Annotated in this window: 118 protein-coding genes and 1 tRNA gene (2 of these 119 only partly in view); 55 read left to right on the top strand and 64 right to left on the bottom strand. The window is 75.2% G+C overall.

Going from position 1 to position 112787, the window contains the following annotated elements; all coding sequences use genetic code 11:
• Positions 1-373 carry the 3' portion of a hypothetical protein gene (locus tag FBY24_RS04100; protein WP_142158300.1) on the top strand. It extends 587 nt beyond the left edge of the window, so only the last 373 of its 960 coding nucleotides appear in the window; its start codon lies beyond the left edge, outside the window; it ends in the stop codon at positions 371-373.
• A 266-nt stretch (positions 374-639) separates the two neighbouring features.
• Here the strand turns inward: FBY24_RS04100 and topA are convergent, their stop codons facing one another.
• The 3 genes from topA to FBY24_RS04115 all read right to left on the bottom strand — a co-directional run bounded on the left by topA (position 640) and on the right by FBY24_RS04115 (position 4946).
• On the bottom strand, positions 640-3369 hold the full coding sequence (gene topA / locus FBY24_RS04105; protein WP_142158303.1) for a type I DNA topoisomerase: 2730 nt from the start codon (positions 3367-3369) through the stop codon (positions 640-642).
• Positions 3370-3471: 102 nt separating this feature from the next.
• Positions 3472-4416: a phosphatase PAP2 family protein gene (locus tag FBY24_RS04110; RefSeq protein WP_255432210.1), complete on the bottom strand. Its 945-nt coding sequence runs from the start codon at positions 4414-4416 to the stop codon at positions 3472-3474.
• Positions 4417-4526: 110 nt separating this feature from the next.
• Positions 4527-4946, bottom strand: coding sequence for a hypothetical protein (locus FBY24_RS04115; RefSeq protein ID WP_142158305.1), 420 nt, complete (start codon positions 4944-4946; stop codon positions 4527-4529).
• 187 nt (positions 4947-5133) lie between these two features.
• On the opposite strand from FBY24_RS04115, the gene FBY24_RS04120 reads away from it, so the two are divergent.
• From FBY24_RS04120 to FBY24_RS04135, 4 genes are all read left to right on the top strand, one after another.
• A complete protein-coding gene (locus FBY24_RS04120; protein ID WP_142158307.1) occupies positions 5134-5778 on the top strand; it encodes a TetR/AcrR family transcriptional regulator in 645 nt (214 codons plus the stop codon).
• Positions 5779-5849: 71 nt separating this feature from the next.
• Entirely contained in the window at positions 5850-6602 is a 753-nt protein-coding gene (locus FBY24_RS04125) for a response regulator transcription factor (protein ID WP_142158309.1), read from the top strand.
• Positions 6603-6612: 10 nt separating this feature from the next.
• Complete coding sequence (locus FBY24_RS04130) at positions 6613-8154, top strand: cell wall metabolism sensor histidine kinase WalK (RefSeq protein ID WP_255432211.1); 1542 nt, start codon at positions 6613-6615, stop codon at positions 8152-8154.
• Positions 8155-8273: 119 nt separating this feature from the next.
• Positions 8274-8663 carry a VOC family protein gene (locus tag FBY24_RS04135; RefSeq protein WP_142158312.1) on the top strand — a complete coding sequence of 130 codons (390 nt, stop codon included), beginning with the start codon at positions 8274-8276 and terminating at the stop codon, positions 8661-8663.
• Positions 8664-8672: 9 nt separating this feature from the next.
• Here FBY24_RS04135 and FBY24_RS04140 read toward each other — a convergent pair whose 3' ends face one another.
• Complete coding sequence (locus tag FBY24_RS04140) at positions 8673-9584, bottom strand: hypothetical protein (protein WP_142158314.1); 912 nt, start codon at positions 9582-9584, stop codon at positions 8673-8675.
• A gap of 119 nt (positions 9585-9703) precedes the next feature.
• Here FBY24_RS04140 and radA point away from each other — a divergent pair, with 119 nt between their 5' ends.
• Together radA and disA are read left to right on the top strand one after the other, a co-directional pair.
• Positions 9704-11116 carry a DNA repair protein RadA gene (radA, locus tag FBY24_RS04145; RefSeq protein ID WP_142158316.1) on the top strand — a complete coding sequence of 471 codons (1413 nt, stop codon included), beginning with the start codon at positions 9704-9706 and terminating at the stop codon, positions 11114-11116.
• Between the two features lie 56 nt (positions 11117-11172).
• Entirely contained in the window at positions 11173-12246 is a 1074-nt protein-coding gene (disA, locus tag FBY24_RS04150) for a DNA integrity scanning diadenylate cyclase DisA (RefSeq protein WP_142158319.1), read from the top strand.
• Between the two features lie 42 nt (positions 12247-12288).
• On the opposite strand, the gene FBY24_RS04155 is transcribed toward disA, so the two are convergent.
• Positions 12289-12915 carry a hypothetical protein gene (locus FBY24_RS04155; protein ID WP_142158321.1) on the bottom strand — a complete coding sequence of 209 codons (627 nt, stop codon included), beginning with the start codon at positions 12913-12915 and terminating at the stop codon, positions 12289-12291.
• A 120-nt stretch (positions 12916-13035) separates the two neighbouring features.
• Between FBY24_RS04155 and FBY24_RS04160 the strand changes: the two genes are divergently transcribed.
• Both FBY24_RS04160 and FBY24_RS04165 read left to right on the top strand, forming a co-directional pair.
• The gene (locus FBY24_RS04160) at positions 13036-13953 is read left to right on the top strand and encodes an A/G-specific adenine glycosylase (protein WP_304515635.1); all 918 of its coding nucleotides are present in this window, start codon (positions 13036-13038) and stop codon (positions 13951-13953) included.
• A gap of 92 nt (positions 13954-14045) precedes the next feature.
• Positions 14046-14831, top strand: coding sequence for an alpha/beta fold hydrolase (locus FBY24_RS04165; RefSeq protein ID WP_160158419.1), 786 nt, complete (start codon positions 14046-14048; stop codon positions 14829-14831).
• Between the two features lie 63 nt (positions 14832-14894).
• Here FBY24_RS04165 and FBY24_RS04170 read toward each other — a convergent pair whose 3' ends face one another.
• Positions 14895-15416, bottom strand: a complete 522-nt coding sequence (locus FBY24_RS04170) for an amino-acid N-acetyltransferase (protein WP_142158323.1) — start codon at positions 15414-15416, stop codon at positions 14895-14897.
• Between the two features lie 25 nt (positions 15417-15441).
• On the bottom strand, positions 15442-16437 hold the full coding sequence (locus FBY24_RS04175) for a sugar-binding transcriptional regulator (protein WP_142158325.1): 996 nt from the start codon (positions 16435-16437) through the stop codon (positions 15442-15444).
• A gap of 228 nt (positions 16438-16665) precedes the next feature.
• Between FBY24_RS04175 and FBY24_RS04180 the strand changes: the two genes are divergently transcribed.
• From FBY24_RS04180 to glpK, 3 genes are all read left to right on the top strand, one after another.
• Positions 16666-18477, top strand: a complete 1812-nt coding sequence (locus FBY24_RS04180) for a glycerol-3-phosphate dehydrogenase/oxidase (RefSeq protein WP_142158327.1) — start codon at positions 16666-16668, stop codon at positions 18475-18477.
• A 174-nt stretch (positions 18478-18651) separates the two neighbouring features.
• Positions 18652-19338 (top strand): MIP/aquaporin family protein, encoded by a 687-nt coding sequence (locus tag FBY24_RS04185; RefSeq protein ID WP_370511021.1) that lies wholly within the window; start codon positions 18652-18654, stop codon positions 19336-19338.
• A 71-nt stretch (positions 19339-19409) separates the two neighbouring features.
• Positions 19410-20930: a glycerol kinase GlpK gene (gene glpK, locus FBY24_RS04190; RefSeq protein ID WP_142158331.1), complete on the top strand. Its 1521-nt coding sequence runs from the start codon at positions 19410-19412 to the stop codon at positions 20928-20930.
• A 75-nt stretch (positions 20931-21005) separates the two neighbouring features.
• Here glpK and FBY24_RS04195 read toward each other — a convergent pair whose 3' ends face one another.
• Positions 21006-21761 (bottom strand): SDR family NAD(P)-dependent oxidoreductase, encoded by a 756-nt coding sequence (locus tag FBY24_RS04195; protein WP_142158333.1) that lies wholly within the window; start codon positions 21759-21761, stop codon positions 21006-21008.
• Between the two features lie 225 nt (positions 21762-21986).
• On the opposite strand from FBY24_RS04195, the gene FBY24_RS04200 reads away from it, so the two are divergent.
• Together FBY24_RS04200 and FBY24_RS04205 are read left to right on the top strand one after the other, a co-directional pair.
• The gene (locus FBY24_RS04200; RefSeq protein ID WP_142158335.1) at positions 21987-22778 is read left to right on the top strand and encodes an exodeoxyribonuclease III; all 792 of its coding nucleotides are present in this window, start codon (positions 21987-21989) and stop codon (positions 22776-22778) included.
• An 85-nt stretch (positions 22779-22863) separates the two neighbouring features.
• Positions 22864-23625 (top strand): DUF4190 domain-containing protein, encoded by a 762-nt coding sequence (locus tag FBY24_RS04205; RefSeq protein WP_142158337.1) that lies wholly within the window; start codon positions 22864-22866, stop codon positions 23623-23625.
• Positions 23626-23654: 29 nt separating this feature from the next.
• On the opposite strand, the gene FBY24_RS04210 is transcribed toward FBY24_RS04205, so the two are convergent.
• Both FBY24_RS04210 and clpB read right to left on the bottom strand, forming a co-directional pair.
• The gene (locus FBY24_RS04210; protein WP_255432214.1) at positions 23655-24389 is read right to left on the bottom strand and encodes a DedA family protein; all 735 of its coding nucleotides are present in this window, start codon (positions 24387-24389) and stop codon (positions 23655-23657) included.
• Positions 24390-24427: 38 nt separating this feature from the next.
• On the bottom strand, positions 24428-27028 hold the full coding sequence (gene clpB, locus FBY24_RS04215) for an ATP-dependent chaperone ClpB (protein ID WP_142158339.1): 2601 nt from the start codon (positions 27026-27028) through the stop codon (positions 24428-24430).
• 247 nt (positions 27029-27275) lie between these two features.
• Between clpB and FBY24_RS04220 the strand changes: the two genes are divergently transcribed.
• A complete protein-coding gene (locus FBY24_RS04220; protein ID WP_142158341.1) occupies positions 27276-27932 on the top strand; it encodes a histidine phosphatase family protein in 657 nt (218 codons plus the stop codon).
• A 244-nt stretch (positions 27933-28176) separates the two neighbouring features.
• The gene (locus FBY24_RS04225) at positions 28177-28758 is read left to right on the top strand and encodes a recombinase family protein (RefSeq protein ID WP_142158343.1); all 582 of its coding nucleotides are present in this window, start codon (positions 28177-28179) and stop codon (positions 28756-28758) included.
• Positions 28759-29231: 473 nt separating this feature from the next.
• On the opposite strand, the gene FBY24_RS04230 is transcribed toward FBY24_RS04225, so the two are convergent.
• Positions 29232-29699, bottom strand: coding sequence for a hypothetical protein (locus tag FBY24_RS04230; RefSeq protein WP_142158345.1), 468 nt, complete (start codon positions 29697-29699; stop codon positions 29232-29234).
• A 33-nt stretch (positions 29700-29732) separates the two neighbouring features.
• Positions 29733-29948 (bottom strand): hypothetical protein, encoded by a 216-nt coding sequence (locus tag FBY24_RS04235; protein WP_142158347.1) that lies wholly within the window; start codon positions 29946-29948, stop codon positions 29733-29735.
• 389 nt (positions 29949-30337) lie between these two features.
• Here FBY24_RS04235 and FBY24_RS04240 point away from each other — a divergent pair, with 389 nt between their 5' ends.
• Together FBY24_RS04240 and FBY24_RS04245 are read left to right on the top strand one after the other, a co-directional pair.
• Entirely contained in the window at positions 30338-31534 is a 1197-nt protein-coding gene (locus FBY24_RS04240; RefSeq protein WP_255432215.1) for an IS30 family transposase, read from the top strand.
• A 196-nt stretch (positions 31535-31730) separates the two neighbouring features.
• The gene (locus tag FBY24_RS04245) at positions 31731-32267 is read left to right on the top strand and encodes a hypothetical protein (protein ID WP_142158349.1); all 537 of its coding nucleotides are present in this window, start codon (positions 31731-31733) and stop codon (positions 32265-32267) included.
• A gap of 36 nt (positions 32268-32303) precedes the next feature.
• On the opposite strand, the gene FBY24_RS04250 is transcribed toward FBY24_RS04245, so the two are convergent.
• Together FBY24_RS04250 and FBY24_RS04255 are read right to left on the bottom strand one after the other, a co-directional pair.
• Positions 32304-33404 carry an FG-GAP repeat protein gene (locus FBY24_RS04250; RefSeq protein WP_142158351.1) on the bottom strand — a complete coding sequence of 367 codons (1101 nt, stop codon included), beginning with the start codon at positions 33402-33404 and terminating at the stop codon, positions 32304-32306.
• A 540-nt stretch (positions 33405-33944) separates the two neighbouring features.
• A complete protein-coding gene (locus FBY24_RS04255) occupies positions 33945-34208 on the bottom strand; it encodes a hypothetical protein (RefSeq protein ID WP_142158353.1) in 264 nt (87 codons plus the stop codon).
• An 80-nt stretch (positions 34209-34288) separates the two neighbouring features.
• Here FBY24_RS04255 and FBY24_RS04260 point away from each other — a divergent pair, with 80 nt between their 5' ends.
• Both FBY24_RS04260 and FBY24_RS04265 read left to right on the top strand, forming a co-directional pair.
• A complete protein-coding gene (locus FBY24_RS04260; protein ID WP_255432216.1) occupies positions 34289-35524 on the top strand; it encodes an MFS transporter in 1236 nt (411 codons plus the stop codon).
• Between the two features lie 137 nt (positions 35525-35661).
• Positions 35662-35841, top strand: coding sequence for a hypothetical protein (locus FBY24_RS04265; RefSeq protein ID WP_142158355.1), 180 nt, complete (start codon positions 35662-35664; stop codon positions 35839-35841).
• An 82-nt stretch (positions 35842-35923) separates the two neighbouring features.
• On the opposite strand, the gene FBY24_RS04270 is transcribed toward FBY24_RS04265, so the two are convergent.
• Positions 35924-36805, bottom strand: a complete 882-nt coding sequence (locus FBY24_RS04270) for a manganese catalase family protein (RefSeq protein WP_142158357.1) — start codon at positions 36803-36805, stop codon at positions 35924-35926.
• A gap of 201 nt (positions 36806-37006) precedes the next feature.
• Between FBY24_RS04270 and FBY24_RS04275 the strand changes: the two genes are divergently transcribed.
• Positions 37007-37411, top strand: coding sequence for a DUF6766 family protein (locus FBY24_RS04275; protein WP_142158359.1), 405 nt, complete (start codon positions 37007-37009; stop codon positions 37409-37411).
• A gap of 34 nt (positions 37412-37445) precedes the next feature.
• On the opposite strand, the gene FBY24_RS04280 is transcribed toward FBY24_RS04275, so the two are convergent.
• The 5 genes from FBY24_RS04280 to FBY24_RS04295 form a co-directional block, all read right to left on the bottom strand.
• Positions 37446-37787 (bottom strand): hypothetical protein, encoded by a 342-nt coding sequence (locus tag FBY24_RS04280; protein ID WP_142158362.1) that lies wholly within the window; start codon positions 37785-37787, stop codon positions 37446-37448.
• Between the two features lie 257 nt (positions 37788-38044).
• The gene (locus FBY24_RS19200) at positions 38045-38680 is read right to left on the bottom strand and encodes a DUF2188 domain-containing protein (protein ID WP_222117202.1); all 636 of its coding nucleotides are present in this window, start codon (positions 38678-38680) and stop codon (positions 38045-38047) included.
• 291 nt (positions 38681-38971) lie between these two features.
• Complete coding sequence (locus FBY24_RS19745) at positions 38972-39229, bottom strand: helix-turn-helix domain-containing protein (RefSeq protein WP_160158420.1); 258 nt, start codon at positions 39227-39229, stop codon at positions 38972-38974.
• Complete coding sequence (locus FBY24_RS18895) at positions 39226-39426, bottom strand: hypothetical protein (protein WP_160158421.1); 201 nt, start codon at positions 39424-39426, stop codon at positions 39226-39228. The genes FBY24_RS19745 and FBY24_RS18895 overlap by 4 nt, the downstream gene beginning before the upstream one ends.
• Before the next feature lie 245 nt (positions 39427-39671).
• On the bottom strand, positions 39672-40220 hold the full coding sequence (locus FBY24_RS04295; RefSeq protein ID WP_255432217.1) for a PAS domain-containing protein: 549 nt from the start codon (positions 40218-40220) through the stop codon (positions 39672-39674).
• 76 nt (positions 40221-40296) lie between these two features.
• Between FBY24_RS04295 and FBY24_RS04300 the strand changes: the two genes are divergently transcribed.
• The 3 genes from FBY24_RS04300 to FBY24_RS04310 are packed head-to-tail and all read left to right on the top strand — an operon-like array spanning position 40297 to position 42839.
• A complete protein-coding gene (locus FBY24_RS04300; RefSeq protein WP_255432218.1) occupies positions 40297-41325 on the top strand; it encodes an alpha/beta hydrolase in 1029 nt (342 codons plus the stop codon).
• A 9-nt stretch (positions 41326-41334) separates the two neighbouring features.
• Complete coding sequence (gene trmB / locus FBY24_RS04305; RefSeq protein ID WP_142158369.1) at positions 41335-42063, top strand: tRNA (guanosine(46)-N7)-methyltransferase TrmB; 729 nt, start codon at positions 41335-41337, stop codon at positions 42061-42063.
• The gene (locus FBY24_RS04310) at positions 42060-42839 is read left to right on the top strand and encodes a LysR substrate-binding domain-containing protein (protein ID WP_142158371.1); all 780 of its coding nucleotides are present in this window, start codon (positions 42060-42062) and stop codon (positions 42837-42839) included. The genes trmB and FBY24_RS04310 overlap by 4 nt, the downstream gene beginning before the upstream one ends.
• Positions 42840-42885: 46 nt before the next feature.
• Here FBY24_RS04310 and FBY24_RS04315 read toward each other — a convergent pair whose 3' ends face one another.
• Together FBY24_RS04315 and FBY24_RS04320 are read right to left on the bottom strand one after the other, a co-directional pair.
• Positions 42886-43530, bottom strand: coding sequence for a dihydrofolate reductase family protein (locus FBY24_RS04315; RefSeq protein WP_142158373.1), 645 nt, complete (start codon positions 43528-43530; stop codon positions 42886-42888).
• Positions 43531-43654: 124 nt separating this feature from the next.
• Positions 43655-43930: a ribbon-helix-helix protein, CopG family gene (locus FBY24_RS04320; RefSeq protein WP_140459502.1), complete on the bottom strand. Its 276-nt coding sequence runs from the start codon at positions 43928-43930 to the stop codon at positions 43655-43657.
• A 189-nt stretch (positions 43931-44119) separates the two neighbouring features.
• Here FBY24_RS04320 and FBY24_RS04325 point away from each other — a divergent pair, with 189 nt between their 5' ends.
• On the top strand, positions 44120-45703 hold the full coding sequence (locus tag FBY24_RS04325; RefSeq protein ID WP_255432219.1) for a methyl-accepting chemotaxis protein: 1584 nt from the start codon (positions 44120-44122) through the stop codon (positions 45701-45703).
• 71 nt (positions 45704-45774) lie between these two features.
• Here the strand turns inward: FBY24_RS04325 and FBY24_RS04330 are convergent, their stop codons facing one another.
• Positions 45775-48255, bottom strand: coding sequence for a glycogen/starch/alpha-glucan phosphorylase (locus FBY24_RS04330; protein ID WP_142158377.1), 2481 nt, complete (start codon positions 48253-48255; stop codon positions 45775-45777).
• A gap of 176 nt (positions 48256-48431) precedes the next feature.
• Between FBY24_RS04330 and FBY24_RS04335 the strand changes: the two genes are divergently transcribed.
• From FBY24_RS04335 to FBY24_RS04350, 4 genes are all read left to right on the top strand, one after another.
• Positions 48432-48809 carry a hypothetical protein gene (locus FBY24_RS04335; protein WP_142158379.1) on the top strand — a complete coding sequence of 126 codons (378 nt, stop codon included), beginning with the start codon at positions 48432-48434 and terminating at the stop codon, positions 48807-48809.
• Positions 48796-50310, top strand: a complete 1515-nt coding sequence (locus FBY24_RS04340) for a cell wall metabolism sensor histidine kinase WalK (protein WP_255432220.1) — start codon at positions 48796-48798, stop codon at positions 50308-50310. Before FBY24_RS04335 ends, FBY24_RS04340 begins: the two co-directional genes overlap by 14 nt.
• Positions 50307-50972 carry a response regulator transcription factor gene (locus FBY24_RS04345; protein ID WP_142158381.1) on the top strand — a complete coding sequence of 222 codons (666 nt, stop codon included), beginning with the start codon at positions 50307-50309 and terminating at the stop codon, positions 50970-50972. Before FBY24_RS04340 ends, FBY24_RS04345 begins: the two co-directional genes overlap by 4 nt.
• A 147-nt stretch (positions 50973-51119) precedes the next feature.
• Positions 51120-52505, top strand: a complete 1386-nt coding sequence (locus tag FBY24_RS04350; protein ID WP_142158383.1) for an MFS transporter — start codon at positions 51120-51122, stop codon at positions 52503-52505.
• Positions 52506-52619: 114 nt separating this feature from the next.
• Here FBY24_RS04350 and FBY24_RS18900 read toward each other — a convergent pair whose 3' ends face one another.
• The 10 genes from FBY24_RS18900 to FBY24_RS04395 all read right to left on the bottom strand — a co-directional run bounded on the left by FBY24_RS18900 (position 52620) and on the right by FBY24_RS04395 (position 59827).
• Entirely contained in the window at positions 52620-53084 is a 465-nt protein-coding gene (locus tag FBY24_RS18900) for a hypothetical protein (protein WP_160158422.1), read from the bottom strand.
• On the bottom strand, positions 53081-54310 hold the full coding sequence (locus FBY24_RS04365; RefSeq protein WP_142158387.1) for a phosphotransferase: 1230 nt from the start codon (positions 54308-54310) through the stop codon (positions 53081-53083). The genes FBY24_RS18900 and FBY24_RS04365 overlap by 4 nt, the downstream gene beginning before the upstream one ends.
• A gap of 107 nt (positions 54311-54417) precedes the next feature.
• Complete coding sequence (locus FBY24_RS04370; RefSeq protein ID WP_142158389.1) at positions 54418-54903, bottom strand: hypothetical protein; 486 nt, start codon at positions 54901-54903, stop codon at positions 54418-54420.
• Positions 54904-55244: 341 nt separating this feature from the next.
• The gene (locus FBY24_RS19370) at positions 55245-55367 is read right to left on the bottom strand and encodes a hypothetical protein (RefSeq protein WP_255432221.1); all 123 of its coding nucleotides are present in this window, start codon (positions 55365-55367) and stop codon (positions 55245-55247) included.
• A gap of 130 nt (positions 55368-55497) precedes the next feature.
• The gene (locus tag FBY24_RS18905; protein ID WP_160158423.1) at positions 55498-55674 is read right to left on the bottom strand and encodes a hypothetical protein; all 177 of its coding nucleotides are present in this window, start codon (positions 55672-55674) and stop codon (positions 55498-55500) included.
• A gap of 68 nt (positions 55675-55742) precedes the next feature.
• Positions 55743-55982, bottom strand: a complete 240-nt coding sequence (locus FBY24_RS04375) for a hypothetical protein (RefSeq protein WP_142158392.1) — start codon at positions 55980-55982, stop codon at positions 55743-55745.
• A gap of 71 nt (positions 55983-56053) precedes the next feature.
• Entirely contained in the window at positions 56054-56857 is an 804-nt protein-coding gene (locus FBY24_RS04380) for an ABC transporter permease (protein WP_142163172.1), read from the bottom strand.
• Positions 56858-56934: 77 nt separating this feature from the next.
• Positions 56935-57927 carry an ATP-binding cassette domain-containing protein gene (locus FBY24_RS04385; protein WP_142158394.1) on the bottom strand — a complete coding sequence of 331 codons (993 nt, stop codon included), beginning with the start codon at positions 57925-57927 and terminating at the stop codon, positions 56935-56937.
• Between the two features lie 129 nt (positions 57928-58056).
• Complete coding sequence (locus FBY24_RS04390; protein WP_142158396.1) at positions 58057-58587, bottom strand: potassium channel family protein; 531 nt, start codon at positions 58585-58587, stop codon at positions 58057-58059.
• 91 nt (positions 58588-58678) lie between these two features.
• Positions 58679-59827, bottom strand: coding sequence for an iron-containing alcohol dehydrogenase (locus FBY24_RS04395; protein WP_142158398.1), 1149 nt, complete (start codon positions 59825-59827; stop codon positions 58679-58681).
• A 173-nt stretch (positions 59828-60000) separates the two neighbouring features.
• Here FBY24_RS04395 and FBY24_RS04400 point away from each other — a divergent pair, with 173 nt between their 5' ends.
• Positions 60001-61083, top strand: coding sequence for an ATP-binding protein (locus FBY24_RS04400; protein ID WP_142158400.1), 1083 nt, complete (start codon positions 60001-60003; stop codon positions 61081-61083).
• Between the two features lie 9 nt (positions 61084-61092).
• On the opposite strand, the gene FBY24_RS04405 is transcribed toward FBY24_RS04400, so the two are convergent.
• Positions 61093-61437 carry an SHOCT domain-containing protein gene (locus FBY24_RS04405; RefSeq protein ID WP_142158402.1) on the bottom strand — a complete coding sequence of 115 codons (345 nt, stop codon included), beginning with the start codon at positions 61435-61437 and terminating at the stop codon, positions 61093-61095.
• A gap of 48 nt (positions 61438-61485) precedes the next feature.
• Entirely contained in the window at positions 61486-61944 is a 459-nt protein-coding gene (locus FBY24_RS04410) for a DUF6325 family protein (RefSeq protein WP_142158404.1), read from the bottom strand.
• A gap of 182 nt (positions 61945-62126) precedes the next feature.
• Here FBY24_RS04410 and FBY24_RS04415 point away from each other — a divergent pair, with 182 nt between their 5' ends.
• Complete coding sequence (locus FBY24_RS04415) at positions 62127-64004, top strand: alkyl/aryl-sulfatase (protein ID WP_255432222.1); 1878 nt, start codon at positions 62127-62129, stop codon at positions 64002-64004.
• 2 nt (positions 64005-64006) lie between these two features.
• Positions 64007-64219 carry a hypothetical protein gene (locus tag FBY24_RS04420; RefSeq protein WP_142158409.1) on the top strand — a complete coding sequence of 71 codons (213 nt, stop codon included), beginning with the start codon at positions 64007-64009 and terminating at the stop codon, positions 64217-64219.
• 19 nt (positions 64220-64238) lie between these two features.
• Here the strand turns inward: FBY24_RS04420 and FBY24_RS04425 are convergent, their stop codons facing one another.
• The 5 genes from FBY24_RS04425 to FBY24_RS04445 all read right to left on the bottom strand — a co-directional run bounded on the left by FBY24_RS04425 (position 64239) and on the right by FBY24_RS04445 (position 70428).
• Positions 64239-66461, bottom strand: coding sequence for a LuxR family transcriptional regulator (locus tag FBY24_RS04425; protein ID WP_142158411.1), 2223 nt, complete (start codon positions 66459-66461; stop codon positions 64239-64241).
• Between the two features lie 77 nt (positions 66462-66538).
• On the bottom strand, positions 66539-67921 hold the full coding sequence (locus FBY24_RS04430) for a DUF2252 domain-containing protein (RefSeq protein ID WP_174243464.1): 1383 nt from the start codon (positions 67919-67921) through the stop codon (positions 66539-66541).
• Positions 67922-68048: 127 nt separating this feature from the next.
• Positions 68049-68558 (bottom strand): hypothetical protein, encoded by a 510-nt coding sequence (locus tag FBY24_RS04435; RefSeq protein ID WP_142158415.1) that lies wholly within the window; start codon positions 68556-68558, stop codon positions 68049-68051.
• Between the two features lie 47 nt (positions 68559-68605).
• Positions 68606-69259: a response regulator transcription factor gene (locus tag FBY24_RS04440; RefSeq protein WP_142158417.1), complete on the bottom strand. Its 654-nt coding sequence runs from the start codon at positions 69257-69259 to the stop codon at positions 68606-68608.
• A complete protein-coding gene (locus tag FBY24_RS04445) occupies positions 69256-70428 on the bottom strand; it encodes a sensor histidine kinase (RefSeq protein WP_142158419.1) in 1173 nt (390 codons plus the stop codon). The genes FBY24_RS04440 and FBY24_RS04445 overlap by 4 nt, the downstream gene beginning before the upstream one ends.
• 125 nt (positions 70429-70553) lie before the next feature.
• Between FBY24_RS04445 and FBY24_RS04450 the strand changes: the two genes are divergently transcribed.
• On the top strand, positions 70554-71450 hold the full coding sequence (locus FBY24_RS04450) for a hypothetical protein (protein WP_255432223.1): 897 nt from the start codon (positions 70554-70556) through the stop codon (positions 71448-71450).
• A gap of 16 nt (positions 71451-71466) precedes the next feature.
• Here the strand turns inward: FBY24_RS04450 and FBY24_RS04455 are convergent, their stop codons facing one another.
• The gene (locus tag FBY24_RS04455) at positions 71467-72396 is read right to left on the bottom strand and encodes a nucleoside hydrolase (RefSeq protein ID WP_142158421.1); all 930 of its coding nucleotides are present in this window, start codon (positions 72394-72396) and stop codon (positions 71467-71469) included.
• A gap of 181 nt (positions 72397-72577) precedes the next feature.
• On the opposite strand from FBY24_RS04455, the gene FBY24_RS04460 reads away from it, so the two are divergent.
• From FBY24_RS04460 to FBY24_RS04475, 5 genes are all read left to right on the top strand, one after another.
• On the top strand, positions 72578-74251 hold the full coding sequence (locus FBY24_RS04460; protein WP_142158423.1) for a GAF domain-containing sensor histidine kinase: 1674 nt from the start codon (positions 72578-72580) through the stop codon (positions 74249-74251).
• A 49-nt stretch (positions 74252-74300) separates the two neighbouring features.
• The gene (locus tag FBY24_RS18910; protein WP_160158424.1) at positions 74301-74450 is read left to right on the top strand and encodes a hypothetical protein; all 150 of its coding nucleotides are present in this window, start codon (positions 74301-74303) and stop codon (positions 74448-74450) included.
• Positions 74405-74848 carry a hypothetical protein gene (locus FBY24_RS04465; protein WP_142158424.1) on the top strand — a complete coding sequence of 148 codons (444 nt, stop codon included), beginning with the start codon at positions 74405-74407 and terminating at the stop codon, positions 74846-74848. The genes FBY24_RS18910 and FBY24_RS04465 overlap by 46 nt, the downstream gene beginning before the upstream one ends.
• Before the next feature lie 10 nt (positions 74849-74858).
• On the top strand, positions 74859-75344 hold the full coding sequence (locus tag FBY24_RS04470) for a hypothetical protein (RefSeq protein ID WP_142158426.1): 486 nt from the start codon (positions 74859-74861) through the stop codon (positions 75342-75344).
• Positions 75345-75439: 95 nt separating this feature from the next.
• On the top strand, positions 75440-75925 hold the full coding sequence (locus FBY24_RS04475) for a hypothetical protein (RefSeq protein WP_142158428.1): 486 nt from the start codon (positions 75440-75442) through the stop codon (positions 75923-75925).
• Between the two features lie 17 nt (positions 75926-75942).
• Here FBY24_RS04475 and FBY24_RS04480 read toward each other — a convergent pair whose 3' ends face one another.
• Entirely contained in the window at positions 75943-77352 is a 1410-nt protein-coding gene (locus FBY24_RS04480; protein ID WP_142158430.1) for a DUF4232 domain-containing protein, read from the bottom strand.
• A gap of 248 nt (positions 77353-77600) precedes the next feature.
• Here FBY24_RS04480 and FBY24_RS04485 point away from each other — a divergent pair, with 248 nt between their 5' ends.
• The 8 genes from FBY24_RS04485 to FBY24_RS04520 are packed head-to-tail and all read left to right on the top strand — an operon-like array spanning position 77601 to position 83171.
• Positions 77601-78431: a hypothetical protein gene (locus FBY24_RS04485; RefSeq protein WP_142158432.1), complete on the top strand. Its 831-nt coding sequence runs from the start codon at positions 77601-77603 to the stop codon at positions 78429-78431.
• Positions 78431-79870, top strand: a complete 1440-nt coding sequence (locus FBY24_RS04490; RefSeq protein ID WP_142158434.1) for a hypothetical protein — start codon at positions 78431-78433, stop codon at positions 79868-79870. The genes FBY24_RS04485 and FBY24_RS04490 overlap by 1 nt, the downstream gene beginning before the upstream one ends.
• 10 nt (positions 79871-79880) lie before the next feature.
• Positions 79881-80162 carry a hypothetical protein gene (locus FBY24_RS04495; protein ID WP_142158436.1) on the top strand — a complete coding sequence of 94 codons (282 nt, stop codon included), beginning with the start codon at positions 79881-79883 and terminating at the stop codon, positions 80160-80162.
• Positions 80163-80164: 2 nt separating this feature from the next.
• Positions 80165-80797, top strand: coding sequence for a hypothetical protein (locus tag FBY24_RS04500; RefSeq protein WP_142158438.1), 633 nt, complete (start codon positions 80165-80167; stop codon positions 80795-80797).
• A 43-nt stretch (positions 80798-80840) separates the two neighbouring features.
• Entirely contained in the window at positions 80841-81296 is a 456-nt protein-coding gene (locus FBY24_RS04505; protein ID WP_142158440.1) for a DUF3093 family protein, read from the top strand.
• A gap of 51 nt (positions 81297-81347) precedes the next feature.
• On the top strand, positions 81348-81989 hold the full coding sequence (locus tag FBY24_RS04510) for a hypothetical protein (RefSeq protein ID WP_142158442.1): 642 nt from the start codon (positions 81348-81350) through the stop codon (positions 81987-81989).
• Between the two features lie 42 nt (positions 81990-82031).
• Positions 82032-82487 (top strand): DUF3093 family protein, encoded by a 456-nt coding sequence (locus FBY24_RS04515; RefSeq protein WP_142158444.1) that lies wholly within the window; start codon positions 82032-82034, stop codon positions 82485-82487.
• Positions 82488-82538: 51 nt separating this feature from the next.
• Entirely contained in the window at positions 82539-83171 is a 633-nt protein-coding gene (locus FBY24_RS04520; RefSeq protein WP_142158446.1) for a hypothetical protein, read from the top strand.
• A gap of 48 nt (positions 83172-83219) precedes the next feature.
• On the opposite strand, the gene FBY24_RS04525 is transcribed toward FBY24_RS04520, so the two are convergent.
• The 16 genes from FBY24_RS04525 to FBY24_RS04600 form a co-directional block, all read right to left on the bottom strand.
• Positions 83220-84206 carry a hypothetical protein gene (locus tag FBY24_RS04525; RefSeq protein WP_142158448.1) on the bottom strand — a complete coding sequence of 329 codons (987 nt, stop codon included), beginning with the start codon at positions 84204-84206 and terminating at the stop codon, positions 83220-83222.
• Positions 84207-84229: 23 nt separating this feature from the next.
• Positions 84230-84817, bottom strand: coding sequence for a hypothetical protein (locus tag FBY24_RS04530; RefSeq protein WP_160158425.1), 588 nt, complete (start codon positions 84815-84817; stop codon positions 84230-84232).
• A 216-nt stretch (positions 84818-85033) separates the two neighbouring features.
• Positions 85034-85639: a hypothetical protein gene (locus FBY24_RS04535; protein ID WP_142158452.1), complete on the bottom strand. Its 606-nt coding sequence runs from the start codon at positions 85637-85639 to the stop codon at positions 85034-85036.
• A gap of 98 nt (positions 85640-85737) precedes the next feature.
• A complete protein-coding gene (locus tag FBY24_RS04540; protein WP_142158454.1) occupies positions 85738-86352 on the bottom strand; it encodes a hypothetical protein in 615 nt (204 codons plus the stop codon).
• A gap of 73 nt (positions 86353-86425) precedes the next feature.
• A complete protein-coding gene (locus FBY24_RS04545; RefSeq protein ID WP_142158456.1) occupies positions 86426-91054 on the bottom strand; it encodes an FtsK/SpoIIIE domain-containing protein in 4629 nt (1542 codons plus the stop codon).
• A gap of 73 nt (positions 91055-91127) precedes the next feature.
• Entirely contained in the window at positions 91128-91400 is a 273-nt protein-coding gene (locus tag FBY24_RS04550; protein ID WP_142158458.1) for a WXG100 family type VII secretion target, read from the bottom strand.
• Positions 91401-91537: 137 nt separating this feature from the next.
• Positions 91538-94372, bottom strand: coding sequence for a hypothetical protein (locus FBY24_RS04555; RefSeq protein ID WP_142158460.1), 2835 nt, complete (start codon positions 94370-94372; stop codon positions 91538-91540).
• Positions 94369-94872 (bottom strand): pilus assembly protein TadG-related protein, encoded by a 504-nt coding sequence (locus FBY24_RS04560; protein ID WP_160158426.1) that lies wholly within the window; start codon positions 94870-94872, stop codon positions 94369-94371. Before FBY24_RS04560 ends, FBY24_RS04555 begins: the two co-directional genes overlap by 4 nt.
• Positions 94869-95303: a TadE/TadG family type IV pilus assembly protein gene (locus tag FBY24_RS04565; protein ID WP_142158464.1), complete on the bottom strand. Its 435-nt coding sequence runs from the start codon at positions 95301-95303 to the stop codon at positions 94869-94871. The genes FBY24_RS04560 and FBY24_RS04565 overlap by 4 nt, the downstream gene beginning before the upstream one ends.
• Before the next feature lie 62 nt (positions 95304-95365).
• Positions 95366-95773, bottom strand: coding sequence for a TadE/TadG family type IV pilus assembly protein (locus FBY24_RS04570; RefSeq protein ID WP_255432224.1), 408 nt, complete (start codon positions 95771-95773; stop codon positions 95366-95368).
• Positions 95770-96009, bottom strand: coding sequence for a hypothetical protein (locus tag FBY24_RS04575; protein ID WP_142158466.1), 240 nt, complete (start codon positions 96007-96009; stop codon positions 95770-95772). Before FBY24_RS04575 ends, FBY24_RS04570 begins: the two co-directional genes overlap by 4 nt.
• 80 nt (positions 96010-96089) lie before the next feature.
• Complete coding sequence (locus tag FBY24_RS04580) at positions 96090-97010, bottom strand: type II secretion system F family protein (protein WP_142158468.1); 921 nt, start codon at positions 97008-97010, stop codon at positions 96090-96092.
• Positions 97007-97891, bottom strand: a complete 885-nt coding sequence (locus tag FBY24_RS04585; RefSeq protein WP_142158470.1) for a type II secretion system F family protein — start codon at positions 97889-97891, stop codon at positions 97007-97009. Before FBY24_RS04585 ends, FBY24_RS04580 begins: the two co-directional genes overlap by 4 nt.
• Positions 97891-99204, bottom strand: coding sequence for a CpaF family protein (locus tag FBY24_RS04590; protein WP_142158472.1), 1314 nt, complete (start codon positions 99202-99204; stop codon positions 97891-97893). The genes FBY24_RS04585 and FBY24_RS04590 overlap by 1 nt, the downstream gene beginning before the upstream one ends.
• Positions 99205-99219: 15 nt before the next feature.
• Entirely contained in the window at positions 99220-100005 is a 786-nt protein-coding gene (locus FBY24_RS04595; RefSeq protein WP_142158474.1) for a hypothetical protein, read from the bottom strand.
• Entirely contained in the window at positions 100006-100701 is a 696-nt protein-coding gene (locus tag FBY24_RS04600) for an SAF domain-containing protein (RefSeq protein ID WP_160158427.1), read from the bottom strand.
• A 130-nt stretch (positions 100702-100831) separates the two neighbouring features.
• Here FBY24_RS04600 and FBY24_RS04605 point away from each other — a divergent pair, with 130 nt between their 5' ends.
• Positions 100832-101653, top strand: a complete 822-nt coding sequence (locus FBY24_RS04605; protein WP_142158477.1) for an FHA domain-containing protein — start codon at positions 100832-100834, stop codon at positions 101651-101653.
• A 6-nt stretch (positions 101654-101659) separates the two neighbouring features.
• Here FBY24_RS04605 and FBY24_RS04610 read toward each other — a convergent pair whose 3' ends face one another.
• Together FBY24_RS04610 and FBY24_RS04615 are read right to left on the bottom strand one after the other, a co-directional pair.
• Positions 101660-101953 carry a hypothetical protein gene (locus tag FBY24_RS04610; RefSeq protein ID WP_142158479.1) on the bottom strand — a complete coding sequence of 98 codons (294 nt, stop codon included), beginning with the start codon at positions 101951-101953 and terminating at the stop codon, positions 101660-101662.
• A 256-nt stretch (positions 101954-102209) separates the two neighbouring features.
• Positions 102210-102282, bottom strand: a tRNA-Arg gene (locus FBY24_RS04615).
• Between the two features lie 150 nt (positions 102283-102432).
• On the opposite strand from FBY24_RS04615, the gene FBY24_RS04620 reads away from it, so the two are divergent.
• Entirely contained in the window at positions 102433-104418 is a 1986-nt protein-coding gene (locus FBY24_RS04620; RefSeq protein ID WP_160158428.1) for a patatin-like phospholipase family protein, read from the top strand.
• A 20-nt stretch (positions 104419-104438) separates the two neighbouring features.
• On the opposite strand, the gene FBY24_RS04625 is transcribed toward FBY24_RS04620, so the two are convergent.
• Positions 104439-105182 (bottom strand): SDR family oxidoreductase, encoded by a 744-nt coding sequence (locus tag FBY24_RS04625; RefSeq protein ID WP_142158483.1) that lies wholly within the window; start codon positions 105180-105182, stop codon positions 104439-104441.
• 102 nt (positions 105183-105284) lie between these two features.
• On the opposite strand from FBY24_RS04625, the gene FBY24_RS04630 reads away from it, so the two are divergent.
• Together FBY24_RS04630 and FBY24_RS04635 are read left to right on the top strand one after the other, a co-directional pair.
• Positions 105285-106121 (top strand): helix-turn-helix transcriptional regulator, encoded by an 837-nt coding sequence (locus FBY24_RS04630; protein WP_142158485.1) that lies wholly within the window; start codon positions 105285-105287, stop codon positions 106119-106121.
• A gap of 148 nt (positions 106122-106269) precedes the next feature.
• A complete protein-coding gene (locus FBY24_RS04635) occupies positions 106270-106947 on the top strand; it encodes a DUF6803 family protein (protein ID WP_142158487.1) in 678 nt (225 codons plus the stop codon).
• Between the two features lie 15 nt (positions 106948-106962).
• Here FBY24_RS04635 and FBY24_RS04640 read toward each other — a convergent pair whose 3' ends face one another.
• Positions 106963-108066 (bottom strand): cell wall metabolism sensor histidine kinase WalK, encoded by a 1104-nt coding sequence (locus FBY24_RS04640; RefSeq protein WP_142158489.1) that lies wholly within the window; start codon positions 108064-108066, stop codon positions 106963-106965.
• Positions 108063-108794 carry a response regulator transcription factor gene (locus tag FBY24_RS04645; RefSeq protein ID WP_140459470.1) on the bottom strand — a complete coding sequence of 244 codons (732 nt, stop codon included), beginning with the start codon at positions 108792-108794 and terminating at the stop codon, positions 108063-108065. The genes FBY24_RS04640 and FBY24_RS04645 overlap by 4 nt, the downstream gene beginning before the upstream one ends.
• A gap of 138 nt (positions 108795-108932) precedes the next feature.
• Between FBY24_RS04645 and FBY24_RS04650 the strand changes: the two genes are divergently transcribed.
• From FBY24_RS04650 to FBY24_RS04670, 5 genes are all read left to right on the top strand, one after another.
• On the top strand, positions 108933-109535 hold the full coding sequence (locus FBY24_RS04650; RefSeq protein ID WP_142158491.1) for a DUF305 domain-containing protein: 603 nt from the start codon (positions 108933-108935) through the stop codon (positions 109533-109535).
• Positions 109536-109583: 48 nt separating this feature from the next.
• Complete coding sequence (locus FBY24_RS04655) at positions 109584-109985, top strand: hypothetical protein (protein WP_142158493.1); 402 nt, start codon at positions 109584-109586, stop codon at positions 109983-109985.
• A gap of 57 nt (positions 109986-110042) precedes the next feature.
• Positions 110043-110768, top strand: coding sequence for a hypothetical protein (locus tag FBY24_RS04660; protein ID WP_142158495.1), 726 nt, complete (start codon positions 110043-110045; stop codon positions 110766-110768).
• A 117-nt stretch (positions 110769-110885) separates the two neighbouring features.
• Complete coding sequence (locus FBY24_RS04665) at positions 110886-111194, top strand: helix-turn-helix domain-containing protein (protein WP_140459466.1); 309 nt, start codon at positions 110886-110888, stop codon at positions 111192-111194.
• Between the two features lie 44 nt (positions 111195-111238).
• Positions 111239-112444: a type II toxin-antitoxin system HipA family toxin gene (locus tag FBY24_RS04670; RefSeq protein WP_255432225.1), complete on the top strand. Its 1206-nt coding sequence runs from the start codon at positions 111239-111241 to the stop codon at positions 112442-112444.
• Positions 112445-112627: 183 nt separating this feature from the next.
• Here the strand turns inward: FBY24_RS04670 and FBY24_RS04675 are convergent, their stop codons facing one another.
• On the bottom strand, positions 112628-112787 hold the 3' portion of the coding sequence (locus FBY24_RS04675) for a DUF2188 domain-containing protein (RefSeq protein ID WP_142158499.1). It continues 62 nt past the right edge of the window; the window shows 160 of its 222 coding nt (coding positions 63-222); its start codon lies off the right edge, out of view; the stop codon is at positions 112628-112630.

Genomic DNA, 112787 nt, shown 5'->3' on the forward strand with positions numbered 1-112787 from the left:
GCACGACTGGTGGGACCTGGTCGACGGGCGGTCGCAGTCACCGCCCGAGACGTGGGCACGGCTCGAGTGCGTCGACGCGGGGGTGCCGCCGGACGCGCTGCAGGTCCCTGTGATCGGGGCCGACGGCCGCGTGGTCGCCCGCGGGGACCTGGGGTGGCGGCGCGCTGACGGACGTCTGCTCGTCCTGGAGATGGACGGGACCGGGCCGCACGCGACGCCCACGGCCCTCTACCGGGACCGCGAGCGGCAGAACGCGATCCTCGCCGGCGGCACGACCGACCTCCTCCGCTTCACGCCCGCCGACCTCGGCACGACGAAGATCCCGACCGCCGTCACCCGCTGGCTCTCACGCTCCGGCCCCGCGACCCCGTGATCCATCGCCCCGACACCCGCCCACCCGCCACGGATGACGGCCTCGGCGCAGACGGTGCAGATGGCACGACCCCGACTCGTGCTGCCGACCCCGTCATCGGTGGGCTCGAGGTGCCCGCCGGCGTCAGGGATGACGGGCTCGGCACGCCCACGGGGCGTCCGAGCCCGGGACGTCGGGGCAGCTCGATCCCGCGAGCCCGTCATCCGTGGTGGTGGCGCCGGGTCCGGCGGCACGGATGACGGGGTCGCGGGTGTGGAGGACGGGGGTCAGGAGCGGGTGGTGGCCTTCTTGCGGGGGGCGGCCGGCTTGCGGGCCGTCGTGCGCTTCTTGGCCGGGCCGGCCGCACGCTTCTCGGCGAGCAGCTCGACGGCCTGCTCCGGCGTGATCGACTCCGGCGTCACGTCGCGGGGCAGCGTCCGGTTGGTCTCGCCGTCCGTGACGTACGCGCCGAAGCGGCCGTCCTTGACCACGATCGGCTTGCCGCTGGTCGGGTCGGTGCCGAGCTCGCGCAGCGGGGGCGTCGCGGTCTGCCCGCGGCCGCGCTTGGGCTGGGCGTAGATCGCCAGCGCCTCCTCGAGCGTGATGTCGAACAGCTGCTCCTCCGACGCGAGCGTCCGCGAGTCCGTGCCCTTCTTCAGGTACGGGCCGTAGCGGCCGTTCTGGGCGGTGATCTCGGCGCCCGACTCGGGGTCGACGCCCACGACGCGCGGCAGCGAGAGCAGGCGCAGCGCGTCGTCGAGGGTGACGGTCGCGAGCGACATCGACTTGAACAGCGAGCCCGTGCGCGGCTTCGGCAGCGCCGCGAGCGCCCTCTTGCGGGCCGCGGCCGACAGGTCCGGGTCCAGCTCGGGCTCGGGCAGCACCTCGGTGACGTACGGCCCGTAGCGGCCCGAGCGGGCGACGATCGGCGTGCCGGTCGTCGGGTCGGTGCCGAGCACCTTGTCGCCCTCGGGCTGGGTCTCGAACAGCTCGTGCGCCTTGGCGACGGTGAGCTCGTCGGGCGCGAGGTCGTCCGGGACGGACGCGCGCCGCGGGTCGTCGTCGGGGCCCTCGCCGGGCGCCTCGATGTACGGGCCGTAGCGGCCGACGCGCAGGGTGATGCCGTCGCCGATGTCGATGGAGTTGACCTCGCGCGCGTCGATCTCGCCGAGGTTCTCCACGATCCCGCGCAGGCCGCCGGTCGCGGACGCCGCCCGGTCGCCGAAGTAGAACTCCGTCAGCCACGCGACGCGGTCCTTCTGGCCGGCGGCGATGGCGTCGAGGTCCTCCTCCATCTCCGCGGTGAAGGAGTAGTCGACGAGCCGGTCGAAGTTCTCCTCGAGCAGGCGCGTGACGGCGAACGCGAGCCATGTCGGCACGAGCGCCTGCCCGCGGCCGGTCACGTAGCCGCGGTCCTGGATGACGCCGATCGTGGCCGCGTATGTCGAGGGGCGGCCGATGCCGCGCTCCTCGAGTGCCTTGACCAGGGACGCCTCCGTGTAGCGCGGCGGCGGGGACGTGCGGTGCCCGTCGGCCGACAGGTCGGTGCCGGTGAGGGGGTCGCCCTGGGCCATCTGCGGCAGACGGGCGTCCTTCTCGGCCGTCTTCTCCTGGCCCGACGCCTCGTCGTACCGGTCGACGTCACGCCCCTCCTCGTACGCGGCGAGGAAGCCGCGGAAGGTGATGACGGTGCCCGAGGCGGAGAACACGGTCTCGACCGGCTCGGCGCCGGCCGGCCGGGCCGTGGCGGCCAGACGCACCGACGCGGTCTGCCCGCGCGCGTCGGCCATCTGCGACGCGACGGTCCGCTTCCAGATCAGCTCGTACAGCTTGAACTGGTCGCCGGACAGCTCGCGCGCCACCTGGGCGGGGGTGCGGAAGTGGTCGCCGGCGGGACGGATCGCCTCGTGCGCCTCCTGGGCGCCCTTCGCCTTGGACGTGTAGACGCGCGGGGCGTCGGGCACGTACTCGGCGCCGTAGAGCTCGGCGGCCTGGCGGCGGGCGGCGTCGACGGCCTGCGTGCTCAGCACGGGCGAGTCGGTCCGCATGTAGGTGATGTAGCCGTTCTCGTACAGGCCCTGCGCGGTGCGCATGGCCTGCCGCGAGCTCATCCGGAGCTTGCGGGACGCCTCCTGCTGGAGCGTCGAGGTGGTGAACGGCGCCGCGGGACGGCGCGTGTACGGCTTGGTCTCGAGGGACTGCACCGCGAACGCGGCACCGTCGAGGCCTGCGACGAGCGCCTGCGCACGCGCCTCGTCGAGCGCCACGACGCCGCGCCCCTTGATCTGCCCGCGGTCGTCGAAGTCGCGGCCCGAGGCCACGCGCTCCCCGCCCACGCCCGTGAGGCGGGCGGTGAACTGCGGCTCGTCGGCGTCGGCGACCGCGAAGGTCCCGGTGACGTCCCAGTAGTCGGCGGCGACGAACGCCATGCGCTCGCGCTCGCGCTCGACGACCAGCCGGGTCGCCACGGACTGCACGCGCCCGGCGGACAGGCCCTGGCGGACCTTGCGCCACAGCACGGGGCTGACCTCGTACCCGTACAGACGGTCGAGGATGCGGCGGGTCTCCTGCGCGTCGACGAGGCTCTGGTCGAGCTCGCGGGTGTTCTCGAGCGCCCGCGTGATGGCCTCGCGGGTGATCTCGTGGAACACCATGCGCTTGACCGGCACCTTGGGCTTGAGCTCGGCCAGCAGGTGCCAGGCGATGGCCTCGCCCTCGCGGTCCTCGTCGGTCGCGAGGAAGAGCTCGTCGGACTCCTTGAGGAGCTTCTTGAGCTCCGCGACCTTCTTCTTCTTGTCCGCGTCGACCACGTAGTACGGGGCGAAGCCGTTCTCGACGTCGACGGCGAACTTGCCGAAGGGCCCCTTCTTCATGTCCGCGGGCAGCTCGGACGGCTGCGGGAGGTCGCGGATGTGCCCGACGGACGCCTCCACGTCGTACCCGTCGCCGAGGTAGCCGGCGATGGTGCGCGCCTTCGCGGGGGACTCCACGATGACGAGCTTGCGACCTGCGGACATCTGACCGGCCTTCCGTGCCGTGCGCGTACGGGCGTGACGAGGGTGGGGGCGACGCACCCGGCGCCGGGGCGCGTCCGTACCGTGGGACTCTACGTGCTCCCGTCAAGCCGGACGGGCGGGCGTCTCGCGCCTCGAACCCGCGGCGTGCCGCAGCGCGAGCATGGCGGCGAAGGTCAGGCACGCGGCCGCGACGACGGCAGCCGCGCCGCCGGCGTACGCGGCGAGCTCGTCGGCGCGCGACGCCTCCTGGGCGCGGTCGGCCCAGGCCTGCAGCAGCAGCAGGGTGGCCACGACGCCGGCGCCGGCACCGAGGGCGGCGAGGAGCGCGGTGGTGCCGCGCGTGCGGCGGCGCCACGGGTCGATGCCCGGGACCGCGCGCAGCGCGGCGGTGGCGGTGGTCGCGGCGGGTGCGGGCTGCAGGGCCATGACGGCGCAGACGATCGCGGTCCAGCCGAGCACGACGAGGGCTGCGGCCACCACGTCCGACGGCCGGTGCCACTGCCCGACGAGCGTGGAGACGCCGGTGGCGGTGGTGTAGGTCGCACCGACGACGGCGACCGCCGGCCGGGCCTGCGGCGGCACGACGAGCAGCAGGGCGGCGGACACCGACGCCGCGGCGGTCGTGTGGCCGCTGGGCAGCGTGTTGCCGTAGTCGGCACCGACGCCGAGGTCGGGCCGGTCGAGGGCGGCCTTGACGAGCTGCGTGGTGAGGTTCGCGCCGCCCACGAGCAGGGCGACGTGCATGGCCAGGGACCAGCGCCGACGGACCACGGCGATGAGCACGGCGCTGACGAGGACGGCGGCGATGAAGCCGACCGACACGACGTCGAGGACACGCTCGGCCACGACCCAGAGCTGGGTCTGCCCGTACGCGGCGCCGTCGAGGGCGCGGTCCTCGACGCGCTGCCCGGCCCACGTGACGACGAACGTGCGCCACAGCAGCGCGACGCCTGCGGCGCTGGCGACCGCGACGGCGAGGGAGGCGAGCACCACGGCGACACGGGCGGCCGGGCGCACGGGTGGCGGGGTGGTCGGGGCCTCGGGCACCCGCACACGGTAGGGCACCTGACGGGGCGCGCGGGTCGGGGTGCGCGCGGCGGCGGCCGGCGCGCGCGGTGCGTGGTCCCCACCGGGCACCGGTACGGCGTCCGTGCTGGTCACGCAGGCTCCGAGGGCGAGGCCTCCGGTGCCGCGACGACGGCGTGCCGGCACCCGGCGAGCCGGGCGCGGGCGTCCGCGTCGGCCCCGACGCACAGCAGGCAGCCGCCGCGCGCCTCGAGGGCCGCCCCGGCCTCGTCGATGACCTCGGCGGCGTGCGGGGACCGCAGCCGGGCGGAGCGCAGGTCGAGGACGACGATCGACGCGCAGGCGGCGACGGCGTCGAGGAGCGTGCGCAGCCGTCCGACGTCGTCGCGGCCGAACGACCCGGTGGGCCGCACGTTGACGGTGATCCACGGCTCGGGACCGGTGCCGGCGCGCGCCGGCGCCGGGGTGCCCACGCCGCCGGGGAGGAGGACGAGCTCGGCGTTGCCGGTGCCGGTGCGGCGCGTGCGGGTCGCGGTCGTGGTGGTCGTCATGACGTCTCCTCGGTGCTGCGTCGGTCCGCCCCTGCGCCCCGCATCCCACCTGCGCCACCTGTGACCCCGCTGGACGCCCGCCCCGGGGTTGCTGGGTCGGTGCCCGCCGCGCCCCTCCCGAGCAGGGTGGCGACGCGCCGCGCCTGCGCCCTCCTGACGTGTCAGTCAGCGGGCTAGGGTGCCGGGCATGGACGAGCGGGGGCGCGCGCGCCGGGGGTCGGGCGCGGAGCGGCACGAGGAGGTGGTGCGCGCCGCCGCGGCGGTGTTCGCCGAGCGGGGCTACACCAACGGGTCCCTCGCGGAGGTCGCCGAGCGCGTGGGCATCACGCGCGCCGGCGTGCTGCACCACGTGGGCTCGAAGGAGCAGCTGCTGGTCGAGGTCCTGGAGCACCGGGACCGCGAGGCCGTGCGCGACCTCGAGGGCGGGCGCCTGCCCAGCGGGGTCGCGCTGTTCCGGTACCTGATGGGCACCGCCGAGACGACCGCGGCCGACCCCGGGCTCGCGCAGGGGTACACGGTCGTCATGGGCGAGGCCGTCACCGCCGGGCACCCCGCGCACGCGTGGGCCGTGGAGCGTCAGCGGTTCTGGCGCGCGCACGTCGCGGACGCGGTGCAGCGCCTCGGCGAGGGCGTCCCGCGCGCGACGGCCGAGCGGGCCGCGAGCGCGATCCTCGGCGTCATGGACGGCCTGCAGGCGCAGTGGCTGCTGGACCCGGGCGCCGTGGACCTGCCCGAGGCCACGCGGTTCGGCATCGAGGTGATCCTCGCGGGCGTCGTGTTCGAGTCGCGGCGCGAGCAGGTCGACGCCGGGGACGACGCGCCGCCCGGGTGAACCCGGACGTCCTCAGGCAGCTCACAGGAACGCTCCAGGGGCGGCACAGGGCCGACGCACAGGGTGGGCACATGACGACGACCGCACCCGCCCCCCGCACCGCGTCCCGCCCCGACGTGCTCTCGCGCGCCGACGGCTCGCCCGTCCGCGCCCTCGTGGTCGACGACGAGGCGACGCTGGCCGAGCTGCTGTCGACCGCGCTGCGGTACGAGGGGTGGAACGTGGAGCACGCGCTCACCGGCCACGCGGCCGTCAAGCGGGCCAAGAGCCTCGACCCGGACGTGATCCTGCTCGACGTCATGCTCCCCGACATGTCGGGCCTGGACGTGCTGCGGCGCATCCGCGCGACGCACCCGCACGTGCCCGTGCTGTTCCTCACGGCGCGCGACGCCGTCGAGGACCGGGTCGCGGGCCTGACGGCGGGCGGCGACGACTACGTGACCAAGCCGTTCAGCCTCGAGGAGGTCGTGGCGCGCCTGCGGGCGCTGCTGCGCCGGGCCGGTGCCGTGTCCGCCCGCGAGGACTCCGTGCTCGTGGTGGGCGACCTGCGGATGGACGAGGACTCGCACGAGGTGTGGCGCGGCGACGACGAGGTCCGGCTGACCGCGACGGAGTTCGAGCTGCTCCGGTACTTCATGCGCAACCCGCGCCGGGTGCTGAGCAAGGCCCAGATCCTCGACCGCGTGTGGCAGTACGACTTCGGCGGGCAGGCGAACATCGTCGAGCTGTACGTGTCGTACCTGCGCCGCAAGATCGACAAGGGGCGCGAGCCGATGCTGCACACGCTGCGCGGCGTCGGGTACGTCCTGCGTCCCGCGTCCTGAGAGGGTGAGCGTGCCTCGACGCCGTGCGCGCTGGACGCTGCGCCGCCGGCTGGTCGTCGTCGTCCTCGGGCTGGTGCTGGTCGTCGGCACCGCGATGGGCGCCGTCTCGACGCTCGCGCTGCGCGACTCGCTGGTCCAGCAGGTCGACGAGCGGGCGCTGGAGGCCGCGCAGCGCGCGGTCCGCGTGACGGAGGGGATCCCGCGCGACGAGGACGGCACGATCCCCGACCCGGGCGTGGTGCCGGGCGGCCGGCCCGAGCCGCTGGGCGTGCCGGGGCAGGACGTCGGCACGATCAGCGTCGTCGTGTCCGACGACGGCGTGCGCGCGGGCTTCTACGAGTTCGTGGACGGCGACCCCGTCTTCACCGCGCTGACCGACGCCCAGCTCGCGGCGCTGGCCGCCGTGCCCGCCGACGGCACGGCGCACTCCGTGAGCCTGGACGGCCTCGGCACGTACCGCGCGGTCGCGATGACCTCGTCGACGGGCGACGTCGTCGTCAACGCCCTGCCGACGGCCGACGCCACCGCGACCGTCGAGCGCTACGTCGTCGTCGAGGTGCTGGTCGCGGCGGGGGCCCTGCTCCTCGCGGGCGTGGGCGGGTCGCTGCTGCTGCGCCGCGAGCTGGAGCCGCTGACCCGGGTGGCGGCCACCGCGACGCGGGTCGCCGAGCAGCCGCTCTCGCGCGGGGAGGTCGAGATCGTCGCCCGCGTCGACCCGCGCGACACCGACCCGTCGACCGAGGTCGGGCAGGTGGGTGCCGCGCTGGACCGGATGCTGGGGCACATCGAGTCGTCGTTCGCGGCCCGGCACGCGTCGGAGCAGCAGGTGCGCCAGTTCGTGGCGGACGCGAGCCACGAGCTGCGCACGCCCCTGGCGTCGATCCGCGGCTACACCGAGCTGGTGCGCCGCTCCCCCGACGAGCTGCCGCCTGCGACGCTGGCGGCGCTGGCGCGGGTCGAGGCGGAGTCGGTGCGCATGACGGCGCTCGTCGACGACCTGCTGCTGCTGGCCCGTCTCGACGCGGGCCGCCCGCTGGACCGGGAGCCGGTCGACCTCACGGCGCTGGCGGTCGACGCCGTGACCGACGCGCACGCGGCCGGCCCGGACCACGTGTGGCGCCTCGACCTGCCCGGCGGGACGGGCGGCGACGACGCGACGGACGAGGGTGACGGGCCGGACGACGAGGACCTCCAGGTCGTCGGCGACGACCACCGCCTGCGCCAGGTGCTGGCGAACCTCACGTCGAACGCGCGGCGGCACACGCCGCCGGGCACGCAGGTCACCGTGGGCCTGCGGCGCGACGGGGACGCCGTGCTGCTGACGGTCGCCGACGACGGCCCGGGGGTGCCGCCCGAGCTGCGGGACCGGCTGTTCCAGCGGTTCACGCGCGGCGACGCGTCGCGCAACCGGGCGGCGGGCTCGACGGGCCTGGGCCTGGCGATCGCGCACGCCGTGGTCGCGGCCCACGGCGGCACCCTGACCTGCACCAGCGCGCCGGGTCGCACGACGTTCGCGGTGCGCCTCCCGGCGGCGGGCGCGCCCGACGTCTGAGACTCACCCGTACAGGTGAACCGATCCGTCGGCCGGACGGGGTCGGCCCCGGGAGCGGCACCGACCGGTGCCGCGACGACCCGGCCGCCGACGACGGCCCGGCCCCGGAGGGCAGACCCGTGCTCGGCAGCACCCCCGCGTTCAGCAGCTTCTCCGTCGACGACCTCGACGCCGCGCAGACCTTCTACACCGACGTCCTCGGGATCGTCGCCGACCGCACCCCGATGGGCCTGTGGCTGCGCCCCGCGGGCGGTGCCGCGGTGTTCGTGTACCCCAAGGGCCCGGAGCACGCGCCCGCGAGCTTCACCGTGCTCAGCTTCAGCGTCCCGGACGTCACGCGGGCCGCCGCGGCGCTCGTGGAGCGCGGTGTCGAGCTCGCCCGCTACCCCGGCGCGGCGCACGACGAGGACGGCGTGGTGCGCGACCCCCGCGGCCCGCACATCGCCTGGTTCACGGACCCCGCCGGCAACGTCCTGGCGGTCCTCGAGGAGCGCACCGCGCCGGCCTGAGGCCGACCGTCAGAGCGGGAAGGCGGCGTACAGGTCGAGGATCTGGCCGACCGGGCCGGTGATCTCCAGCACGGCGGTGCCGTTGCTCCACACCGCCACGCCCGTGCCGTCGCCGGCGTCGACCACCGTGTAGGTGCCGACCGTCTCGCCGTCGACGACCACGTCGCCCGTGGCCGGGAGCGCGGGGGCCGCGGTGGACCCGGCCGTCGGCGTGCCGTCCGCCTCCTGCGCCTCGGGCAGCCCCTGCGCGACCGCGTCCGCGACGGCGGCGGCCTCCTCGGCCGTCTCCCACTGGCCCGCGCGCACGGTCAGGGTGGCGTCGCCGCCGTCCGTCCACGTCTCGAGCCAGGCCTCCAGGGCGCCGTCGGCCACCCGCTCGGCGTCCTCCTCCGACGACGCGACGGCGTACTGCAGCACCGTGCCCGGCAGCGCGGACGCGAAGGCGGTCGTGGCGTCCCGGCCGACGGGGTCGATCGTGCTCGTCGGGGAGGCGAGCACGACCGTCGACGTCGACGGGCTGGGTGCCGCGGGCGTGAACGCGCCCTGCCCGGCGAGCACGCCGGCGACCACGCCACCCACGACGACGACCGCCCCGGCCACCACGACGGGGACGAGCCACCGGGGGCGACGCGACGGCTCGTCGCTGCCGGCGGGCCCGGTGGGCGGCACCGGCGCGGGCGGGGCGGACGCGCGGGCGGCCGACGCGGGCAGCCCGTGCCCGGGCGTGGCGTGACCACCCGCCGACGCGTGCCGGGGCGGGCCCGCAGGCGCGCCACCGGCACCGGACGTGCCGCCCGCGCCGGGTGCGGCGGGCGCCCACGACGGCTGCGCCGGCCGCGCGTCGGGCCGGCCTCCCGGTCCGCGGGGCGGTCCGGGGTCGGGTCGTGGTCCCGGCTGCGGCGGCTGCCCGGTGTCGCTCATCGCGAGGTCCCCCCTCGTGTCGTCCGCCGGCACGGGCCGGCACCTCGGCAGCCTAGCGACGCGCCCGGCCGGCGGGCGGCGCGGCGCGCGTGTGGGCGCGGGCACGTACGGTCCGGCACGTGAGCCAGACGACCGCACGCCGCGCCGACGCACGCCGCACGCCCGAGGCGCGCACCACGTTCCGGTGCGCGGAGTGCGGCTGGTCCGCACCCAAGTGGGTGGGCCGCTGCGGCGAGTGCCAGGCGTGGGGCACGGTCGCCGAGGACGCCGGGCCCGGCGCCGGCGGGCCCCGCACGGCGGCCGTCGCGCCGACGCGCGCACCGGCCCGGCCGATCCACGAGATCGACGTCGAGGCCGCCGCGGCGCGCCCGACCGGCGTCGACGAGCTCGACCGGGTGCTGGGCGGCGGGCTCGTGCCGGGTGCGGTGGTGCTGATGGCCGGCGAGCCGGGCGTCGGCAAGTCGACGCTGCTGCTGGACGTCGCGGCGCGCGCGGCCCGGGGCGGGCGGCGGGTGCTCTACGTGACGGGCGAGGAGTCGGCCGCCCAGGTGCGCCTGCGGGCGGGGCGGATCCACGCGCTGGACCCGCAGCTGCTGCTGGCGGACGAGAACGACCTGGGCACGGTGCTGGGGCACGTCGAGGCCGTCGACCCGCAGCTGCTGGTGCTCGACTCGGTGCAGACGGTGTCGTCCGCGCAGGTCGACGGCGCGGCCGGCGGGGTCGCGCAGGTGCGCGAGGTCGCGGCGTCGCTCATCGCCGTGGCCAAGTCCCGGGGCATGCCGGTGGTGCTGGTCGGCCACGTGACGAAGGACGGCTCGGTCGCGGGACCGCGCACGCTGGAGCACCTCGTGGACGTGGTGTGCCAGTTCGAGGGCGAGCGGCACTCGCGGCTGCGGCTGCTGCGGGCGACGAAGAACCGGTACGGGCCCACCGACGAGGTCGGCTGCTTCGACCTGTCCGAGCGCGGGATCGTGGGGCTGGCGGACCCGTCGGGCCTGTTCACGTCGCGCCTCACCGCGGACGTGCCGGGCACGTGCCTGACCGTCACGCTCGAGGGGCGCCGCCCGCTGGCGGCCGAGGTGCAGGCGCTCGTCGCGCCGAGCGTCGTCCCGAACCCGCGCCGCACGACCAGCGGCGTGGACTCCAGCCGCCTGGCGATGGTGCTGGCGGTGCTCCAGCGCCGGCTCGGCGCGCGCCTGGCCGACCAGGACGTGTACGTCTCGACGGTCGGCGGCGCGCGGGTCGTGGAGCCGGCCGCGGACCTGGCACTCGCGCTCGCCGCGGTCGGCGGCCGGGAGAACCAGCCCGTGCACACCGGCCTCGTCGCGGTCGGCGAGGTGGGGCTCGCGGGCGAGATCCGCCCGGTGCCGGGCGTCGGCCGCCGCCTCGCCGAGGCGGCCCGGCTGGGCTGCACGCGCGCGGTGGTGCCGGCGGGTGCGCTCGACGACGTGAGCGTGCCCGACGGCCTGCACGCCATCGAGGTCGGCGACCTCGCGGCGGCGGTGCGCGCCGGGCTCGCGGACCCCGTGTGAACGTCTCACCCGGGAGCGGCGCTGGTCTTCTGTCACGCCCCCGATACGATTCCCGCGTGCCCCACCCCGCTCAGGAGGACCTGCTGAGGTCCACGCTCGCCGCCGTCGCTCCCGGGAGCGAGCTCCGCGACGGCCTCGAGCGCATCCTGCGCGGCCGCACGGGCGCCCTGATCGTGCTGGGGATGGACCCGACCGTCGAGCAGCTCTGCTCCGGCGGGTTCGTGCTCGACGTGGAGTTCTCCGCGACCCGGCTGCGCGAGCTGGCCAAGATGGACGGCGCGGTCGTCCTCGACCCCGTGCGCGGCCGGATCGTGCGCGCCGCGGTGCAGCTGCTGCCCGACCCGTCGATCGAGACCAGCGAGTCCGGCACCCGGCACCGCACCGCCGAGCGGGTCGCCAAGCAGACCGGGCTGCCGGTGATCTCGGTGTCCGCGTCGATGCGGATCATCGCGATCTGGGTGGGCCATCTGCGCCACCAGCTCGAGGACTCCACGACGATCCTGTCGCGCGCGAACCAGGCCCTCGCCACCCTCGAGCGCTACAAGGCGCGCCTCGACGAGGTCAGCGGCACGCTGTCCGCGCTGGAGATCGAGGACCTTGTCACGGTCCGCGACGTGTCCGCGGTGGTCCAGCGCCTGGAGATGGTGCGCCGCATCTCCGACGAGATCGCGGGCTACGTGGTCGAGCTCGGCACGGACGGTCGCCTGCTGACCCTGCAGCTCGACGAGCTCGTGGGCGGTGTCGGGATCGAGCGCGAGCTGGTCATCCGCGACTACGTCGACACGGGCCGCCGCCCCGTCGAGACCGTGCTGGACGCGCTCGCCGAGCTCGACTCCACGCAGCTGCTCGACATCGCGCACATCGGCCGGGTGCTCGGGCTGCCGGGCGCCGGCGAGGCCCTCGACGCGGCGGTCGGCCCGCGCGGCTACCGCCTGCTGTCGAAGGTCCCGCGGCTGCCCGTCGGTGTGGTCGACCGCCTCGTCGGGCACTTCGGCGGTCTGCAGAAGCTGCTCGCCGCGACCACCGACGACCTCATGGCCGTCGACGGCGTGGGCGAGCAGCGCGCGCGGTCGATCCGCGAGGGTCTGTCCCGGCTCGCCGAGTCGAGCATCCTCGAGCGGTACGTCTGACCCGAGCGGGACGCCTGACCTGACCGGGACGTCCGGGGCGGGTCAGCCCAGGCCGAAGGTCGCGCCCGGGGCCTCGACGCCCTGCACCTCCAGGCCGATCGCGTAGGAGCCCGCACCGGGCTCCGGCAGGCCGTCCGGGCAGCCCTCCGCCGAGCGGACCCGCGTCCACGTGAACGTGGTGACGTCGGACTGGTCCCCGGCCAGCAGGAGCGTGCGCTCGGGCACGTCCTCGCCGAGGCAGTCGCGGTTGGACCACACGCGGTCGTCGCCGGACGTCACGACGATCGTGCGGGCCGCCTCGCCGGCGTCGACGAGGCACGGGTCGGCACCGGTGTTGGTCAGGGTCACCTCGAAGGTCGGCTCCTCGCCCGCGCCGAAGGCCCCCGCCGTCGGCTCGATGGCGACGATCAGCGCCGGGTCCGCGCAGTCCTCGACGCCGCCGTCGGGGGCGTCGGTGGTGCCCGCGTCGGTGGGTGTGGCGGGTGCCGACCCCGTCGGGGTGCTGGTGGGCGACCCGGTGGCCACCGGCGTGCCGCCGCCGCGGCCCACCAGCCAGCCGACCAGGATCCCCACGAGCAGCAACGGCAGCCCGAGGACCACGAGGCGACGGACCCAGTAGACGCGGGCCGGCAGGCGGCGGGCGGGCCGCGGGTCGTGCCGGTCGTCCATCGGTCCTCCGTCGCGCAGGTGGGTGGGCGTGCGGCGACAACGGTACGAGGCCGGGGGGCCGGGGCGCGCGCCGGCACCAGGGGGTGGGCACCGGGTCCGACGGGTGGGGCACGATGAGGCGTGCTCCTCCCCGACGCCCCGCCCGCGCCCCACGACCTGCGCGCACCCGTGCTGGCCTGGTTCTCCGAGCACGCGCGGGACCTGCCGTGGCGTGCCGCCGACCGCACGCCGTGGGGCGTGCTCGTCAGCGAGGTGATGCTCCAGCAGACCCCGGTCGTCCGCGTCGAGCCGGCGTGGCGGGCGTGGATGCAGCGCTGGCCGGGCCCGGTCGATCTCGCGGAGGCGTCGACCGCGGACGTGCTGCGCGCCTGGGACCGGCTCGGCTACCCGCGGCGGGCCCTGCGGCTGCAGGAGTGCGCGCGCACGGTCGTGGAGCGGCACGGCGGCGTGCTGCCGTCGACGGAGGCGGAGCTGCTCGCGCTGCCCGGGGTCGGGGCGTACACGGCGGCCGCCGTCCTCGCGTTCGCGTACGGACGGCGTTCGGTGGTGCTCGACACGAACGTGCGGCGCGTGCTGGCGCGCACCGTCGCGGGCGAGGCCCTGCCGGCGCCGACGCAGACGGCCGCGGAGACGCGGCTGGCGGCGGGGTACGTGCCGGACGACGACGCGACGGCGGCCCGGTGGGCGGCGGCGTCGATGGAGCTGGGGGCGCTGGTGTGCACGGCGCGGGCGCCGCGGTGCGACGCCTGCCCGGTGCAGGACCGGTGCCGATGGCTGGCGGCGGGCCGCCCGGGCGACGTGCACGCGCACCGACGGCGCACCCAGGCGTGGGCGGGCACGGACCGGCAGGTGCGGGGGCGCGTGATGGCGCTGCTGCGGGAGGCCCTCGGCCCGGTGCCGGCGGCGGCGGTGGACGCGGTCTGGCAGGACGCCGGGCAGGTCGCGCGGTGCGTGGACGGGCTGGTCGCGGACGGGCTCGTGGAGCGCGTGCCCGCGGCGTCGGTGGACGACCCGCCGACGTACCGCCTGCCGGGCTGAGGCTCGGCGTCTCAGGCTCGGTGCCGCGGGTGCCGCTGTGGGCGGCCGGTCGTAGCGTCGCACCGACGACGGGACGACGAGGGGGTGGCCGCATGAGCACGGGCAAGGGCACGGGCACGGGCACGGGGGCAGGAGCGGAGGCGGGTCCCGGCGCGGACGGGCGGCCGCCGGTCGTCCTGGTCGCGGGGTTCTGGCTCGGGGCGTGGGCGTGGGACGAGGTCGCGTCCCTGCTGCGCGCGGACGGTCTGGAGGTGCACGCGGTGACGCTGCCGGGCCTGGGGTCCGTCGAGGAGGACCGCGCGGACGTGCACCTCGCGGACCACGTCGACGCGGTCGTCGACGCGGTCCGGGCGGCGGGGCGGCCGGTGGTCCTCGCGGTGCACAGCGGTGCGGGGGTGCCGGGCTACGCGGCGACGGACCGGGTGCCGGGGCTCGTGGCCGCGGCCGTCTACGTCGACTCGGGACCGGGCAACGGTGCGCTCGACCCGACGTTCGACGGCGTGGAGCTGCCCCTGCCCGCGTGGGACGCGCTGGTCGAGGACGGCAACAGCATCGACGGGCTGACGCCCGAGCACCTCGAGCGGTTCCGCGCGCGCGCCGTGCCGCAGCCGGGCGGAGTGATCCGCGAGGCGCCCCGGCTGGCGGACGACGCACGCCGCGTGGTGCCGACGGTCGTGCTGTGCACGTCGTACTCGTCGGAGCAGGTGCGCGAGGCGGTCGAGGCGGGGTACGCGTGGGTGGGCGGGCTCGCCGAGCTGCGGGACGTCACCTGGGTCGACGTGCCGACGGGCCACTGGCCCATGTGGTCGCTCCCGCGCGAGACCGCGGACGTGATCGCCGGGGCGGCGGCCACCGCGGCGCGGCGCGCGGCACCCTGACGTCGGCGGGGGCGCCGGGCACGCCTCGACCGCTGACCGCTCCCTCGCGGGGCGCCGGCCCGGTCAGCGGTCGAGGTGCACCAGCATCCGCGTGTTGCCGAGCGTGTTGGGCTTCACCCGGGCCAGGTCGAGGAACTCCGCGACGCCGTCGTCGTGCGAGCGCAGCAGCTCGGCGTAGACCTCGTGCGAGACGGGCGTGCCCTCGATGACCTCGAAGCCGTGCCGGGCGAAGAAGTCGACCTCGAACGTCAGGCAGAACACCCGGCGCAGGCCGAGCGCCCGTGCCCGGTCGAGCAGGGCGTCGACGAGCACGTGCCCGACGGCGCGCCCGCGCCAGGACGGTGCGACGGCGAGGGTGCGGATCTCGGCGAGGTCCTCCCACATGACGTGCAGCGCGCCGCACCCCACGACGGCCCCGTCCTCGGGGGCCTGCGCGACGAGGAACTCCTGGACGGCCTCGTAGTAGCCGACCCACTCCTTGGCCAGCAGGATGCGCTCGGCGGCGTAGGGCTCGACGAGCGCGTGGATCGCCCGCACGTCGGCGGGCACGGCGGGTCGCACGTCGACCGGTGCGGGGCTGCTCACGGGTCCAACCTACGGTCCGGGCGGTTCAGGACGTGCGCGCCGTCCGTGCCCGCGGGTGCGGGCGTCCGGGTGCGGCCTCGACGAGCGCGGTGGCGGTGACCTCGTCGACCACGAGGTCGGTGACCAGGTGGGCGCGCAGGGCCGCCAGCAGCGGCGCGACCTTGTTGTCGCCGGCGACGACGCACATGCGCCGCGGCACGCGCTGCAGCTCGGCGGGGGTGGGGCCGGTGGCGCGGCCGTTGAGGGAGACGTCGCGCCACGAGCCGTCGGCGCGCAGGAAGACGGTGCAGACGTCGCCGACGACGCCCTCGGCGTGCAGGTGCCGCACGTCGGCCTCGTCGAGGTACCCGGCGGAGTACACGTGCGAGGGCACGGCGCCGGCGACGGCCCCGACGGAGAACACGGCGATGTCGGCGCGGCGCTGCATGTCGAGCACGCGGCGCACGGACCGCTCGCGCCACATGGCGGCCTTGGTGTCGGGGTAGTCGAAGAAGGCCGGCACGGAGAAGTGGTGCACGGCGGCGCCGAACGCGGACCCGAACGAGGAGATGAGGTCGCTGGCGTACTCGACGCCGGAGGTGCGCATGTTCGCGGCGCCGTTGAGCTGGACGACGGCGGCGCCGCGCGTCGGCTTGGGCGCGAGGTAGCGGGAGACGGCGGCCAGGGTCGTGCCCCAGGCGACGCCGAGGACCATGTCGGAGTCGAACCAGGAGCCGAGGAGCCGGGCGGCGGTCATGGCGACCTGGTCGAGGCGCTCGACGGAGCCGGCGTGGTCGGGCACCGGCACGACGTACGTCTCGATGCCGAACGCGGACGAGATGGACCGGCCGAGCCCGGGTGCACGCGTGCTCGCGGGGCGCAGGGTGATCTCCACCAGCCCGGTCTCGCGGGCCTTCTTCAGCAGCCGCGACACGGTCGAGCGGGACGTGCCGAGGTGGCGGGCGATGACCTCCATCTTGAGGTCCTGCAGGTAGTACATCGACGCGGCGCGCAGCACGTCCTGCTCTCGTTCGACGAACACCCCAGGGCTCCCCTCCGACGGACCATCCCATGGTCACCCGAGCCTCAACCCCGTGCACGTTCGTGCACTGAAGTTGCGCGTCCGTTCGGACCGTGATGACCATAGCGAGGCCGTCCAGGTCGGGCGACCAGAGCGCCGGCACCTGGCACCCGACCTGCTTGCACCACCGCACAGCACCGCTGCACGCCCCGGTGTGCCGCGTCGACCGAACGCCCGGAGGAACGCCCCATGAGGACCGCACCCCTGACCGTGCAGGCCCGGCAGGACGCGCTCGAGGCCCTGCGACGCAGCTCCGGCCGCGACAGCGAGCTCGACGTCCTCGTCGTCGGCGGCGGAGTCACCGGGGCGGGCATCGCGCTCGACGCCGTGACCCGTGGCCTGTCGACGGCCGTCGTCGAGGCGCAGGACTGGGGCGCGGGCACGTCGAGCCGGTCGAGCAAGCTCGTGCACGGCGGGCTGCGCTACCTGCAGATGCTCGACTTCCACCTGGTGCGCGAGGCCCTCACGGAGCGCGACCTGCTCATCACGCGCCTCGCCCCGCACCTGGTCAAGCCCGTGAGCTTCCTGTACCCGCTGGAGAACCGGGTCTGGGAGCGCGCGTACGTGGGCGCGGGCGTGGCGCTGTACGACACGCTCGCGAGCGTCTCCGGCACCCGGCGCGCGATGCCCATGCACAAGCACCTGTCGCGCAAGGGCATGGAGCGGCTCTTCCCCGACCTGCGCCACGACGCCGCGATCGGCGCGGTGCGGTACTGGGACGCGAGCGTCGACGACGCCCGCCTCGTCTCGACGCTGACGCGCACGGCCGCGAGCTACGGCGCGCACGCCGCGTCGCGCACGCAGGTCGTGCAGCTGCACACCACGAGCGGCGGCGCGGTCACCGGCGCCGAGGTCGTGGACCTGGAGACGGGCGAGCACATCGACGTGCGGGCCCGCGCGGTCATCAACGCGACCGGGGTGTGGACCGAGGAGACCGAGCAGCTCGCCGGCACCGAGGGCGGGCTGCGGGTGCTGGCGTCCAAGGGCATCCACATCGTGGTGCCGCGCAGCCGGATCGAGGGCAACACCGGCCTGATCCTGCAGACCGAGAAGTCGGTGCTGTTCATCATCCCGTGGTCGCGCTACTGGGTGATCGGCACGACCGACACCCCGTGGGAGCAGGAGCTCACGCACCCCGTGGCGACCAGCGCGGACATCGACTACGTCATCGAGCACGCCAACCAGGTGCTGGCGCGGCCGCTGACCCGCGAGGACGTCATCGGCACCTGGGCGGGGCTGCGGCCCCTGCTGCAGCCGGGCACCAAGGCCGGCACGTCGTCGGCGAAGGTCTCCCGCGAGCACACGGTCGCGTCCCCGACGCCGGGCCTGACAGTGATCGCCGGCGGCAAGCTGACGACCTACCGGGTGATGGCCAAGGACGCCGTCGACTTCGCGATCGGGTCCCGCGCGACCGTGCTGCCGTCGATCACGACCGACGTGCCGCTGGTGGGCGCCGAGGGCCTCAAGGTCGTGCAGCGCCAGGCGCGCGCGATCGCCGCGCGGTACGGGTGGGACCGCCCGCGCATGGACCACCTGCTGCACCGGTACGGCTCGCTGCTGCACGAGCTGACGGACCTCGTCGACGAGCGCCCCGAGCTGGCCGAGCCGCTGCAGCACGCCCCGGCGTACATCGGCGCCGAAGTGCTGTACGCCGTCACGCACGAGGGTGCGCTGCACCTGGACGACGTGATGATGCACCGCACGCGCCTGAACTACGAGCAGGCCGACAAGGGCGTGGGCGCGCTGGAGGAGATCGCGGACCTCGTCGGCCCCGTGCTCGGCTGGGACGAGCAGACCCGGGCCGCGGAGATCGAGGCGTACCGGGCCCGCTGCGCCGCCGAGGACGCCGCGGCGCTCGAGACCGACGACGCGTCCGCCGAGCGGGTCCGTCTGGCGGCGCCCGACCTCGCTCCGCTGCTGCCGCTGGGCGGCAGCGCCGACGCGGGCACCAAGCCCGGCTCCCCGGCGGGCCGCGGGGCGTCCGGCCCGGCCGGCACCTGAGACCCCGGCGGCCGGGTCTCCGCCGGACCCGGCCGCCGGTGCACCACCGGAACACGCACTGACCGAGCCCGCCGGTCCGCCGACGGGCACCCGTGACAACGACGTCAACGAAAGAGGTCGACCGTGGACTACTCGATCGCCGATGTGCTCGTCTCCGAGTTCGTCGGCACCGCCATGCTGCTCCTGCTCGGTGCCGGTGTCGTCGCCAACGTCATCCTCCCGAAGACCAAGGGCTTCGGCGGTGGGTGGCTGCTCATCAACTTCGGGTGGGGGCTCGCGGTGTTCGCGGGCGTCTACGCGTCCTACAAGTCCGGTGCGCACCTCAACCCCGCGGTGACGCTGGGCATCTGGGCCAGCGGCGCCGAGGAGTTCGCCGCGGGCGTGCCCGTGACCGCCGCGAACGGCGTGCTCTACGTCGTCGCCCAGGTCGCCGGTGCGGCCATCGGGTCGACGCTCGCGTTCCTGGCGTACAAGAAGCACTTCGACGAGGACGCCGACCCGGGCACCAAGCTCGCCGTGTTCTCCACCGGCCCCGCGCTGCGCTCGTACGGCTGGAACTTCGTCACCGAGGTCATCGGCACGTTCGTGCTGGTCTTCGTCGTCCTGGCGTTCGCCAAGACGCCTGCCGAGCTGGGACCGCTCGCGGTCGCGCTGCTCGTCGTCGGTATCGGCGCCAGCCTCGGTGGCCCCACCGGGTACGCCATCAACCCCGCCCGTGACTTCGGCCCCCGCCTGGCGCACGCGCTGCTGCCCATCACGGGCAAGGGCTCCAGCGACTGGGCCTACGCGTGGGTCCCCGTCGCCGGGCCCGCGGTCGGCGGCATCCTCGCCGGCCTCCTCGCCGGCGTCTACCTCGTCTGACCCCTGACCGTCCTGACCCCGTCCCACCCCGCCCCGGGCCCGACGTCGGGCCCCCTCCAGGAGGCACACCCATGTCCGACAAGTACGTGATGGCGATCGACCAGGGCACCACCAGCTCGCGCGCGATCATCTTCGACCACGCCGGTCAGATCGTCTCCACCGGTCAGAAGGAGCACGAGCAGATCTTCCCCCAGGCGGGGTGGGTCGAGCACGACGCGACGGAGATCTGGACGAACGTGCGCGAGGTCGTCGGGCAGGCGCTCGGGCGCGCCAGCCTGCAGAACACCGACATCGCCGCCGTCGGGATCACCAACCAGCGCGAGACCGCCGTGGTGTGGGACCGTCGCACGGGCGAGCCCGTCTACCACGCGATCGTCTGGCAGGACACGCGCACGCAGAAGATCTGCGACGAGCTCGCGGCCCTCGGCGGGGGCGCGGAGCGGTACAAGGCGAAGGTGGGCCTGCCGCTGGCGACGTACTTCTCCGGGCCCAAGGTGCGCTGGATCCTCGACAACGTCGAGGGTGCGCGCGAGAAGGCCGAGGCCGGTCACCTGGCGTTCGGCAACACCGACGCGTGGCTGCTGTGGAACATGACGGGCGGGCCGGACGGCGGCGTCCACGTCACCGACGTGACCAACGCGTCGCGGACCATGCTCATGGACGTCGCCTCGCTCACGTGGGACGAGGAGATCGCCGCGGAGATGAAGATCCCGCTGTCGATGCTCCCCGAGATCCGCTCGTCGTCCGAGGTGTACGGCCAGGGCCGCGGCCGCGGGCTGCTCGCCGGGGTGCCGATCGCGGGGATCCTCGGGGACCAGCAGGCGGCGACGTTCGGGCAGGCGTGCTTCGAGGTCGGCAACGCGAAGAACACGTACGGCACGGGCAACTTCATGCTCATCAACACCGGCACGGAGCCGGTGCCGAGCAAGAACGGCCTGCTGACGACGGTCGCGTACAAGATCGGCGACCAGGACGCGGTGTACGCGCTCGAGGGGTCGATCGCGGTGACGGGGTCGCTGGTGCAGTGGCTGCGCGACAACCTCGGCATCATCTCCTCCGCACCGGAGATCGAGGCGCTGGCCGCCACGGTCGAGGACAACGGCGGCGCGTACTTCGTGCCGGCGTTCTCGGGCCTGTTCGCCCCGTACTGGCGCTCGGACGCGCGCGGCGCGCTCGTGGGCCTGACCCGGTACGTCAACAAGGGGCACATCGCCCGGGCGGCGCTGGAGGCCACGGCCTTCCAGACGCGCGAGGTGCTCGACGCGATGAACGCGGACTCCGGCGTGGACCTCACCGAGCTCAAGGTCGACGGCGGCATGGTCGCCAACGAGGCGCTCATGCAGTTCCAGGCCGACATCCTCGGCGTGCCGGTGATCCGTCCGAAGGTCGCCGAGACCACGGCGCTGGGGGCCGCGTACGCCGCGGGCATCGCCGTGGGCTACTGGTCGGGCGAGCAGGACGTCATCGACAACTGGGCCGAGGACAAGCGCTGGGAGCCCTCGATGGACACCGCCGAGCGCGACCGGCAGTACCGGCTGTGGAAGAAGGCCGTCACGCGGACGTTCGACTGGGTCGACGACGACGTGCGCTGACGCCTCCTGCACGACGACGCCCGGGTGCCGCGCAGGCGCCCGGGCGTCGTCGCGTCCGCGGGCGCCCGGAGGGGGTCAGCGGAAGCCGGCCCCGCCGTTGACGTCGAGGACGGCGCCGGTGACGAACGCCGCAGCGTCGGAGGCGAGGTACGCGACGGCCTCGGCGACGTCGTCGGGCTGCCCGGCGCGCCCGAGGGCGGTGCCCGCGACGGCGGCCCGCTGTGCGGGCTCGGGGGTGTGCGTGGCGTGGAACGGGGTGCTGGTGACGAAGCCGGGGGCGACGGCGTTGACCGTGATGCGCCGCGGTCCGAGCTCGCGGGCCAGCGCCCGGGTGAAGCCCTCGAGCGCCGCCTTGGCGGTGACGTACGGGACGGACCCGGTGCCGCCGCCGCTGATCGCGGCCTGCGCGCCGACGGTGACGACGCGGCCGCCGTCGGGCATGAGGCGCAGCGTCGCGCGTGTCGCGTAGAACACGGACGAGAGGTTGAGGTCGAGCACGCGGTGCCAGAGGGTGTCGTCGGTGTCGACGAGCGACCGGCGCTCGACGAGGCCGCCGACGTTGTTGACGAGCACGTCGACCCGCCCGCCGAGCGCGTCGGCCGCCTGCCGGACCGCGGTGTCGACGTCCCAGCTGTGCCGGGCGTCGAGCTGCACGGCGGCCGCGCGCCGGCCCAGGCGGTGCACCGCGTCGACGACGGGTGCCGGGTCGTGGGTCAGGTGCGTGAACGCGACGTCGGCGCCGGCGCGCGCGAGCCGCAGGACGACGGCGCGACCGATCCCGCTCGCGCCTCCGGTGACGAGCACGTGCCGGCCGTGCAGATCCGGCGCCATCGGGGTCCTCCGCGGTGTCGTGCCAGGTGAGGGGTGCGCGGGCACGGCCCGAGGGTGGGCGGCAGGGGGCCGTTCCCGTGCCGGGTGACGGCTCGCGCGTGAAAGGTAGCCCGCGCGCCGCACGTCGTCCATGGTCGGAGGCGCAGATCACTGATTCGGACGAACCGGACACCGGTCGGGGCGTGGTCGGGGGGTGGTCGGACCCGCCGGGTAGCCTTCGGCACCATGCGCGTCGCCACGTGGAACATCAACTCGATCCGGGCCCGCACCGACCGTGCCGTGGCCTTCCTCGAGCGCACGGGCGTCGACGTCCTCGCGCTGCAGGAGACCAAGGTCAAGGACGCGGCGTTCCCGCGCGAGCCGTTCGAGGCGCTCGGGTACGAGGTCGTCACGCACGGGTTCTCGCAGTGGAACGGGGTCGCGATCCTGTCCCGGGTCGGGGTGCAGGACGTCGAGGTCGGCTTCCCCGGCATGCCGACGTGGGGCGAGCCGGCCGCGGCCGAGGCGCGCGCGCTGGGCGCCACGTGCGGCGGGGTGCGGGTGTGGAGCCTGTACGTGCCGAACGGGCGCGAGATCGACGACCCGCACTACGCGTACAAGCTGGCGTGGCTGGGCGCGCTGCGCGACGCGGCCGCGGGCTGGCTGGAGGCGGACCCGCAGGCGCAGACCGCGCTGGTGGGCGACTGGAACATCGCCCCGCTCGACACCGACGTGTGGGACGTGGACTTCTTCGCCGGCCGCACGCACGTGACCCCCGCCGAGCGGGAGGCGTTCGCGGCGTTCGCGCACGCCGGGTGGACGGAGGTCTCGCGCGAGCACGTGCCCGCCGAGCACACGTACACGTACTGGGACTACCAGCAGCTGCGGTTCCCCAAGAACCAGGGCATGCGCATCGACCTCACGTACGCCACGCCCGCGCTGGCCGCCCGCGTGCAGGGCGTGACGATCGAGCGCCAGGAGCGCAAGGGCAAGCAGCCGTCGGACCACGTGCCGGTGGTCCTCGACCTGGCGGACTGACCGCGCCGGCCGGCCCACCCGGCGGCGTCGCCCCGACCGGGACGCGTCGGCGCCCGCGCGGGCCGTGCTGGTCTAGGTTGCCGTCATGAGCCCGTCCGAGGACCCGACCGCTCCCCCGCCGCCGGGCGGCCCGGCCCCGCGCACCCCCGAGCCGGTCTCGGCGTCGGGCTGGGACACCGGGGCCCCCGCGCTGGACGACCCGTATGCGGCCGAGCACCGCGCACCGGGGTGGCAGCCGCCGGCACCGCCGCACGAGCCGACCGCGATCGCCGCCCTGGTCACGGGGCTGCTGGCCCTCGGCCCGGCGGCCCTGGCGCTGGGCGTCGCCGGGATGGTCCGCACGCGCCGCGCGGGCACGCGCGGTCGCGGCATGGCGGTGGCGGGCGTCGCGCTCGGTGCGTTCTGGACCCTGGCGCTCGTGGGCGCAGGGTTCGCCGTCGCGACGACCGTCGCCCAGCAGCGACCGCTGGCCGCCGACGTCGACGCACCGCGCGACGCGCACGTGCAGCAGCTCGTCACGGGCTCGTGCCTGGCGGAGCTGCCCGCGGACGGGCCGGTCGAGCGGGTCCGGGTGGTGCCGTGCGCGGAGCCGCACGCCGCGCAGGTCGTCTCGACGTTCCAGTTCTCCCCCGCCGCGGTCTGGGGCGGCCAGGACGCGGCCGACAGCCGCGTGGCGCAGGGCTGCACGCTGACCGACGACGAGCGCGCCGCGGGCGTGACGCTGGTGACCTGGGCCCCCACCGAGGCCGGCTGGCGCCGCGGCGACCGCACGGGCCTGTGCCTGGCGGTGCCGCCGGCGCCGGTGACCGGCTCGTTCACGGACGGGACCGCGACCCCGGCCCCCTGACCGGGGCGCGGGGCAGCGGTACCGGGCCGTCAGGCCTCCGGGGCGGCCTGCTCGCGGGCCGCACGCCGACGCTCCGCGCGCGACCCCGTCCGGCTCCACACGAAGTGCACGACCACCACGACGATCACCGCGTAGACGACGTAGTTGAGGATGTCGGAGTAGTGCCCGACGTCCTCCCACTGCGCGCCCAGCAGGTACCCGGCCAGCACCAGCCCGCCGTTCCACACGGCCGAGCCGATCGCCGTGAACACCACGAACGTGGCGACCGGCATGCGCTCGATGCCCGCGGGGATCGAGATGAGGCTGCGGACGATCGGCACGCACCGGCCGATGAGGACCGCGGCGCCGCCGTGCCGGGCGAACCAGGCCTCGGCCTTGTCGAGGTCCTCGACCTCCATGAGCGGCATCCGGTCGATCCAGCGACGGATGCGCACGCGACCGACGGCGGCGCCGATGCCGTACAGCGCGAGCGCACCGACGAGGGCCCCGATCGTCGCCGCAGCCATGGCCCAGCCCACGTGCATGCCGCCCTGCGACGCCACGTAGCCCGCGACGGGCAGCACGACCTCGGACGGGATCGGCGGGAACAGGTTCTCCAGCGCGACCAGCAGGCCCACGCCCACCGGGCCGAGGGCCTCGATGACGGAGACCACCCACCCGGCGAGACCGGTGAGCTCGGGGCTGCCGGTCGACGCGGGCAGCGACGTCAGGACGGCGGACGGGAGGGGCGCGGCGAGGGCGGGGTGCACCTGCACGATGCTCACACGCCCGCCCGCGCCGCGCACAGCCTCCGGCGCGTCCCTCAGCGCGTCGCGCGCACCGACAGCCCGCCGTCGGCGAGGTCGACGTGCACGGTGTCGCCGTCGCGGACCTCGCCCGCGAGCAGCGCGCGCGCCAGCCGGTCGCCGATCTCCTTCTGCACGAGCCGGCGCAGCGGCCGGGCCCCGTACGCGGGGTCGTACCCCTCGATCGCGAGCCACTCGCGGGCGCCGGGCGAGACGTCGAGCGCCAGGCGCCGGTCGGCCAGACGCCGCGCGAGCGCCGCGACCTGCAGCTCCACGACGTGGCCGATCTCCTCCAGGCTCAGGGCGTCGAACAGCACGACGTCGTCGAGCCGGTTGAGGAACTCCGGCTTGAACGCCGCCCGCACCGCGCCCATCACCGCGTCCCGCTTCGACGGCTCGTCCAGCAGCGGGTCCACGAGGAACTGCGAGCCGAGGTTCGACGTGAGCACGAGGATCACGTTGCGGAAGTCGACCGTGCGCCCCTGCCCGTCGGTGAGCCGCCCGTCGTCGAGCACCTGCAGCAGCACGTCGAACACCTCGGGGTGGGCCTTCTCGACCTCGTCGAGCAGCACCACCGAGTACGGCCGGCGCCGCACGGCCTCGGTGAGCTGACCGCCCTCCTCGTACCCGACGTACCCGGGGGGCGCCCCGACCAGCCGCGCCACGGAGTGCTTCTCGCCGTACTCGCTCATGTCGATGCGGACCATCGCCCGCTCGTCGTCGAAGAGGAAGTCCGCGAGCGCCTTGGCCAGCTCGGTCTTGCCGACGCCGGTGGGCCCGAGGAACAGGAACGAGCCGGTGGGCCGGTCGGGGTCGGCGACGCCCGCGCGGGCACGGCGCACCGCGTCGGACACGGCGGCGACGGCGGTGGACTGCCCGATGAGCCGGCCGCCGAGGACCTCCTCCATGCGCAGCAGCTTGGCGGTCTCGCCCTCCAGCAGCCGGCCGGCGGGGATGCCCGTCCATGCGGCGACGACCTCGGCGACCTCGTCGGGGCCGACCTTCTCGGCGATCATCGGCGCGCCCTGCGGGGCGTCCTGCCCGGCGCCGGACGCCTCGGAGGCCTCGGCGGCGGCGATCTCCTTCTCCACGGTCGGGATCTCGCCGTAGAGCAGGCGTCCCGCGGTGGCGAGGTCGCCGTCGCGCTGGGCGCGCTCGGCGTCGGCGCGCAGCTGGTCGAGGCGCACGCGCAGGTCGCCGACGCGGTTGTGCCCGGCCTTCTCCTTCTCCCAGCGGGCGTTGAGCGCGGCGAGGTCCTCGCGGCGGTCGGCGAGGTCGGCGCGCAGCCGCTCGAGCCGGTCGACGGACGCGGGGTCGTCGGCCTCCGCGAGCACGACCTCCTCCATCTCCAGGCGGGTGACGGCGCGCTGGAGCTCGTCGATCTCGACGGGTGAGGAGTCGAGCTCCATGCGCAGGCGCGACGCGGCCTCGTCGACGAGGTCGATGGCCTTGTCGGGCAGCTGGCGCCCGGTGATGTACCGGTCGGACAGGGTCGCGGCGGCCACGAGCGCGGCGTCGGAGATCGTCACCTTGTGGTGCGCCTCGTACCGCTCCTTGAGGCCGCGCAGGATCGCGACGGTGTCCTCGACGGTGGGCTCGCCGACGAACACCTGCTGGAAGCGGCGCTCCAGGGCGGGGTCCTTCTCGACGCGCTCGCGGTACTCGTCGAGGGTGGTGGCGCCGACGAGGCGGAGCTCGCCGCGGGCGAGCATGGGCTTGAGCATGTTGCCGGCGTCCATGGCGCCCTCGCCGCCGGCCCCGGCGCCGACAACGGTGTGCAGCTCGTCGATGAAGGTGACGACCTGGCCGTCGGAGGCGGTGATCTCGGCGAGGACGGCCTTGAGGCGCTCCTCGAACTCGCCGCGGTACTTGGCGCCGGCGACCATCGACGCGAGGTCGAGGGAGACGAGGGTCTTGCCGCGCAGGGACTCGGGGACGTCGCCGGCGACGATGCGCTGGGCGAGGCCCTCGACGACGGCGGTCTTGCCGACGCCGGGCTCGCCGATGAGGACGGGGTTGTTCTTGGTGCGGCGCGAGAGCACCTGCACGACGCGGCGGATCTCGGCGTCGCGGCCGATGACGGGGTCGAGGCGCCCCTCCCGGGCGCGCTGCGTCAGGTCGACGCCGTACTGCTCGAGGGCCTTGTACGTGCCCTCGGGGTTGGGGCTGGTGACGCGGGCGTCGCCGCGGACGGTGGGCAGGGCCGCGAGCAGCGCGTCGCGGGACGCGCCGGCGGCGCGCAGGGCGTCGGCGACGCCGGTCTGCCCGGCGGCGAGGCCGAGCAGCAGGTGCTCGGTGGAGACGTAGTCGTCGCCGAGGGTGCGGGCCTCGGCGCCGGCGGCGTCGATGACGCCCTCCATGGAGCGGGACACGACGGGCCGGCTGACGGTGCTGCCGGTCGACGAGGGCAGGTTCACGAGGATGCCGCGGACCTGGCGGCCGAGGGCGCCGCGGTCGGCGCCGACGGCGTCGAGCAGGCCGTTGGCGACACCGCCGTCCTGGCGCAGCAGCGCGTCGAGCAGGTGCGCGGGCTCGAGCTGGGGGTTGCCTGCGGCGCCGGCCGACTGGATGGCGTCGCCGAGCGCTGCCTGCGAGCGGGTGGTGAGCTTCGCGTCCACGTGAACCTCCCTGTGCGGCCGTCGGGTGCCGCACGTCGTGCGATGTCTGTCCTCGGACCCAACGGGTTCCGAAGTTGAGTCTATTCCGCTCAACTTCGCCCGCGCGCCGGGACGCCCCTCCCCCGGGCACGCCGGCGAGGTTCACCCGGCGTGCCGCGGTGCCGTCGCCGACCTGTCACACGCCCGTCGTCCGCACGACACGTCCGCGCCCTAGCGTCGCCACGACCGACGACACGAAAGGGCACCGATGACCCTCACACTGACGCTCGTGCGGCACGGGCGCACCCACTTCAACGCGCGCCGCATCCTGCAGGGCCACTCCGACTCCCCGCTGACCCGCGACGGCCGCGACGGCGTGCGCCGCACCGCCGCCCACCTGGCCACCGTCCCGTTCACCGCCGCGTGGTCCTCCCCGTCCGGGCGCGCCGTCGCCACGGCCGTCGAGATCCTGCGGCACCACCCCGACCTGCGCCTGCGCACCGACCGCGACCTGCGCGAGTACCACTTCGGCACCTACGAGCGCCGCCCGGAGTCCACGCTCGACGCGGTCGTGCCGTGGTCCGACCTGGTGCGCGACGTGCTCGCCGGCACGCACCCCGGCCTGCCCGGCGGCGAGCCCGCCGACGGGTTCATGCGCCGCACCCGCGAGGCCTTCGCCCGCATCGCCGACACCCACGCCGACGGCCACGCGCTGGTGGTCGGGCACGGGCTCGCGCTCGGCGCCTGGCTCGCCACCATCGCACCCGTCGGCCTCGTGCCGCTGCCCAACGCCTCGGTCACCACCGTCGAGGTCGAGCCCGACGGCTCCGCGCACGTCGTCCGCCTCGCGCACGACGTCGCGGGCCAGGGCCACATCGCCGCACGCCCCATGACCGTGCCGACCCCGGTGCCGTCCGTGGCGTGACGCGGCGACGCCCGCCGGGCCCGGCTGCGCGGCCCGGCGGGCGCTCCCCGATCAGTGCCGGCGCTCGCCCGTCCAGGCCCCGCCGCGAACCGTGCCCTCCCTAACCCACGTCCCACAGACGATCCCCTACCGAGACACCCACGCCGGCCTCGCCCGCCCGCGTCAGCATCGGGCACGCGGTGTCTCAGTAGGCCCGCCCGCGAAAGTGCCCGGTGACGGTGGCCTATCTGCGACACTCAGGGCCGTGACCGCCACGCTCATCGGGTACGCGCGGTGCTCGACCGCGGCCCAGGACCTGACCGCCCAACGCACCGCCCTCGAGGCCATAGGCGTACCCCCGGGCCGGGTCTACGTCGACCAGGGCATGACCGGCACGAACCGCGACCGCCCCGGACTGCGCCAGGCCCTGGCCGCGACCCGCACCGGCGACACCCTCGTGGTCACCAAACTCGACCGCCTCGCCCGGTCCATCCGCGACGCGCACGACATCGTCGACGAGCTCACCGCCGCCGGCGTGCGCCTGCAGATCGGCGCCTCCGTCCACGACCCCCACGACCCCGTCGGCCGACTCCTGCTCAACGTGCTGGCCATGGTCGCCGAGTTCGAGGCCGACCTCATCCGGTCCCGCACGCGCGAGGGCATAGCGATCGCCAAGGCCAAGGGCAAGCTCAAGGGCCGGGCACCCAAGCTCTCCCCCACCCAAGAACGCCACCTCGTCGACCTGCACGCCGCCGGCGGGCACACCTCCGCCGAGATCGCCGAGCTCTTCGGCGTCTCACGCGCGACCGTCTACCGCGCCATCGGGCGGACCCGGGACTCGTCGTGATTCGCGGGGCTACTCGGCCCGCTTGGCTCTGAGTTCCTGCTCGACAGAAGCAGTCACCCGGCTCTTGAGATCCAGGAGGCCCGCTCGCTGCTCGGGCGTGAACGGGCTCCGGGAAGCCGCCGGCTTCGCGCTCCGGCCAAGATGGGCTGCCCCCTCTGCAAGCGTCTCGCGGTGCGTCGATGCAGGACGATCGCCTTGGTCAGAGCCTGGACGGGACGAGGGGGCCCTGTCGAGTGCACTGAGCAGAACGAGCGGCGTGGCGGTCTCGTGAGCCCGGATGGCCTCCCGGAGGAGCTCACCGGGTCCGATGATCGGGATCGTGGTCACCTCACCCTGAGCCTCGTCCACCACGACAACGAGCGCGTCCTCGCCCGTGGCGCGAGCAGCCAAGCGCCGTGAGTCAGCTACGAATCGGAGGGCACCCTTGCCACGCCGATGCGTGAAGACCTCGCCCGTGGGGGTCTTGCGTACGATCATGTGGACACCTCCCCGTTCAGCAGCATATCGATCGCGACCGCCACCAGGCTCTTCTGGACGCTGTTGGTCGCCTCGACCCACAGTGCCTCCAGGAAGTCCTTCCCCGCATCGGGATCCCGTCGAAGTTCAACCATGTGACCGATGGCCCAGGTGTACATGGCCCACCAGTGTGTCGCCGCGGAGTCGTCCAACTCGTCCTGCCTGCGGCGCTGCGCGTCCTCAAGGGCGTCCTGGCGACGCTGCAACGCGACGGCCTCCTCGGCGGCGCGAGCCGTCTCAGCCTCCCTCCGATCATGTCGTGCCCTGAGCAGGACACCGATGAGCGCCAGCACAGCCGCAATCAGGGCGGCGAGGCCGCCGACCGCCGAGGACGTCCAGAATTCCGCCCACCACGCTCCCGATCCGAGCACAGTCGCCGGATCGGTCGTTGGCGAAGGACTCGGCGCCACGAACCCGGCCAGCATCCCTACCGCCTCCGTCCTCGATGGCTCTCGAGATCACGTGGTGTGGCAGGTGGGCGCGCATTGCGCGCACCCGTTGACGTCGTTGTAGTACAGCTTGGCCGCCTGGACAGCCCCGGCGCAGGTCGCGTGGTAGCCGAGGCTGAGCTGGTTCACGGGGTCCGGCAGACACCTCTTCGTCGACGCGGTGTCGTGGACCTCGTGGTCTCTGCTGCCCGGCTGGGCGTTCTTGTTGACGCAGAAGTACGGCATGCCGGCTCCCCCCTGAGCTCACCGTGCACGTCGTCGTGCTCGGTCGAAAACGACGCTGACACCACGAACCGTGGCAGCGCAACCATGCGCCCGGGTGACTCTGGGGCCCGAGCCCCACGCAGGCGCCTCGTCGACCTCTAGTCGATCACCTGGGTCTCTCGGCCGACCTGCAGGTCGGCCGAGACGCGGGCGTACCCGAGCAAGGTCATGACCCCGGACCGTACGGAACTCGTCGATGAGTGGCCGCCAGCCACACTGGTTCAGGCCACGAGTTCCGGCCACCTGCGCCCGGGCGTGTCGCGTGGCCGGCCGCCGGTGGCCGGAACCGACGGCGGTCTCAACCGATCAACGCACACGGCAGGATCGTGCGCGGGAGGTCGTGAGCGTTGGTGCTGGTGGGAGCGGTTGAGGATCGGGTGTGGGCGGGGTGGCGTGCGGGAGAGTCGCTGCGCTCGATCGCGCAGGCCACGGGGAGCCATCGGGAGGTCGTGCGCCGGCTGCTGGTGGCTCATGGCGGGGTACGTCCGCCGGTGCGTCGTCGTGATCCGAGACGACTGAGCGTGCAGGACAGGGAGGCGATCTCGCGGGGTCTGGCGGCGGGCTTGTCGTGCCGGCAGATCGCTGCGGGGTTGGGTCGGCCGCCGTCGACTGTGTCGCGCGAGGTGGCACGCAACGGCGGCCGAGCCGCATACCGGGCGGTCGATGCTGAGACGTCAGCGCAGGAGCGATCGCGTCGACCGAAGCCGACCAAGTTCGCGGTGAACGCCGCGCTGGCCGAGGTGGTGCGCGCGAGGCTGAAGCTGGACTGGTCGCCGCAGCAGATCGCCGCGTGGCTGGCTCGCCACTACCCGGACCCGTCGATGCAGGTCAGCCACGAGACGATCTACCGCAGCGTGTACGTCGCGGCCCGCCGCGAGCTCGGCGTCAACGCCTCGCGGCATCTGCGCACCGGTCGCCCCATGCGTCGTCCGCGGATGGTGCGCCGACCTGACGGGCGCGGCCGGCTGCGGAACATGACCTCAATCCACGATCGCCCGATGGAGGTCAACACCCGCACGGTGGCCGGCCATTGGGAGGGTGACCTGGTGATGGGTCGCAGGCCCAGCGCAGTGGCCACCCTCGTCGAGCGGCAGACTCGCTACCTGCGTCTGGTGCGGCTGCCTGACGGGTTCAAAGCCGACGAGGTCCGAGACCGGCTGGCGGCCGAGCTCGAGCAGATCCCGCGCTGGATCCGGCTGTCGCTGACCTGGGACCGCGGCCGGGAGATGGCCGAGCACCAGGAACTGACGACAACCAGCGGGATGCCGGTCTACTTCTGCGACGCTCGCAGCCCGTGGCAGCGCGGCACGAACGAGAACACCAACCGGTTGCTGCGCCAGTACCTAGCCAAGGGCGCCGACCTGCGCACCCTGACCCAACGCGACCTCGACGACATCGCGGCACGGATCAACGCCCGACCCCGCCGCGTGCTCGGCTGGGACAGCGCACAGGAGCGCTACCTATACCTGGTCCGTGCGCACCACGCCACATCCCTGGCGACCGCGTGCGCTACCGTCCAGCCGACGGACGGTGCGTTGATCGGTTGAGACCGCCACCGTTAGCGGTCGTTTTCGGCTTACGGCGTGACGTCGCACCAAGCAGGCGCCGGGAGCCACCCTCCTGCTGAACTGGTCAGCCGGACCTGGAGCGGCAGATGCCGCCACCCTTGACCACCGTCAGCCGGACGCGGCTTCTCACTCAGGCTGCGACTCTCGAGACCGATGGGACGAGAAAGGGGGTTCCATGTCGATCTCTGCTGTCGTGCTGCCTGCTAGCCCACGTCCACCAGCTCCCCGCCCGCCGGACAGCGGTGCTACGGGGACGGGCCGCATCGTCCTGACCGACAGCGGGCGGACGCGCCTTGCGCAGGCCGATATCCGTCCCGCGCGCAACGCGCAGGAGTCCCGCCTGCTCGCCGAGATGACCGCCACTGACCAACCCGGACGGGCGTCACAGCTGCTGCGGCGGCTGAGCGGAGACGAGTCCCTCGGCGCACCGGACTACGTCGCGGTCCGCTCTGGAGCGGAGGTGACACCCGCCTTCGCCGGTGGAGGAACCGTCTGGGGCGTGACCTTCGACGACACCCAGATGACGTTCTTCGGCGCCGGTGAACCGCCGGAAGCAGCGAAGGGCGTGGCCATCATCTTCGGCGCCGAGACAACGCCACCCGACCAGGACACGTTGACGCGTTGGGCGATGTCCTGGCTGACAGAGCACCTCGACGACGCGCCGATCGGAGGCGGCCAATGGAACCGCCCGCTGATCGATATCACAGCGTGATCGTGGGGGCGCAATATGCGCCCCCACGATCATTTCCTAGTACAGATAGGCCGCACCCGCGTCCGTGAGTACACCGTCCTTGAACGGTGCCCCGACGACCGGTCGACTCGGCGCTGACCCCGGCAAGCCAACAGACGACCCGAACTTGTCGCCCGTGACCGTATCGCCGGCCGTGTAGGTATCAGTGAATACCCACAGGGCAGTGACCGATGACCGGGTCCATCGGTAAACGGCGCCCCCTCCCGCCGCCCCGGTCGTCGAGCCGTCCGGCGCACCCGCAATCATGGTGAGGCCGTCTGGCGAGATCTCGACCGAGTACCCCATCTGCCGATTCGGGGTGGCGGTGGTCGCAGAACGAGTCACCAGTGAAGGTGTACCCCAACTCGCACCTGAGAACCGATACGTGTAGATTCCGCCTGCGACATATGAGCCATTCACGACGCCTAGGCTAGGGGCCCCGACGACGAGGGCGCTTCCATCGCCGGAAAGAGATAGAGAGTCACGGTACCCAAAGTCGGTGAGGGCGTTGTCGCCTGCAGGAGAAGCGAGCGCTGCCTGATAGATCCAGGAGCTCGCCGAGGCCGGGCGTCTGAACGTGTGGACGTAGGGGCGACGAGTCGTCGTCGACCCGGATACCGTCTTGTAGTACGGCTGGCCAACGGCCGCCACGGTCCCATCGCCAGAGATGGCGACCGTTGATCCACACAGGCCGCCGGTCGCAGCCGCGCACGTCGTAGTGGTGTTCAAGGTCCAGCTCGTCGCACCAACAGGCTTCGAGAAGAAGTATGCGGCGCCGTTGCAGGTGCTCCACTCAGCGCACGGAGCCCCGACCACGAAGTGCCTGCCATCGTTCGACACGTCGATCGCGTCGCCGAAACTCGTGCCGGTGCCGGTCGGAGATGGGATGATCTGTTCCTGCACCCAACCGGAATCAGCCCGGGTGAATACGTACACCAGGCCAGGCCCTACCCGGTTGGATGAATTGAGGGGAGCGGCCGCAATGATAGCCGTTGACCCATCACCCGAGAGTGCCAACGAGTACCCGAAGCGATCGGTCGCAGTCCCACCATCGTCTGGCTGGATATCGGCCTGAGCGGCCCATGTCGTACCCGGTCCAGAGTTGCTGAAGACCCTCACGCGGCCAGCGAAGGTAACCGTCGGCGGCGACGTCGAGCCAACCAGCGACAGGGTCCCATCGCTTGACACAGCGACAGATCCACCAAATCGCTCGCTAGTCGAGGGGGCGCTGGATACCAATTTCGTGGCATCCGTGATCGTCGCTGCGGACGCCGGGAGCGCAACTAGGGACAAACCCAATGATGCCGCCCCACATACAGCAATTGCGCGCAAGCGCGTGCGAGTTCTCAAGATTCCCCCTGCGATTCCAGAATTCGGCGCACATGCAGAATTCTCCTCGTGAGCCGGCGATGGCCGACGGAACTACGATACGCCTGCCTAGGCCATGCGGGGTAGGACGCTTGCGGTCGATTACGTGGTGCCGCGACGGACGACCAACGAAGTCTCCGCATTCCGGCATATACGACAGTTCATGACATCAACCGCATATCGCAGAGTGCTGAACAGGTCCAGCGCCACGGTTCGCCGTCAGAGCAGTCTCAGGGCCCGGCGGCCCGTACGCTTCGGGAGCTCGTCGTCGATGACGGCCTGGGGCGCGTTCTACAGCACCCAGATCGTGTGCCCGGACCGGTCCCGCAGCGCGTCGTCCGGCGCGCCGAGCACGTCGCGGACCCAGGTCACGGACAGGTGCCCCTCGGCCGCGATCGTGTCGGCCGACGCACCGCGATGCGCTGCGAGGAGCACGCCGGCCCTGATCTGCTCGAGGTCCTCCTCCGTCACGGGGCGGCCCGCCTGCTGACGAGCGGCGACCGCACCCACGGCTGCCGTCAAGGCGGCCAACGCGTCCTCGGCGCCGTTCTCCACCTGTCGACGGTAGCCCCGCTGGCTCCGCTGCTGGGGGCACACCCACCGGGCCGGGGTGCGCGTCTCGTACGGTCGTGCCCGTGGTGACCGGGACCGCGGGTGCGGGGCGTGCGGCGTGGCGGGTCGTGCTCGGGCTGGGTGTGGTGTCGCTGGCCGCGGACATGGTGTACGAGGGTGCGCGGTCGGTGACGGGTCCGCTCCTGGCGCTGCTCGGGGTGCCGATGCTCCTCGCCGGGCTGGTCACCGGGGCAGGCGAGGCCGCCGCGCTCGTGCTGCGTCTGCCGTTCGGTGCCCGCGCGGACCGTGCCGGCCGGTACTGGCCGACGACGCTGACCGGGTACGCCCTGACCGCGGTCGGCGTGCCGCTGCTGGCGCTGACCCCGCTGCTCGGCGCGGCCGGCGCGGGCGTGGCCTGCGCGCTGCTGCTGCTCGAGCGGGTCGGCAAGGCGGTGCGCAGCCCGTCGAAGTCGGTGCTGCTGGCCCGCGCGGCCGAGCAGGTCGGGCTCGGCCGCGGGTTCGGCGTGCACAAGGCCATGGACCAGGTCGGCGCGTTCGTCGGGCCGCTGCTCGTCGCCGGGGTCCTCGCCCTGACCGGGTCCCTCGTGCCGGCACTGGCCGTGCTGGCCGTTCCCGGCACGATCGCGATGGTCCTGCTCGTCGCGGTCCGCCGCCTCGCCCCGGACGACGTCCCACCCGATCCCGCCACCCCGCCAGGCCCGACCAGCACCAGCGCGACGCGACGGTCCTGGCTCGGCCCGGCCCGGGAGCTGCCGCGCCCGTTCTGGCTGTTCGCGGCCGCCGCGGCCGCCGTCGGTGCCGGCCTGACGACGTTCGCGGTGATCTCCTACCACCTGGTCGACCAGGGACTCCTCCACGCGACGCTCGTCCCCGTCGTGTACGCAGGCGCCATGCTCGCCGCCGCGATCGGCGCCCTGGTCGTCGGTGTCGTGCACGACCGCGTCGGCCCCCGTGCGGTCCTCGTGGTCCCGGCACTCGTCGCGACCGTGCCACCGCTCGCCTTCGCCCCCACGCTGCCGGCCGTCCTGGTCGGGGTCGCCGCCTGGGGCCTGGCCGGCGGGCTGCTGGACTCGACCGTCAAGGCACGCGTCGCCGAGCTCGTGCCCCCCGGGCGCCGGGCCACCGCCTACGGCTGGTTCGCCGCCGTGCAGGGCCTCGCCGCCGTCGCCGGCGGCGGCCTCGCCGGCGCCCTGGCCACCGACGCACCCCAGGCCCTGACAGCCACCGTCGCGCTCCTGCAGGTGATCGCGTCCATCCTCATGGTCGCCGCTGCGACGAGCGCGCGCGCCCGGCCCTGATGGTGGGTCGATGCGCGCTGGCGGCCGGGTGGCGGGCCGCCATCTCGGGCGGCACGCGCTGCCCGACCCCGGCGTGCGGGCTCGGGCAGCGCGTGCGAGCGTGGCAGGGACAGCCCAGCCGACCAGAGAGGTCGATCATGAGCGACCCCACCACCGGATACGACCCCCAGGAAGACCCGGACTCCGACCCGCAGATGCTGAACCCGCGGGAGGGCGCTCAGGCCTCCGCGGGAGCCGCCCCGGACGCTGACGGCGATCCGGATGCCGACCCGGACGCCCTCAATCCCCGGGCGGACGAGCCCACTGCCGGCGGCTGACCGCCGGGGCCGCGCCGGCACGGCCGATACCGGGTGCCGGCGCGCACGTGCCCGTCGGGACCCGGCGGCCGCCGCGTGCCCCTCAGTCCGCGGTGAAGGTGTCCTTGAGCTTCCCGGTGACCTTCTCGACCGCGTTCGGCAGCGGCGTGGTGCCGTAGAGGCGGGGGTCAGGGACGGTGGGCGGCGGCATCGGCACCCCGGCGGGCGGCTCGGCGACGTAGGTGAACTCGCCGAGCCCGTCCGGGGTGGGACCGGACGCCCAGGAGCCCTTGTCGGCGTCCTTGCCGTCGGAGAAGTTGATGTACTGGTACGACACGTCGCGGTCCTCGTCCCCCAACGGGAAGTTGCTCGGCACCGGAAGGCCCTCGAACCCCTCCTCCTGGAGCTCGCGCGCCGCGGCGATCCACTGGTTCTGGTGCATGGTGTCCCGCGCCAGCAGGAACGCCAGCAGGTCCCGCACGCCGTGGTCGTCGGTCATGTGGTAGAGGCGGGCCACCTGGACCCGGCCCTGCATCTCGGCGTTCGCGTTCGCCGTGAAGTCCGCGAGCAGGTTCCCGCTGGCCGTGATGTACCCGGCGGTCCAGGGGTTGCCCATGCTGTCGACGGGCCGGGCGCCGGCGCCGGCGACGATCGCATGCTGCAGGTCGGTCCCGCCGATCACGGCGGCCACCGTGGGGTCGTTCTGGACGGCGTCCTCGGTGAGACCCATGGGCGCCTTCTCCAGGAGCTGGGCGATCATCGTGGCGAGCATCTCCACGTGCCCGAACTCCTCGGCACCGATGCCGTAGAGCAGGTCCCGGTACTTGCCGGGCAGGTGGGTGTTCCAGGACTGGAACCCGTACTGCATGGCGACACTGATCTCGCCGTACTGCCCGCCCAGGACCTCCTGGAGCTTGCGGGCGTAGACCGCGTCAGGCTTGTCGGGCGTGGCCTTGTGCTGGAGCTCTTGCCGGTGGAAGAACATCGGGTCTCCTTCGAGGTCGCCCGACCGACCCCGGACGGCCGGGACGTGGCACGCGCCCCCGTTCTCGACGCGCCGTTGCTCCCCCAGGCTCGCCCCGAGACCACGGTCATGCATCTGGACACCCGACCACCGCCAGCCCCGGCGCGATCGCCCCCGGGTGCCTACCGTGAAGAGCACACCTCACCGTCGAAGGGTCACCCCATGTCCGGCAAGCGCAAGAACCGCCCGCGGTTCATCACCGCGTACTCCTTCGGAATCGTGACCGCCGTGCTGTTCGTGTCCTCCTGGGCCGGCCAGTTCACGTTCCAAGCCATCGAGGCACGCAACGACGCCGCCGAGCACGGCACGACCTTCGAGTGGGCGCAGTTCTTCCCGATGTTCTTGTCCGCCACGTTCGAGAACTGGCAGTCGGAGTTCCTCCAGCTGCTGTGGCAGGCCGGTGGACTCGCCCTCTTCTACTTCTGGGGATCCTCACAGTCCCGCGAGAGCGACGAACGCCTCGAAGCGAAGGTCGACGCCCTCCTGCACGACCGCGGCATCGACCCCGACCAGTTCACCTACCAAGAGCAGGCCGCCGCGCGCACCCACGACGGTCACTCGACCTGATCCTGGGCCGTGCCGCACGGCGCGCACGACCGACCTAGACGTCGACCAGATCGACCAGGGCATCAGCGCCGACCGTGCACAGCACCGTCAGCGGCTCCCCGTGTGCGCCTCGGACCTGCAGCCGCGTCCCGCTCAACCCACCGGCCACAGACAAGATCATCCCTACCACCGAGGAGTCGATGAATACGGCCTGGCTCAGGTCGACCTCGCGTACTCCCGCGCCGACCAGCACCGCACCAAGACCAGCCCGATCCGTGCCCAGCTCACCGACCAGCAGCTCGACGCTGTGCTCGTCGACATCACCGCGCACATGCACGATGCCGGCGTCGGCCGTGATCTGCCCCGGCGGCCGCGAGAGCTCGCTGCTGGTCCCCATGACGCCAGTATGTCCAGGCTGTCCTGACCCGCCGCAACCGGGCACCGACCCACCGCCGACGCCCTGGATCACGGTCCGGCCCCGGCTACCACCGCCACGGGCAGTGCGTCACCCTCGATAAGGAGCCACGGGCGAGCGCGCTGCACTTCGGAAAGGACAGCACGCCCGCCCGCAGCACCTGTACCCACCTGTCGGCCCGGGGCCCGCTCTCGAGAGCGCTCCGGGTTCCACGAGAGCCCGACGCGCGCGCCCGGGCCTTAGCCGGGAATCTGCCGGGGATCGTTGCCCGGAGCCACGGTGTCCTTGGCCCGGACCCGACCGTCGCGACCATGGATGCTGACCTCCCCGCCGCCCGCGTTCTCGACGATCTGCTTCGCACGCGCGATCGCCTCGGCCTGCGTGTCAGCATGAGCCGACGCTCGCTGACCCGCACCGGTCACGTCCCACCCACCCGAAGGGCTGGGAACCACGTTCCTGTTCGCCGTCATCGCCTCGACCTCCTCGCTGCGTGTGCCGTCCACCACAGCGTGCGACGCCCGAATCCAAGCCGCACGACGAAGCACCCAACGCGTCGGCCGCGCACGACCACGAGCGCCGGTGATGGGGCATCGGTCGCCGGGCCCTGTGGCGTGGGCGATCGCGTCGAGGAACCCGTCGTTGGTCTCCAGCGAGGCCCAGTCCTGACCGTGCGGTTCGAGCACCAGACGGTTGATGGCCTCGGACACCTCGGCCATCCACTCGTGAAGCCGGCGCTGGTAACCCGCGCTGGGTCGCGAACGTGAACGCCTCCACGACGGCTCCACCGGCGAACGGGATGGCCGACGCGGCCGCACGACAGCCTCACCGACCTGACGTGAGAGCGACGGATCCGGGGGCGGCTCGATGGTCGTCATGAGGGCGGCAGCTCGGCCATCGCCTCGGCGAGCCCGGGGTAGGTGGAGTTCTCGGCGAGCACCTTCTCCAGGTCCTTGCGGCTCAGACGCGCGGCCGCGGACCCACCACAGCAGTACCCCGGCTCACGCCCGCGCGAGCGATGGGTGCGGGCTCGGTCAGCGGTCGGCCGGTGGCGATGCAGGTCCGGACCCTCGGCCAGGAGATCGTCCAGCGCAGGTCACGGCTAGCGGGGATCGCGCCGGCGCGCACGAGCCGGTTGACGTTCGCCGGCGGCAGGTCCAGCACCCGCGCTAGGCCGCGGGACGTGAGCATCCCGGGCTCGACATGCCGCGCGGGCAGCGCCGGGACAGTGCCAGCGCCGTCGGGGCCGTGCAGGGCCACGGCGATCGCGGGGGCCAGAACCGCCACGCGCGTCCGAACCGCACCCCCGGGATCGTCCCTGCGGTCGCCCACCGGGCCACGGTCGCCGGGGGTTTGCCGGTCAGGGTGGCGACGTCGTCGAGGGTGAGCACGTGCGGGTGCCGGCGCTCGGGTGCCGGGGCGCTCACCGGTCGTCGCCGGAGGCCATGACGACCTCGATGCGGACGTCGTCGACGGGCACGTCGAGGGTGACCGCGACGAGCTCGGCGGCGGCCTGGGCGACGTCGTCCAGGTGCAAGGCCTGGGTGACCCCGTCGACAGCAGGCACGCTGATCACCCACCACCGGCCTTCCCGGGTCGCCGTCGCGGTGTAGACGCTGCTCATCTCTCCTCCTGGCTGACCTGGCCGCCCACGCGAGACGAACCCTCCCACGGGCCACGCCCAACCGGACCGCAGAACCCCGACCACCTGTCCCTGATTGCCGAGTCCCCGCACACGATCTCCTGCTCGCACGGGGGCCCGCGGCCGGCCGTTGTGCTCGACCTTCGACGCTGGCGGCGGACCGAGCATCGCCACAACCTGATCCCGGGTCGCGATGCAGATGATCGCCCCTCGTCCGGCGGGTCCTCTCACACGTCCTGCTCGTGCTCGCGCACGAGGCCCCAGACCCACTCCTCGTAGCTGCACCCGGCGTCTGCCAGGACGCCCCGGAGCATCGCCGTCGACGCATCGACCGCGGCGTTGCCGGTGGGGTGCCGGGCCTCCTCGGCGAGGAGCTGGGCGTAGAGGGGCTCGACCGCGCGCACCGCGGCGGGCTGCGGCCACCGCCGGCTCGAGTGGTAGCCGGTCAGCGCGCCGCTCGCGTCGTACGTCGGCGTGACGTGCGCGAGCACCCAGTAGCCGACGCCGTCGGCCGCGAGGTTGAGCACGTACGCGAACACCTCGTCGCCGCCGCCGATCGTGTCCCAGAGCAGCCGGAACACGGCCCGTGGCATGGCGGGGTGGCGGATGATGCTGTGCGGGGCGCCCAGCAGCTCGCGCTCGGTGTACCCGCTGACGCGGACGAAGACCTCGTTGGCGTAGGTGATGCGCCCCTGCCGGTCCGTCTTGGAGACGATGATCTCCTCGTGCCCGAAGGAGCGCATCGCGCCCGTCGGGACGACCTGCCCTCGTCGCACGGTTCCCCCTCGCCGTCGAGGCCGGCCCCGCGGCGTGCCGGAGGAACGGGCGGGGTGCCGGTGGCACGATCGTAGGGTGACCACCGACGGCACGCCCGCCCAGACCGCACGCCCCGACGGACCGGACGGGGAGGTGCCCGACGTCCTCGGCGACGGCTGGGTCGCCCGGACCCTCACCCTGCGGCCCGACGCCGTGCAGGCCCGGACCGGCGTGGCCCCGGTGGCGACGCTCGTGCGGCGGGTCCGCGCGCAGCGGCCGGCGCGGGGCGCGGTGCTCTACCTGCACGGGTTCGTCGACTACTTCTTCCAGACGCACGTCGCCGACGCGCTCGCCGAGGCGGGCTGGGACCTGCACGCGCTCGACCTGCGCGACCACGGCCGCTCCATCCGCCCCGGCCGCCCGCCGAACACCACCACGGAGCTGGCGACGTACGCGGAGGAGATCGACGCGGCCGTCGACCTGCTGCGTGCCACGCACGAGCGGGTCGTGCTGCTCGGCCACTCCACGGGCGGTCTGACCGCGGCCCTGTGGGCGCACGCGCGCCGCGGGCGCGGGCGCGTCGACGCCGTGGTGCTGAACTCGCCGTGGCTCGACCTGCAGAAGCCGCAGCCGCAGCGCGCGGCGGTCACCGCGGCGGTCGCGGTGCTGGGACGGGTCGCGCCGCGCCTCGTCGTCGGCAGCCTCGCCGAGCACTACGGCCGCGCCCTGCACACGGGCACCGGCGGCGAGTGGGAGTACGACCTGACGTGGAAGCCGCACACCGGGTTCCCCGTCACCGCCGGGTTCATGCGCGCCGTCCGGCGGGGGCAGGCCCGGGTCGCGCGGGGTCTGGCGATCGACGTGCCGGTGCTCGTGCTCACCTCGGACGCGAAGGGCCCGGACGACGTCTGGCACGACGCGCTGCTGACCACGGACTCCGTGCTCGACCCCGCGCAGATGGCGGCCCGCGCCCCGCTGCTCGGGCCCGACGTCACGCTCGTCGTCGTCCCCGGCGGCGCCCACGACCTCGCGCTGTCCCCGCCCCCGGCCCGCGAGCGCTACCTGCAGGAGGTCGGCGCCTTCCTCGACGACCGCGTGGCGGGGGCGGGGCCGGCGGGTCCGTAGGGTGGTGGGGTGGCTTCCCGGGACGTGTTCACCCATCGGGCGGCGCGCCCGCACGAGCCGCTGCGCACGTTCCACCCGCGCCGTTCACCGCTGGGTCGTGACCGTTCCGACGCGCTCGACCGTTTGTTCGACGTGCACGGCTTCTCCGTCGACGACCCCCGGCACGCTCCCCCGCTGACCGCGGACGGGCTGCTGGACACCGAGGCCCTGTTCGGCCGTCGGGCGCCGGTGGTGCTGGAGATCGGCTCCGGGATGGGTGAGGCGACGGCCGCGATGGCCGCGGCGGACCCCGCGCGCGACTGGCTGGCGGTCGAGGCGCACCTGCCGGGTGTGGCGGCGCTGCTGGTCCGCGTCGAGCAGGAGGGGCTGACCAACGTGCGGGTCGCGCACGGCGACGCGCTGCGGCTCGTGCGTGCGCACGTCGCGCCCGGCAGCCTCGACGCGGTCCACGCGTTCTTCCCCGACCCGTGGCCCAAGGCGAAGCACCACAAGCGCCGGCTCGTGCAGGCCGAGCACGTCGCGCTGCTGCGGGAGCGGCTGCGCGTCGGCGGCACCCTGCACGTGGCGACCGACTGGGCGGAGTACGCCGAGCAGGCGGTCGAGGTGCTCACCGGCGACCCAGCCCTGGTCGGCGGCGTGGTCGACCGCCCCGCGCACCGCCCGGTGACGCGGTTCGAGCAGCGGGGCCTCGACCTGGGCCACGCGGTCGTCGACGTGGTCGTGGAGAAGGTCCGATGAGGCTGTGGCTCGTGCCGGGCGTGACCCCGGACCGATGGCTCAAGGTGTGGGCGCAGCGCCTGCCCGACGACCCGCTGGACGTGGTGCGCGGTGGCTCCCGCGAGGCGGTCGCGGCCGTGCTGGCCGGCGACGTCGACGCGGCCGTGGTCCGCCTCACCCCGGTGGACCCGACGACCGGCGACCGGCTGGACGCGCCCGCCCCGCCGGGCCTGGCGACGACCACACCGAGCACCCGCGACGGCTGGGCGGTCGTGCCGCTGTGGACGGAGGACACGGTCGTCGTCGTGCCCAAGGAGCACGTGCTCACCGTCGTGGACCAGGTCGACGCCGCCGACCTCGCCGACGAGCCCCTCGTGGTGCCCGCCGACGACGCCCTCGGCTGGCTGCCCCCCGGCCACGACGCGGACGTCACGCAGGCCCCGGACGTCGCGACCGCCGTGGCGCTGGTCGCCTCCGAGGTCGGTGTGCTGGTGCTGCCCGCGGCGCTGGCCCGCGCGCACCGCGACGAGAGCACCACGGTCCGCCCCGTGCCCGACGCCCCCGGCTCCCCCCTGGCCCTGGTCTGGCGGGTCGACGCGGAGCACCCGCACGCCCAGGAGCTCGTCGGCATCCTGCGCGGCCGCACGTCCGCGAGCTCCCGAGGCACCGCGACCCCCGACCCCGAGCCGCGCCCGGCCCGCAAGGCCACGCCCCCGCCGGCGCGCGGCCGCCGCACCCCGACCGGCCGCCCCTCCCCCGCCGCCCGCACGGGCAAGGGCCGCCCCCGCAGCCGCTGACGCTGCGGCCCGACCGGCGACGGTCAGCCATCGACGGGTCGGGCGGTCAGCGCCGCCAGAGCAGGTGGTGCACCACCCCGCTGGGGCTGGGGACGACGTCGTGGTGGTAGCGGTCGTCGAGCTCGTCCGGGGACTCCCAGAGCCGGGTGCCCGAGCCGAGCTCGAGCGCGGCGACCGCGACGTGCAGGGTGTCGACCAGGTCGGCGTCGAGGAACGCGCGGATGGTCTGCGCGCCCCCGCCCAGGCGGACGTCGCGGCCCTGCGCGGCCGCGCGCGCCCGGTCGAGGACGTCCTGCGGCGTGGCGTCGACGAAGTGGAACGTCGTGGCGCCCAGCGCGAACGAGGGGCGCAGGTGGTGGGTGAGCACGAAGACGGGCGTGCGGAACGGCGGCTCGTCGCCCCACCAGCCCTGCCACGCGTGGTCGACCCAGGGGCCGCGGTGCGGGCTGAACTTGTGGGCGCCCATGATCTCGGCGCCGATGCCGTGGTGGAAGTCGCGCGCGAGGTGGTCGTCGAGACCGCGCGACCCCCCGGGCGACGTCCGACCGGGGAAGCTCGCCGTGCCCAGCAGCCACGACATCAGCACCCCGGGGTCGGCGTGCCCGAAGGGTCGTTCCAGGCTCTGGTCGTCTCCGGCGCCGTACCCGTCGGCGGACACGGTGAAGCTCTGGACCCTCAGCAGCTGCGGCATGACGCTCCTCGTCTCGGTCTCCACTCTGACCGCCGGAACCGCCCGTACTCATCGCCCGTCGGCCACCAGACCAGCTGGCGTTGAACAGGTCGGTGCCCATGCCCGCATACCTGCGCCGGCCCGCTCACTCGACGTCCGACAGAGCACCCGCCACGTCCTCGGCGCTCGGGGACGGGATCCCGAGACGGGCGTAGACCGTGTCCGCCGGACGCGCCGGCACCCGGCCGGAGCGCGCGTCCTGCGCCTCCGCGAGCAGGCGCTGATCACGCTCCACGCGTTCGACGTGGGCCTCCAGCGCATCAAGCACGAGGGACGCACTGGTGCGTTGCGTCGCCGTCGCCAGCCGGTCGAGCCGGCGGAGGAGGTCGTGCGGCAGGCGCACCGTGATGACGTCTCCCATCTGTCGGAGGGTACGCGCGCCGCGATCGGCGCCTTGGTGATGCACCACGTCCCCGTGTCGGACGTCCGTCCACTTCACCCGCTGGGGGCCTCACCCGGGTGAGGGGCTGTGCCGTTGGGGTTGTGACGGCCGTCACCACCGATGGCTCCCGCCTGCCGACCACTCGGCCGACCGACAGGAGCAGCACCCGTGCAACGCAGCACTCGTTCCCTCACCGTCCGCCAGCGCCTCGCCGCGCTCGTGGCGCTCACCGCCCTCACGCTCGTGGCCGTGACCGTCGTCGCCGTCGGCGGCGTCGAGCGGCGCATCACCGACGAGCGGACCGTGGCCACGCAGCACGTGGTCGAGACCGCGCTCGGTGTCGTCGAGCACTACGGCGCCCTGGCCACCGCCGGCACGCTGCCGGAGGCCGACGCGCAGGCGCAGGCCCTCGACGCGCTGCGCGCCCTGCGGTACGGGGGCGAGGAGTACTTCTGGGTCAACGACATGGGCCCGACGATGCTCATGCACCCCATCAAGCCGGAGCTCGACGGCACCGACCTGACGATGAACGAGGACCCGGACGGCCTGCGGCTGTTCGTCCGCATGGTCGAGGTCGTGCAGGCCGACGGCGCCGGCGTCGTGGCGTACCAGTGGCCCAAGCCCGGTGCGGAGGACCCGCAGCCGAAGATCTCCTACGTCGCCGGGTACGAGCCGTGGGGCTGGATCGTCGGGTCGGGCATCTACGTGGACGACGTTCGCGCCGCGGCCGTCGCGGACGCCCGCGGGATCGTGGCCGTCGCGGCGCTCGCGCTGGCCCTCATCACGGCCCTGGGCGTGGCCGTCTCGCGGTCGATCACCCGCCCGCTGGCCCGCGCCACGCAGGTGCTGGCGTCCGGGGACCTGCACGCGCGGCTCGACGAGGGCGCGGGGCGCACCGAGCTCGAGCACCTCGCCGCAGCGCTCAACGGCACGCTCGACAGGACCGCGGCGGCCGCCACCGAGGTCAGCGCCGCCGCGTCCGCGGTGAGCGCGTCCGTCGACACCCTCGTCGGCACCAGCGAGGAGCTCTCGGGCGCCGTGCAGGACTCCAGCGCCCGCTCCCGCGACATCGCGGCGAGCGCCGGGCAGGTGGCCGACCGCATCGAGTCCGTCGCCGCCGGCGCGCAGCAGATGGACGCGTCCATCGGGGAGATCTCGCGCAACACCGCCGACGTGGCGGCCATCGCCGCGCAGGCCGTCGAGATCGCCGCCCGCACCACCGGCACCGTCGAGGAGCTCGGCACGTCGTCGGCGCAGATCGGCTCCGTCGTCCAGGTCATCACCGGCATCGCGGAGCAGACGAACCTGCTGGCGCTCAACGCGACCATCGAGGCGGCGCGCGCCGGCGACTCCGGCAAGGGGTTCGCGGTCGTCGCCGGCGAGGTCAAGGACCTCGCGCGCGAGACGGCCCGGGCCACCGGCGAGATCGCCGGGCAGGTCGAGGCCATCCAGGGCGCCGTCGCCCGGGCCGTGGAGGAGATCGCGCAGATCAGCGACGTGGTCCGCCGCATCGACGACTACCAGTCGACGATCGCCGGCGCCGTCGAGGAGCAGTCCGCCACGACCGCGTCGATGGCAGGGTCGGTGGCGTCCGCGGCCGACGAGGGCCGCGGCATCGAGGACGGCCTGCAGGTGGTCGAGCGCGCGCACGACCGGTCTCTGGAGTCGATCAGCACGATCCGGGACGCCGCGCACGACCTGCGCAGCACCGCGACCCGCCTCACGGAGTCCGTCGCTGCCCTGCGGGGCTGACGACGCACGAGGGCGGTTGACGACGCACGAGGCCCCCGCCGGGTGGCGGGGGCCTCGTCGCGCGTGGGTGGTCAGCGGGAGACGACCGGCGGGGTGTGCCAGATGCGGTCGATGTAGTCCCACATCGACCGGTCCGAGGAGAAGAACCCGGAGCGGGCGACGTTGAGGATCGCGGAACGGGTCCAGCCCTCGACGTCGGCGTACGCGGCGTCGACGCGGTCCTGCGCGTCGACGTACGACCGGTAGTCGGCGAGGGCGAGGAAGCGGTCCTCGGTGAGCAGGTTCTGCACCAGGGGGGCGAAGACGCTGCCGTCGCCGCCCGAGAACGTGCCCGACGCGATGAGGTCGATCGCCCGCTTGAGGGCAGGGTCCTCCTCGTAGTAGCGGCCCGGCTGGTAGCCGGCGGCGACGAGGTCGGCGACCTGCGGCTCCAGCAGGCCGAACAGGAAGAAGTTCTCGTCGCCGACGAGCTCGCGGATCTCGACGTTCGCGCCGTCGTCGGTGCCGATGGTCAGGGCACCGTTGAGCGCGAACTTCATGTTGCCCGTGCCCGAGGCCTCCTTGCCGGCGAGCGAGATCTGCTCGGACAGGTCGGCGGCGGGGATGAGCGTCTCGGCGAGCGTGACGTTGTAGTTCGGCGGGAACACGACCGTCAGGGCGCCGCCGAGGCGGGGGTCGTCGTTGATCGTCGCGCCCACGTGGTTGATGAGCCCGATGATCTGCTTCGCCATGTGGTAGCCGGGGGCCGCCTTGGCGCCGAACGCGAAGACCCGCTTCTGCATGGTCGCGGGGTCGAGCTCGCCGCGCAGCACCCGGTCGTACAGGGTGACGATGTGCAGCACCTTGAGGGTCTGGCGCTTGTACTCGTGCAGGCGCTTGACCATGACGTCGAGCATCGCGTCCGCGGGCAGCGTGATGCCGTCGCGGGCCTGCAGGAGCGCGCTCAGGCGCTCCTTGTTGTGGGCCTTGACCGCGCGGAACTTCTCGCGGAACTCCTGGTCGTCGGCCAGCGGCTCCATGCCGCGCAGGCGCTCCAGGTCGGTGACCCAGCCGACGCCCACGGCCTCGGTGATGAGCTCGGACAGCGCCGGGTTGGACAGCCGCACGAACCGCCGGGGCGTGACGCCGTTGGTCACGTTGGTGAACTTGTCGGGCCAGTACGTCGAGAAGTCCGGCAGCACCTTGTCGCGCAGCAGGTCCGAGTGCAGGGCCGCGACGCCGTTGACCTTCGAGCCGGCGACCGTGGCCAGGTACGCCATGCGCACCGAGCGCTCGGGCCGCTCGGCGATGATCGACATGCGCTCCAGGAGCGCGTCGTCGCCCGGGTGCTTGGCGGCGACCTCGGCGAGGAACTCCTCGTTGATGCGGTAGATGATCTCCAGGTGCCGCGGCAGCAGGCGGCCCATGAGCTCGACCGACCAGACCTCGAGCGCCTCGGGCAGCAGGGTGTGGCACGTGTACGCGAAGCACTGCTGCGTGACGGCCCACGCCTCGTCCCAGTCCCACTTCTTCTCGTCGACGAGCACGCGCATGAGCTCGGGGACGGCGATCACCGGGTGGGTGTCGTTGAGCTGGAAGATGATCCGCTCGGGCAGGCGGTGCAGGTCGAAGTCCTCGGGCAGGACGTAGTCGACGAAGTCCTTGATGGAGCACGCCACGAAGAAGTACTGCTGCTGCAGCCGCAGCTCCTTGCCCTGCGGCGTGGAGTCCTCCGGGTACAGGACCTTGGAGATGTTCTCGGCGAACGTCTGCGCGCGGACGGCGTCGACGTACTCGCCGGAGTTGAAGATCTGCAGGTCGAAGGCCTGCGTGGCCTTGGCCGACCACAGCCGCAGCGTGTTCACGCGGCCGTTCTGGTAGCCGGGGACCATGTAGTTGAACGGCACGCCGAGCACGTCCCAGTCGTGCACCCAGCGGGTGCGCTCGACGCCCTCGTCGTCGTACGTCTCCGTGCGCCCGCCGAAGTGCACGGTGACGGCCGCCTCGGGGTGCGGGAACTCCCACGGCGCACCGAGCGCGAGCCAGTTGTCCGGCTGCTCGACCTGCCAGCCGTCGACGAACGTCTGGCGGAAGATGCCGTAGTCGTAGCGGATGCCGTAGCCGATGCAGGGCACGCTCATCGTGGCGAGGGAGTCGACGAAGCACGCGGCGAGGCGTCCGAGGCCGCCGTTGCCCAGGCCGGGCTCGGTCTCCTGGTCGCGCAGCGTCTGCAGCTCGATGCCGAGCGACGCGAGCCCCTCCTCGACGACCTCGGTGAGGTCCGTCGCGAGGAGCGCGTTGTCGAGCTGGCGTCCCAGCAGGTACTCGGCGGACAGGTAGGCGACCGACTTGGCCTGCGCCTCGCGCTGCCGCTGGAGCGTCTCGAGCCAGCGCGCCATGAGGTACTGGCGCACCGTGCGCGCCAGCGCCAGGTACTGGTCGTTGACGCTCGCGCGCTCGAGGGTCACGCCCTGGCCGAAGCTGAGCTCGCGGAGGAACTCCTTCACGAACCCTTCGACGGTGTTCTGCGGGGAGGTCACCACCGCGCTGCCGTTGACACGCTTGTCAGTCACTTGCGCAACGCTAGCCAGCCCAGCGGGGATCGGCCAGGCTCTAGGGCCTGCGCGTTGCTCACGCTCGCGTGCCGGTGCGCGTGTCGCCGCGCTCCTCTCATCTGCGTCTCATCGCCGCGGGGCATGCTCGACCGGTGGACGCGCCCGCCGTCCGCCCGCCGACCACGAGGAGCCGCATGCGCACCCGGGAGACCGCCGCCGCCGCGCGCCCGGCCCGCCGCGGGTCGCTCGTGGCCGTGCTCGTGCTCGCCGTGCTGCTGCTGGTGGGGGTCGCCGCGGTCGTCCGGGCCGTCGCCGCCCCGCCGGACGACGTCGTGGTGGGCGACCCCGTGCGCGTGACCACGAGCCCGGCACCGGCACCGACGGACCCCGCACCCACCGGTCCGGCCGACCCCGCGACGGGCAGCCCGACGCCCTCCCCCACGCCGTCCTCCACCCCCGACGCCGTCGAGCCGGCCCCGCCCGTCGACCGGGACGACGATGACGATGACGACGACAGCGATGACGACGACGACAGCGACGACGACTCGGGCTCCGACGATGACGACCGCTGAGCCGACGCAGGCCGTCCCGGTCGTCCGGCCCCTGCCGCCCGCGCCGCCCGCCGGGCGGACCGTGACCGTCCGGGTCCGCATCCTCGGCGCCGTGCTCGTGGCGACCGCAGCCGCGCTCGCGCTGTCCGGCGGCGTCGCGGCCCTGCTCAGCGGCGTGCGCACCGACGAGCGGATCGACGACGAGCTGCGCCGCGCCACCGAGCAGGTGCGGGTGCTCGCCGCGGAGGGCGTGGACCCGCGCACCGGCGGACCGTTCACGTCGGCGCGCGAGGTCGTCCGCCTGGCGATGTCCCGCACCGTGCCCAGCCGGCACGAGGGCATGGTCGGGCTCGTCGACGGCCGGGTCACCGACGTGGCCGCGGACTCGGTGCTGCTGCGCCCCGAGGACGACGCCGCGCTCGTGGCCCGGCTCGCCGCCACCGACCCCGCCGCGGGCGCACGGCTGGTGACGGTCCCCGGCACGCTCACCGACTGGCGCGTGGCGGTCGTCCCCGTGGTGGCGGCCGGGCCCCAGGACGCCGCGGTGCTCGTGCTCGCGTGGGACCGCACCGCCGAGCGCCGCGAGCTCAGCACCGTCTTCACGACCTACGCCTGGGTCGCGGCCGCCGCGACGCTGCTCGTCGGGGTCGTCGGGTGGGTCGTCGCCGGGCGGCTGCTGCGGCCCATCCGCCTGCTCGGGCGCACCGCGCAGCAGATCACCGACACCGACCAGACCGCCCGCCTGCCCGTGCGCGGCAACGACGACGTCGCCGAGCTCACGCGCGCGTTCAACGCGATGCTCGACCGGATCGAGGACGCCGTGGGTGCGCAGCGCGCCCTGCTCGACGACGTCGGCCACGAGCTGCGCACCCCGCTGACCGTGGTGCGCGGGCACCTCGAGCTCATGGACACCTCCGACGCGGCCGACGCCGAGGAGACCCGCACCCTCGCGCTCGACGAGATCGACCGCATGGGCCGCCTCGTCGAGGACCTCATGACGCTGGCGACCGTGGGCAGCGGGGAGTTCGTGCGGTTCGCGCCGCACGACGCGGGCGCGCTCACCGACACCGTGTCCGGCAACGTCCGCGCGCTGGGGCCGCGCCGCTGGGGCGTGCAGGAGCGCGCCGAGGGCGAGGTCCTCGTCGACGCGCAGCGCCTCACGCAGGCGTGGCTCCAGCTCGCCGCGAACGCCGTGAAGTTCTCCGACGACGGCTCGACCGTCCTGCTCGGCTCGCGCGTCCACGACGGGTGGCTGGAGCTGTGGGTCACCGACGAGGGCGTCGGCATCGCCCCGGGCGACCTCGACCGGGTGTTCGACCGCTTCGCGCGCGCCGACGAGGACGAGGCACGACCCGGCGCGGGACTCGGGCTCGCGATCGTCTCGGCCATCGCGCATGCTCACGGCGGGGACGTCGGCGTGCGGTCCGTGCGGGGCGAGGGCTCGACCTTCACCGTGCGGGTGCCCGTGGACGGCCCCGCGCCGCAGACCCCCACCGACGACGCACCCGGAGGCACCCCGTGACGCAGATCCTCGTCGCCGAGGACGAGGCCCGGATCGCACGGTTCGTGGCCAAGGGCCTGCAGGCGCAGGGGTACGCGAGCACCACCGTCGCCACGGCGCGCGAGGCCCTCGACCTCGCGTCCAGCGGGGACTTCGACCTCATGGTGCTCGACCTGGGCCTCAAGGGCGGCGACGGCCTCGCCGTGCTGCGGGCGCTGCGGGGTCAGGGCAGCCGGCTGCCCGTCATCATCCTCACCGCCCGCTCGACCGTGCGCGACGTCGTCGCGGGCCTCGACGAGGGTGCCGACGACTACATGGCCAAGCCGTTCCGGTTCGAGGAGCTGCTCGCCCGGATCCGGGTGCGGCTGCGCGCCGACCCCGCCGACGAGCCGACCGTGCTGCGCGCGGGCGACCTGTCGCTCGACGTCCGCTCGCGCCGCGTGAGCGTCGACGGCCGTGACGTCGACCTCTCGGCCCGCGAGTACGGGCTGCTCGAGGCGTTCCTGCGGCACCCCGGCCAGGTGCTGTCCCGCGAGCAGCTGCTCTCGCAGGTGTGGGGGTACGACTTCGACCCGTCGTCCAACGTCGTCGACGTGTACGTGCGCTACCTGCGCGGCAAGGTCGGCGCGGACCGCGTCGAGACCGTCCGCGGCATGGGCTACCGCCTCGCGGCACGCGACTGACCCGACCGGCGGGTGCCCCGGAAACCCCGTGACAGGCGGGGCCCGCCCGGGCGAGCCTGGGTGCGGCCGTCGGCGCACCCGCTGAGTCCTGGCCCCGCCCCCGGTCTGCACCCGGGACGACGACCCCCGAGCCGACGGAGGCCACCCGTGCCCACCACCCCTGACGACGCCGCCCCGGCCCTCGACGAGCCCGCCCACCACGCGGGCCCGCGCGCCGCCGACGTCTCGCTCGCGCAGGCCCCGCTCACCGAGGCCGACCGGCCCGGGTGGCGGCGCGACGTGACGATCTTCCTGTCCGGCCAGACCGCGTCGCTGCTCGGCTCGATGCTCGTGCAGTACGCGATCATGTGGCACCTGACCCTGGAGACCCGGTCGGGCACCGTGATGGCCCTGTACGCGGTGTTCGGGTTCCTGCCGCAGGCCGTGGTGTCCGTGTTCGGCGGCGTGTGGGCCGACCGCCTCGACCGCCGGCTCCTCATCGTCGGCGCCGACGCGACCATCGCCGCCACCACGCTCGTGCTCGCGCTGCTCATGCTCTCCGGCTACGACGACCTGTGGCTGCTGTACCTGGTCTCCGCGATCCGCTCCGCCGGCGCCGGCATCCAGACCCCGGCCGTCGGCGCCCTGCTGCCGCAGATCACCCCGACCGACAAGCTCATGCGCGTCAACGGCATCAACGGCACCATCCAGTCCGCGATGATGCTCGTCGCCCCGGCCGTCGCCGCCGGGCTGTACGCGTCGGCGTCCCTCGAGACGATCTTCTTCGTCGACGTCGTCACCGCCCTGGTCGGGATCGGGCTGCTGCTGCTCGTGCCCGTGCCGCGCCTCGTGCGCACCGACCAGGTCGCCGGGGTGCGCGGCTACGTCGCCGACCTCGTCGGCGGCGTCCGGTACGTGGCCGGCCACGCGTTCGTGCGGTGGGTGCTGCTCATGTGGGGCGTCGTGTTCGTGCTCATCGTCGCCCCGTCGTTCCTCACGCCGCTGATGATCGTGCGGTCCTTCGGCGACGAGGTGTGGATGCTCACCGTCAACGAGATCGCGTTCAGCGGGGGCATGCTCGTCGGCGGCATCGTCGTGGCGGCGTGGGGCGGCCTGCGCAACCGGGTCGCGATGGTGCTGCTCACGACCGGCGGGTTCGCGCTGGTCAACGTGGGCCTCGGGCTGTCGACGAACCTGTGGGTGTTCTTCGGGTTCATGGTGCTCGTCGGCCTGGGTGTGCCGTTCTTCTCCACGCCGACCATGACCGTGCTGCAGGAGACCGTCGAGCCCGACCGGCAGGGCCGGGTGTTCGGGTTCGTCGGCATCGTCATGGCCGTTGCGATGCCGCTCGGCATGTCGGTGTTCGGGCCGCTCGCCGACCGGTACAGCGTCGAGTCCCTCCTGGTCGCGGCGGGGGTCGCGCTGATGCTCGTCGTCGTGGCGGCCCTCGTGCTGCCGTCGGGCCGGCGGGTGCTGCGCCAGGGCGCCCCCGCGCAGGAGGACGCCGAGCCGGCCGACGCGACGGAGGCCGACGCCGTGCCGGCACCCCGCTGAGACCAGCACGGCCCTGCGCGGGCCCGCCCGCCGGGGACGGGTCCGACGCCGCCGCGCGGAGGGGCGTGGCGGCGTCGGACCGTCAGCCGTGCCGGGGCACGGCCGTCGTGAGGGTCACGGCGTCGGCGCGGTGGGCGCCGTCTGCGGCGTCTGCGCGGTCTGCGCCGAGACGGGGCTCGCCGGGGTCACCACGCTCGGCGGCGTCTGCGGCGTGAGCGGGCTCGCGGCCGTCTGCGGCGTGAGCGGGCTCGCGGCCGTCTGCGGCGTGGGGGCCGAGGCGGGCGTGACCACCGAGGCCGGCGTCTGGGCCGTCTGCGGGGTCTGGGCCGACATGGCCGTCACCGACGTGACCTGGCTGCCCGGCGCGGTCGCGGTGGGGCTGGCCGACGCCGACGGGGTCGCCTCGGGCGTGGACGACGGCGTGCTCGACGGGCTGGTGGACGGCGTCGCCTCCAGCGTGATGCCGGGCTGCGGCGTGGTGTCGTCACGGGTGTCGGCGAAGGCGCTCGTCGCGGCGACGACGCCGGTCACGCCCAGCGCACCGGTGACGACCCAGACGGCGGTGGTCCTGCGGTTCATGATGCTCTCCTCTCGAGGGTGCCGCGGTGCGGCACGGGGACGGCCGTCGAGGGCCGACGGACGAGCTCGCGGGCCTGGTCGAGCCAGGTGCGCGCGAGGTGCTCCGCGGGCCGGGACGCGGCCAGCGAGAGCAGGACGGCGGCGGCGCGGGCCCGCAGCGCGTCCGGGTCGACGACCCGGTCGGACGCCGCGAGGAACGCGTCGCGCAGGCCGGGCACACGGTGGTACCCGGGGTCGAGGGTCGGCAGCACCGTCAGGTGCGCGGCGAGGCAGGCCAGGTCGTCGACGCGGTGGCCGGGGCCGAGGGTGTCGACGTCGATGAGGCCGAGGGCGCCCGCGCCGGGCCGGCCGTCCCACCACAGGTTGGCGGGGTGCAGGTCGCCGTGGGTGGCCACGACGGGCCCCGGGTCGGCGTCGGCGAGGACCGCGGCGACGTCGGCCGCGACGGCCCGGACCGGGGCGTCGGGCAGCGCGCGGGCGAGGGCGTCGGCGTAGCGGTCGAGCCGGTCGGCCGGGGTGCGGCGCGCGGGCAGGGCGGTCGCGGCGGAGGGCAGGGCGTCGAGGAGGTCGAGCACCGCGGCGGGCTCGGGCGCCGCACCGGCGTGCAGGTGGTCGGCGAGCGGGCGGCCCGTCGCGTCGGCGAGGACCACCAGGCCGGGTGCGTGCGCGACCGTCGCAGGCACCCGCACCCGGGCGGCGCGCAGCAGGTCCAGCCGGTGCCCGAGCCCCGCGGCGACGTCGGGCCGCAGCACCTTGGCCCAGCGCCGCCCCGCGGGCGTCGCGGCCACCGTCACCGCGCGGCGCAGCGGCCGGTAGGCGACCACGCCGAGGTCCGTGACGGTGCCCGCGTCGCCCGCGGCCCGCAGCAGCTCCCCGAGCAGGGCGGGTGTGGTCGCGGTGCCCAGGGCCGGCAGGGCCGGGTCCGCGGGGTGCGCCCACACCGACACCGTGCACCCGTCCGTGCCGGTCAGGCGGGCGACGCCGGGCGCGTCGGCGGGCAGGTCGGCCGTCGTCGCGACCAGGTACAGCTCACGCGGCGCGACGCCGGCCCCGCGCACGGCCGCGGCCCGGACCGCGAACCCGACGCTCGTCTCGGCCCCCGGCCGGGCGTGCACCGCGTGCCGTTCCCACGACGCCGCCCGCAGCCCCTCGCCCGCGAGCGCGGCGTCGAGCACGCCCTGGGCGTCGGGGCCGAGCAGCAGGTCGGCGGGTGCGGTCGTCGTCATGGCCCCTATCCGACCCCCCGCCCGTGGGGGGACCGTGAGCCACGGATGAGAGCCCTGTCATCTGCCGGTGCAGGCCGGACCGACCGGTCGGGCCCTGGCCCCCAGCGTCAGGGGGAGGGAGGGCCTGCCGATCGTGCGGCGGCCCGCGCATGCAGGCCGGTCAGCAGCAGCACTGCGGCACCCACGCCCGCAGCGAGGCCGATCGACCGGCCGACCTCGGAGCTCCTGCCGTCCATCGGCGCGAGACCGGCCCACACCCAGACCACGTGCAGCGCGGCGACGCTCGACGCGAGAGTCGCGCCGACGACCGACCAGGGCGCGGCCACGTGTCGCCGCCGGGCCTCCCGCCGCACGAGCAGGACGGCGGCAACCGCGACGACAGCCAGTCCCACGAAGCCGGGCGCTCCGAAGAACGCGACGAACTCGACCTGGTTCGGCCCCGGGTCCGTCGACGGGTGCTTGCTGCCCTCCTCGCACCACTCGGAGAAGGTGAGCATCACCCAGAAGAGTGCAGGCACGCAGGCGACGACGGTGGCGGCCGTCGCGAGCACGGTCAGCGCCAGCGCCCGTGCCACGGCGGATGTCGAGGTCACGGGCATGACAGGCAATCACGGTGCAGCCATCGGTCGCCGACGAGGCGATGCACCTACGCCTCGTCGGCGGTCACGCTCGTGCGACGCGTGCCGACCGCGGCCCTGGTGCGCTCGGCGCAGCACGGCCGCGAGGGCGAGCAGGGCCGTCGGCACGATCACCAGGCCGCACACCCATCCCGGCGAGCGGGCGGGGAGCGTGAGCACCATGAGGGTGCCGATCAGCGTGACGCACGCGATCGGCACCCCCCAGGCGAAGGGCGGGGAGTCGCGCCAGTCGTTCGAGATCCGCACTGCTCGACGGCTCCTTCGGTCGATCGGGGAAAGGCGTGCGACGAGCCCGGTCAGGGGGTGCCGCTGAGGCCGCCGCGGCCGGCGGGCGGGACGACCGGCGTCGCGGGGTCAACGAGCGTGTCGTCGTCCTCCGCGTCGTCGGGCGCGGGCGGTGCGACGGGGGCCGTGCTCACCACGGGGTCGGGGACGTCGTCGCCGTGCGGGGTGGTGCCGCGTCGGTCATCGTGGCCTCCTCGGCGCTGAGTGCAGGTCCGTCCAACGTAGGTCGGTGCGGCCGGTCCGGCGCGGGAAGGCCCGGGAGGCTCAGAAGGGGACGCCGCCCGTGGTGCCGGGGCGTCCGCCCGGCGACAGGGGCAGGTCCGTGGACGTGCCGGCCGGGGTGCTGTCGCGCGAGGGCGGGGCCTGCGGCGCGGTGGCGCGCACCGGGTCGGGCGGCGCGTCGGCCGGGGTGGGCGTGGCGTCGGGTGCGGGGTGGGCCATCGTCGTCTCCTCGGCGGTGAGGTGCGTGGGCGGCCAGGCTAGCGGTGCCGGTGCCGGTCAGGGCCTGGTCAGGCGTCCGGGTCGGGCGTGCTCCCCGGGGCAGGGCGGGTGCTGCGGTCGACGAGGTAGGTGCGGCCGGCGGCGTCCTGGACGCGCTCGAAGCCGGCCTGCAGGCCCTGCTCGCGCTCGCGCTCGGCGTCGGTGGCGGGACGGCCGGGGCGCTGCGGCGGGGCGACGGACGCCGGGCCGAGCAGGTACTTGGCCAGCCACGCGGTCATGTCGAGCTTCTCGCGCCGTCCTCGCACCACGTCCGCCTCCCCTCGGTGCCCGCCGGCGGCGGGCAGGGACCCATCATCCCTGCCCGCCGTCGGAGGTGGCGTCAGTGGGCCGTCCGGCGGTACCGGGCGGTGGCCAGGGGCGCGAACACCAGGAGCATGACGACGACGCACAGGAGCGTGTAAAGCGCGGGGTTCTGCATGGACCACGCGTCGGAGACCTGGGCGGCGGGGTCGGCGTTGCCGAACAGCTCCCGGCAGGCCTGGGTGAGCGTCGAGACGGGGTTCCACTCGACGACGGTGCGCAGCACGGACGGGAACGACTCCAGGGGGACGAACGCGTTGGAGACGAACGTCAGCGGCATGATGACGATGAACGAGGCGTTGTTGATGACCTCGACGCTGGGCACGAGGACGCCGACGAGCGCCATCACCCAGCTCACGGCGTACGAGAACGCGAGCAGCAGGGCGAACGCGGCGGCCGCGTCGAGGAGCGACCCGCGCACCCGCCAGCCCACGAGCAGGCCCGTGAGCGCCATGATCACCAGCGACAGGACGTTGTAGACGACGTCGGACGCGGTGCGGCCGGCGAGCACCGCGGACTGCGACATGGGCAGCGACCGGAACCGGTCGATGATGCCCTTCTGCATGTCGTCGGCGATCCCCGCCCCGGTGAACGTGGCCCCGAAGACGACGGTCTGGGCGAAGATCCCCGGGATGAGGAACTCCCGGTAGGGCACGCCGTCGCCGGGGTCGATCGCGCCGCCGAAGACGTACGCGAACAGCAGGACGAACATGATCGGCGAGATCAGCACCGAGACGAGGATCTCGGGCACCCGCACGATCTTGATGAGGTTGCGCTTGGCGACCACGTGGGTGTCGACGGCGACGCGGACGAGGGTGGGCATCGGCCTCGCCGCGGCCGGCGTGCCGGTCGGGGCGTGCGTGCCGCTCGTCGTCGGGGTGCCGGTCGGGGTCTGCGTGCTCATCGGGCCACCTCCACGGTGTCGGTGCGGGCGTCGGCCGGCGCCGGGGGCTCCTCGGCGGTGCGGCCGGTGAGGGTGAGGAACACGTCGTCGAGGGTCGGGCGCCGCAGGCCGACGTCGAGCACCTCGACCCCGTCGGCGTCGAGCCGTTCGAGCACGAGCCGCAGCGACCGGGCGCCGTCGGCCACGGCCGCGGAGAGGGTGCGCTCGGTGCTGCCGTCGTGGACGCCGTCGCCGGTGGCGACCGCCCCGAGGGCCCGACGGGCCGCGTCGCGGTCCTGCGGCCGGGCCAGCACGAGCTCGACGCGCTCGCCGCCGACCTGCGCCTTGAGGGCGTCGGCCGTGCCGCGGGCGATCGCCAGGCCGTGGTCGATGACGACGATGTCGTCGGCGAGCCGGTCGGCCTCCTCCAGGTACTGCGTGGTGAGCAGCACGGTCGTGCCCGCGCGGACCAGCTCGGCGATGACGTCCCACATCTGCAGCCGGCTGCGGGGGTCCAGGCCCGTGGTCGGCTCGTCGAGGACGACGACGGGCGGCTCGGCGACCAGCGCGCACGCCAGGTCGAGGCGCCGGCGCATGCCGCCGGAGTACGTCTTGGTGGGGCGCCCGCCCGCGTCCGTGAGGTCGAACCGGCCGAGCAGCTCGTCGGCGCGGGCGACGGCCCGCCGGCGCCGGAACCCATACAGCCGGCCGATCATCTCCAGGTTCTCCGCGCCCGTGAGGTTCTCGTCGACGGCGGCGGACTGGCCGGACAGGCCGATCTGCCGCCGCGCCGCCTCCGGGTCGCGCACCACGTCGGCGCCCGCGACCCGTGCGGTGCCCGCGTCGGGGCGCAGCAGCGTGGTCAGGATGCGCACCGCCGTGGTCTTGCCCGCACCGTTGGGCCCCAGCAGGCCCAGCACGGTGCCCTCGGGGACCTCCAGGTCCAGGCCCCGCAGCGCCTCGACCTCCCCGTACCTCTTGACCAGCCCGTGGGCCTCGATCGTCGCCATGCCGCCCCTCCTCGTCGTCCGTCCGCCGTCGGTCCGCCGTGGTCACGCCGGTCCGCCCTGCACTGACCGGCCCCGCGGCGGGGACTCGTCGGCCTCACCCGTCCCGGACCACGCTGCCGCAGGTCGCGGTCAGGGGATGTCCTCTTCTCCAGCGGCCCGTGCGTCGCCGTCCCCCGAGCGGGCCGAGGCCAGGAGCGTCACCGCGGTGGTCACCACGACGACGTCGAACAGCATCTGCACCACGACGAGCAGCCGGGCCCCCTGGCTGACCGGGGTGATGTCGCCGAACCCGACGGTCGTCAGCGTCGTCACGGAGAAGTAGAGGGCGTCGAGCTTGGTGCGCAGCCCGGTGAAACCCGCGGACTCGACGTACGCGACGGCGGCGAAGAACACGACGACGAGCCACACGACCGCGAGCAGGACCCACAGCCGCTCGGCGAACGACCGGCCGTGGGTCACGGCGCCGCGCACGAGCCGGGCGACGAGCGCGACCAGCGCGCCCACGCACACGACGAGCAGCACGGCGCGCACCGTGCCGGACGTGCCGGCCAGCGCCGACGCGTCGAGCGGCGCGACCGCGTAGGCGGCGCCGGTCACGACCATCGTGAGCAGCGTCAGCGCACGGACGCCCCGGCGTCCCGGTGGGAGGTGCACCGCCACGGCTCACCTCCGGCGCGGGACCGTCGTCTGCCCACCGAACGTACTCCCGGCGGGACGGCGCGTCACGCGTGCGACGGTCCGGGTCGGACCGTCAGGCCGAGGCGCGCAGCACGTCCTCGACCTCGGCGGGCGTGAGGGTCACGGGGTTGCCGCGCATGCTGGAGGCGGCGAGCGCGGCACGGGCCACGTCGGGCACGGCGGCGTCGTCGAGCCCGAGCGCGCGCAGGCCGCGCAGGCCGAGCGGGGCGAGGGCGTCGCGCAGCCACGGGGCCGCGTCGTCCGCACCCGCCGTGGGCCGGCCGGTGAGGGCCTGGGCGGCGCGGGCGTAGCGGCGCAGGGCGTCGCCGTCGGGGTCGGAGCGGCGCAGGGCGGCGACGTTCGCGGCCGTGGTGGCCACGAGCACGGCGGCGCAGATCTCGCCGTGGCCGGCGTGCACGGCACCGCCGAGCGCGGCCGCAAGCCCGTGCACGGCACCGAGGCGGGCGTTGGCCAGCGCCATGCCGGACAGCAGCGCCGCCAGGGACATGTCGGTGCGGGCGTCGAGGTCGTCGCCGCGCGTCGCGGCCCGGGCCAGGCTGCGGCCGGCGCGGACGAGGCCGTCGAGCGCGAGGGGGTCGGTCAGGGGTGTCGCGGCCGGGGTCGTGAAGGCTTCGAGGCACTGCGTGAGGGCGTCGGCGCCGGACGCCGCGGTCACCGCGGGCGGGCAGCCGAGGGTCAGCACGGGGTCGACGAGCGCGAGGGCCGGCAGCAGGGCCGGGCCGCGCAGGCTGGCCTTGACGCCGTGCTCCGGCACCAGGACGGGGGCGTTGGCCGTGACCTCGGCGCCCGTGCCGCTCGTCGTCGGGACGGCCACCACGGGGGTGCCCGGCGCCGGAAGCGGAAGGCCGCGGCCGACGACCTCGAGGTGGTCGAGCACGTCGCCCGTGCCGCGGTGCAGGGCCGCGACGGCCTTGGCCGTGTCCAGCACGGACCCGCCGCCCCAGCCGACGACGACGTCGGGCCCGAACGCGCGGGCCACCTCGACGCCCGCCCGCACCCCCGCGACGTCGGGCTCGCCGCGGCGGCGCCACACGTGCACCTCGTCGAGCTCGTGACCGGCGGCCCGGACCAGCACGTCGACGTCCGCGTGCCCGCCGGCGACGACCAGCGCGCGACGGCCCAGCGACGCGACGAGAGCGGCGGCGTGCTCGGCCTCGCCCGCACCCACCACGACCCGGCCCGCGGTACTGAACGTCGGCACGCTCGCCTCCTGCCCGCCGGGCACAGCACCCGGACGTCCCGAGGCTAGGCCCGCCCGGGCCCTGGCGCGCAGGACGCAGGACCCGGCGGTGTCCGTCGCGCCGCCTTCCGCGACGACGCGCTCCGCGGGATGCTCGGACCGGGGGCCGCGCCGGTGCGGCCGGAGGGGGACGCATGACCACGCTCGAGATCGGCACGCTCGTCGACGAGGCCGGGGCACCCGCGCTGCTCGACGCGACCCGGTTCAACCGGCACACGTTCTGGTGCGGGCAGTCCGGGTCGGGCAAGACGTACGCGCTCGGCGTCGTGCTCGAGCAGCTGCTGCTGCGCACACGGCTGCCGCTGCTCGTGCTGGACCCCAACGGCGACTTCGTGCGGCTGCACGAGACGCGGGCCGGGGCGCCCGCCGACGTCGGGGACCGGTGGGCGGACCTGGGGGTGCGGGTCCTGCGCTCGGGGGACGCACCCGGGGAACGCCTGCACGCCCGGTTCGTCGACCTGCCGCTGCGCTCGAAGGCCGCCGTGCTGCGCCTGGACCCGCTGGCCGACCGGGACGAGTTCAACGTGCTCCTGCACATCGGCGAGCACGTGCGCTCGCACGAGCCCGAGCTCCTGCACCGCTATCTCTCCGAGGCCGACGACCCCGCCCACGCCGCGCTGCTGCGCCGCATCGAGAACCTCGGGACGCTCGGCTGGGACCTGTGGGCGCGCGGCGAGCAGTCGGTCGAGGACGTCGTGGACACCCGCCCGCGCGCGACCGTCATGGACCTCGGCGGCTTCCGCGACCAGGGCGAGCCGCAGGCCGCCGCGCTGGCCGTGCTCGACCACCTGTGGGCGACGCGGGAGCGGCGCGAGCCCGTGCTCGTGGTGGTCGACGAGGCCCACAACATCTGCCCGCCCGACCCCGTGACACCCCTGGAGACGGCGCTGACCGAGCGGGTCGTGCAGATCGCCGCCGAGGGACGCAAGTTCGGCCTGTGGCTGCTGCTGTCGACGCAGCGCCCGTCGAAGGTGCACCCGAACGCGCTCTCGCAGTGCGACAACCTCGGCCTCATGCGGATGAGCTCTCCGCGGGACCTGGCCGAGCTCACCGACGTCTTCGGGTACGCACCCGCCGACCTCGTGGGCGCGTCGCCGCGCTTCCCGCAGGGGCGTGCCCTGTTCGCGGGCGGGTTCACCGGCGGACGGGCCGCGCTCGTCCAGGTCGGTGCGCGCCTGACGCCCGAGGGCGGGTCGGACGTGCGCGTGCCGCTGTGACCGGGCGGGTCACACGGTGCCGAGCAGACGCCCCTTCGCGGCGGTGAACTCCGCGTCGGTGAGCAGCCCGACCTCGCGGAGCCGGACGAGCTCGGTGATCTGCGCCATGAGGTCGGGTGCGGCGGCGGGCGGCGGCGTGGCGGCGGGCGGTGCGGCCACCGCCTGCCGCGCCGCGTCCTGCCGCGCGGCCTCCTCGGCGGCGGCCCGCGCCTGCTGCTCGGCCCACGACTCCTGGGCGCGGGCCTGCTGACGACGGGCGACGGCCCCGGCCGAGGCCTGCGCGGTCCCGGCGATGACGGCGGTGCGGGCGGCGGTGCCGAGGAGGCCCGGCCTGCCCGTGCGGCGCAGCGGCATGGTGCTCCTTCTCTCGTGCGGACCTGCGGGACCGACCTGCACCGCAGCTCAGGTGCCGGCGGCGACCAGCTCGTTGACGACCTCGGCGGGGATCCGTTCGCTCGCGAGCATGATCCCGTCGGCCGCGCGCGTCGCGCGGGCCAGCGCCGTCGACCACACGTGCTCCACCACGAGGACGACCACGACGCTGCCGGGCGCCACGTCGCCGGCGACGTCGGCGAGGTCCTCCTCGGACGTCAGGCCCTCCCCCACGAGGCCGCCGACGACCACGGCCAGCGAGCCCGTCGGGTCCTCGATCTCCCGCACCTCGAGCACCGTCGACGTGCCGTCGAGGCCGCGCCGCAGCACCACCGCGTCGACGAGCCGGATCCTGCCCTGGGCCACGAGCGCGGCGACCTCGTCGACGACACCCGGCGGCACCCGCTCGCCCGGGAACGCCAGCGCGACCATCTCCACCGGCCCGAGCCCCGCCCCGGCGGCGGGGCCGCCCTCCGACGTCGCTGCCACGTCACGCTCCTCGCCTCGACCCCCCGCCGGCCCCACGGCCCGGCCCGGCCCAGCCTGGCCGTCCGCGGCCGCGGCGCCCTCACCCGTCAGGGATGAGGTCCCGCCGCAGGCCGGCGGGGCAGGGTCGGGGCACGGGGCGCCCGCCCCGCCCGGCACGTCCGGGACCCGCGGAGGAGACGCCCGTGCCCGTGCACCCCGACATCGCGGCCCAGCACGCCGCGCTGCTCGCCACGCTGCCCTTCCACGACGAGCAGGACCTGGCGGACGCCGACCGCGGCTTCCTCGGCGCCCACCCCACGGGGGTGGTCCGCGACGCGGCCGGCCGGGTCGTGTGGGACGCCACGTCGTTCGACTTCGTCACCGGCCCGGCGCCGCTGACCGTGAACCCGAGCCTGTGGCGCCAGTCGGGCCTGGTGCGGCGCCACGGCCTGTACGAGGTCGTCGAGGGCATCTACCAGGTGCGCGGGCTCGACCTGTCGAACATGACGATCGTCGAGGGCGACCGGGGCGTGCTCGTCATCGACCCTCTCATCTCCGCGGAGTGCGCCGAGCAGGCCCTGGCGCTGTACCGCGCGCACCGCGGCGACCGCCCCGTCACCGGGCTGCTGTACACGCACAGCCACGCGGACCACTTCGGCGGCGCCGCGGGCGTGACCACGCAGGAGGCCGTCGACGCCGGCGACGTCGTCGTGCTCGCCCCGGCCGGGTTCGTCGAGCACGCCGTCGCGGAGAACGTGTACGCCGGTACCGCGATGGCCCGCCGCGCCGGGTACATGTACGGCGCGTCCCTGCCGCGCGGGCCCGAGGGGAACGTCGGGGTGGGGCTCGGGGCGACGACGTCGACGGGCACCGTCACGCTCATCACGCCGACCGTCGACGTGACGCGCACCGGGCAGCGCGAGGTCGTCGACGGGATCACGCTCGAGCTCCAGCTGGCCCCCGACAGCGAGGCCCCGGCCGAGATGCACGTGTTCCTGCCCGACCACGCGGCCCTGTGCGTCGCGGAGAACGCCACGCACACCCTGCACAACCTGCTGACCCTGCGCGGCGCGGTCGTGCGCGACCCGCGGCGCTGGGCCGGCTACCTCACGGAGGCCGTCGACCTCTACGGCGACCGCACCGACGTCGTCCTCGCGTCGCACCACTGGCCCACGTGGGGCCGCGAGCGCGCCCTGGAGTACCTCGAGCTGCAGCGGGACCTGTACGCGTACCTGCACGACCAGACGCTGCGGCTGGTGAACCAGGGGCTGACCGGCCCCCAGGCCGCGGAGGCGGTGCGGCTGCCGCCCGCGCTGGAGGACGCCTGGCACGCGCGCGGCTACTACGGGTCCGTCAGCCACAACGTCAAGGCGGTCTACCAGCGGTACATGGGCTGGTACGACGGCAACCCCGCGCACCTGTGGCAGCTGCCGGCACCGGAGTCGAGCCGACGGTACGTCGCGTGGATGGGCGGCGCGGACGCCGTCGTGACCCGGGCCCGGTCCGCGTTCGACGAGGGCGACCTGCGGTGGGTCGTCGAGGTGCTCGACCACGTCGTGCAGTCGGAGCCGGACCACGCGGCGGCGCGCACCCTGCTCGCGGACGCGCACGAGCAGCTGGGCTTCGGCTCCGAGAACGGCACGTGGCGCTCGGTGTACCTGTCGGCGGCGCACGAGCTGCGCCACGGGGCGTTCGGCACCCCGGCGTCCACGGCCTCGGCGGAGGTCGTCGCGAAGCTGACCGTCGACCAGCTGCTCGACGGCCTCGCGATCCGGGTCGACGCGCCGCGCTGCTGGGACGAGCGGATCGACCTGGACCTGGAGGTCGACGGTGACGCGGCGGTCCGTGCGACGCTGCGGAACGGGGTGCTCGTGCACGGCGGCTCCGCGCGCGGGCCGGCGGACGCCCGCGTGGTCGCCACGCGCGCGGTCCTCACGGGCGTGGCCGTGGGCGCCCTGACCCTGCCGGAGGCGCTCGCGGCGGGGCTGCGGGTCGACGGCGACGTCGGTGCCCTGACCCGCCTGCTCGGCTTCCTGGACGAGCCCGACCCCGGGTTCCCGATCGTGACGCCGCCGGTCTGACCGTGCTCTACCACCTGCGGGTCCGCGGGGACCTGCCGCCGGTGGCGGGCCTCGCGCTGCCCGGTGCGGTGGTGGTCGACGTCGTCGACGACGTGCACGTCGTCTCGTGCCTGCTGCCCGACGCGGCGGCCGTCACCGCAGCCGTGGCGTACCTGCACGACCTCGGCCTCGTCGTCGAGGGCCTCGGGCACGTGGAGGACCCCGGCGGGGCGTGAGCGCCGCGACCGCGTCCTCTCAGGGCAGGAGCCCGCGGGCCAGCCCCTGCCGCACCGCCTCGCGCCGGTCCACGACGCCGAGCTTGCGGTAGAGGCCGCGCTGGTGCGTCTTGACGGTGTTCACGGACAGCACCAGCGCCGCGGCGATCTCGGTGCTCGACATCCCGGCCCGCAGGCACACCAGGACCTCGCCCTCGCGGGCCGTCAGGGCGGGCACCGGGCGCGACGGGCCGCCGGCGCCGCGCACGTCGAGGACGCGGCGCACCAGCGGCGCGTGGCGGGTGCCCCAGCCCAGGTGGGCGACGAGCAGCGCCCGCACCGGCGTCGACGACGGCACCAGGGGCAGCAGCGTCTCGTCGGGCGCGGCGTGCTCGAACGCGTCCTCCAGGAGCTCGTGCGCGGCGGCGGGGCGTCCGGCGTCCGCGGCGCGCACCGCGTCGCGCAGCAGCGCACCCACCGTCGTGGGCGCGACGACGTCGGGACGCGCCCCGGGGGGCCGGGCGCCGTCGGGCGCCCCCAGCGCCCCGCGGAGCAGGGCGAGCACCGGTGCCCAGGGGCCCGGCGGCACGGTGTCACCCGCCGGGGGCGTCACGCCGTGGGCGAGCGCGGCCAGCAGGGCGAGTCCTACCTCGGCGGCGCGGCGCGCGTCGGCGTGCCCGGCCGCGGCACGGGTGTCGTGCGCCCGACGCAGGTGGGCGCCCGCACGGTCGGTCCGCAGCTGCCACAGCGCGTGCAGGCCCAGCGCCAGATCGAGGGGGACGTGCAGCGGCCCGGCGTCGTCGACGTCGTCGACGGCCGCGGCCGCCGCCCGCACGGTGGCCTCCGCCGGCCCCGTGCCGACCTCGCGCAGCGCGACCTCGACCAGGCACGCGGCCCGCAGCCGCGGCAGGCCGCCGGCACCGGCCTGCGCCGCGACGTGCCAGAGGGTCTGCGTCACGGCGTCGTCCGCGGGCGGGTCCGCGGGATCGGACCGGGCCAGCACGTAGCGGGCGAGGAGGGTGGCCGCCGGCCCGGGGCCACCGGGGCCGACCGCCCCGAGCGCGGCCCGGGCCGCACCACGGGTCCCCGGGGGCACCACCCGCGTCGGCGCGACGAGCAGCTCCACGAGCGCCGACCGCGCCGTGCGGGCGGGTGCACCCACGTCGCGCACCAGGCGGACGTCCGCGTCGACGTCCGCGGGCGCCGGCAGGCGCGCCGCCAGCGCCGCCGCCGCACCGGCACGGGCGGCCACCACCAGGTCGGGCCACTGCTGCACCAGCACGTCCCGCGCGAGCGCCGGGTCGCCCGCGCGCAGGGCGTGCTCGAACGCGACGTCGGGGGCGCACCGCGCCAGGTGCAGCGCCGCCCGCCGGTGCAGGTGCGCCACCGTCGCCGGCTCGCGACGCCCGGCGATCGCCCGGACGCCGGCCGCCACCACCGGGTTCCACCGGTACCGCTGGACGGGGCGGGCCCGCCCGGACGGCTCGAGGAAGAGCCGCAGCCGGACGCACTCGTCGAGCAGCGCGGCCCCGCCGTCGAGCAGGCGTTCCGCCAGCGGGGCGTCGACCACGTCGTCGATCGTGGCCCGGAGCACGAACGTGCGCAGCCGGGGGTCGAGGCGGTCCAGCACCTGCTCGAGGAGGTAGCCGTCGGCGCCGAGGTCGTCGTGCCCCAGCCGCAGCAGCGCCCCCGAGGGGTCGCGGTCGCCCGCGACGGCGAGCAGCGCCAGGCGCACCGCGACCGGCCAGCCCCCCGTGAGGGCCACCACGCGCTGCGCAGCCTCCTCGCCGACGGGACCGACCTCGGCCCCCGCGAGCGCACGCACCTCCGCGGCGGTGAACGCGAGGTCCGCGGCACGCACCGCGGCGAGGTCGCCGGTCAGCCGGAGGCGGTGGGTCTCCGCGAGCAGGTCGGCACGGCCGACGAGCACGACCCCGCCCGTGCGGCCGGTCAGGGCGTCACGGACGAGCGCGGCGACGTCGGCGCGGGCCGCCCGGTGGGCGTCGTCGACGACGAGCAGACCGGCGGCGGGGCGGGGCGAGGCGGTCAGGTCCGGGGTGCCGCCGTCCACGACGCGCACGCCGGGCCGGCCCGCGGCCCACTGCGCGACCGCGGTGGACTTGCCGGCCCCGGCCGGTGCGACGACCTCGACGACGGGGGCCCGCTGCACCGCCGCGTCGAGCAGCCCGACGACCCGGGGGCGCCGCACGTCGCGCCCGGTCCGCGAGGCGGCCGGCGTGCGCGGCACGGTCGTGTGCGTCATGGCCTGGTCCCCCCGGCTGCGGCCGACGGGCACACCGTACAAAGGGTGCGGCGGGCCGACCACCGGAGCGGGTGGCGTCAGGCGCCCCTTGCCGCCAGGCGCCCCTGCCGGAGGGCCGCGACGAGGGCCCCGTGGTCGGCCTCGGCGCGGTCCGCGTAGGCCTGCGCGAAGTCCGCGAAGGCGTGGTCCGCGCGGTCGGCACCACCGAGGTACGCGGCGATCGCGACCCTGTCGCCGGACCTCGCGTGCGCGCGGGCGAGGGTCCACGCGCAGGCCCGGGCGTACGCCGTCAGGCCGGTGAGGCGCGCACCCTCCGTGTCGAACCCGCCCTTCCAGTCGCGCAGCTGGCGGACGTAGTAGTCCCGGGTCACGCCGTCGACGCCGGCGGTGCGCTGCCACCCGAGCAGCAGGTCCGACGCCGCCTGCATCAGCCGCTGCCCCTCGACGACCCGGCGGCCCTGGTGCGCCGGGCCGCGGGCCCCCTGGACGGCCGCGACGACGGAGCGCTGGGCCTCCTTGGCCTGCAGCACCAGGGCGTCGTCCGCGTCGTCGCCCTGCACGAGCAGCACGAACGCGCGGGTGCCGACGCTGCCGACGCCGACGACCTTGCGGGCCACGTCGACGAGCCGGTACCGGTCGAGGAGGTGGCGCCGGTCGGAGGGCAGCGTGCGCCGGTACGCCACCAGCAGCCCGCCGAGCCCCGCGCGGAACGCCTGGGCCCGGTCCGCGTCGAACAGGGACTCGAGGGTCTCGACGAGGGGCGGGTCGGGCACGAACCGGCGCACGCCGCCCTCGACGGTCGTCAGGCTCTCCACGGCGCTGACCCGGTCACGGCGACGGGCCCGCTCCAGGGCGCGGCGGGTCCGCCGCTGCGCGCGCCCGTCGAGCCCGTCGAGGTGCTCGGCGCGCAGGCTGTCGGCGTCGAGGCGGGCGTACCAGACGTCGAGGGTGCTGCGGCCCGCCAGGTCCCGGACCGCCGTGCGGTACGCCTCCGCGGTCGCGACGACGGCCCGCCGTCGCTCTCCCCGGCGCGCGTCGATGCCCCGGGCGGCGAGCTCCACGCTGGCGACGAGCCTCTTGACGTCCCACTCGAACGGGCCCGGCGCCGTCTCGTCGAAGTCGTTCAGGTCGAACAGCAGCCGCCGCTCGGGCGACCCGTAGAGCCCGAAGTTGGCCACGTGGGCGTCGCCGCACAGCTGGACCGTGAGCCCGGTGGCGGGCATGGACGCGAGGTCGTGGGCCATGACGACCGCGCTGCCGCGGTAGAAGGCGAAGGGCGACGCGGCCATGCGCTCGTGGCGCAGCGGCAGCAGGTCGACGATGCGCGAGGCCTCCTGGGCGACGACCAGCCCGACGGGGTCGGCACGGCCCGCGGTGACGCCCGGGTCGGCGAGCGCGCTGCGCGGCACGGTGGCCCGGACCGTGCGGCCGCCCGCCGCCCGGTCGTCCCTCGTCGGCACGTCACCGTCCACGTCGCCCCTCGTCCCCGGCGGCCTGCGGCACCGCCCGGGTGCCACCCTGCCCGGCCGCGCGACCGCCGCCCTCACCCGTCACGGGTGGCCCCGGCCGGCCGGCCGTCGGCGTCCGTCAGTGCAGCGCCAGCTTCAGCGCGATCATGAGCACGCCCAGCAGCCCCGTCCCGGTCGCCGCGCCCGCGCGCCGCCACCCCCGCAGCGCGCCCGACGTCGCCATCGCCCAGCCCACACCCACCAGCAGGCCGACGTTCACCACCAGCGCGAGCAGGATCCCGGTGCGCTGCTCGACGCCCAGCACCGCCTCGGCGACGAGGACCAGCGCGGGCACCCCGCACGCGGCGACCAGCGGGAGCCCGTCCGCGAGGACCTCGCGCCGCTCGGGCCCGGTCAGGTCACGGCCCAGGTGCGCGCGGGCGGCGATCCAGTGCGCGTACGACTCCGTCACCCAGTACACGGCGAGCGTCGCGACCGCCGCGAGCGCGACCCGGCCCAGCGTGCGCCCCTCGGGCGCGGCGGCCAGCACCGACCCGGTGATGACCAGCCCGTACAGGTGCCCCGCCCGGCGGCGCAGCGCACGCCCTCCGCCGGTGCCGTGCGGACCTGCCGCCTCCTCGGACGTCACAGGCCGAGTGTGGCCCCCGCGCCCCGGTGCGGCGAGCGGTGCCCACCTCAGGGACGCACGCCGGCCCGCACCGCCAGCGACACCAGCTGGGCGCGGTCGCGGGCGCCGACCTTCGTCATCGCGCGGTTCGCGTGCGTCTTCACCGTCAGCGGCGACAGGTGCAGCCGGGCCCCGATCTGGGCGTTGTCCCACCCGCGCACCGCCGCCTCGACGACCTCGCGCTCGCGGGGCGTCAGCAGCGCGAGGAGCGCGACCGCGTCGGGGTCCGGCGGGGTCTCCTGCTCGCCCGCGACGTGGTCGACGAGGGCGTCGAGCGCCCCCGGGGACAGCGCACGCCCTCCGGCGGCGACCCGCTCGACGGCGGCGACGATCTCGGCCGGCCCCGCGCCCTTGCTGAGGAACCCGTCGGCGCCGGCGCGCAGCGCGGCGAGCACGTTCTCGTCCTGGTCGAACGTGGTCAGCACGAGGATGCGCGGCAGGGCACCGCCCGCGCGCAGGCGCCGGGTGGCCTCGACGCCGTCGATGCCGGGCATCCGCACGTCCATGAGCACGACGTCGACCGCGTCGGGGCGGCACACCCGCAGGGCGGCGAGCCCGTCGGCGGCCTCGGCCACCACCCGCGTGGCCGGGTGCGCGTCGAGGATCGTGCGCAAGCCCGCCCGGATCAGCTCCTGGTCGTCCACGAGGGCCACCCGGATCATGCGTCCACCTCCGTCTCGGCCGGGACCGCGGGCAGCTCGGCCCGGACCCGGAACGTCTCCCCGTCCGCGCGGGCGTCCAGGCGCCCGCCCGCGGACGCCGCCCGCTCCCGCATGCCGACCAGCCCGTGGCCGCCGCCGGTGGCCGCCGACCGGGCCGCTCGGACGTTGACGACCTCGATCCGCACGGCGTCGGCCAGGGCCACCCGCAGCCACACGGTGCCCGTGCCGTGCCGCTGCGCGTTCGTCAGGGCCTCCTGCACGATGCGGAACGCGGCGGCGCTCACCTCGGGCGGCAGGGACCTGCTCAGGTCGGGCAGGTCGGCGTCGACGCGCACGCCGGCGGCGACGAACGCCTCGACGAGCGCCGGGATGCGCTCGTGGCCGGGCGTGGGCGCGACGGTCCCGTCGTCGGCGCCGACGCGCAGCACGTGGAGGATCTGCTGCGTCTCGCGCAGCACCTGCTGCACCGCACCGCGCGCCGCCGTGACGTCGGCGCGGGCGGCGTCGGCACCGGGCGGCAGGTGCACCTCGGCGGCGCCCAGGTGCATGCTCACCACGGCGATGCGGTGCCCGACGCCGTCGTGCAGGTCACGGGCGATCCGCACGCGCTCCTCGGCGACGCTGCGGTCGACCGCGGCCTGCCGGCTGGCCAGGGCGTCGCGGGCGCGCGCCTCGAGCGCCGTCCAGTACTGCCGCTGGCTGCGCAGGGCGGAGCCGGCGCCCGCGGCGGCCAGCCCCGCGAACGGTGCGACCGCGACCTCGGGGTTGGTCTCGACCACGAAGGTCCACGACGTGAAGAACGTCGCCGCGGTGTTGGCGACGACCACGACGGACGCGACGAGCAGGCCCGACGTGCCGCGCAGCGTGAGCAGGAACGCCGTGAAGCACGTGACGGTCCACAGCGGCAGGGGCTGCGCGCCCAGCAACGCGCCGAGCACCGGGGCTCCCGCGACGAGGACGAGGGCGAGGCGGGGCCGCGGGCCCACGAGCACGAACCCCGCGCCCGACAGCGCGAGCGAGAGCCACCCGGCGGCTCCGCCGGCGGTCTCCAGCACGTGGACCGGCGTCACGGCGAGCGCGAGGACGATGACGACGCGTGTCGTGACGTCGAGCCACCGCACCCCGCGCACGCCGAGCGGAGCACGCAGCGGCGGGTGGTCGTCGGTCACGTCGCGATGCTGCCACCCCCGGTCCGCGAGCACGTACGGCGGACGCAGTAGATCCGCGCCGTGCGGCGGGGACGGGGTGTGGAGGGACCGCCGTCCCGTGGTCCACGGGGCGCTAGCCTGCGGCGGTGCCCCGGACCGAGCCCTCCGCCGTCGGACGCCACCTGCGCTGGGTGCTGCCGCTGGTCGGGGCACCCGTCGTCTACGTGATCGCCATGCTGGGCGTGAGCGCGCTCGCTGCCGACGCCGGGCCCGACCCCTCCCTGGGCGTGTCGCTGGCAGGTCTCCTGCTCCTGCCCGTGGGGTTCGCGGCCCCTCTGGCGCTCGCCGTCGTCGCGCTCGTCCAGGGTGCGCGCGTCTACCGCGCGGCACGCCTGCGGGCCGGCCGGCTCAACCGGCGCGAGCGTGAGGAGCGTGACCGGCAGGCGTCCGCGCAGCACTTCGCCGACGTCGCGTGGCAGCACGCCGTGCAGACCGCGGCGGCGCTCGTCCGCGGAGAGCGTCCCGCGACCATGGCGGTGTGGGACGTCGTCCCGCTGCCCGGCGAGGTGTTCTACGCGGACGTGCCGATCGGGTACGCCCGGTACTACGGCACCACCGTGCACTACACGCAGACGAGCGGGCTGTTCGTCGGGAGCCCCGCGTTCGTGCTGGCAGGGCTGGCCGGCACGGCGGTCGCCAACGCGTCGGCGCGCTCGGCGGCCCAGCGGCAGGCGGCCGACCAGTGGCGCGAGCACCGGACGGTGCGCCTCGTCGTCAGCGACCGGCGCCTGCTCGTGCAGCGCGGCGGGGAGTGGATCTGGTTCCACCACACCGGTGCGAGCGCCGTCTACCCCGATCCTCTCCGCCGCGGGCTGGTGTGCCAGTACCCCGACACGTCACCGCTGATGCTCCAGGGCGACTACGCGCCCTTCGCCGCGGTGGTGGTCCTCGCGGCGACGCACGGCGCGCAGGCCCTGCGGGAGCACCCGGCGATGGCACCCCTCGCCACGCCGGCGGACGTGCCGCAGCTGCCGTCGGCGTGAGCGGGCGGGCGCCGGCTCAGCGGGTCGCGAGCAGGTCGCGGACGTAGGCGAAGAAGCGGTCGCCGTCGATCGCGCGCGGGGCGCGGACGGGGCGGTGCGCGGCGCGGGCGTCGAAGACGGTGGCGCCCGCGGTGTGCTCCCCGCGCAGCTCGACGGCCACGGCGTAGTCGCCCTCGTCGATCACGTAGGAGTCGTCGAGGGCGAGCAGGACGCTGAGGGAGTCCGGGTGCGTGGACCCGGGGATGCCGTCGGCGACGTCGAAGTCGTACGTGGCCTGGTTGGCGCGGACGAAGAACCGCGACAGCGTGGTGCCGAGCGCGTCGATCTGCGCGATCCGCTCGGGCCCGAAGACGGTCCCCTGCAGGGTGACCGGGTCCCAGGTGACCATGCGGACGCGGGCGAAGCCGGCGCGGAGCACGACGTCGGCGGCCTCGGGGTCGACGTAGACGTTGTACTCGGCGGCCGGCGTGACGTTGCCCGCGCCGTTGATCGACCCGCCCATGATCACGAGCTCGGCGACGTTCGCCGCGAAGGCGGGGTCGCGGCGAACCGCGAGCGCGATGTTGGTCAGCGGTCCGATCGCCACGACCGTGAGCCGGCCCGCGTGCTCGGCGGCGAGCCGCACGAGGGCGTCGACGGCGTGCTCGTCCGCGGGGGCGTGGGTGCCGGTGCGGCGCTGGCCGCCGACGCCGTCGCCGTGCACGTCCTCGGCGCTGACCCAGGGCCGCACGAGCGGGGTGCGGGCGCCGAGGTGGACGGGGACCTCGCCGGGCCTGCCCGCGACCTCGAGGGTGAGGAACGCGTTCTCGACCTGCTGGTCGAACCCCACGTTGCCGGCGACCATCGTGATGGCCCGCAGGTCGGCGCGGGGGTCGAGCAGGGCGACGAGGAGGGCGAAGCAGTCGTCGGCGGCGGTGTCGGTGTCGACGACGAGGGGGATGCGCACGGGCGGGATCGTACGGCGCTGACGTGCACGGACGTGTCGTTCAGGTGTCGTCGAGGTGTCCGGGTCGGGGCGCGTGGCGATCCGCCGGGTGACATCGGCGCGCACCCTTCGGGACCTTGGTCCCTTGCGTCTACCCTGTGCTCGACCGCCGGTGCACGTCCGGCGCCGGAGGAGGGGACCCGTGGGACCGACGTCGCAGGACGTGGCGGACGCACCGGCGACCGCGCAGCTGCTGGCCGCGATCCTCGACCTCGCGGGGGACCTCGACACCCCGAGCCTGCTGGAGCGGTTCGTCGCCGCGTCCACGGCCCTGACGGGTGCGCGCTACGGCGCGATCAACATCGTCGATGACGAGGGCGCGTCGCAGACGTTCGTGCAGAGCGGCGTGGACGACGCGACGGTCGCCGCCCTGGGGCACGCGCCGCACGCGTGGGGCGTGCTCGGGTCGATCCCCGACGTGGGCGTGCTCCGCCTGGAGGACCTCACGCAGCACCCGGCGTTCCGCGGCCTGCCGCCGGGGCACCCGCCGATGGGTTCGTTCCTCGGGGCGGCGGTCCGGGTGCGCGGGGCGCGGTACGGGACGCTGTACCTGTCGGAGAAGCCCGGGGGGTTCGACCCGGCCGACGAGCAGGTCGTGCTGTCGCTGGCCGCGGCCGCGGCCGTGGCGGTGCAGAACGCGCAGCTGTACGAGCGCGAGCGGCGCCGGCGGGAGTGGATGTCCGCCGGGCAGGAGATCACGACGATGCTCCTGGAGGGCACGGACCCCGAGGACGTGCTGGACCGCATCGCGGGCGCGGCCCGGGCGATCGGCTCCGCGGACGTCGCCGTGCTGGCGCTGCCGTCGCCCGACCTGGGCCTGCTCGTGGAGTTCGTCGACGGCGCCGCACCGGGCGCGCTGCTGGGCATCGACGTGTCGGCGGACGTGCGCGTGCACACCGCGTTCGACACCGGGGAGGGGATGCTCGTGCCCGCGCTGTGCGACGCCGACGGCGTGGACCCGGCGCTGCGCGCGTACGGGCCCGCGCTGGTCGCGCCCCTGCACACCGGCGGGCAGGGCGTCGGCGTGCTCCTGCTGCTGCGCACGCGCGGCGCGGTGCCGTTCACCGACGACGACCTGGCGCTCGCGCAGTCGTTCGCCGGGCAGGCGGCCCTGGCGTTCGTGCTCGCGGAGGCGCAGCGGCTGCGCGGGCAGGCGGTGCTCAGCGACGAGCGCACCCGCATCGCCCGCGACCTGCACGACCTGGCGATCCAGCAGCTGTTCGCCGCGGGCATGCAGATCGAGGGCGTGCGCCGCGACCACGTGCCGGACGGCCCCGTCGCGCAGGTGCTGGAGGAGGCCGTGGGGCACGTCGACGCGGGGATCCGGCAGATCCGCGTGATCGTGCGGACGCTCGACGACCCGGGGGCGACGGTGCCGCTCGTGCAGCGCGTGCGGTCCGAGGTCGAGCTGGCGCGCACGTCGCTGGGCTTCACCCCCGCGCTGCGCGTCGACGTCGACGGCCGCACCGTCCCGCTCGGCGCACCCGACCCCGTGGACGAGCGGCTCATCGACGACCTCGTCGCCCCCGGCCGGGCGAACAACGTCGTGGCCGTGGTCCGCGAGGGCCTGTCGAACGTCGCCCGGCACGCGCGCTCCGCGTCGGTGTCGGTGCGCCTGGTCGTGGTCTCCGGCCCGCGCGGCTCGGTGACGGTGGAGGTCGAGGACGACGGCGTGGGGGTGCCGCCGTCGCCCACCCGCGCGTCCGGGACACGCAATCTCGCGCAGCGCGCCGAGGAGTCCGGCGGCACGTTCTCGCTGCTGCGCCCGCCCTCGGGCCGCGGCGCCCTCCTGCGCTGGACCGCGCCGCTCGACTGACACGGACGAACGCGCCCGGCGCGGGGCGCACCCGCCCTACGCTCGGCCCGTGACCGCCGACCCCGACGCACCGTCGCTGACCACGGTCGTGGACGAGGCGTTCGTCCGTGCGGCCCGGCGCCACGTCACCGGGCGGTCCGGCGCCTGCTCCTGGTGCCGCTCGCCGTCGGGTGGGCGGCGCTGCTGGCCGTGGCCCTGATCGAGACGCTGCCGGACGGGCCGGGCGCCTGGGTGCCGGCCGTCCTCGTCGTCACCGGGGTCGTCGGCGGCCCGTTGCTCGCGCTCCTGCTCACGGTCCAGCGCCGGCGGGTCGACCGTACCGTCGGCCGGCTCTTCCCCGTCGGCTCGCGCATCGATGTCCAGCTGCGGCCCGACGGGCTGTGGATCGAGAACCACGGCGGCGGCTCCCTCGTGCGGTACGGCCGCATCGCCGCGGTGCGGGCCGTCGACGGTGTCGTGGAGGTGCGCACGGGCCACCCGCGCGTGATGCGGCTGGTTCCCGCGGCGCTGCTCACCGACCACCACCTGGCCGAGATCCGCGCCGCTGCCGCCGCGGCGCAGCGCGCTCGTGCCGGGCCGCGGCGCCCGGGGCCCTAAGGTGCGCGGCATGGACAGCACCGACGACCGTGAGGTCGTGACCTGCACCCCCGAGGGCGACCTCGCGCGCCAGGCGGCGCGCGCGCTGGTCGGCGAGATGCTCCGGATCGGCTGGTGGATGCTGGTCGTGGGCCTGGTCGTCCTGGCCCTCGCCGCGTACGCGGTGGTCCGCGAGCCCGTCGTCGTGGCGGTCCTGATGATCGTCGCGGTGGCGGTGACGGTCCCGTTCACGTTCTGGGACACCGCGCGACGGATCCGGCGGCTGTCGCCCGAGGGCGCGTACGCGGCGCAGCTGCGCGCCACCGAGCTGTGGCTGCGCACGCCGCTCGGTGAGTCGTCCCTCGCCTACCGGGCGTTCTCGCACGTCCGCCGCAGCGGTGACGTGGTGCTGCTGCGGCAGCGCGGCACGTCGGTGACGTTCGTCGTCCCCGCCGGGCTGTTCCCCGGGGATCTGCTGGACGAGCTGCGGGCGCGGACGGACGCGGCGGCAGGCTGACGGGTCGTCTCGCGGAGCGCTCCGGGGAGCGCGATAGTGGGGTGCTGACGTGCGGCGGCACCACGTCGCAGCCGCAGGGACGACGGGGGCAGACCGTGGGACGACGAGCGACGACGACGGCCGGGGCCGTCGCCCTGGTGCTGGCGGTGGCGGGCTGCGCGGGCAGCGCGGAGCCCGGGGCCGGGGCGAGCACGGTGGCCGCGAGCGCGTCGGCGGCGCCGACGGACGCGGGCATGCCGACCGACGCGGGGCTGCCGGCGAACATCGCCGAGAGCGTGTCCCCCGGGGCGCCGGACGGTGTGGAGACCGAAGACGTCGCCGTCGTCGCGGACGAGGAACCGCGGATGCTCCAGGTGGTGACCGTCAGCAGCAGCAGCTGCCCGATCCTGCCGACCGACGTGCGGTGGGACGCCGACGCGGAGGTCCTCGCGATCATGCTGACGGGCCCGGACGCCTACGCGGACGCGATGTGCACGGCGGACCTGGCCCCCACCACGAGCGTCGTCGCGCTGCCCGACGACGCCCCCGACGCCGCCGGCATCACCGTGGAGATCAGCGGTCAGACGCTCGTCGTCGACTGACCGCGCCGGGGCGGACGTCAGGGGGCCGGGGCCCAGTCTCCGACGCGTACCGTCGCGCCGTGGAGGATGTCGACCGACGCCGTGCCGGGCGGGTCGTCGGGCACCGCCTGCGCGACGGGCAGCGTGACCTGCGGCCCGTCGGGCACGGCGGTGACGAGCAGGGCGACGGTCGTGTCCGGGTCCTGCGACGTCGACATGGCACCCCACCGCAGCTCCGCGTTGGCGGCCTGCCCGGGCTGCAGCACGACGACGGCCGGCTCGGCGGGCCGTGACCGCGCCGGTTCCAGGGTCAGCTCCGGCACGAGGGTGCCCGAGGTGCGCATCGCCGCCAGGTCGGGCATGCCCTGCAGACGGCACGGCGTGGACGCCGTGCTGGTCGCGGTGACGCGGAGGAACCTCGACCCGAGGGCCACGTCGAAGCCGGTCAGGGCCAGCTCGAGCTCGTCACCGGCGCACGCGCGCACGTCCTCCCCCGCGGCGGGCCGCGTGGCGTCGGCGGCCGCCGCGACCGCGTCCGGGCCGAGCACGCCCACGGTCTGCGCGGTCGGCGACTCCACGCGGTAGGACGCGGCGCCCGCCACGTCGGCCGCGACGGCGTCGAGCCGGTCGGCGACGTCCTCGCGCACCGTGTCGTCGTCGACGTGCACGGCGAGGTCGGCGGTCGCCGCTCCCCCGCCGCGCAGCACCACCCGGTACACCCCGGGCCACGCCACGGCGTCGACGGCCACCCGGACGACGTCCTCGGCGGGGGCGTCGCCGGTGCGCACCTGCGCGACCTCGACCCAGGCCCCGTCGACGTCGACCGTCGTGGTGGGCGTGCCCGCGGCGACCGCGGCAGCGACGGCGCCGACGACGTCGTCGGGCGACGCCACGGTGACGACCGTGGCGCCGGACTCGCCCGTGCCGGACACGATGACCTGCTGCACGCCCGGGGCCCTGCGGACCTGGACCGCGGCCCGGGCGACCTCGTCGTCCCCGCCGGGCCGGACGGTCACCGCGACGTCCCCGCCCTCGGTGGCGACCTGCAGCCACCAGACGACGGGGGCCGAGGGGGAGGCGGCGTCGGCGAGCGCCTGCACCGCCCCGGGCACGGCGTCGACGTCGACGCCCCGGACGTCGAGGTGGGCGGCCCACACGTCAGCAGCCGTCCCGTCGGGCCGCACCGGCCCGGGTCGCGTCAGGCACGTCGCGACGACGGACGCGACGTGGGGCGACGCCGCGACCTCGTCCACGACGGGCAGCACGGCCCGGGCGACAGCGAGCGGCGCACGACCACCGGCACCGTCGTCGCACCCGGGCGACGACGTCCACACCCGGACGCCCAGCGCGACGGCCATGACGACGACCAGCGCCGCGGCTCCGACCCGGACGCGCGGAACCCGCCACCCGCCGCCGGATGGTCGGGCGGGGTCAGGGGCCGTGGTCACGCACCGACGGTAGCCACGCGGCGCGCGCGGCGGGGCCGTTCGGCGTGCCCGCGCGCGACCCGACCGCGGGTGCCTTTCCCCCGTCCGGGTGACCGGACGTCCGCGAGGTGAGCCGTCCGTGTGGACGAGCCCGGGCCCGTCCGTGGCCCGCCCTACGATGTCCGGATGGTCCGGTTCGCGGGCGGCGCCCACCGGCGCCCGCCCCTCGCCCGGGTCGCGGACAGCACCGGCAGACGACGGGAGACCCCATGGCACGGCTGGACCTCGTCCGGCGACGCGTCGCGCTGAGCGACGCCGAGCTGGAGACGCTGCGCCTGGCGGACAACGGCGAGACCGTCGACCCCGCGGCGCGGCAGGCCCTCGTCGACGCCGGGGCCCTCGACGCCGAGGGCCGGCTCGCCCCGCTCGTGGTGGACCTCGTGCGGACCGTGACCGCGCCGATGATCCTCGCGACGGTGGAGACCGGCGGCCCGCAGGGCCCCGCGTTCGCGCAGGTCGCCGTGCACGAGGAGCGCGTCTGGTACACCGACCCGTGGCCGCAGGACGACCCGGCCGGCACGGTCGTGTACCACCAGGACGAGCTGCCGCAGCTGCTGTGGACCCTCGCGCGGCTGGTGGGCCTGCGGCGGCGCGAGGTGCCGCAGGCCGCCCGCGAGTTCACGGTGCCGCTGCGCGCGATCGACGCCGTGGTCCAGACCATGGCGCTGAGCGAGGACGCGTGGGAGCCCATCCGGGTGGTCGCGACGGCGGGCCTCGAGCGGTTCTTCGGCGAGGTCGACGAGCAGGCCCGGCTCATGGTCATGGCGACCCTGACCCACCTGGAGAGCACCGCGCGGGTGACCCTCACGTGGGGCCCCGACGCCGGCACGGACGCCCGGGGCGTCGCGCTGTGGGACTGCGGGTCCGGCGGGTACTGGGTGCGCACCTCCCCGGCCGAGCCCCTGCGTGCCGAGGACGTCACGCCCGACACCCTCGCCACGTTCCGCCCCGTCAGCGGCGCCGACGTCTGGGCCGCGCTGGCCGCGCTCCTGCCCTCGGGCGCCGAGCTGCGCGAGACCGTCGCCCGGGTCCAGGCCTGATGGCTGCGGTCAAGATCGACAAGGAGGTCCTCGCCGCGACGGTCGTCGCGCTCGACGACCTCGCCGCGACCCTGCCCGACCTCGTCGCGCGCGCCGGGGCGCTCGACGCCCGCGGCGAGATGGCGGGCCTGACGGAGGCCCCCGACTGGGCCCGGCACACGGCGACGGACCTGCGCGCGCGCATCGGCGTGCTCGAGCAGATCGAGCAGTCCCACCCCACGTTCGGCGGCGTCGCGATGACCGCGGACCAGGCACGGGCGATCGCCGGCCAGTCGCTCTCGGTCGAGGAGGCGCTCCTCGCCACGACCGTGGTCGCCCCCGCGGCCGACGCGTGGGCCGAGACGGACCCGGCGAACCTCCAGGAGTGGTTCGAGCAGATGCAGGCCGAGGCGCTCCGCCGCCTGGCCGACCTGGACGACGCCGAGGTCGCCGAGACCCTCGTCGACGTGTTCAACGGTGTCCGCAACATCGTCGGCGCCAGCGAGGCGACCGTCGCGAGCGTCACCGCGCTCGTCGTCAAGGGTGGCCCCGCGCTGGCGAGCTGGCTCGCCCGGCGGGAGATCATCGCCCCCGGCCTGACCCGCATCGCCACCGCCTCACCCTGGCTGGCGAACGTCCTCGCGGGTGGGCTGAAGACCGCCGACGACTACTACCTGCGCACCCGCACGCAGTTCACCTACCCCGGGTCGTTCGTGCCGAACGCGACGCAGGGGATGCTCCTGCGGACCGCCGGCATCGTCGAGGACTTCGACGGCTGGGTGGCGCGGATGGCGGGGGCGGTCACGCCCTACGGAGACCCGAAGCCGACGCTCCTGGCGCGCATGCTGCAGTCGGAGCAGGGGGTGCAGGCGACCGGGTGGGTGTCGAACCTCCTCAAGAACCCGGCCACCGGCCAGGCGCTGCAGCGTGCCGCGACGTGGGGCAACAACGTCTTCGGGCGACCGTGGACGAACCCGGTGACGACCACCGTCTACGGACGCGGTGCGAGCAACCTCCTGACCGTGGCGCGGACCTCCGGCCTCGGGACCGCAGCGGCGACGGCAGGCGGGCTCCGCCTTCTGGGTGCCGCTGGCAGCGCTGCGATGACGGTGGACAACCTCGTAGGGCTGTACCGGAACAAGGAAGAGAACGCCGCCTTGTGGGCGGAGGGAGGAACGGAGGGGAAGGCACACGTCGTCGGCGAGTACGCCGAGTTCGCGTTCAACGCCTCCATGACGGCGGCCCTCATCGCGCCCAACCCGGTGACGCTCGGGCTCGTCGCCGTGACGGGAGTGGTGTGGGCCGGCGCGGAGGTCGTCGAGCACTGGGACGACATCTCCGCCGCGGCGGGGCAGGCCGCGGACTGGGCCGGCGACCGGGCGGAGGACGCCTCGGAGTGGGTCGGCGACCAGGTCGACGCCGTCAAGGAGTCCTCGCTCAACCCGATGAACTGGTTCTAGGAGGAGCGCGATGACCTCGGAGAGTCTGTACGAGCGCGCGAGAGCCCTCGAGGTGCTCGCCGACGACGTCGAGGGCGTGCTCGACACGACCCGCTCGGTGGTGACGACGCCCGACTGGGAGTGCGACAACGCCACCGACGTGCGCGAGGCCGTGACCCACTGGCGGGCCGCCGCCCAGACGGCGGCCCGCAACCTGCGCGCCCAGGCGGGCGACGTCCGGGGCGAGGCCCGCCGGGCCGCCGACCGCGAGCAGGCGGAGCGCGACGCACGCCACCAGCCCCAGGCGTGGTGACGGTGCGTGATGCGTGGGCGCCGCTGGGCTCAGCGGGCAGCGCCGTCGTCGAGGACCTGCTGACCCGCAGGTACTACGACCCTGCGCACGCCCGCTCGCCCTACCTGCACCGTGCGGACGTCCAGGTCGGTGACGTGACCCTGCGCCTGGCGTGGCGCGAGCGCGCCATGACGGCCGCCGTCCTGCACGGCAGCGAGCAGCACGAGATCGCCCGCGGGCGGGTCGCCCGCGGCACCGGGCCCCAGAACCTGCTCTGGGAGTACCTGCTGATGCCCCTGGAGATCGGCTCTGCACCGATCCATGTCGAGCGGCGCCCCCAGGTGCCCGATCGGTGGGCGCTGGACGTCACCGGCCCCGACGACCGGACCTGGACCTGGCACCCCGCCGGACGCGTCTTCGCCCACCGCACCGAGCTCACCCGCACCGGCGACCGCCACCCCGTGGTCGCCCACCAGCTCCGCCCCGTCCCGGCGGTGCCCCGCGCACCTGCCGGGCCACCCACCGTCACCTGGCGCGCCGACGCCACACTCGCCGAGGTCGTCATGCCCGTCATGTGGACCCTCGACCGCGTCCATCTCGGCCTGCTGCCCAAGACCCAACGCGTCGCACGGTTCGACGTCGCCGGGCTCCACTGAGAACGCCGAACGACCCCGTCCAGAGCACCCTAGGATTCCCCGCATGGTTCGGTACCAGGAACTACGCATCAGTGCCCGCGCATGGTGGATCCTGCTGTCGGTCACCATCATCGCCACAGGTCTCCTCGTGGCGTCAGCGCCAGGCGAAGCGGTGCTCGTCGCGCTCATCGTCCTGATCCCTGCGGTGATCACGGCGATCACGATGTGGAGCGTGGGGTTCTACGGGAACATCACCCTGACCGACGACACCCTGCGCGTCGGACGCCACCAGCTCCGCGTCACCGACATGCACCCCTACGGCGTCGTCCCCGCCGGCGAACGCGTCGACGGCAAGATCATGGGCGGCGCCTACGGCTCCACCCTCGGCACCAACATCGTCGGCATCCAGCGCCACGACGGCACCACAGCCCTCGTCGAGACCCGCGACCCCGACGCCTTCCGCACCGCCCTCCAGCAGGTCCTCGCACCCCACCAGGCCCCCTACCAACCCCCGGCCTGACCGCACCGGAAGAGACACCGTGCCGCACCGAGCACACCGCACCGAGGCACCATGACCGACATCGACCTGTGGGCACCGCTGGGCTCAGCAGGCAGCACCGTCGTGGAGGACCTGCTGCGGCAGGGCTTCCACCTGGGATCGACCGGGCGGATCCCCTACCTGCACCGCGCGGATGTCCAGATCGGCGACGTGCCCCTGCGCCTGGCATGGTGGCAGCGCACCCTGGCGGCCGCGATCCTGGACGGGAACGACCAGCACGAGATCGCCCGCGGCCGGGTGGCGGTCGGCACCGGGCCCCAGCACCTGCTCTGGGACTACGACGTCATGCCTCTCGAGCTCGGGGGCGCCGCCATACAGGTCGAGCGCACCACCCGTGCGCCGGACCGGTGGGCGCTGGACGTCACCGGTCCCGACGACCGCACCTGGACCTGGCACCCCGCCGGGCGCGTCTTCGCCAACCGCACCGAGCTCACCCGCACCGGCGACCGCCACCCCGTCGTGACCCACCAGCTGCGCCCCGTCCCGGCGGTCCCCCGCTCCCCCGCCGGACCACCCACCCTCACCTGGCGCGCCGACGCCACACTCGCCGAGGTCGTCATGCCCGTCATGTGGACCCTCGACCGCGTCCACCTCGGCCTGCTGCCCAAGACCCAACGCGTCGCACGGTTCGACGTCGCCGGCAACCTGCTCTGACACAGGAGAACCGCCCTCGGCCGGGCGCCCTAGGATCCCCGCATGGTTCGGTACCAGGAGGTACGCATCAGTGCACGCGCATGGTGGATCCTGCTGTCGGTCACCATCGTCGCCACAGGTCTCCTCGTGGCGTCAGCGCCAGGCGAAGCGGTGCTCGTCGCGCTCATCGTGCTGATCCCTGCGGTGATCGCGGCGATCACGATGTGGAGCGTGGGGTTCTACGGGAACATCACCCTGACCGACGACACCCTGCGCGTCGGACGCCACCAGCTCCGCGTCACCGACATGCACCCCTACGGCGTCGTCCCCGCCGGCGAACGCGTCGACGGCAAGATCATGGGCGGCGCCTACGGCTCCACCCTCGGCACCAACATCGTCGGCATCCAACGCCACGACGGCACCACAGCCCTCGTCGAGACCCGCGACCCCGACGCCTTCCGCACCGCCCTCCAGCAGGTCCTCGCACCCCACCAGGCCCCCTACCAGCCCCCGGCCTGACCGCACCGGAAGAGACACCGTGCCGCACCGATCCCACCGCACCGAGGCACCATGACCGACATCGACCTGTGGGCACCGCTGGGCTCAGCAGGCAGCACCGTCGTGGAGGACCTGCTGCCCCGCGAGCAGTTCTACGTCCGCCCCAACCTGCGGGTCCCGTACCTGCACCGCGCGGACGTGCAGGTCGGTGACGTGCCCCTGCGCCTGGCATGGCGTGAGGGCACTCTGGCCGCCTCCATCCTGGACGGATCCGACCAGCACGAGATCGCCCGCGGCCGGTCGGTGTCCGGCCTTGGTGCGCAGCGGGTCGTCTGGAACTACCGCGTGATGCCCCTGGAGATCGGATCTGACTCGATCCATGTCGAGCGGCGCCCCCAGGCGCCCGATCGGTGGGCCCTGGACGTCACCGGCCCTGACGACCGCACCTGGACCTGGCACCCCGCCGGGCGCATCTTCGCCAACCGCACCGAGCTCACCCGCACCGGCGACCGCCACCCCGTCGTGACCCACCAGCTGCGCCCCGTCCCGGCGGTTCCCCGCTCACCCGCCGGACCACCCACCCTCACCTGGAGCGCCGACGCCACCCTCGCCGAGGTCCTCATGCCCCTCATGTGGACCCTCGACCGTCTCTACGACGGGCTCCTGCCCAAGGCCCAGCGCGTCGCCCGGTTCGACGTCCTCTGAGCACAGCGTCCGACGGCGTCGAGCCCGCCCGACGCCACGCCCGGGGTGTCAGCCGGTGACGATGGTCTGGATCTCCGCGACCGGGACCTCACCCGTCGTCGTGACCGACTGCACGTCCAGCTCGTGCGGACCCGGATCCAGGTTCGACGTCCACGACGCCTCCCACACCGCCGTCGCCGACAACGTCACCGTCGGCAGCACCTGCCCCTCCTTCACCCCCAGACCCGCCGTCGACCGCTCGAACACCACCGCACACGCCCCCGCATCCGACGCCCCCTCCACCCACGCCCGACCCGCATCCGCACACCGCACCGACCCCGCCCCCGGAGCCTCCACCCGCATCCCCGCCAGCACCGCCGTCACCGTCGCCGACACCCCCGGCACCGACGCCGTCACCTCCACCCGCTCCGACGCCCCCTCGACCCACACCCACGTGTCCACGTTCACCACCGTCGCCCCCGACCCCTCCAACGACGGATTCCACCGCACCGTCCCCGCAGGCAACGACATGTTCTCCGACGCGATCTGCGCCAACACCCCCGGATCGACATACACATCCACCGCCGGCGCCGGCTCCCCCGCAGGAACGAACACCGCCGGATGCGACAAGTAGTACTCCGTCCTCACCTCACCCGGCGCCTCGAACCGGCACTCCGCCTCATACCACCGACCCTCGGTGTCGGTCGCGTACTGCTCGAAGTCCTTGTGCAGCAGACCCTGCGCCGCGAAGCTGTCCAGCGTCCCCGAGTTGTAGTTCTCGCTGCCGGGCTTCCACTCCTCGTAGTACTCCGCGCCGGTCGGACCGGGCGCCATCCAGCACGCCGGCACCACCGACGACCGCACCGACCGCGAGAACGACTCCCCCTCCACCGTCGACCCCGAGCTCGTCACCGTCACCGCGATCGCGCCACCAGACGCCTCCGGCGCTACGGAGGTCCCTGGCCCTTCGGACTCGGACGAGTCGCTCCAGAAGCCGGGCGAGTCTGCCGCCGAAGCCACGCTCGGACCAAGCATCAGTAAGGACAGAGCAGCCATTGCTGCGATGCTGACGCGACTCATCAGCACGTGCCGTCCACGGTCCGCATCTGCACCAACCAGAGGTCCTGGCCCTCCACTCGTTGCAGCGTCATCTCCTTGCGACGAACGTCCGCGAATCCCGCTTCGGCAGGCGTGTAGGAGCGCTCGGCATCAGCGAAGGTCACGGCCTCGTAGTCGTCGCACGTGACTGCCGTCGCCTGGTCGCCGTCGACGACGACGTCGGTCACCCGCGTCCGGAACTCACCCGCGATCGTCGCATCGATCGCGGTATTGCCCTCGGCCGTGTCGCGCATGATCGCCTTGATCTCCGCCGAGCCGATCACGGAGAAGACCGGGCTGACGGTGTTTGTCGTCATGGTCCGCCAGTACGCCGACTGATAAATGGCCACGGTGTTATAGACGTCGGCCTCGTCGCCGGTCAGGTCGGTCGGGACGTCCTCGAACACGATGCCCAGGCCCGCATCCGACAGGTCCTCGACCTCCGACGACGGGCTCGGCGACGGCGAGGCGGTCACCGACGCGGACGTCGACGGCGACGCGGTCACCCCCACGAACTGCGACGACTCCGCCGCGCAACCCGCCAGCAGCACCACCGACCCGACCACCACGACCGCACCCAGACGCCTCATCCGCACACCCTCCGCACCACCGAGACCACCCAAACCGCGCCAGTATGGCCGAAACGCCCGAACCACCCCTAGCACGTCACCCGACCGAGCGACGAGCACACCACCAGGGCGCGACCACGATCGCACCGGCGACCGCCGGAAGAGCAGCGACCAGAAGGAGGGCCGCCGTCGCCACGGTGAGCGCGGCGCAACGCGTCAGCACGTGCCCTCCGACTCTGACAGCCCGATCACCCACACCCCGTCCTCGATCCGCTGCAACGTCAGCGTCTCGCTCCGAGGCTCCCCGAACCCTGCCGTCTCGGGTGTGTCCGGCCCGTCCGCGTCCTGGAAAGTGACGTCCTGGTAGAAGTCGCACACCGCGGCGGTCGCCAAGTCGCCCTCGACCTCGACGTCGTGCACCCGTGTGCGAAAGACGCCGGCGATCGACACGTCGTCGGCCTCGTTGTTCGTCGCGATCCGCTCCATGACGGCCTGGATGTCGACAGACGCGAGGACGTCGAACGCAAGGCTGGCCACGTTGGTCGTCATGGTCCGCCAGTACTCGACCTGGTACGTGGCCACGGTGTTGTAGACGTCGGCCTCGTCACCGGTCAGGTCCGTCGGGACGTCCTCGAACACGATGCCCAGGTCCGCATCCGACAGATCCTCGACCTCCGACGACGGGCTCGGCGACGGCGAGGCGGTCACCGACGCGGACGCCGACGGCGACGCGGTCACCCCCACGAACTGCGACGACTCCGCCGCACACCCCGCCAGCAGCACCACCGACCCCACCACCACGACCGCACCCAGACGCCTCATCCGCACACCCTCCGCACCACCCGAACCACCCGTAAGACCGAAGTACCCGACCCCCCGCACCTCACCCGACCGAGCACCCCTCTCCCTGGTCAGGGGGCTCAGCACGTCCCCTCCGGGACCGAAGCCCCGACGAGCCAGGGGCCGTCGGCCTGCCGCGTCAGCGAGACCGTCTTCAGCGTCGGCTCCCCGAACCCGGCGGACTCGGGGGTGTCAGGTCCGTCGGCGTCTTCGAAGGTCACCGCGGCGTAGTCGTCGCACGCCACGACCGTCGCGTCGTCCCCGTCGACGACGACCTCGCTCAGCCGCGTGCGGAAGACGCCTCCGATGCGCGCGTCGACGCCGACGTTCGTCGCGACGATCTGCTCCATGAGCGTGGAGATCTCGGCGGCACCGATCACCGCGAACGCAGGGCTGACAGCGTTCGTCGTCATGGTCCGCCAGTACTCCACCTGGAACGTCGCGACGGTGGTGTAGACGTCGGCGTCGTCACCGGTCAGGTCCGTCGGGACGTCCTCGAACACGATGCCGAGGTCCGGGTCCGACAGGTCCTGGACCTCCGGGGACGGGGTCGGCGACGGCTCGGCGGGGGGCGCCGCGGTCACCGTCCGGCCCGGGGTCGCGGTGCTCTGCGGGGCCGCGTCAGGCGAGCACGCCGCCAGGAGGGGCAGCAGGGCCAGGCAGACGGCCGCCATCACGGGGACGGGTCGCTTCACAGGGTGTCTCCTCGGTGGACGGCGCGCGGCCGGGGAAACGGGACGGTCGGGCGTCCCGGGGTGCGGCCCGCGGTCACGGGACGGGGACCTGGACGAGCTGGAGGGCGCCGGCGGTGACCAGCAGGCCGCGTCCCGGGAGGGTGCCGCCGAGGGCGGAGCGGGGCAGCCGCACGCCCAGAAGGTCGCCGTCGTTCGCGGTCGACGGTGCCAGGACCAGGCCCGTGCGGGACTTCTTCATGGTCGCCGCGGGGCCGCGGTAGCCGGTGCCGAGGTCGTCGGCGGTGCCCGCGGCCAGGACGAGGCCGGGCTGGTCCCGCAGCGCGCCCAGGTGCGCGACGATCCCGTCGGCGAGGGCACCGTCGGTGCCGACGAGCTCGAGGTCGTCGACGACCAGCAGCGTGGGGCGGTCGGCGGGCACGAGCGTGGCCAGCGCCTCCGCGACCTCGTCCTTGGTCATGGTGGCCGTCAGGTGCGCGACGACCCCGGGCCGGCCGACGAGGTCGAGGAGAGGGCTGCGCCGGGGGGCGACGACGCCGACCAGCCAGCCGCGGTCGAGGGCGGACGTCGCCGCCGTGAGGAGCGTGGTGCTGCGTCCGGACCGTCGCGGACCGACGACGAGGACGCCGGGGCCGTGGTCGAACGCGTCCAGGCCGTGCAGCGTGAGGGTGTCGCCGCCGACGCCGGCCGGCACGGCGGTGGGCCCGAGCGCCGGGCCGCCCAGCGCGTGCGCCTCCGCGAGGGTGATCCGGGCCGGCAGCGGGTCGATCCGGAACGGCACCTGGTCGGCCGACGGCACGCTCGGGTCGGCGGCGTGCCGCTCGGCGGCGTCCCGGCCGATCCGCTGGAGGGCCGCGACCTGCGCCGGGCCGGACGGGTCGGCGTCGAGCAGCGCGACCTGCACCTCCTGGGTGCCCTGCGAGCGGAACGCGCGCCCGTCGGGCAGCGTGGCCGGGACGTCGCGCACGGTCATGCCGATGGCCGCGTAGTCGCCCGGGTCGCTCATCGGCAGCATGACGCGGTCCTCGGTGAGCGTCGAGACCCGCCCGACGAGCAGGCTGCGGTCCCCCGAGACGACGACCTTGATGCCGGCGCCCGGCCCCTCCTGCAGGATCTGCGTCCACAGGTCCAGCAGCACACCCGCGTCGTAGTCCTCGAAGGCCTGCACGAAGCCCTCCCAGCGGTCGAGCAGCACCAGCAGGTACGGCAGCCGGTCGGCGGGGGCGCTGCCCGCGCGCTGCTCGGTGACGTCCGCGAACGACTGCTCGGCCAGCAGCTGCTGGCGCCGGGAGATCTCCGCGCGCAGCCGTCGGGTCAGGCGGGCGACCCGGTCGGGCTGGTCGCGGGGCACCACGGCGCCGGTGTGCGGCAGGCCCAGCAGGGGCAGCAGGGCGTTGTTGCCGAAGTCCAGCCCGTAGACGTGCACGTCCCGCGGGGACGTGCGGGTCGCGACCGAGGCCGCGAGCGCGCGCAGCACCGTCGACCGCCCGGACCGCGGGGCGCCGACCACCGCGAGGTTGCCGGCCGTGGTCAGGTCGTGCAGCGCGACGTCGCGCCGCTGCTGCGCCGGCAGGTCGACGAGGCCGAACGGCAGCGCGAACGGCTGGGCGTCGAGCGCGGCACCACCCTGGTCGAGCACGTCCTGACGGGTCACGACGTCCGGCAGCGCCGGCAGCCACGGCGGTGCCGGTGCGCTCACCCCGGACTGCCGGGCGGCGTCCTGCACGGCCGTGACGAGCGCCGCCAGGTCGGTCGGCACGTCGACGTCGTCCTCCGCGGCCGCGGCCGGCACGGGCACCGGCCGGCCCACGGTGGCCCACGTGAGGGGCTGCACCTGCACCCCGACTCCTCCTCCTGCCGACGCGGGGCGCCCGCCGACCCGGGAGGACTGGAACGCGACGAGGCTGGAGTGGCCGAGACGTGCGTACGCGCGCCCGGGCAGGCTCGGGGCGATCTCCGCCGCGACGGGCGACTCCACGACGTCCTGGGAGTCGTTGCGGTCGGTCACGCGCAGGGCGATGCGCAGGTTCGTGTTGGACTTGATCTCGGCGCTGACCACGCCGGCGGGCCGCTGCGTCGCGAGCAGCAGGTGCACGCCCAGCGAGCGCCCACGGCGGGCGATGTCGACGAGGCCGCTGACGAAGTCCGGCAGCTCGGCCACCAGCGCGGCGAACTCGTCGATGACGATCATCAGCCGCGGCATCGGCGCGTCACCGGGCCCGCGGGCGGCCAGGTAGTCCTCGATGTCCTTGGCGCCCGCCGCTGCGAGCTGGTGCTCGCGGCGCCGCAGCTCGGCGGCCAGGGACTCCAGCGCACGGGTCGTCAGGTGCGCGTCGAGGTCGGTGACCATGCCGACCGTGTGCGGCAGGCGCGCGCAGTCCTTGAACGCGGCGCCGCCCTTGTAGTCGACGAGCACGAACGTCATCTCGTCGGGCCGGTTGGCCACGGCGAGCGAGGCGATGAGGGTCTGCAGCAGCTCGGACTTGCCGGAGCCGGTGGTGCCGGCCACCAGGCCGTGCGGCCCGTCCGCGCGCACGTCGACCGTGAACGGCCCGTCCGCGGACTCGCCGATGACGGCGCGGGTCGAGCGTCCGCCCGCGGCCCAGCCGGCGGCGACGGCCGCGGGGGTCGCCGGGTCGAGGCCCAGCACGTCCAGCAGCCGCGACGACGCGGGCAGGGTCGCCGCGAGGTCCTCGGAGCTGATGTCCGTGATCGGCGCCAGCGCGCGCCCGAGACGCTCGAACCAGGCGCCCGGGACCAGGTCGGCGCGAACCCCGTCGACCGGCTCCTCGCCCGCGACCGACACTGTGGTGCCGGCCCGGTCGACCGCGACGACGGCCTGGCACTCCTCGGGCAGGTGCCGCTCCTGCTCGTCCAGGCACAGGAAGTGCACGCCGACGCGCGGCCCCTCGCGCAGCAGCGTCACCAGCCCGGGCAGGAGGCGGAACCGGCGGGCGCCGTCGAGCACGACCAGCACCGGCGGGGGCAGCACGCCCGCGCCCGGTGCGGAGAAGCCGCCGAACCCCGACGACTGCTGCGCCTGCGCGCGGCGCTCCTCCACGAGCGCGAGCAGCTCGGACACGCGGCGCGCGGTCGTCTCCTCGTCGACCCCGACCCGCGCGACCGGGCCGCCGCCGTGCCGGGCGTGCGGCACCCAGCGGACCCACCCCCACGCCTCCGCACCGTCGGCGTCGGCCAGCACGTGCACCGCGACGTCCGCCGCGGAGTGCGCCGCGACGACCTGCGCGAGCATCCAGCCCGCGACCCGCCGCCGCTCGTCGGCCGGCCCCACGACCCCGGTGACGCCGGCGCGGGCCAGCGGCACGGCCACGGGCACGTCGGCGGCCGTCCAGCGCAGCACCCGCTCGTGCTCCTCGCGCGCCGGGTCGTGCAGGGAGACCTCGCTGGGCAGGTCGGCCGTGCCGACGCGCGCGAGCATCCAGTCGGCGTCGGTGCGCCGCCGCTCCCACAGCCGCGCGCGGGGGCCGGTGGCGAACAGCAGCACGCTCGCCGGGTCGGGCAGCTCGCGCCGGCGGGCGGCGCTCTCCTCGCCGAGCGCGGTGAACGCCTGCTCCTCGAGGCGGGCGACCCGCTGCACGTACGTGCGCACGGCCTCGACGTGACGCTGGCGGTCGCCACCGCGCGAGCCGAAGTAGTTGGCCAGCGCCATCACCGGCGACAGCGCCATGATCACCAGCGAGTACGGCGAGCGCGTGAACCACCACATGGCGGCGCCCATGAGCACCGGCATGAGCAGCAGCGCCAGCGGGAACCGGGCCCGCTCGGGCGGCCGCGGCTCGACGGGCAGGCGGAACACGGTCGGCCGGTCGGGCGGCAGCAGGCGCGGCGGGCGGTTGTAGTCGAGGGTCGCGCCGGACACGCTGGGCGACAGGGACGCGTCGGGGTCGGTGACCTCGGCGACCTCGAGCACGACGTCCCCGACGACCAGGGACTGCCCCGGCTCCCAGGCACGGGCCCGCGTGAGCGGCACCCGGTCGACGTGCACGAGCGGGCGGTCGGCCTCGGGGTCGATCTCCGTGGTCGCGTCGAGCCCGCGCCGCGCCTCGGCGAGCCTGCGCGCGTACCGCCCTCCGCCGCGCCGCGTGCGCGCGGCACCCGGCGTCTCGGCGCGCACGACGATCGGCCCCTCGGGGGCACGCCGGCGGACCGGGGCGGGACGCAGGGCCCCGACCACCTCGGCGGCCGGCTCGACGGTCACCGAACCGTCGAGGGCCACCTCCAGCACGACCGCGACGTCGGGGACGTCCGGTCCCTGCACGGGCACCGACGCCGCGGCCCCGGTGCCGACGGTGTGGCGTCCCACGCCGAGGCGGTGGACGCGCCCTGCCTGCTCGCCCGACGCGAGCCGCACCTCGCACGCACCCGCCGGCTCCGGCCACGCGTCGCCGGGGTCGACGTCCAGACCGACGACGACGCCGTGCCGCAGCGCGCTCGCCTCGACCGCCGCGTCCTCGGGCAGCGGGCGGCCGTGGCACCACAGCACGGGGGTCGGCCCCTGGCCGGGGTCGGCGACGACGACACCCAGGTGCCCCGACCCGTGCGGCACCACCCGGGACCGGGTCGTCGGCACGCGCTCGCCGAGCGCCCGGGCGACGTCACGGACGCGGGCACCCGGCGGGCACTCCACGACGACGTCGAGCGGCGCACCGCCCGGCTCGGCGGTCACGCTGAGGATCAGTCGCACGCGGTGCCCTGCCTTCGACCGGACGGACGCGCGGCCGGCCCCGACGTCGGGGCCGGCCGCGCGAGGAGGACGATCAGATGCGGTCGGGCTCGCCGGTGGCGGCCGCGATGTTGTTGTGGTTCGTCCGCACGTCCTGGGCGGCGCCGTCGAGGGCCTCCTGCAGACGGTCCAGGTTCGCGCGGTAGTCCTGCCACGCCGTCCGGAAGTCGTCGGAGTAGCGGCCGGTCCACACGGCGCTGTCCAGACCGCGGTCGACGACCGACTTGATCTCCGCAGCCTGCGCGGCGTTCTCCTGGAAGGTCCTGTGCAGCTGCTTGAGCGTGCTGAGCTCGGCGCCAACGGCCACGTGTCACTCCTCGGTCGTGCGGCGCCCGGTGACGCCACCTCGAATCGACCTTATCGGGCGCTCAGGGACGAATCGTGACGGTGCTGTGGACGACCACCCGCCAGGGTGTCCCCCGGACGGGTGGTCGTCCGACCGTGTCAGGCGCCCGGGAGGCTGGTGCCCACGGAGGGCGCGAGCTCGTCGACGAGGGCCCGGGTCGCAGCGGACATCTGCGGGACGCCCGCCGCGGCGAGGGTGGCCACGAGCACGTCCGTCGCGTCGCGCACCGCCTCGGGCCCGCCCGTGGCGGACGCCGCACGCAGGAGGTCGCGCCACAGCAGCTCCGAGGCCGGCGCGATCTGGAGCCCCTGCCACGCGACCGCCTGGGCCGCGGCGGGGTCGTCGCCGTCGCGGTGCAGCACGACGAGCCGGTGCGCGGCGTCCACCAGCAGGGCACGCGAGACGTGCTCGGCACGCACCCGCGCGAGCCACGCGTAGCGTCCCGCGGGGCGGACCGCCACCACCGGTGCGGTGGCCAGCCGGAGGACCTGCGCGAGGTCCGCGCGCTCCGCGTCGGGCGACGCCGCGACCCGCGACCGCACGAGCAGGGTCCGCACGACGTCCCAGTCGACGACGACGCCCGGGCCCAGGCTCAGGCGGCCGTCGGCGTCGCGCACCAGGTGCGGGCGCCCCTGGGCGTCGTGGCCCAGCCAGGCCGCCGTCCGCTCGACCGTGCGGTCGCGCACCTCGGGCGTCACCCCGCCGGGCCACAGCGCAGCGGCCACGACCTGGGGGTGCACACCCCCGGGGTGCAGGGCGAGCATCGCGACGAGCTCGGTGCACAGGGCGCGCCGGGGCTCCTCCACGGGGTGCGGCGCCTCGACCCGGGGCTCCCCCATGAGGTGCACGCGCACGGCCGCCCGCGCCAGCTCGGCGGCACCCGCCGGGCGGTCGGGCGGGTCCACGTCGGGGCGCTCGCCGCCGCCCTCGTGCTCCCGCGCGGCCCGCCGCTCGTCGACGCCCCGCACCGGCTCGTCCGGGACGTCGGCCAGCAGCTCACCGAGCACGTCGACGTGCCGGTCGCTCAGCCGGTTGGCCTGCACGTCGACACCCAGCAGCCGGGCCGTCAGACGCCCGTCCGCGGTGGTCTCGAGCCGCCACCGCGCGCCGGGCAGGTCACCGGCGCAGACCACACCGAGCGGTGCGCGTGCGTCGGTGGTCGCGAGCGCCACGAGCTCGGCCGCCTCGGGTGCCGCGGGCACGCCGCCCAGCACCACGTACTGCGGCACCCACGCCTGGGTGCCGTCGCCCTGGACCCGACCGGTGAGCACGTCGGTCCCCGGCAGCTCCCCCCGCCGGGTCCGCAGCCGGCCCAGCACGTCGGGCAGCGCACCGGCGGCCGTGTACCGGTCGGCCGGCAGCGCGTCGAGGCCCGTCGGCAGGCCGACGCCCGTGACGTGCAGGGCGTCCGACCACCGGTTCGTCGAGAGCTCGGCCACGAGGGCGGCAGCGACCTCGCGGGCCACGGCCGGGTCGCCGACCACGGCGACAGGGCCCTGGGCGGCCTCGAGGTCCACCAGCACGTCGCGTCCCGTCGCGTCCCGCCCCAGGGAGACCAGGCCGGGGAACGGCGCCGGCGCGTCGACGTGCGCGAGGTCGAGGTCGGCTGCGTCCACGTGCCACGCCCGCCCGCCGTCGACCGACCGCCACGGGGCCGGCGCGACGGGGGACGGCGGGGTCAGCGCCAGCTCGACCGCCGTGCCGGAGACACGGGCGACCACGACGCCCGGCAGCGGGCGACGGGCCGCCCGCAGGTTCGCCGCCAGCCGGCGCAGCGCGCGGTCCAGCAGCAGCGCACGGCGCGGGTCGGCGCCCACGCGCAGCACGACCTCGAGCTCGACCGCGTCGTCCGACGGGTCACCCGGCAGGCCGCGACGGCGACGGCGGTCCAGCGCCACGACGAGCCCGGCGGCGAGCAGCCCCGCACCCGCGAGACCGGCACCGGCCGCGTCCGAGACGGCAGGGGCCGCGACCACGTCGGACGCCCCGTCCGCGACCGCGTCGGCGGCGACGTCCGCACCCGCCGCGGGCGAGTCCGGCGGCGCCTCGACGGGGGTCTGCTCGACGGGTGCCTCGACGGGCACGGACGTCACCACGGCCGTCACCCGCTCGACGCCGACCGCGTCCTCCGGCACGACGAGCAGCCAGCCCGGGTAGATGAGCCGCTCGAGCGTCAGCTCGTGACCGTCGGGCTGCACGCGACCGCGGTTGAGCTCGAAGACCTCGCGATAGCGCATGCCGTCGCCGACGGTGCGCTCGGAGATGTCCCAGAGGTTGTCGTGGTAGCGCCCGTCCGGCGGCTGCACGACGTACACCCGCTGCCCCTCGAGCGCCGCCCCCTCCTCCGGGTCCAGCTGCATCCCGCCGAGCCAGTACGTGGTCTCGACGACGGTGGCCGCCGCCTCGGCCTCGTCGACCGCCCGCTCGGCCGAGGGCGTCGCGGTCCCGCCCGGCACGGCCTCGGCCGAGACGGACGCCTGCACCGGTGCCGCGGCAGCGGTCGACGGCGCGACCGCCGCCGTCGCCTGACCCGCCGCCGTCACCAGCAGCAGCACGGTGACGACCAGCGTGCGGGCGAGCCGCTGGCTCGGCCCCGCGAGCGGCACGTGCGCCGGCAGCCCGACGCCGGCGAGCGCGGAGCGCAGCTCGACGGCGACGCAGACCGTGAACTGCAGCCACGCGAGCCACACCACCCACACGAGCACGGCGAGCACCTCGCCGACCCCCACCGTGGCGGTCAGGGCCGCGAGGTCCGGCACGGCGGTCGGCAGCACGGGCAGCGCGTCGAGCAGCACGAGGGCGGTGGGGACACCGACGACGAGCAGCAGCAGCGCGGCCGCGGCGCCGATCGCGGCCGCGACCGGCCGGTGCTCGTCCGCGCCGGTCGGCTGCTGGAAGCGCTGGGGCCCGGTCGGGCGGGGTTCTGTGGTCACGGTCCTGCTCCGAGCTCTGCGTCGATGCCGAGGACGGCCCGCGCGCTGGCGGTCCCCTCGACGGTGAAGCTGTCGATGAACGCCAACTGCAGCAACGACGTGGGGACGTCGTCGCTCACGGTCACGGTCACCTCGTCGGTGTTCGCGACGACCCGCATGCGCGACGACGCGTACCCGCGTGCCGCGAGCAGCTCGGTCGCCGCGGCGGTCGCGCGGGACGGGTCGATGACGAGCGCGCCGGTGGTGCGCAGCGTCTCGGCGTCGACCTGGTCGGCACCGGCACGGGCTGCCTGCTCGGCGTCGTCGGTGATGGCGACGCGGGCGTTGACGGCGCGGCCGCCGTCCGCGACGAGGCCGGCGACGACGAGCAGCACGACGAACAGCGCGACCACGAACGAGGACGCGCTGCCGCGGTCGTCGTGGCGCAGCCGGGCGAGCAGGCCGGAGCCGGACGGGCGCTGCGGGCCGTCGGTCGGGGTGGGGTCCTCGCGCACCGTCACGCCCCCGTCCGTCGCCACGTGTCCAGCGGTGCCGTGCTGGTACCCGTCACCGTGGCGGTGCCGGGCAGCCCGACCAGTCCGAGGTCGGAGAACGACACCTCGCAGGACACCTCGACGGTCACCTGGCCGCCCGCGACGAAGAGGCCGTCGAGCCGTGCGGGGGCGCAGCGCAGGGATCCGGGCTCGACGGCCGCGGCGGTGGCGCGGGCCGCGGCGAGCGCGGCGTCGCCGCTGCGCTCGAGGGTCGCGGCGCGCACGGCGTCGCGTGCCATGGCCTGCACCTCACCCTCGGCGGAGACGTAGCGGCCGAACGCGACGACGAGCAGCGCCAGGAGCAGCAGCAGCGGCACGAGCACGACGACCTCGACGGCCATGGAGCCGCGGTCGTCGGTCGTGGGGCCCGCCGCGCGGCGGTCGCGTGCCCGTCCCATGCCCTGCCCTCTCGTCGTCCTGCTGCCCGTCATGCACCACCGCCCGGGTGGGGTGGCACCTGTCATGAGTCGGGGCGGAAGCCCTCGACCGGTCCCTGCACCGTGGCCTCCACCCGGGGAGCCAGGCCCTGCACGATCTCGACGGCGCGCCCGGTGACGACCACCCGGACCGTGAGGTCGTCGGGCCGCGTGATCTCCACCGAGAGGTCGGTGAGGGACGCGCCGCCGATGCGGTCGGCGTAGTCGAGCGCGTGCGCCCGGGCCTCCTGCACCGACTCGGGCGTGCCCCCGCCGGTCCGCACGACGCGGGCCGTCTCGCGGGCGACGGCCCCGGCGAGCTCGTTGCCGTACCAGCTCAGCGCGAGCTGCACGATCACGAAGATCACGAGCATCAGCAGGGGCGTGTACAGCACCATCTCGATGGAGCTGGCGCCGCGGTCGTCACGGCGCCGCACGTGCGGTCGGGTCACTCGTTCCCGCCGCCCCCACCGCCGGGGGCGTCGGGGATCGTGATGCTGTTGGCCTCCTCGGTGATCCGCGCGTAGAGCACCGCGCCGACCGCGACCGCGACCGCCACGAGGATCCCGGTGATGATGACCCACTCGATCGCGGACGCGCCGCGGTCCTGCGTCGCGCGGGCACGGGCCACGCGACGGCGCAGCTCCAGCTCGATGAACCCCGCAGGGGTCCAGGGGGCGAAGATCATGTCGCTCCCGCTCCTCTCGTCGTCGCACTCGTTCTCGGTCACCGCGGCGGGACCGCCGCGGAAGTGTGGTGCCCCAGCCGCTACTGGGGGCCCATGATCGTGACGATCGCGGGGTAGAGCAGGAAGGCGAGGAAGCCCACGGCCAGCAGCAGCTGGGCCACGAGCATGGTCTCCGAGCTCTCGCCCGCCCGCCCCTCCGCCTCGGCCAGCTCGCGGCGGCGCAGCGAGCCCGCGCGTGCGGCCAGGGAGTCGCGGACCTTCGCGCCGTCCTCGGCGACGAGCGCGAGCGCCGCCGCCAGGTCGCGCAGCTCGTCCACGCCGAGGTCCTCGCCGAGCCCGCCGAGCGCCGCCCACGGGGTCTCGCCACGCAGGCGCGCGGCGACCAGGGCGTCGCGGATGCGGACCATGGCCCAGCCGTCGCTGATCTCGGACGCGCCCTGCAGCGCCTCCGGCACACCGCGTCCGCCCGCGAGGCTCATCGAGACGAGATCGAGGAACGACCCCACGACGTGGCGGAAGTCGCGGCGCCGGCGCCCCGCGCTCGACCGCACGGTGAGCGCCGGGAGCACGCCGCCGAGCAGCGCCGCCACCAGGGACAGCACGACGGGCACGGCCACCGCGACCTGCACCCCGAGGGTCACCAGGACCGCGCTGACCAGCAAGGGGGCGACGAGCCCGGCGGTCGCGCCCAGCACCGTCCGGGCCAGGAAGGCGTCGGTGGTCGTGCCGAGGATCGCCAGGTCCGCGCGCAGGGAGCCCAGCTCGAGACCGAGGGAGGCCATGCCCTGCGCCGACCGGCGGCCGAGCGTGCGCTCCCACGCGGGGGCGCGGGACGCCCGCGGGTCGAGGCGCAGCACACCCGCCTGCCGGCGGCCCTCGGACCGCTCCCGGTCGAGGCGCGCGAGCGCGCTGCCCGCGCGCGCCGGGGGCGGGGCGAGCACGAGGACGAGGACGAGGAGGCCGAGCCCGGCGACCGCGCCCGCGAGCAGGACGCCGGTCATCGAGCGACCTCCGTCGTGGTGGGTGGCCCGCCGCGCTCGGGCGTCGCGACGAGGAACCGCTCTGGCACGTCGACGCCCGACAGCCGCTTCATCCACACGAAGGCGACGGCGAACAGGGCGCACACGCCGACGAGGACGACCTGTCCCTCGAAGGTGCCGTACGGCGCGACGTACTGCGGGTTGAGCAGGGTCAGACCGAGCACCACGAACAGCGAGAAGCCCATGACCATCTGCGCCGAGCGACGCGTGGAGGACCGGCCGGCGGACACGCGCTGACGCATGTCGAGCTCGGCACGGGCGGCGTCGGACAACGACGTCAGGACCTGCCGCAGACCCGGCCCGCGCAGCCGCGCGTTGAGGATGAGCGCAGCCACCACGAGGTCGACGCTGGGGTCGTCGAGGTCGTCCGCGAGCCGCTGCAGGGCCGTGGCGAGCGGGACCCGCACGCGCAGGCGGTCGACGAGCATGCGCAGCTGCGGCTGGATCGCCGGCGCGGCGGCGTGCACGGTCGCGGGGATCGCCTGCTCCAGGCCGACGGCCCCGGCGATGGTGTCGCGCAGCGACTCCGTCCAGGACGCCAGGCCCTCGATGCGCGCGATGGACTGCTTCTCGGCGCGAGCCCCTCCGAAGAGCGCGGGCCACGCGACGACGAGCAGCGCCGCGGCCGCGGCGGCGACGGGCCAGCGCGTGAGCACCAGCACGAGCAGCGCCAGCCCGGCCGCGACGGCGCCGCGCCGGCCGAACCGGTCCGCGAGCGACCGACCGGTGTGCCGCACCTCGCCGTGGGTGCGGGGGCGTGGCCGCAGCGCGGCGACGAGCAGCACGACACCGGTGCCGACGAGGGCACCGAGGCAGATCGCGTACAGCGTGGTGGGTGCCATCAGAACCCCCGCGCCGGGGCGAGTCCCGGGCTGTACCCGACGGCCGCCAGCTCGTCCATGCACGAGATGGGGGCGGCCGGCACGGCGACCCCGTCGGGGCCGGGCGCGAACACCTCGCTCGACAGCACCCGGCCGTCGATGCCGTTGACCTCCCGGATGCTCGCGACGTAGCGGCGCAGCCGCCCGCCGTCGAGGTACTGGTTCTGCTTCTGCACGAACACCACGAAGTCGATCGCACCCGCGATGAGCATCATCGTCGCCTCGACCGGCAGCCGCTCGGACGACTGGATCGCGTACGTCGAGATGCGGTTGAAGACCTCGATCGAGCTGTTCGCGTGGATCGTGGACAGCGAGCCGTCGTTGCCCTGGCTCATCGCGTTGAGCATGGTGACGATCTCGTCGCCGAGGACCTCGCCGACGATGACCCGGCTGGGGTTCATGCGCAGGCTGCGGCGCACCAGCTCGGCCATGGTGATGGCACCGTTGCCCTCGGAGTTGGGCAGGCGCTCCTCGAAGGCCACGACGTTGGGGTGGAGGTCGGCGAACTCCCCGAGCCCGAGCTCGAGCGCACGCTCGACCGTGATGAGCCGCTCGTGGGGGCCGATCTCGTTGGCCAGCGCCCGCAGCATCGTCGTCTTCCCGGCGTTGGTCGCGCCGGCGATCATGATGTTCTTGCGGGCCGCGACGGCGGCGGAGAGGAACGCCGCGATCTCGGGCGTCACGGAGCCGAACCGCACGAGGTCGTCGAGGTGCACGCGCGAGAGCCGCGACCGGCGGATCGACACCGACGGGCGGGCGCACACGTCCATCACCGCGGACATGCGCGAGCCGTCGGGCAGCCGGATGTCGAGCTGGGCGTTCGCGGAGTCGAACGGCCGGCTCGACAGGCCGGAGTACGCGCCGAGCACCTGGATGAGCTCGACGAGCTCCTCGTCGCTCTCCGCGACCGGTGGCGCCTTGACCTCGCGGCCGTCCGCGTACTGCACGAACACCTGGTCGCACCCGTTGATGTCGATGTTCTCGACGTCGAGGTCGTCGAGCAGCGGCTGGAGCCGACCGACCCCGAAGAGGGCGGCGTGGATGCCCGACGCGGCCTCCTCCTCCTCGACGGGGGACAGCGGCGTGCGCCCCGCACCGACCTCGGTGCGTGCGTGGGCGTCGAGCACCCGGTTGATGACGGCGCGGGCGAACTGCCGCTCGTCCTGCGCGGACATCGGCGGGTTGCCGGCCACCGCCTCGTCGCGGCGGTGGCGGGCGAGGGTGTCGGCGACCTCCTCGCGCAGACGGCGGACCAGGGTCTGGTCGACAGGCATACGGGCTCCTCCCGGTCAGGCCGTCGTGCGGGCGCGGCCGGCGGCCCGGTGGGCCGCGAGCTGCTGCACCGGCTCGACGAGCGGGCGGACGGACCGCACGAGCAGCGAGCGCTGCACGGGGCGGCGCAGGCGGCCGGCGACGACGTCGGCGGCGCGGGGGTCGTCGGCGACCTGGCCGAGGACGACGGCCGGCAGCTGCTCGTGCGCGAGGAGCTGCGCCAGCTCACCGGCCGAGCCGCGGTCGCGGGTGTCGGCGACCAGGACGATGCCGACCGCGGGGGTGCCCGGCCGCGGCTGCCGGGCGTGGGCGAGCCAGCGGACCCGCTCGCGCAGGTGCGCGAACGCCTCGAGGCGCGGGCGGACCACGAGCACGAGCGCGTCGGCCGCCAGCGCGAGCGGCAGGACCGGGCTCGACGGGCCGAGCCGACCGCAGTCGACGACCACGTCACGCGCCTGCTGCCCGAGCAGGCCCGACGCCAGGGCGGGCATCGCGGGGGCGATCGCCGCCGTCTGCTCGGGCGTCGAGACGCCGCACAGCACGTCGAGCCCGCCCTCGGTCTGCTGGAGGTGGTCCTCGAGCGGGCTGTCGACGTAGCCGCGGCGCGCGTCGGCGGCGAGCGACAGCAGACCGCGCTCGGGGTCGAGCGCCCCGTCGTCGGGGCGGCGGGCGAGGAGAGCGACGTCACCGCCGGCGGGGTCGGCGTCGACGAGCACGACGTCCTGCGGCCAGACGGCCGCGAGCACGCGCGCCGTCGTCGTGACCCCGGGTGCGCCCTTCGCCGAGGCCAGCGCGACGAGCACTCAGCCCTCCTCGGACGGCACGCCGCGCGTGACGAGCACGGCCGCGAGCTGCCCCTCGGCGCCGACGCCGGCGACGGCGGGGCCGTCGGCCTCGTCGACGATGAACGTCGCCACGACGGAGCTGGCACCGCTGTCGCCCGCCGTGACGGCCGAGCTGACGAGCGCGTCGGGGACGAGCACCTCGCCCTGGCCGTCGACGACCCGCACGAGCTGCACGACGTCGCCGGGCTGGAGCCCGAGCGCGGGCACCCGACCCACGGCGAGCGAGGCTCCGACGGCGACGCGACCGGCGGACAACGTGCTGAGGTTCGTCAGCATCGTCGAGTCGAGGAGCTGGCCGGCGGAGATGGGTCGGCGGGCGTACTGCCCCACGACGACCTGCTCCTGGTCGGCGGGGACGAGCAACGTGCCCTCCGCGGCGACGGCGACGGTCCGCAGCCGGTCGGCGGTGATCTCCTCGCCGGCGGGGATGTCCTCCGCGGCGACGAGCACGGGGACGCGGGAGTCGGCGCGCACGGCGAGCAGCCCCGCCACGGCGGCGCCGCCGACGATCAGCAGCACCGCGAACGCGGCGAGCAGGGGCCGGCGCTCCCGCGGCGGCGGGGGCAGCCGGTCACCGGTGGTCGGGGTCGACGGTCGACCGGTGCGGGTACGCCCACCCGGCCCGGTCTCGGTCCTGCTCGTACTGGTGCTCACCGTCATCCTCCGACGCCCACGCCTCTCGTCCGCCCGTGTCCGGGAGCCGACTATAGGTGGCGACCCCGACGAAGCCCCCGAACCGGACAGACCGGTCACCCGTTCGGATGGCGTGGCTACCATCGCCCGCATGAACGCCCCCACCCCCGGCCCGATGCCGGTCACCGTCGGCGCGTGGCCGCAGGTGACGGCCGTCCTGCGCTCGCCCGTCCGGGCCACGGTGGCCGTCAACGGCGCCTCCCACGCGTGCGAGGCGCCCACGGCCGACCGTCTGCGCTACGGGGTGCTGGCCAGGGCGACGGCCGTCGCGGGGGTCGTCGGCCGGCCCGTGCGCCTGCACCTGACGGGCGACAGCGGGGCCCAGGACCTGGCGGTCCACCCCGACGGTGCCGTGCACCGCCTGACGGCCGACGGGACGCCTGCGGCCACCCCGCTCCCGGTGCCCGCCGACTCCCCGTGCCGACGGTGCGGGCAGGCGCAGCCGCTGGCCCGCGCGACCTGCGCCGGGTGCGGCACGGTCGAGCCGCACCGGGTCGAGACGACGGCCGTCCCGGTGCTCGACGTCACGGCGCTGACCTCGCCGGACGCGGAGGTCGTCGAGCGCCTGCGCGCCCCTGCGGCCACCCCGGCGGCGCGCCTGCACGTGGCCGGCGCCGCGCCGGTGACGTTCCACGGGCGGGCCGCGCTCGGACGCAACCCGTCTGCCGCACCCGGGCGCACGGCCGTCCGGGTGACGAGCCCCGGGATGCTGGTCTCCAAGACGCACCTGCTCGTCGAGGTCGACGAGCACGGGACCATCCGGGCCACGGACTGCGGGTCGACGAACGGGACGGTGGTCGTGGCGGACCCGCCGCGCCGGCTCGCCCCCGGGACGGCGCACGTGCTGGCGTCGGGCACGACGGTGCGGCTCGGCGACGTGACGTGCCGCGTCGAGGTGGTCGAGACCGCCTGACGCCGGTCAGCCGGCGGCGCGGACGCGGCGGTGGTGGCGCTCGACGAGGGAGGCCGCGGACCACACCGGCCCGCGGGCGGTGACGTAGCCGGCGCCGGCGAGGTCGTGCAGGTGGGTCAGGACGTCGGCGGGGCCGAGGCCGCAGCGGTCGGCCAGGACGACGGCGTCGCAGGGGCCGTGCTGGGACAGCTCGAGCAGGACCAGGGCGCGCTGGGCGCCGCGGTGGTCGGGGACGGTGGACAGGTCGCCGGGCCAGGGGGCCGGGCGGGGGGCGCGCGTGAGCGCCACCACGGTGGTCATCGGTGCTTCACTCCTCGCGCACGCCGGTCCGGCGTGCGCACGTCTGTCGGCCTGAGCCCGTCGGCGCTGCGCCGTGGGCTGGCCGCGCGTCGCGCTCGTGCGCGCCGGTCGCGGCCGGTGAGGTCCCGTCCACCCGTCGACCCCGTCGTCGGGGTTCTGAGGGGTTCGGCCAGCGTGATGGACGCCGTCCAGGGAAGGACCTGCTGAGAACGACGAGGGCCTGGCACCGTCACGGTGCCAGGCCCCGTCCGAACTGCGCGCCCGAAGGGACTCGAACCCCCAACCTTCTGATCCGTAGTCAGATGCTCTATCCATTGAGCTACGGGCGCATGGCCCCGCAGGGCCGTCCAGAACGATACAGGGATCAGGCCCCGCGCCCAAACCGAGATTGCCGGGCCCGTGCGTGTATCCCGTCACAGCGTCGCGCGCTCCTCCTGAGGTGGACGCCCGACCGGGTGCCCGCTGCCGAGGGGGACGCCATGACGACCGCGACCACGTACCCGTCCGACCCGCCGCTCGAGTGCGACGTCGTGATGAAGGGCGGCATCACGTCGGGCGTCGTCTACCCGCGCGCGGTGTGCGAGCTGGCCCGCACCTACCGGCTGCGGTCCGTGGGCGGCTCGTCGGCCGGGGCGATCGCCGCCGCCGCGGCCGCGGCCGCCGAGGTCGGGCGCAGCCACGGCGGGTTCGAGCTCCTCGACGCCCTGCCCGACGAGCTCACGCGCACCGTCGGGCCCGACCGCGGCTCGGTGCTGCTGCACCTGTTCCAGCCGACGCGCGCGACCGCGGGCCTGCACCGGGTCCTCGTCGGCGGGATGCGCCCCGTCGACGCGCGGCCCGCAGGCAGCGCTGCACCCGTCCCGGCGCGCGGCCGCCGCACGCGACGCCGGCGTGCGCTGCTGGTCGTGCCGCACGCGGTCGGCCGCGCCTGGTCCCTCGCCCGCGCGGCGGCCCGCGGGTACCTCGGCTGGATGCTCGTGGGCGCCGTCCCGGGCGTCGCGGCCACGGCCCTGGCCTGGACCGCCGGCGGCGCGGCGCGCTGGTCCGGGGTCGTCGCCGGGGTGCTGCTCGTCGTCGTCGGCGCCGCCGTGGCGGTGCTGCTGGGCGTCGTCCGGTCCGTCGGGGCGATGACGGCGCAGGGCTACGGCATCTGCACCGGCATGCCGGGCGTGGACCACGGCGACGCGCCCGCGCTGACCCCGTGGCTCGCGCAGACCCTGCAACGGCTCGCCGGGCGAGCCGACGACGGCCCGCCGCTGACGTTCGGCGACCTGCGCGACCACGGCGTCGACCTGCGGATGATGACGACGAACGTCACCGAGCACCGGCCGACGACCATGCCCTGGTCGGGGCAGGACCTCTACCTGGACCGCAGGGTGTGGGCCGGGCTGTTCCCGCCCGTCGTGCTGGACTGGCTCGTCGCGCACCCGCCGGCGGGCCTGGACCCGCTGACCGTCGCCGCCGCGGCCGACGCGGGCCTCGTGCCGCTGCCCGCCGGCGACGACCTGCCCGTCGTCGTCGCCACCCGCATGAGCCTGAGCTTCCCCGGGCTGATCACCGCGGTGCCGCTCGTCCACGTCGACCGGCACGACGACGGGCACGACGACGTCGCCCTGCGCCGCACCGTCGTCTGGTTCACCGACGGCGGCGTGTGCGCCAACCTGCCCGTGCACTTCTTCGACTCGCCGCTGGCCACCCGGCCGACGTTCGCGATCGACCTGCGCCCGTTCCCCGAGGGGCGGGGCCGGGCCGCCGACGAGCGGGAGAACACGTCGCTGCCGACCACGTGGGGCGAGAGCACGCGGCTGCCGTTCCACCGGCTGCCCACGCGCGGGCTCGCGGGCATGGGGGCGTTCCTCGTGCAGGTCGTCGAGACCGCGCGCGGCTGGGTCGACGAGGGGCAGCTCGTCATGCCCGGCAACCGGGACCGCGTCGTCACGGTCTTCCAGGGCGAGGACGAGGGCGGCATGAACCTCGCGATGCCGCCGGCGACGGTCACGGCGCTCGCCGCCCGCGGCCGGGCCGGTGCCGAACGGCTCGTCGAGCGCTTCGCCGGCGACGACCCCGGGGCGGTGCCGGCGCCGGGGTGGCAGGTGCACCGCTGGGTGCGGCTGCGCACCGCGACGGCCGGGTTCGCGCAGTGGTCGGCGACGTTCGCGCACCAGTTCCGCGCGCACGCGGCTGGTGCCACGCCGTTCGACGCGTGGGGCGACCCCGACCGGGACCCGCCCGTGCCCGACCTGGAGCGCGACCAGCGCCTGGACCTGCTCCTGCGCACCCGCGGGCTGCTGGACGTGGCCGACGCGTGGGCCGACGCCCGGGTCACCGACTCCGCGCCGCGCCCCCGCTCGCGGCTGCGGCTCGTGCCGGACGACGCGTCCGCGGCGTCGACGGCACCCACGCCCGGGCCCGCCCCGGCAGCCGGGGTCGACGCCGGAACGGGGACGGAGATGCCTCGGGCGTGACGCCGGACGGGCGGGCCGGGTCAGCGCGTCCGCGCCCCGAGCATCGCGAGCACGTCGGAGTAGGTGCCGCGCTCCCGGGCGAAGCGCAGCGGGTGCACGTGCTCGACGAGGACCTGCGGCGGCGTCGGGTCCTGTGCCAGCAGCGACAACGACTCGGTCAGGAAGTCGTCGAGCGGCATGGCGTGCGGCGAGTCCTGCTGCCCCATGAGCCCCGTCCGCACGGCCGGCGGCGCGAGCTCGACGACCTCCAGCCGGCCCGCGGTCTGCACGCGCAGCGACTCGGTCCACGAGGCGAGCGCGGCCTTGGTCGCGCTGTACGTGGGCGTCACGGGCAGCGGCACGTACGCCAGGCCCGACGTCGTGGTCACCAGGGCGGCGCCGGGCCGGTCGAGCAGGTGCGGCACGAGCGCCGCGGCCAGGCGCAGCGGTCCGAGCAGGTTGGTGGCCACCGTGAGCTCGGCGGTCGCGAGGTCGTCGCCCGTGGTCAGGTCCTCGGGCAGCATGACGCCCGCGTTGAGCAGGACGGTGTCGAGCGCCGGGAACCGCTCGAGGAGCTCGGCGACCGCGGACGCGACCGACGCCGGGTCGGTGACGTCGAGGGTGAGCGGGTGGATGCGGGGGTGGGCGGCGACCTCGGCGAGCAGGTCGGCGCGACGCCCGGCGGCGACGACGGTGCTGCCGGCGTCGGCCAGGCGCTCGGCCAGGCCGCGGCCGATGCCGGAGGTCGCGCCGGTGAGGAGGACGGTGCGGGAGGTGAGATCCATGCCGACCACGCTGCGCCCGTCCCGCCGGCCCGACCAGAGCCGCGTCGATCCAGGGACCGCCGCTCCCTGGACGCCGGGACGCGACCGCCGCACGCTGGGGGCATGGACCGCCCCGGGCTCGCCGACTTCCTGCGCACGCGGCGCGCGGGGCTGACGCCCGGCGACGTCGGCCTGGCCGACGGCCCGCGCCGACGGACCCCGGGGCTGCGCCGCGAGGAGGTCGCCGCCCGCGCCGGCATGTCGACCGACTACCTGTCCCGCCTGGAGCAGCGGCGCGGCCCGCAACCGTCGGAGCAGCTGCTCGGCGCGCTGGCCCGCGCCCTGCACCTCGACCTCGACGCGCGCGACCACCTGTTCCGCCTGGCCGGCCACCGGCCGCCGCCGCGCGGGCACCGCGCCGACCACGTGCCGCCCGCGGTGCTGCGGGTGCTCGACCGCCTGGAGGACACCCCGGCGATGGTCGTCACCGACCTCGCCGAGGCCGTCGTGCAGAACCGCCTCGCCGTCGCCCTGGTCGGCGACGAGGCGTCGATGACGGGGATGCGGCGCAGCCAGTACTACCGGTGGTTCGCGGAGCCGGCGACCGAGCGCGCGCTCTACCCGCCGCAGGACCACGCGACGCAGTCCCGGACCCTCGCCGCAGGGCTGCGCACCGCGCTGACCTCGGAGAGCAGCGGCACGCAGGCGCGCGCGATCGTCGAGCGGCTCACCGCGACGTCACCCGAGTTCGTCGAGGTGTGGGCCGCGCACGAGGTCGGCCGGCCGCCGTCGCGCCGCAAGACCCTGCTGCACCCGCACGTCGGCGCGGTCGAGGTCGACTGCCAGTTCCTCTACACCGAGAACGCCGCGCAGGCGCTGCTCGTGTTCACCGGTGTGAGCGCTGCCGATGCCGACCGCCTGCGCCTGCTCGACTCCCTCGACGCCCCCGCACCCCGCTGACGTCCGGGCCGATGGTCCCGGACGGCCCCGTCGCGACGCGCGCACGCCACCGCCTTCATCGGCTCTTCATCGTTCCGCAGGGACGGCTCAGCAGGCCCGCCGGACCGTGAGGTGGTGCCGGAACGCCCGGCGCACCGAGGAGGCCGAGATGACCACCACCGCACCGTCCGCGCCGGGCACCGCCCCGCACCCCGCGCCGCACCGCGCCGACCCGGGGACCACGGCCCGTGCCGCGGCCCTCGCCGTCGCCCTGCTCGTGGTCGTCGGCGTGGCGCTCGCCCTGCCCGTCTGGCCGGCGGGCGAGGACATGGGCTCGACGCACTACATGGGCCTCCTGGCGGACAACCAGCCGTGGAACCTGCTGCTGTTCATGGCCGTCCCGGTGGTCCTGGCCGAGACCCTCGCCGTCACGGAGCTCGCCGTCCTCTTCCGGCCCGGCGTGCCTCGCGCGGTCGCCGCGCTCAACCGGTACGCCGGGCTCGTCGCGGGCGTCTACTTCGTCGGGGTCGTCGTCTACCTCCTGCGCCACGCGGTCGTCCCGCTCACGGTGGGCGGGGGCTGGCGCGGCTGGGTCGACGTGGTGGCGGTGGGTGCGTACCTGCTGGGGGTGGTGCCGCTGCTCGGCATCACGCTGCTCGAGTCGCGCGTCGTCGGCGCCGGGTGGGACGGGCGCCGGCGCCTGGCCGTGCACGCCACGCTCGTCGGGGTGTTCCTCGTCGTGGCGCACGTCGCGATGATCGCGGGCATGGTCGACCCGGCCGTAGCCGGCTGGGAGCCGACGCACCTGATGGACGACGGCGCGACGATGCCCGGCATGACGCACTGACCACCGGCCGGGGGCTCAGGCGGTGGGCAGCGTGAGGGTGAACGTCGATCCCCAGCCCGGCCCCGGGCTGGACGCGACGAGGTCGCCGCCGTGCGCGAGCGCGAGCGCCCGGCTGATCGCCAGCCCGATGCCGGCACCGCCGCGGCCCCGGTCCCGCGCGGTGTCGACGCGGTAGAACCGCTCGAAGACGTGCGGCAGGTGGGCCGCACCGATGCCCTCGCCGGTGTCCGCGACGTCGATCGCGACCGTGCCGTCGCCCGGCCGGGCGGACAGCGTGACCGCGCCCCCGGCGGGCGTGTGCCGCACGGCGTTGGTCAGGAGGTTGTCCAGCACCTGCGCGGCACGTGTGCGGTCGGCCAGGACGGGCGGCACGCCGGTGGCGGGCACGACGACGACCGCGACCCCCGCGGCGGCTGCCCGCTCCCGGACCGCGGCCGCCGCGGCGTCGAGCAGCTCCGCGGGCGCCACCGGACCCCGGTCGAGCGTCACGTCGCCGGCCTCGGCGCGGGTGACCGCCGCGAGGTCCTCCGCGAGCCGGGTCAGCCGCACCGTCTGCTCGCGCAGCACCGCGATCGTCGCGGCGTCCATCGTCTGCACGCCGTCCTCGACGGCCTCCACGTACCCGGCGAGCGTGGCGACGGGCGTGCGGAGCTCGTGGGCGACGTCCGCGAGCAGGCGGGCGCGCAGCCGGTCGGCCTCGTGCAGGCGGTCGCCCATCGTGTTGAACGAGGCCGCGAGGTCGTCGAACTCCCGCCCGAGGCCCGGCGCGGGGACCCGGTGGGCGTAGTCGCCCGCCCCCACCCGGGCCGCGGCGTCGGACACCGCCGCGAGCGACCGCCCGATCCGTCGCGCCAGCACGAGGCTGACGGCCGCGGACGCCAGCGCCGCCGCAGCGGTCGCGAGCGCGAGCGAGACGGTGCTGGCGTCACGGAACGCCTCCTCCGCGTGCAGCACGGCGGCGTCGTGGTCGCCCACGCCGGCCCGCACCATGTGCTCGTGGAAGAGGCCCGGCCCGATGACGGACGCGACGAGCCAGGCCGTGAGCGCGCCGGTGGCGAGCACCACGACGATCGCGCCGAGGAGCCGGGCCACGAGGCCGCGCGTCGCCCCCGGCCTCACGCGCCCGTGCCGATCCGGTAGCCGACCCCGCGCACGGTCCGGACGAACCGCTGGGCCTCGGCCGTGTCGCCGAGCTTGCGCCGCACGTGCAGCACGTGGACGTCGACGAGGTGGTCGTCCCCGACCCAGCCCGGGCCCCAGACGGCGTCGATGAGCGCGCGCCGGGTCAGGACCCGTTCCGGGCGGGCCGCGAGCGCGGCGAGCACGTCCAGCTCGGTGCGGGTCAGCGGCACGGGTGCGCCGTCGAGGTGGACCTCGCGGGCGTCGACGTCGATCCGCAGCGGCCCGACCTCGAGCACGGTGCCGCCGCGGGCCGGCGCGAGCGTCACGTCGCGGCGGGGCCGGCGCATGAGCGCGCCGACGCGGGCCACGAGCTCGCGGGGGCTGAACGGCTTCGTCATGTAGTCGTCGGCCCCGACGGACAGCCCGACGAGCGTGTCGACCTCGTCGGCGCGGGCGGTGAGCATGACGACGTAGCAGTCGGAGAACGTGCGCAGGCGCCGGCAGACCTCGACGCCGTCGAGCCCGGGCAGGCCCAGGTCCAGCACGACGAGGTCCGGGTCGACGTCGCGCAGCACGTCGACGGCCTGCAGACCGTCGTGGCACACGACGGTCTCGAACCCGTCGCGCTCGAGGTACCCCGCGACGAGCCGCGCGAGGGCCTGCTCGTCGTCGACGACGACGGCCCGGCGGTCGGGGACGGTCTGCGGGGCGGTCACGTCCCCCATCGTGCGGCCCGCGCGGGCCGGGGCGCGCGATCTTCATCGAACCTTGATCGTCCGCCGACCGGACGCGCGGGCAGGTGGCCGCAGGCTGGAGGTGCGGACGGGACCGACGTCCCGCCCCCGACCCGAAGGAGCCCGATCGTGACCAGGACCCGCCTGCGCACCGCCGGTGCCGCGACCGCGCTGACGCTCGCCCTGCTGCTCACCGGCTGCGCGGGGCAGAGCGGCACCGACCCCGGCGCGGCGCCCGCCGCGTCGGCCGACGCCGCCGGTGTGAACGAGACCGACGTGTGGTTCGCGCAGATGATGATCGTCCACCACGAGGGCGCGGTGGAGATGGCGGAGCTGGCGGTCGAGGACGCCACGACCGACGAGGTCCGGGAGCTCGCCGAGCGCATCCGGGACGCGCAGGGCCCCGAGATCGAGCTCATGCAGGGGTGGCTCGACGCGTGGGGCGAGCCCGGGCCGGCCGGCATGGACCACGGCGGCATGGACCACGGCGGGATGGACATGGAGGGCATGGACCAGCAGGAGGCCATGGCGTCGCTGGAGGGCCTCGACGGCCTCGACGTCGACCGGAGCTTCCTCGACCTGATGATCGCCCACCACCGGGGCGCGGTCGAGATGTCCGAGGTCGAGCTCGCCGACGGCTCCGACCCGGCCGCCCTGGACCTGGCGGAGCAGATCATCGAGGACCAGGAGGCCGAGATCGCGGAGATGGAGGACCTGCTGCGTGGCCTGTGACCGCAGCGCGGGCCCGGCGCCCGCGCCCGGAGGCCGTAGTGTCGCCCGGTGCCAGCGGACGTGAGCCCCACCGAGACGACCCCCGGGCTGACCGCGTGCCGGCTGTGCGCGGGCGAGACCCTCGAGGGCCGTGACCCGCTGCCCGGCGGGCAGGCGGCACGGCTGCGCGCCGTCGCGGACGCGGGTGCCGCGCGGCTGACGTTCGTCGACTGCCTCGACGAGTGCGAGCGAGGCGACGTCGTGGTGGCCCGCCCGTCCCCCGCCTGCCGGCGCTCCGGCGCGCGCCCGGTGTGGTTCGAGCAGCTCGCCGGCGACGCCGCCACCGCCGACCTCGACGGCTGGCTGCGCGCGGGCGGCCCGGGCGCGTCCCCGCTGCCCCCCACGCTCGCCCCGCTCGTCATCACCCGCGCCGCCGCGACGGCCGACGAGGGCCTGCCGGCCGAGCCCTGACCGGGCGCGCCGCCGACCCTCCCGGCACGGCAGGGGACGGCGCGGCACGATGCAGCGGTGAGCACCGGACCTGCCGCCCGCTTCCCGACCACGGTCGACGAGGTCGCGGCGGGCCTGCGATCGGCCCGGACCGCCACGTTCGAGCGAGCCGTCGCCGCGGCGGTCGGGCTCGGCGCCGAGGGTGACCGCGTGCTGGCCGAGCTGGACGATCTGCGTGGCTGGCGGGCCGTCACCGTGACCGCGGCTCTCGGCGACGTCGACGGACCGCACGGGGGCCAGGTGCTGCGACGCCGGGTCGCCGCCCGTGGTCCCGGCACCAGCGACGTCCGCTGCGCCGCGCTCCTCGCCCTCACCAAGCGCCGCGAGGACGGCGTGGACGCCTTGCTCGCCGACGCGCTCGACGACCCGGACCACGCCGTGCGGGAGTACGCGCTGATCGGCCTCGCCGCCGTCGGCAACGACCGCTGCTGGGACGACGTGCTCCGGCGCCTGTCCGCCACGCTCTCCCGCGTGCGCACGACCGTCCGGGGCGACGACCTCTCCCCCGTCATCACAGCCCTCGCCTACCTCCTGCGCCACGCGCACGACGACCGCGCGCGCGTCGAGGTGGTCGCCGGACTGCTGCGACGTCGGCTGGACCGCCTGGACGAGGGCGAGCGGCAGTGGCTCGACGCTCACTGGCCCGCCGTCACGTCCGGGGCCGCGTCCGCGCTCCCCGACACGACGGCGATGCACGAGAGCGTCCTGCGCGACCCGCTCCTCTCCCGCGCCGGCGCGCGATGACACCGGCCCGCGCCGCCTGCGCCGGATGAAGTCCTCGGAGTACCGACGATGCGTGACACGTCGATATCGATCGCTTAACCTGGCTCAGAGATCACTCTTGATGCTTAAGGGGCACCCATGACGACCGGAACTCCTCGCGCGGTGGCACGGGCGGCGGTCGAGATGGGCGAGTCGCTCGGCCGGTGGCGCCGGCTGCGCGAGCTGACCCTGGCGGAGACCGCCGACCGCGCCGGGGTCGGCGTCACCACTCTTCGACGCATCGAGCAGGGACGCGGCGGCACGATCGAGTCCCTCCTGCGCGTCGCACGGGCGCTGGGGGTGCTCGACCAGCTCACCGCGTCCGTCGACCCGCTGACGACCGACGTCGGACGACTCCGTGCCGCCGAGGCGCTGCCGGCTCGTGTCCGTCGTCGGCAGCCGTCGTGAGCGGGCATCCCGTCCGGGTCTGGGTGAGCGACCGTGGGACGGACGTGGACGCCGGAACCCTGTACGCGCACCGGCGCGGCCGGACCGAGTCCGCCACCTTCGTCTACACCTCGTCCTTCGTCGCGCGCCCCGGTGCGTACGAGCTGGACCCGACGCTGCCGCTGAGCACGGCACCGACGCAGACCCCGGTCGGCACGCGCCTGTTCGGAGCGCTGAGCGACTGCGCACCGGACCGCTGGGGACGCACGCTCATCTCGCGGGCGGAGGCACGGACCGCACGCCAGGAGGGGCGTGCGGCGCGCACGCTCGGCGAGATCGACTTCCTGCTGGGAGTCCGTGACGACCTGCGTCAGGGTGCGCTGCGGTTCAGCGTCGACGACGGCCCCTTCCTCGCGACGGACGACACCGGCGTCCCCGCGCTCACCGACCTGCCCGAGCTCATGGCGCTCGCCGACGCCGCCGAGCGCGACGACGCGCCGCTCCCGGACCTGAGACGGCTGCTCCGAGTGGGCAGCTCCCTCGGCGGAGCCCGCCCGAAGGCCCACGTCATGACCCCCGAGGGCCGGGTCGCCATCGCCAAGTTCCCCTCGGCCGCGCACGACACGTGGAACGTCATGGCCTGGGAGAAGGTGGCCCTCGAGCTGGCCGCCCGTGCGGGGATCGACGTCCCCGCATCGCGGCTGCTGCGGCTTGCCGGGCGGCACGTGCTCGTCGTCGAACGGTTCGACCGCACCCCTGCAGGCCACCGCGTCGGCTACGTCAGCGCGATGACGATGCTGGAGGCCACCGACGGCGAGCAGCGCAGCTACCTCGACATCGCCGAGGTGATCGAGGAACGATCGTCCCGCACGGGCCGAGACCTGGCCGAGCTGTGGCGCCGCCTCGTGCTCAGCATCCTGGTCAGCAACACCGACGACCACCTGCGCAACCACGGGTTCCTGCACGCCGGGGGCACGTCGTGGCACCTCGCACCCGTGTTCGACATCAATCCCCAGCCCGAACCCGGCCCGACGCACCTGTCGACGTTCGTCGACAGCGCCGACGACGCCGCGACGATCGGACTGGCGCTCTCGGTCGCGCCGGCGTTCCGCCTCTCTCCGTCGGCCGCGCGGCAGGTGCTCACGGAGGTGGCGGCGGCGGTCAGCGGCTGGCGCACGATCGCCTCGCAGTGGCTCCCCGCCAGCGAGATCGAGGCGATGGCACCGGCCTTCGCCGCGCTGGGCACCGTGCCGGACGCCATCGCCGGCTGACGGGGCGGTAGAGCAGAACAGCCCGGGCCTTGGGGGCCCGGGCTGCTGCCGATGTCGCGCGACATCGATCGGCGGAGACCCTGATGCGCGGTTGGAAACAACAGGCCTGGGGTCGCGTCCGGTCAGTCCTCCAGCGCGGCGAAGCTCCCGCACTGGAGGACCGACCGAACCGAGCGCGGCGCTTCACCCACGCGGCGGGTACGGGTCGTCCCCGTAGGTGCGCTCATCCTCGATGGTGCCGTCCATCCGGTGGATGATCAGCTGGCTGGGCTCGTTCCGACGGGCCACGCTGACTCCGGCGTTGATCGCCGAGGACTTCATGGCGTAGGTCGAGAGCGTCTGG

Source organism: Cellulomonas sp. SLBN-39, assembly GCF_006715865.1.
Classification (GTDB): domain Bacteria; phylum Actinomycetota; class Actinomycetes; order Actinomycetales; family Cellulomonadaceae; genus Cellulomonas.

Bases quoted from the DNA above. Each gene is read 5' to 3' on its own strand.
- topA (WP_142158303.1), bottom strand. From the start codon at position 3,369: ATGTCCGCAGGTCGCAAGCTCGTCATCGTGGAGTCCCCCGCGAAGGCG.
- FBY24_RS04115 (WP_142158305.1), bottom strand. From the start codon at position 4,946: ATGACGACCACCACGACCGCGACCCGCACGCGCCGCACCGGCACCGGC.
- FBY24_RS04120 (WP_142158307.1), top strand. From the start codon at position 5,134: ATGGACGAGCGGGGGCGCGCGCGCCGGGGGTCGGGCGCGGAGCGGCAC.
- FBY24_RS04125 (WP_142158309.1), top strand. From the start codon at position 5,850: ATGACGACGACCGCACCCGCCCCCCGCACCGCGTCCCGCCCCGACGTG.
- FBY24_RS04140 (WP_142158314.1), bottom strand. From the start codon at position 9,584: ATGAGCGACACCGGGCAGCCGCCGCAGCCGGGACCACGACCCGACCCC.
- FBY24_RS04155 (WP_142158321.1), bottom strand. From the start codon at position 12,915: ATGGACGACCGGCACGACCCGCGGCCCGCCCGCCGCCTGCCGGCCCGC.
- FBY24_RS04165 (WP_160158419.1), top strand. From the start codon at position 14,046: ATGAGCACGGGCAAGGGCACGGGCACGGGCACGGGGGCAGGAGCGGAG.
- FBY24_RS04180 (WP_142158327.1), top strand. From the start codon at position 16,666: ATGAGGACCGCACCCCTGACCGTGCAGGCCCGGCAGGACGCGCTCGAG.
- FBY24_RS04185 (WP_370511021.1), top strand. From the start codon at position 18,652: ATGCTGCTCCTGCTCGGTGCCGGTGTCGTCGCCAACGTCATCCTCCCG.
- glpK (WP_142158331.1), top strand. From the start codon at position 19,410: ATGTCCGACAAGTACGTGATGGCGATCGACCAGGGCACCACCAGCTCG.
- FBY24_RS04195 (WP_142158333.1), bottom strand. From the start codon at position 21,761: ATGGCGCCGGATCTGCACGGCCGGCACGTGCTCGTCACCGGAGGCGCG.
- FBY24_RS04200 (WP_142158335.1), top strand. From the start codon at position 21,987: ATGCGCGTCGCCACGTGGAACATCAACTCGATCCGGGCCCGCACCGAC.
- FBY24_RS04205 (WP_142158337.1), top strand. From the start codon at position 22,864: ATGAGCCCGTCCGAGGACCCGACCGCTCCCCCGCCGCCGGGCGGCCCG.
- FBY24_RS04220 (WP_142158341.1), top strand. From the start codon at position 27,276: ATGACCCTCACACTGACGCTCGTGCGGCACGGGCGCACCCACTTCAAC.
- FBY24_RS04230 (WP_142158345.1), bottom strand. From the start codon at position 29,699: ATGCTGGCCGGGTTCGTGGCGCCGAGTCCTTCGCCAACGACCGATCCG.
- FBY24_RS04235 (WP_142158347.1), bottom strand. From the start codon at position 29,948: ATGCCGTACTTCTGCGTCAACAAGAACGCCCAGCCGGGCAGCAGAGAC.
- FBY24_RS04245 (WP_142158349.1), top strand. From the start codon at position 31,731: ATGTCGATCTCTGCTGTCGTGCTGCCTGCTAGCCCACGTCCACCAGCT.
- FBY24_RS04265 (WP_142158355.1), top strand. From the start codon at position 35,662: ATGAGCGACCCCACCACCGGATACGACCCCCAGGAAGACCCGGACTCC.
- FBY24_RS04270 (WP_142158357.1), bottom strand. From the start codon at position 36,805: ATGTTCTTCCACCGGCAAGAGCTCCAGCACAAGGCCACGCCCGACAAG.
- FBY24_RS04275 (WP_142158359.1), top strand. From the start codon at position 37,007: ATGTCCGGCAAGCGCAAGAACCGCCCGCGGTTCATCACCGCGTACTCC.
- FBY24_RS04280 (WP_142158362.1), bottom strand. From the start codon at position 37,787: ATGGGGACCAGCAGCGAGCTCTCGCGGCCGCCGGGGCAGATCACGGCC.
- FBY24_RS19200 (WP_222117202.1), bottom strand. From the start codon at position 38,680: ATGACGACCATCGAGCCGCCCCCGGATCCGTCGCTCTCACGTCAGGTC.
- FBY24_RS18895 (WP_160158421.1), bottom strand. From the start codon at position 39,426: ATGAGCAGCGTCTACACCGCGACGGCGACCCGGGAAGGCCGGTGGTGG.
- FBY24_RS04310 (WP_142158371.1), top strand. From the start codon at position 42,060: ATGAGGCTGTGGCTCGTGCCGGGCGTGACCCCGGACCGATGGCTCAAG.
- FBY24_RS04315 (WP_142158373.1), bottom strand. From the start codon at position 43,530: ATGCCGCAGCTGCTGAGGGTCCAGAGCTTCACCGTGTCCGCCGACGGG.
- FBY24_RS04320 (WP_140459502.1), bottom strand. From the start codon at position 43,930: ATGGGAGACGTCATCACGGTGCGCCTGCCGCACGACCTCCTCCGCCGG.
- FBY24_RS04335 (WP_142158379.1), top strand. From the start codon at position 48,432: ATGCGCACCCGGGAGACCGCCGCCGCCGCGCGCCCGGCCCGCCGCGGG.
- FBY24_RS04340 (WP_255432220.1), top strand. From the start codon at position 48,796: ATGACGACCGCTGAGCCGACGCAGGCCGTCCCGGTCGTCCGGCCCCTG.
- FBY24_RS18900 (WP_160158422.1), bottom strand. From the start codon at position 53,084: ATGAACCGCAGGACCACCGCCGTCTGGGTCGTCACCGGTGCGCTGGGC.
- FBY24_RS04365 (WP_142158387.1), bottom strand. From the start codon at position 54,310: ATGACGACGACCGCACCCGCCGACCTGCTGCTCGGCCCCGACGCCCAG.
- FBY24_RS18905 (WP_160158423.1), bottom strand. From the start codon at position 55,674: ATGGCCCACCCCGCACCCGACGCCACGCCCACCCCGGCCGACGCGCCG.
- FBY24_RS04380 (WP_142163172.1), bottom strand. From the start codon at position 56,857: ATGCCCACCCTCGTCCGCGTCGCCGTCGACACCCACGTGGTCGCCAAG.
- FBY24_RS04385 (WP_142158394.1), bottom strand. From the start codon at position 57,927: ATGGCGACGATCGAGGCCCACGGGCTGGTCAAGAGGTACGGGGAGGTC.
- FBY24_RS04400 (WP_142158400.1), top strand. From the start codon at position 60,001: ATGACCACGCTCGAGATCGGCACGCTCGTCGACGAGGCCGGGGCACCC.
- FBY24_RS04405 (WP_142158402.1), bottom strand. From the start codon at position 61,437: ATGCCGCTGCGCCGCACGGGCAGGCCGGGCCTCCTCGGCACCGCCGCC.
- FBY24_RS04425 (WP_142158411.1), bottom strand. From the start codon at position 66,461: ATGACGCACACGACCGTGCCGCGCACGCCGGCCGCCTCGCGGACCGGG.
- FBY24_RS04440 (WP_142158417.1), bottom strand. From the start codon at position 69,259: ATGATCCGGGTGGCCCTCGTGGACGACCAGGAGCTGATCCGGGCGGGC.
- FBY24_RS04470 (WP_142158426.1), top strand. From the start codon at position 74,859: ATGGACAGCACCGACGACCGTGAGGTCGTGACCTGCACCCCCGAGGGC.
- FBY24_RS04485 (WP_142158432.1), top strand. From the start codon at position 77,601: ATGGCACGGCTGGACCTCGTCCGGCGACGCGTCGCGCTGAGCGACGCC.
- FBY24_RS04490 (WP_142158434.1), top strand. From the start codon at position 78,431: ATGGCTGCGGTCAAGATCGACAAGGAGGTCCTCGCCGCGACGGTCGTC.
- FBY24_RS04495 (WP_142158436.1), top strand. From the start codon at position 79,881: ATGACCTCGGAGAGTCTGTACGAGCGCGCGAGAGCCCTCGAGGTGCTC.
- FBY24_RS04505 (WP_142158440.1), top strand. From the start codon at position 80,841: ATGGTTCGGTACCAGGAACTACGCATCAGTGCCCGCGCATGGTGGATC.
- FBY24_RS04510 (WP_142158442.1), top strand. From the start codon at position 81,348: ATGACCGACATCGACCTGTGGGCACCGCTGGGCTCAGCAGGCAGCACC.
- FBY24_RS04515 (WP_142158444.1), top strand. From the start codon at position 82,032: ATGGTTCGGTACCAGGAGGTACGCATCAGTGCACGCGCATGGTGGATC.
- FBY24_RS04520 (WP_142158446.1), top strand. From the start codon at position 82,539: ATGACCGACATCGACCTGTGGGCACCGCTGGGCTCAGCAGGCAGCACC.
- FBY24_RS04525 (WP_142158448.1), bottom strand. From the start codon at position 84,206: ATGGCTGCTCTGTCCTTACTGATGCTTGGTCCGAGCGTGGCTTCGGCG.
- FBY24_RS04535 (WP_142158452.1), bottom strand. From the start codon at position 85,639: ATGAGGCGTCTGGGTGCGGTCGTGGTGGTGGGGTCGGTGGTGCTGCTG.
- FBY24_RS04565 (WP_142158464.1), bottom strand. From the start codon at position 95,303: ATGGGACGGGCACGCGACCGCCGCGCGGCGGGCCCCACGACCGACGAC.
- FBY24_RS04575 (WP_142158466.1), bottom strand. From the start codon at position 96,009: ATGATCTTCGCCCCCTGGACCCCTGCGGGGTTCATCGAGCTGGAGCTG.
- FBY24_RS04580 (WP_142158468.1), bottom strand. From the start codon at position 97,010: ATGACCGGCGTCCTGCTCGCGGGCGCGGTCGCCGGGCTCGGCCTCCTC.
- FBY24_RS04585 (WP_142158470.1), bottom strand. From the start codon at position 97,891: ATGGCACCCACCACGCTGTACGCGATCTGCCTCGGTGCCCTCGTCGGC.
- FBY24_RS04590 (WP_142158472.1), bottom strand. From the start codon at position 99,204: ATGCCTGTCGACCAGACCCTGGTCCGCCGTCTGCGCGAGGAGGTCGCC.
- FBY24_RS04605 (WP_142158477.1), top strand. From the start codon at position 100,832: ATGAACGCCCCCACCCCCGGCCCGATGCCGGTCACCGTCGGCGCGTGG.
- FBY24_RS04610 (WP_142158479.1), bottom strand. From the start codon at position 101,953: ATGACCACCGTGGTGGCGCTCACGCGCGCCCCCCGCCCGGCCCCCTGG.
- FBY24_RS04620 (WP_160158428.1), top strand. From the start codon at position 102,433: ATGACGACCGCGACCACGTACCCGTCCGACCCGCCGCTCGAGTGCGAC.
- FBY24_RS04625 (WP_142158483.1), bottom strand. From the start codon at position 105,182: ATGGATCTCACCTCCCGCACCGTCCTCCTCACCGGCGCGACCTCCGGC.
- FBY24_RS04630 (WP_142158485.1), top strand. From the start codon at position 105,285: ATGGACCGCCCCGGGCTCGCCGACTTCCTGCGCACGCGGCGCGCGGGG.
- FBY24_RS04635 (WP_142158487.1), top strand. From the start codon at position 106,270: ATGACCACCACCGCACCGTCCGCGCCGGGCACCGCCCCGCACCCCGCG.
- FBY24_RS04645 (WP_140459470.1), bottom strand. From the start codon at position 108,794: ATGGGGGACGTGACCGCCCCGCAGACCGTCCCCGACCGCCGGGCCGTC.
- FBY24_RS04665 (WP_140459466.1), top strand. From the start codon at position 110,886: ATGACGACCGGAACTCCTCGCGCGGTGGCACGGGCGGCGGTCGAGATG.